The sequence below is a fragment of the Kiloniella sp. genome (assembly GCF_965205715.1).
Taxonomy (GTDB): domain Bacteria; phylum Pseudomonadota; class Alphaproteobacteria; order Kiloniellales; family Kiloniellaceae; genus Kiloniella.
This window is the reverse complement of the sequence record NZ_CBDBHW010000014.1, coordinates 842,183-952,339: the sequence shown is the minus strand read 5'-3', so window position 1 is coordinate 952,339 and position 110,157 is coordinate 842,183. Positions and strand designations below refer to the sequence as shown.

127 protein-coding genes and 1 pseudogene (2 of these 128 only partly in view) are annotated in these 110,157 nt (G+C 46.0%); 53 read left to right on the top strand and 75 right to left on the bottom strand.

Translation table 11 applies throughout. The features are described from left to right. A protein-coding gene (speE, locus tag ACOGW3_RS21400) for a polyamine aminopropyltransferase (RefSeq protein WP_419904805.1) crosses the window boundary here: on the top strand, positions 1–186 show its end. It extends 642 nt beyond the left edge of the window; 186 of the gene's 828 nt are visible here — the last part of the coding sequence; its start codon lies off the left edge, out of view; the stop codon is at positions 184–186. A 10-nt stretch (positions 187–196) separates the two neighbouring features. Here the strand turns inward: speE and ACOGW3_RS21395 are convergent, their stop codons facing one another. Together ACOGW3_RS21395 and tnpA (ACOGW3_RS21390) are read right to left on the bottom strand one after the other, a co-directional pair. Further along, entirely contained in the window at positions 197–676 is a 480-nt protein-coding gene (locus ACOGW3_RS21395; RefSeq protein WP_419904804.1) for a tetratricopeptide repeat protein, read from the bottom strand. Positions 677–975: 299 nt separating this feature from the next. Continuing rightward, a complete protein-coding gene (tnpA, locus tag ACOGW3_RS21390; RefSeq protein ID WP_419901154.1) occupies positions 976–1,410 on the bottom strand; it encodes an IS200/IS605 family transposase in 435 nt (144 codons plus the stop codon). Positions 1,411–1,579: 169 nt separating this feature from the next. Between tnpA (ACOGW3_RS21390) and ACOGW3_RS21385 the strand changes: the two genes are divergently transcribed. Both ACOGW3_RS21385 and ACOGW3_RS21380 read left to right on the top strand, forming a co-directional pair. Next, complete coding sequence (locus ACOGW3_RS21385; RefSeq protein ID WP_419904803.1) at positions 1,580–2,113, top strand: hypothetical protein; 534 nt, start codon at positions 1,580–1,582, stop codon at positions 2,111–2,113. A 2-nt stretch (positions 2,114–2,115) separates the two neighbouring features. Beyond that, the gene (locus tag ACOGW3_RS21380; protein WP_419904802.1) at positions 2,116–2,340 is read left to right on the top strand and encodes a helix-turn-helix domain-containing protein; all 225 of its coding nucleotides are present in this window, start codon (positions 2,116–2,118) and stop codon (positions 2,338–2,340) included. A gap of 39 nt (positions 2,341–2,379) precedes the next feature. On the opposite strand, the gene ACOGW3_RS21375 is transcribed toward ACOGW3_RS21380, so the two are convergent. Further along, positions 2,380–3,255, bottom strand: a complete 876-nt coding sequence (locus ACOGW3_RS21375; RefSeq protein WP_419904801.1) for a LysR family transcriptional regulator — start codon at positions 3,253–3,255, stop codon at positions 2,380–2,382. Between the two features lie 103 nt (positions 3,256–3,358). On the opposite strand from ACOGW3_RS21375, the gene ACOGW3_RS21370 reads away from it, so the two are divergent. Then, the gene (locus tag ACOGW3_RS21370; RefSeq protein WP_419904800.1) at positions 3,359–4,477 is read left to right on the top strand and encodes an S-(hydroxymethyl)glutathione dehydrogenase/class III alcohol dehydrogenase; all 1,119 of its coding nucleotides are present in this window, start codon (positions 3,359–3,361) and stop codon (positions 4,475–4,477) included. A 138-nt stretch (positions 4,478–4,615) separates the two neighbouring features. Here the strand turns inward: ACOGW3_RS21370 and ACOGW3_RS21365 are convergent, their stop codons facing one another. After that, the gene (locus tag ACOGW3_RS21365) at positions 4,616–4,936 is read right to left on the bottom strand and encodes a low molecular weight protein tyrosine phosphatase family protein (protein WP_419904799.1); all 321 of its coding nucleotides are present in this window, start codon (positions 4,934–4,936) and stop codon (positions 4,616–4,618) included. A 177-nt stretch (positions 4,937–5,113) separates the two neighbouring features. Here ACOGW3_RS21365 and ACOGW3_RS21360 point away from each other — a divergent pair, with 177 nt between their 5' ends. Continuing rightward, a complete protein-coding gene (locus ACOGW3_RS21360) occupies positions 5,114–5,989 on the top strand; it encodes a substrate-binding periplasmic protein (RefSeq protein WP_419904798.1) in 876 nt (291 codons plus the stop codon). 210 nt (positions 5,990–6,199) lie between these two features. Beyond that, positions 6,200–7,117 carry a manganese-dependent inorganic pyrophosphatase gene (locus tag ACOGW3_RS21355; protein WP_419904797.1) on the top strand — a complete coding sequence of 306 codons (918 nt, stop codon included), beginning with the start codon at positions 6,200–6,202 and terminating at the stop codon, positions 7,115–7,117. 84 nt (positions 7,118–7,201) lie between these two features. On the opposite strand, the gene ACOGW3_RS21350 is transcribed toward ACOGW3_RS21355, so the two are convergent. The 3 genes from ACOGW3_RS21350 to ACOGW3_RS21340 form a co-directional block, all read right to left on the bottom strand. After that, positions 7,202–8,479 (bottom strand): threonine/serine ThrE exporter family protein, encoded by a 1,278-nt coding sequence (locus ACOGW3_RS21350; protein WP_419904796.1) that lies wholly within the window; start codon positions 8,477–8,479, stop codon positions 7,202–7,204. 64 nt (positions 8,480–8,543) lie between these two features. After that, positions 8,544–8,942, bottom strand: a complete 399-nt coding sequence (locus ACOGW3_RS21345) for a MerC family mercury resistance protein (protein WP_419904795.1) — start codon at positions 8,940–8,942, stop codon at positions 8,544–8,546. A 126-nt stretch (positions 8,943–9,068) separates the two neighbouring features. After that, entirely contained in the window at positions 9,069–9,278 is a 210-nt protein-coding gene (locus tag ACOGW3_RS21340) for a hypothetical protein (protein ID WP_419904794.1), read from the bottom strand. Between ACOGW3_RS21340 and ACOGW3_RS21335 the strand changes: the two genes are divergently transcribed. From ACOGW3_RS21335 to ACOGW3_RS21325, 3 genes are all read left to right on the top strand, one after another. After that, positions 9,265–10,497: an ISL3 family transposase gene (locus ACOGW3_RS21335; protein ID WP_419901077.1), complete on the top strand. Its 1,233-nt coding sequence runs from the start codon at positions 9,265–9,267 to the stop codon at positions 10,495–10,497. The two genes, ACOGW3_RS21340 and ACOGW3_RS21335, sit on opposite strands and share 14 nt — an antisense overlap. A gap of 206 nt (positions 10,498–10,703) precedes the next feature. Beyond that, the gene (locus ACOGW3_RS21330; RefSeq protein WP_419904793.1) at positions 10,704–11,066 is read left to right on the top strand and encodes a DUF805 domain-containing protein; all 363 of its coding nucleotides are present in this window, start codon (positions 10,704–10,706) and stop codon (positions 11,064–11,066) included. Between the two features lie 152 nt (positions 11,067–11,218). Next, a complete protein-coding gene (locus ACOGW3_RS21325; protein WP_419904792.1) occupies positions 11,219–11,647 on the top strand; it encodes a DUF6258 family protein in 429 nt (142 codons plus the stop codon). Between the two features lie 141 nt (positions 11,648–11,788). Here ACOGW3_RS21325 and ACOGW3_RS21320 read toward each other — a convergent pair whose 3' ends face one another. From ACOGW3_RS21320 to ACOGW3_RS21305, 4 genes are all read right to left on the bottom strand, one after another. Next, positions 11,789–12,256, bottom strand: a complete 468-nt coding sequence (locus ACOGW3_RS21320) for a GNAT family N-acetyltransferase (protein ID WP_419904791.1) — start codon at positions 12,254–12,256, stop codon at positions 11,789–11,791. A 97-nt stretch (positions 12,257–12,353) separates the two neighbouring features. Continuing rightward, a complete protein-coding gene (gene gloA, locus ACOGW3_RS21315; RefSeq protein WP_419904790.1) occupies positions 12,354–12,788 on the bottom strand; it encodes a lactoylglutathione lyase in 435 nt (144 codons plus the stop codon). A gap of 98 nt (positions 12,789–12,886) precedes the next feature. Further along, a complete protein-coding gene (locus ACOGW3_RS21310) occupies positions 12,887–13,375 on the bottom strand; it encodes a hypothetical protein (protein WP_419904789.1) in 489 nt (162 codons plus the stop codon). 184 nt (positions 13,376–13,559) lie between these two features. Beyond that, a complete protein-coding gene (locus tag ACOGW3_RS21305; RefSeq protein ID WP_419904788.1) occupies positions 13,560–13,991 on the bottom strand; it encodes a hypothetical protein in 432 nt (143 codons plus the stop codon). 357 nt (positions 13,992–14,348) lie between these two features. On the opposite strand from ACOGW3_RS21305, the gene ACOGW3_RS21300 reads away from it, so the two are divergent. Next, entirely contained in the window at positions 14,349–15,179 is an 831-nt protein-coding gene (locus ACOGW3_RS21300; protein ID WP_419904787.1) for a fumarylacetoacetate hydrolase family protein, read from the top strand. Between the two features lie 35 nt (positions 15,180–15,214). Here the strand turns inward: ACOGW3_RS21300 and ACOGW3_RS21295 are convergent, their stop codons facing one another. Further along, positions 15,215–16,015, bottom strand: a complete 801-nt coding sequence (locus ACOGW3_RS21295) for a substrate-binding periplasmic protein (protein ID WP_419904786.1) — start codon at positions 16,013–16,015, stop codon at positions 15,215–15,217. 205 nt (positions 16,016–16,220) lie between these two features. Between ACOGW3_RS21295 and ACOGW3_RS21290 the strand changes: the two genes are divergently transcribed. Then, complete coding sequence (locus tag ACOGW3_RS21290; RefSeq protein WP_419904785.1) at positions 16,221–16,862, top strand: LysE family translocator; 642 nt, start codon at positions 16,221–16,223, stop codon at positions 16,860–16,862. A gap of 222 nt (positions 16,863–17,084) precedes the next feature. Here the strand turns inward: ACOGW3_RS21290 and ACOGW3_RS21285 are convergent, their stop codons facing one another. Beyond that, positions 17,085–17,441 carry a hypothetical protein gene (locus ACOGW3_RS21285; RefSeq protein WP_419904784.1) on the bottom strand — a complete coding sequence of 119 codons (357 nt, stop codon included), beginning with the start codon at positions 17,439–17,441 and terminating at the stop codon, positions 17,085–17,087. A 20-nt stretch (positions 17,442–17,461) separates the two neighbouring features. Next, complete coding sequence (locus tag ACOGW3_RS21280; protein WP_419904783.1) at positions 17,462–18,130, bottom strand: FadR/GntR family transcriptional regulator; 669 nt, start codon at positions 18,128–18,130, stop codon at positions 17,462–17,464. A 356-nt stretch (positions 18,131–18,486) separates the two neighbouring features. On the opposite strand from ACOGW3_RS21280, the gene ACOGW3_RS21275 reads away from it, so the two are divergent. From ACOGW3_RS21275 to ACOGW3_RS21230, 10 genes are all read left to right on the top strand, one after another. Then, positions 18,487–19,470 carry an ABC transporter substrate-binding protein gene (locus tag ACOGW3_RS21275; protein WP_419904782.1) on the top strand — a complete coding sequence of 328 codons (984 nt, stop codon included), beginning with the start codon at positions 18,487–18,489 and terminating at the stop codon, positions 19,468–19,470. Between the two features lie 31 nt (positions 19,471–19,501). Then, on the top strand, positions 19,502–20,332 hold the full coding sequence (locus ACOGW3_RS21270; RefSeq protein ID WP_419904781.1) for an ABC transporter permease: 831 nt from the start codon (positions 19,502–19,504) through the stop codon (positions 20,330–20,332). Next, the gene (locus ACOGW3_RS21265) at positions 20,332–21,162 is read left to right on the top strand and encodes an ABC transporter ATP-binding protein (RefSeq protein ID WP_419904780.1); all 831 of its coding nucleotides are present in this window, start codon (positions 20,332–20,334) and stop codon (positions 21,160–21,162) included. Before ACOGW3_RS21270 ends, ACOGW3_RS21265 begins: the two co-directional genes overlap by 1 nt. 12 nt (positions 21,163–21,174) lie before the next feature. Then, complete coding sequence (locus tag ACOGW3_RS21260; RefSeq protein ID WP_419904779.1) at positions 21,175–21,930, top strand: ABC transporter permease; 756 nt, start codon at positions 21,175–21,177, stop codon at positions 21,928–21,930. Positions 21,931–21,987: 57 nt separating this feature from the next. Next, positions 21,988–22,674 (top strand): fumarylacetoacetate hydrolase family protein, encoded by a 687-nt coding sequence (locus ACOGW3_RS21255; protein WP_419904778.1) that lies wholly within the window; start codon positions 21,988–21,990, stop codon positions 22,672–22,674. A 22-nt stretch (positions 22,675–22,696) separates the two neighbouring features. Continuing rightward, positions 22,697–23,257 (top strand): sulfite exporter TauE/SafE family protein, encoded by a 561-nt coding sequence (locus ACOGW3_RS21250; RefSeq protein ID WP_419904777.1) that lies wholly within the window; start codon positions 22,697–22,699, stop codon positions 23,255–23,257. A 95-nt stretch (positions 23,258–23,352) separates the two neighbouring features. Then, complete coding sequence (gene tnpA / locus ACOGW3_RS21245) at positions 23,353–23,787, top strand: IS200/IS605 family transposase (protein ID WP_419901154.1); 435 nt, start codon at positions 23,353–23,355, stop codon at positions 23,785–23,787. Positions 23,788–24,196: 409 nt separating this feature from the next. After that, positions 24,197–25,705 carry an IS21 family transposase gene (gene istA / locus ACOGW3_RS21240; RefSeq protein WP_419901087.1) on the top strand — a complete coding sequence of 503 codons (1,509 nt, stop codon included), beginning with the start codon at positions 24,197–24,199 and terminating at the stop codon, positions 25,703–25,705. Then, positions 25,702–26,514, top strand: coding sequence for an IS21-like element helper ATPase IstB (istB, locus tag ACOGW3_RS21235; protein ID WP_419901088.1), 813 nt, complete (start codon positions 25,702–25,704; stop codon positions 26,512–26,514). Before istA (ACOGW3_RS21240) ends, istB (ACOGW3_RS21235) begins: the two co-directional genes overlap by 4 nt. Before the next feature lie 64 nt (positions 26,515–26,578). Continuing rightward, positions 26,579–26,740 carry a hypothetical protein gene (locus ACOGW3_RS21230; RefSeq protein WP_419904776.1) on the top strand — a complete coding sequence of 54 codons (162 nt, stop codon included), beginning with the start codon at positions 26,579–26,581 and terminating at the stop codon, positions 26,738–26,740. Between the two features lie 14 nt (positions 26,741–26,754). Here ACOGW3_RS21230 and ACOGW3_RS21225 read toward each other — a convergent pair whose 3' ends face one another. From ACOGW3_RS21225 to ACOGW3_RS21190, 8 genes are all read right to left on the bottom strand, one after another. Next, complete coding sequence (locus ACOGW3_RS21225) at positions 26,755–27,177, bottom strand: substrate-binding periplasmic protein (protein WP_419906017.1); 423 nt, start codon at positions 27,175–27,177, stop codon at positions 26,755–26,757. Next, entirely contained in the window at positions 27,092–27,421 is a 330-nt protein-coding gene (locus ACOGW3_RS21220; protein WP_419905969.1) for a hypothetical protein, read from the bottom strand. The genes ACOGW3_RS21225 and ACOGW3_RS21220 overlap by 86 nt, the downstream gene beginning before the upstream one ends. 187 nt (positions 27,422–27,608) lie before the next feature. Beyond that, positions 27,609–28,220 carry a transglutaminase-like cysteine peptidase gene (locus tag ACOGW3_RS21215; RefSeq protein ID WP_419904775.1) on the bottom strand — a complete coding sequence of 204 codons (612 nt, stop codon included), beginning with the start codon at positions 28,218–28,220 and terminating at the stop codon, positions 27,609–27,611. Positions 28,221–28,875: 655 nt separating this feature from the next. Beyond that, complete coding sequence (locus tag ACOGW3_RS21210; protein ID WP_419904774.1) at positions 28,876–29,211, bottom strand: cytochrome C oxidase subunit IV family protein; 336 nt, start codon at positions 29,209–29,211, stop codon at positions 28,876–28,878. A 36-nt stretch (positions 29,212–29,247) separates the two neighbouring features. Further along, positions 29,248–29,943, bottom strand: coding sequence for a heme-copper oxidase subunit III family protein (locus ACOGW3_RS21205; protein ID WP_419904773.1), 696 nt, complete (start codon positions 29,941–29,943; stop codon positions 29,248–29,250). A 29-nt stretch (positions 29,944–29,972) separates the two neighbouring features. Beyond that, positions 29,973–30,662, bottom strand: coding sequence for a hypothetical protein (locus ACOGW3_RS21200; RefSeq protein ID WP_419904772.1), 690 nt, complete (start codon positions 30,660–30,662; stop codon positions 29,973–29,975). Then, on the bottom strand, positions 30,659–32,419 hold the full coding sequence (locus ACOGW3_RS21195) for a cytochrome c oxidase subunit I (protein ID WP_419904771.1): 1,761 nt from the start codon (positions 32,417–32,419) through the stop codon (positions 30,659–30,661). The genes ACOGW3_RS21200 and ACOGW3_RS21195 overlap by 4 nt, the downstream gene beginning before the upstream one ends. Positions 32,420–32,485: 66 nt before the next feature. Further along, positions 32,486–33,331 carry a cytochrome c oxidase subunit II gene (locus ACOGW3_RS21190; protein ID WP_419904770.1) on the bottom strand — a complete coding sequence of 282 codons (846 nt, stop codon included), beginning with the start codon at positions 33,329–33,331 and terminating at the stop codon, positions 32,486–32,488. Between the two features lie 310 nt (positions 33,332–33,641). Here ACOGW3_RS21190 and ACOGW3_RS21185 point away from each other — a divergent pair, with 310 nt between their 5' ends. Together ACOGW3_RS21185 and ACOGW3_RS21180 are read left to right on the top strand one after the other, a co-directional pair. Continuing rightward, on the top strand, positions 33,642–33,836 hold the full coding sequence (locus ACOGW3_RS21185; protein WP_419904769.1) for a hypothetical protein: 195 nt from the start codon (positions 33,642–33,644) through the stop codon (positions 33,834–33,836). 104 nt (positions 33,837–33,940) lie between these two features. Continuing rightward, on the top strand, positions 33,941–35,422 hold the full coding sequence (locus ACOGW3_RS21180) for a sensor histidine kinase (RefSeq protein WP_419904768.1): 1,482 nt from the start codon (positions 33,941–33,943) through the stop codon (positions 35,420–35,422). A gap of 249 nt (positions 35,423–35,671) precedes the next feature. Here the strand turns inward: ACOGW3_RS21180 and ACOGW3_RS21175 are convergent, their stop codons facing one another. Both ACOGW3_RS21175 and ACOGW3_RS21170 read right to left on the bottom strand, forming a co-directional pair. Next, positions 35,672–36,250, bottom strand: a complete 579-nt coding sequence (locus ACOGW3_RS21175; protein WP_419904767.1) for a hypothetical protein — start codon at positions 36,248–36,250, stop codon at positions 35,672–35,674. 363 nt (positions 36,251–36,613) lie between these two features. Then, positions 36,614–37,534, bottom strand: coding sequence for a LysR family transcriptional regulator (locus tag ACOGW3_RS21170; RefSeq protein ID WP_419904766.1), 921 nt, complete (start codon positions 37,532–37,534; stop codon positions 36,614–36,616). Between the two features lie 95 nt (positions 37,535–37,629). Between ACOGW3_RS21170 and ACOGW3_RS21165 the strand changes: the two genes are divergently transcribed. Next, a complete protein-coding gene (locus ACOGW3_RS21165; protein WP_419904765.1) occupies positions 37,630–38,409 on the top strand; it encodes a HalD/BesD family halogenase in 780 nt (259 codons plus the stop codon). A gap of 48 nt (positions 38,410–38,457) precedes the next feature. On the opposite strand, the gene ACOGW3_RS21160 is transcribed toward ACOGW3_RS21165, so the two are convergent. From ACOGW3_RS21160 to ACOGW3_RS21150, 3 genes and pseudogenes are all read right to left on the bottom strand, one after another. Further along, positions 38,458–38,748 carry a hypothetical protein gene (locus ACOGW3_RS21160; protein WP_419904764.1) on the bottom strand — a complete coding sequence of 97 codons (291 nt, stop codon included), beginning with the start codon at positions 38,746–38,748 and terminating at the stop codon, positions 38,458–38,460. A 79-nt stretch (positions 38,749–38,827) separates the two neighbouring features. Beyond that, positions 38,828–39,930, bottom strand: a pseudogene (locus ACOGW3_RS21155) (glutathionylspermidine synthase family protein). A gap of 133 nt (positions 39,931–40,063) precedes the next feature. After that, a complete protein-coding gene (locus ACOGW3_RS21150; protein ID WP_419904763.1) occupies positions 40,064–40,612 on the bottom strand; it encodes a DUF1190 domain-containing protein in 549 nt (182 codons plus the stop codon). A gap of 169 nt (positions 40,613–40,781) precedes the next feature. Between ACOGW3_RS21150 and ACOGW3_RS21145 the strand changes: the two genes are divergently transcribed. The 3 genes from ACOGW3_RS21145 (at position 40,782) to ACOGW3_RS21135 (ending at position 43,157) form a co-directional block, all read left to right on the top strand. After that, a complete protein-coding gene (locus ACOGW3_RS21145) occupies positions 40,782–41,660 on the top strand; it encodes a hypothetical protein (protein WP_419904762.1) in 879 nt (292 codons plus the stop codon). A gap of 150 nt (positions 41,661–41,810) precedes the next feature. Further along, entirely contained in the window at positions 41,811–42,338 is a 528-nt protein-coding gene (locus ACOGW3_RS21140) for a hypothetical protein (protein WP_419904761.1), read from the top strand. Positions 42,339–42,476: 138 nt separating this feature from the next. Continuing rightward, complete coding sequence (locus ACOGW3_RS21135) at positions 42,477–43,157, top strand: NAD-dependent epimerase/dehydratase family protein (RefSeq protein WP_419904760.1); 681 nt, start codon at positions 42,477–42,479, stop codon at positions 43,155–43,157. A 32-nt stretch (positions 43,158–43,189) separates the two neighbouring features. Here ACOGW3_RS21135 and ACOGW3_RS21130 read toward each other — a convergent pair whose 3' ends face one another. Both ACOGW3_RS21130 and ACOGW3_RS21125 read right to left on the bottom strand, forming a co-directional pair. Continuing rightward, positions 43,190–44,281: an aminomethyltransferase family protein gene (locus ACOGW3_RS21130; RefSeq protein WP_419904759.1), complete on the bottom strand. Its 1,092-nt coding sequence runs from the start codon at positions 44,279–44,281 to the stop codon at positions 43,190–43,192. Between the two features lie 21 nt (positions 44,282–44,302). Beyond that, entirely contained in the window at positions 44,303–45,880 is a 1,578-nt protein-coding gene (locus ACOGW3_RS21125) for a trimethylamine methyltransferase family protein (protein ID WP_419904758.1), read from the bottom strand. A gap of 156 nt (positions 45,881–46,036) precedes the next feature. On the opposite strand from ACOGW3_RS21125, the gene ACOGW3_RS21120 reads away from it, so the two are divergent. From ACOGW3_RS21120 to ACOGW3_RS21095, 6 genes are all read left to right on the top strand, one after another. Further along, entirely contained in the window at positions 46,037–46,879 is an 843-nt protein-coding gene (locus ACOGW3_RS21120) for a LysR substrate-binding domain-containing protein (protein ID WP_419904757.1), read from the top strand. A 171-nt stretch (positions 46,880–47,050) separates the two neighbouring features. Beyond that, positions 47,051–47,788 (top strand): hypothetical protein, encoded by a 738-nt coding sequence (locus ACOGW3_RS21115; RefSeq protein ID WP_419904756.1) that lies wholly within the window; start codon positions 47,051–47,053, stop codon positions 47,786–47,788. A gap of 202 nt (positions 47,789–47,990) precedes the next feature. Further along, entirely contained in the window at positions 47,991–48,518 is a 528-nt protein-coding gene (locus ACOGW3_RS21110; protein WP_419904755.1) for a PAS domain-containing protein, read from the top strand. 49 nt (positions 48,519–48,567) lie between these two features. After that, positions 48,568–48,957, top strand: coding sequence for a VOC family protein (locus ACOGW3_RS21105; protein ID WP_419904754.1), 390 nt, complete (start codon positions 48,568–48,570; stop codon positions 48,955–48,957). Positions 48,958–49,082: 125 nt separating this feature from the next. Beyond that, positions 49,083–50,003 (top strand): sulfotransferase domain-containing protein, encoded by a 921-nt coding sequence (locus ACOGW3_RS21100; protein WP_419904753.1) that lies wholly within the window; start codon positions 49,083–49,085, stop codon positions 50,001–50,003. Positions 50,004–50,185: 182 nt separating this feature from the next. Continuing rightward, a complete protein-coding gene (locus ACOGW3_RS21095) occupies positions 50,186–51,121 on the top strand; it encodes an NAD(P)-dependent oxidoreductase (RefSeq protein WP_419904752.1) in 936 nt (311 codons plus the stop codon). A gap of 48 nt (positions 51,122–51,169) precedes the next feature. On the opposite strand, the gene ACOGW3_RS21090 is transcribed toward ACOGW3_RS21095, so the two are convergent. From ACOGW3_RS21090 to ACOGW3_RS21065, 6 genes are all read right to left on the bottom strand, one after another. Further along, positions 51,170–52,717: an L-serine ammonia-lyase, iron-sulfur-dependent, subunit alpha gene (locus ACOGW3_RS21090; protein WP_419904751.1), complete on the bottom strand. Its 1,548-nt coding sequence runs from the start codon at positions 52,715–52,717 to the stop codon at positions 51,170–51,172. A 131-nt stretch (positions 52,718–52,848) separates the two neighbouring features. Beyond that, positions 52,849–53,742: a dihydrodipicolinate synthase family protein gene (locus ACOGW3_RS21085; protein WP_419904750.1), complete on the bottom strand. Its 894-nt coding sequence runs from the start codon at positions 53,740–53,742 to the stop codon at positions 52,849–52,851. 173 nt (positions 53,743–53,915) lie between these two features. Next, on the bottom strand, positions 53,916–54,638 hold the full coding sequence (locus ACOGW3_RS21080; RefSeq protein WP_419904749.1) for an amino acid ABC transporter ATP-binding protein: 723 nt from the start codon (positions 54,636–54,638) through the stop codon (positions 53,916–53,918). Then, positions 54,635–55,297, bottom strand: a complete 663-nt coding sequence (locus ACOGW3_RS21075) for an amino acid ABC transporter permease (protein ID WP_419904748.1) — start codon at positions 55,295–55,297, stop codon at positions 54,635–54,637. The genes ACOGW3_RS21080 and ACOGW3_RS21075 overlap by 4 nt, the downstream gene beginning before the upstream one ends. Positions 55,298–55,313: 16 nt before the next feature. Then, positions 55,314–55,973 (bottom strand): amino acid ABC transporter permease, encoded by a 660-nt coding sequence (locus tag ACOGW3_RS21070; protein WP_419904747.1) that lies wholly within the window; start codon positions 55,971–55,973, stop codon positions 55,314–55,316. Positions 55,974–56,114: 141 nt separating this feature from the next. After that, positions 56,115–56,930: a transporter substrate-binding domain-containing protein gene (locus ACOGW3_RS21065; protein ID WP_419904746.1), complete on the bottom strand. Its 816-nt coding sequence runs from the start codon at positions 56,928–56,930 to the stop codon at positions 56,115–56,117. Between the two features lie 197 nt (positions 56,931–57,127). On the opposite strand from ACOGW3_RS21065, the gene ACOGW3_RS21060 reads away from it, so the two are divergent. Beyond that, positions 57,128–57,838 carry a GntR family transcriptional regulator gene (locus ACOGW3_RS21060; protein ID WP_419904745.1) on the top strand — a complete coding sequence of 237 codons (711 nt, stop codon included), beginning with the start codon at positions 57,128–57,130 and terminating at the stop codon, positions 57,836–57,838. Positions 57,839–58,222: 384 nt separating this feature from the next. Then, positions 58,223–58,597, top strand: coding sequence for a hypothetical protein (locus ACOGW3_RS21055; RefSeq protein ID WP_419904744.1), 375 nt, complete (start codon positions 58,223–58,225; stop codon positions 58,595–58,597). 68 nt (positions 58,598–58,665) lie between these two features. Here ACOGW3_RS21055 and ACOGW3_RS21050 read toward each other — a convergent pair whose 3' ends face one another. Beyond that, positions 58,666–59,496, bottom strand: a complete 831-nt coding sequence (locus ACOGW3_RS21050; RefSeq protein WP_419904743.1) for a hypothetical protein — start codon at positions 59,494–59,496, stop codon at positions 58,666–58,668. Between the two features lie 216 nt (positions 59,497–59,712). On the opposite strand from ACOGW3_RS21050, the gene istA (ACOGW3_RS21045) reads away from it, so the two are divergent. From istA (ACOGW3_RS21045) to ACOGW3_RS21030, 4 genes are all read left to right on the top strand, one after another. Then, positions 59,713–61,221 carry an IS21 family transposase gene (istA, locus tag ACOGW3_RS21045; protein WP_419901087.1) on the top strand — a complete coding sequence of 503 codons (1,509 nt, stop codon included), beginning with the start codon at positions 59,713–59,715 and terminating at the stop codon, positions 61,219–61,221. Then, on the top strand, positions 61,218–62,030 hold the full coding sequence (istB, locus tag ACOGW3_RS21040) for an IS21-like element helper ATPase IstB (protein ID WP_419901088.1): 813 nt from the start codon (positions 61,218–61,220) through the stop codon (positions 62,028–62,030). The genes istA (ACOGW3_RS21045) and istB (ACOGW3_RS21040) overlap by 4 nt, the downstream gene beginning before the upstream one ends. 205 nt (positions 62,031–62,235) lie before the next feature. Continuing rightward, positions 62,236–62,790 carry a hypothetical protein gene (locus ACOGW3_RS21035; RefSeq protein WP_419904742.1) on the top strand — a complete coding sequence of 185 codons (555 nt, stop codon included), beginning with the start codon at positions 62,236–62,238 and terminating at the stop codon, positions 62,788–62,790. A gap of 375 nt (positions 62,791–63,165) precedes the next feature. After that, positions 63,166–63,813, top strand: a complete 648-nt coding sequence (locus ACOGW3_RS21030) for a hypothetical protein (protein WP_419904741.1) — start codon at positions 63,166–63,168, stop codon at positions 63,811–63,813. 26 nt (positions 63,814–63,839) lie between these two features. Here ACOGW3_RS21030 and ACOGW3_RS21025 read toward each other — a convergent pair whose 3' ends face one another. Then, positions 63,840–64,289, bottom strand: a complete 450-nt coding sequence (locus ACOGW3_RS21025) for a PAS domain-containing protein (protein ID WP_419904740.1) — start codon at positions 64,287–64,289, stop codon at positions 63,840–63,842. A gap of 399 nt (positions 64,290–64,688) precedes the next feature. Between ACOGW3_RS21025 and ACOGW3_RS21020 the strand changes: the two genes are divergently transcribed. Together ACOGW3_RS21020 and ACOGW3_RS21015 are read left to right on the top strand one after the other, a co-directional pair. After that, positions 64,689–65,678 (top strand): phosphoribosylaminoimidazolesuccinocarboxamide synthase, encoded by a 990-nt coding sequence (locus tag ACOGW3_RS21020; RefSeq protein WP_419904739.1) that lies wholly within the window; start codon positions 64,689–64,691, stop codon positions 65,676–65,678. A gap of 18 nt (positions 65,679–65,696) precedes the next feature. Further along, positions 65,697–66,014 carry a hypothetical protein gene (locus ACOGW3_RS21015; RefSeq protein ID WP_419904738.1) on the top strand — a complete coding sequence of 106 codons (318 nt, stop codon included), beginning with the start codon at positions 65,697–65,699 and terminating at the stop codon, positions 66,012–66,014. On the opposite strand, the gene ACOGW3_RS21010 is transcribed toward ACOGW3_RS21015, so the two are convergent. From ACOGW3_RS21010 to ACOGW3_RS20980, 7 genes are all read right to left on the bottom strand, one after another. Then, positions 66,011–66,364, bottom strand: a complete 354-nt coding sequence (locus ACOGW3_RS21010; protein ID WP_419904737.1) for a TfoX/Sxy family protein — start codon at positions 66,362–66,364, stop codon at positions 66,011–66,013. The genes ACOGW3_RS21015 and ACOGW3_RS21010 overlap by 4 nt on opposite strands. A 21-nt stretch (positions 66,365–66,385) precedes the next feature. Beyond that, complete coding sequence (locus tag ACOGW3_RS21005; RefSeq protein ID WP_419904736.1) at positions 66,386–68,155, bottom strand: ATP-binding protein; 1,770 nt, start codon at positions 68,153–68,155, stop codon at positions 66,386–66,388. A gap of 138 nt (positions 68,156–68,293) precedes the next feature. Continuing rightward, the gene (locus ACOGW3_RS21000; RefSeq protein ID WP_419904735.1) at positions 68,294–69,169 is read right to left on the bottom strand and encodes a substrate-binding periplasmic protein; all 876 of its coding nucleotides are present in this window, start codon (positions 69,167–69,169) and stop codon (positions 68,294–68,296) included. Between the two features lie 273 nt (positions 69,170–69,442). Beyond that, positions 69,443–69,955, bottom strand: coding sequence for an aminoacyl-tRNA deacylase (locus ACOGW3_RS20995; RefSeq protein ID WP_419904734.1), 513 nt, complete (start codon positions 69,953–69,955; stop codon positions 69,443–69,445). Positions 69,956–70,176: 221 nt separating this feature from the next. After that, positions 70,177–71,814, bottom strand: coding sequence for an acyl-CoA synthetase (locus tag ACOGW3_RS20990; RefSeq protein ID WP_419904733.1), 1,638 nt, complete (start codon positions 71,812–71,814; stop codon positions 70,177–70,179). Positions 71,815–71,891: 77 nt separating this feature from the next. Beyond that, the gene (locus ACOGW3_RS20985) at positions 71,892–72,512 is read right to left on the bottom strand and encodes a DUF1326 domain-containing protein (RefSeq protein ID WP_419904732.1); all 621 of its coding nucleotides are present in this window, start codon (positions 72,510–72,512) and stop codon (positions 71,892–71,894) included. A 49-nt stretch (positions 72,513–72,561) separates the two neighbouring features. Then, positions 72,562–73,302: a DUF2182 domain-containing protein gene (locus ACOGW3_RS20980; RefSeq protein ID WP_419904731.1), complete on the bottom strand. Its 741-nt coding sequence runs from the start codon at positions 73,300–73,302 to the stop codon at positions 72,562–72,564. Between the two features lie 394 nt (positions 73,303–73,696). Between ACOGW3_RS20980 and ACOGW3_RS20975 the strand changes: the two genes are divergently transcribed. Continuing rightward, positions 73,697–74,089 carry a rhodanese-like domain-containing protein gene (locus ACOGW3_RS20975; protein ID WP_419904730.1) on the top strand — a complete coding sequence of 131 codons (393 nt, stop codon included), beginning with the start codon at positions 73,697–73,699 and terminating at the stop codon, positions 74,087–74,089. A gap of 40 nt (positions 74,090–74,129) precedes the next feature. Here the strand turns inward: ACOGW3_RS20975 and sugE are convergent, their stop codons facing one another. The 4 genes from sugE to ACOGW3_RS20955 all read right to left on the bottom strand — a co-directional run bounded on the left by sugE (position 74,130) and on the right by ACOGW3_RS20955 (position 77,016). Then, positions 74,130–74,450 (bottom strand): quaternary ammonium compound efflux SMR transporter SugE, encoded by a 321-nt coding sequence (sugE, locus tag ACOGW3_RS20970; protein WP_419904729.1) that lies wholly within the window; start codon positions 74,448–74,450, stop codon positions 74,130–74,132. A gap of 60 nt (positions 74,451–74,510) precedes the next feature. Next, positions 74,511–75,302: a hypothetical protein gene (locus tag ACOGW3_RS20965; RefSeq protein WP_419904728.1), complete on the bottom strand. Its 792-nt coding sequence runs from the start codon at positions 75,300–75,302 to the stop codon at positions 74,511–74,513. A 108-nt stretch (positions 75,303–75,410) separates the two neighbouring features. Next, the gene (locus ACOGW3_RS20960) at positions 75,411–76,058 is read right to left on the bottom strand and encodes a LysE family translocator (RefSeq protein WP_419904727.1); all 648 of its coding nucleotides are present in this window, start codon (positions 76,056–76,058) and stop codon (positions 75,411–75,413) included. Positions 76,059–76,065: 7 nt separating this feature from the next. Beyond that, positions 76,066–77,016, bottom strand: coding sequence for a DMT family transporter (locus ACOGW3_RS20955; protein WP_419904726.1), 951 nt, complete (start codon positions 77,014–77,016; stop codon positions 76,066–76,068). Positions 77,017–77,193: 177 nt separating this feature from the next. Here ACOGW3_RS20955 and ACOGW3_RS20950 point away from each other — a divergent pair, with 177 nt between their 5' ends. After that, positions 77,194–78,627, top strand: a complete 1,434-nt coding sequence (locus tag ACOGW3_RS20950) for a PLP-dependent aminotransferase family protein (RefSeq protein ID WP_419904725.1) — start codon at positions 77,194–77,196, stop codon at positions 78,625–78,627. Positions 78,628–78,652: 25 nt separating this feature from the next. On the opposite strand, the gene ACOGW3_RS20945 is transcribed toward ACOGW3_RS20950, so the two are convergent. Together ACOGW3_RS20945 and ACOGW3_RS20940 are read right to left on the bottom strand one after the other, a co-directional pair. Then, a complete protein-coding gene (locus tag ACOGW3_RS20945; RefSeq protein WP_419904724.1) occupies positions 78,653–79,138 on the bottom strand; it encodes a GNAT family N-acetyltransferase in 486 nt (161 codons plus the stop codon). Positions 79,139–79,316: 178 nt separating this feature from the next. Next, positions 79,317–82,100 carry a DEAD/DEAH box helicase gene (locus tag ACOGW3_RS20940; protein WP_419904723.1) on the bottom strand — a complete coding sequence of 928 codons (2,784 nt, stop codon included), beginning with the start codon at positions 82,098–82,100 and terminating at the stop codon, positions 79,317–79,319. Positions 82,101–82,419: 319 nt separating this feature from the next. Here ACOGW3_RS20940 and ACOGW3_RS20935 point away from each other — a divergent pair, with 319 nt between their 5' ends. Further along, complete coding sequence (locus ACOGW3_RS20935; protein WP_419904722.1) at positions 82,420–82,779, top strand: GFA family protein; 360 nt, start codon at positions 82,420–82,422, stop codon at positions 82,777–82,779. 6 nt (positions 82,780–82,785) lie between these two features. Here the strand turns inward: ACOGW3_RS20935 and ACOGW3_RS20930 are convergent, their stop codons facing one another. Next, entirely contained in the window at positions 82,786–83,289 is a 504-nt protein-coding gene (locus ACOGW3_RS20930) for a hypothetical protein (RefSeq protein ID WP_419904721.1), read from the bottom strand. 389 nt (positions 83,290–83,678) lie between these two features. Further along, positions 83,679–84,911: an ISL3 family transposase gene (locus tag ACOGW3_RS20925; RefSeq protein WP_419901077.1), complete on the bottom strand. Its 1,233-nt coding sequence runs from the start codon at positions 84,909–84,911 to the stop codon at positions 83,679–83,681. Here ACOGW3_RS20925 and ACOGW3_RS20920 point away from each other — a divergent pair. After that, the gene (locus ACOGW3_RS20920; RefSeq protein ID WP_419904720.1) at positions 84,898–85,038 is read left to right on the top strand and encodes a hypothetical protein; all 141 of its coding nucleotides are present in this window, start codon (positions 84,898–84,900) and stop codon (positions 85,036–85,038) included. The two genes, ACOGW3_RS20925 and ACOGW3_RS20920, sit on opposite strands and share 14 nt — an antisense overlap. A gap of 189 nt (positions 85,039–85,227) precedes the next feature. Here ACOGW3_RS20920 and ACOGW3_RS20915 read toward each other — a convergent pair whose 3' ends face one another. The 3 genes from ACOGW3_RS20915 to ACOGW3_RS20905 are packed head-to-tail and all read right to left on the bottom strand — an operon-like array spanning position 85,228 to position 87,616. Continuing rightward, positions 85,228–85,731 carry a hypothetical protein gene (locus tag ACOGW3_RS20915; protein ID WP_419904719.1) on the bottom strand — a complete coding sequence of 168 codons (504 nt, stop codon included), beginning with the start codon at positions 85,729–85,731 and terminating at the stop codon, positions 85,228–85,230. Positions 85,732–85,744: 13 nt separating this feature from the next. Beyond that, a complete protein-coding gene (locus ACOGW3_RS20910; protein ID WP_419904718.1) occupies positions 85,745–86,116 on the bottom strand; it encodes a hypothetical protein in 372 nt (123 codons plus the stop codon). A 3-nt stretch (positions 86,117–86,119) separates the two neighbouring features. After that, a complete protein-coding gene (locus ACOGW3_RS20905; protein ID WP_419904717.1) occupies positions 86,120–87,616 on the bottom strand; it encodes a protein adenylyltransferase SelO in 1,497 nt (498 codons plus the stop codon). A 198-nt stretch (positions 87,617–87,814) separates the two neighbouring features. Here ACOGW3_RS20905 and ACOGW3_RS20900 point away from each other — a divergent pair, with 198 nt between their 5' ends. Beyond that, complete coding sequence (locus ACOGW3_RS20900) at positions 87,815–89,143, top strand: adenylate/guanylate cyclase domain-containing protein (RefSeq protein WP_419904716.1); 1,329 nt, start codon at positions 87,815–87,817, stop codon at positions 89,141–89,143. A gap of 2 nt (positions 89,144–89,145) precedes the next feature. On the opposite strand, the gene ACOGW3_RS20895 is transcribed toward ACOGW3_RS20900, so the two are convergent. Together ACOGW3_RS20895 and ACOGW3_RS20890 are read right to left on the bottom strand one after the other, a co-directional pair. Next, positions 89,146–90,513, bottom strand: a complete 1,368-nt coding sequence (locus tag ACOGW3_RS20895; protein ID WP_419904715.1) for an ATP-binding protein — start codon at positions 90,511–90,513, stop codon at positions 89,146–89,148. After that, positions 90,503–91,177, bottom strand: a complete 675-nt coding sequence (locus tag ACOGW3_RS20890; protein WP_419904714.1) for a winged helix-turn-helix domain-containing protein — start codon at positions 91,175–91,177, stop codon at positions 90,503–90,505. The genes ACOGW3_RS20895 and ACOGW3_RS20890 overlap by 11 nt, the downstream gene beginning before the upstream one ends. A 302-nt stretch (positions 91,178–91,479) precedes the next feature. Between ACOGW3_RS20890 and ACOGW3_RS20885 the strand changes: the two genes are divergently transcribed. Beyond that, positions 91,480–92,589: a right-handed parallel beta-helix repeat-containing protein gene (locus ACOGW3_RS20885; protein WP_419904713.1), complete on the top strand. Its 1,110-nt coding sequence runs from the start codon at positions 91,480–91,482 to the stop codon at positions 92,587–92,589. A gap of 49 nt (positions 92,590–92,638) precedes the next feature. Then, positions 92,639–93,049 carry a PepSY domain-containing protein gene (locus ACOGW3_RS20880; protein ID WP_419904712.1) on the top strand — a complete coding sequence of 137 codons (411 nt, stop codon included), beginning with the start codon at positions 92,639–92,641 and terminating at the stop codon, positions 93,047–93,049. Positions 93,050–93,103: 54 nt separating this feature from the next. Here the strand turns inward: ACOGW3_RS20880 and ACOGW3_RS20875 are convergent, their stop codons facing one another. Further along, positions 93,104–93,751, bottom strand: a complete 648-nt coding sequence (locus ACOGW3_RS20875; protein ID WP_419904711.1) for a class I SAM-dependent methyltransferase — start codon at positions 93,749–93,751, stop codon at positions 93,104–93,106. An 84-nt stretch (positions 93,752–93,835) separates the two neighbouring features. Between ACOGW3_RS20875 and ACOGW3_RS20870 the strand changes: the two genes are divergently transcribed. Continuing rightward, complete coding sequence (locus ACOGW3_RS20870) at positions 93,836–94,732, top strand: LysR family transcriptional regulator (protein WP_419904710.1); 897 nt, start codon at positions 93,836–93,838, stop codon at positions 94,730–94,732. Between the two features lie 538 nt (positions 94,733–95,270). Here the strand turns inward: ACOGW3_RS20870 and ACOGW3_RS20865 are convergent. From ACOGW3_RS20865 to ACOGW3_RS20845, 5 genes are all read right to left on the bottom strand, one after another. Then, entirely contained in the window at positions 95,271–95,819 is a 549-nt protein-coding gene (locus ACOGW3_RS20865) for an NADAR family protein (RefSeq protein WP_419904709.1), read from the bottom strand. Between the two features lie 20 nt (positions 95,820–95,839). After that, entirely contained in the window at positions 95,840–96,217 is a 378-nt protein-coding gene (locus ACOGW3_RS20860; protein WP_419904708.1) for a hypothetical protein, read from the bottom strand. 89 nt (positions 96,218–96,306) lie between these two features. Continuing rightward, positions 96,307–96,849 carry a hypothetical protein gene (locus ACOGW3_RS20855; RefSeq protein WP_419904707.1) on the bottom strand — a complete coding sequence of 181 codons (543 nt, stop codon included), beginning with the start codon at positions 96,847–96,849 and terminating at the stop codon, positions 96,307–96,309. An 83-nt stretch (positions 96,850–96,932) separates the two neighbouring features. Further along, on the bottom strand, positions 96,933–97,430 hold the full coding sequence (locus ACOGW3_RS20850; protein WP_419904706.1) for a DUF2059 domain-containing protein: 498 nt from the start codon (positions 97,428–97,430) through the stop codon (positions 96,933–96,935). 99 nt (positions 97,431–97,529) lie between these two features. Beyond that, positions 97,530–98,078, bottom strand: coding sequence for an STM3941 family protein (locus tag ACOGW3_RS20845; RefSeq protein WP_419904705.1), 549 nt, complete (start codon positions 98,076–98,078; stop codon positions 97,530–97,532). Positions 98,079–98,333: 255 nt separating this feature from the next. On the opposite strand from ACOGW3_RS20845, the gene ACOGW3_RS20840 reads away from it, so the two are divergent. Further along, positions 98,334–98,690 (top strand): ArsR/SmtB family transcription factor, encoded by a 357-nt coding sequence (locus tag ACOGW3_RS20840; protein ID WP_419904704.1) that lies wholly within the window; start codon positions 98,334–98,336, stop codon positions 98,688–98,690. Between the two features lie 22 nt (positions 98,691–98,712). Here the strand turns inward: ACOGW3_RS20840 and tnpC are convergent, their stop codons facing one another. The 3 genes from tnpC to ACOGW3_RS20825 are packed head-to-tail and all read right to left on the bottom strand — an operon-like array spanning position 98,713 to position 101,022. Continuing rightward, positions 98,713–100,266, bottom strand: coding sequence for an IS66 family transposase (tnpC, locus tag ACOGW3_RS20835; RefSeq protein WP_419902249.1), 1,554 nt, complete (start codon positions 100,264–100,266; stop codon positions 98,713–98,715). 55 nt (positions 100,267–100,321) lie between these two features. Next, positions 100,322–100,684: an IS66 family insertion sequence element accessory protein TnpB gene (tnpB, locus tag ACOGW3_RS20830; protein ID WP_419901186.1), complete on the bottom strand. Its 363-nt coding sequence runs from the start codon at positions 100,682–100,684 to the stop codon at positions 100,322–100,324. Further along, complete coding sequence (locus ACOGW3_RS20825) at positions 100,684–101,022, bottom strand: hypothetical protein (RefSeq protein WP_419902248.1); 339 nt, start codon at positions 101,020–101,022, stop codon at positions 100,684–100,686. The genes tnpB and ACOGW3_RS20825 overlap by 1 nt, the downstream gene beginning before the upstream one ends. A gap of 88 nt (positions 101,023–101,110) precedes the next feature. On the opposite strand from ACOGW3_RS20825, the gene ACOGW3_RS20820 reads away from it, so the two are divergent. Then, on the top strand, positions 101,111–101,536 hold the full coding sequence (locus ACOGW3_RS20820; RefSeq protein ID WP_419904703.1) for an SRPBCC family protein: 426 nt from the start codon (positions 101,111–101,113) through the stop codon (positions 101,534–101,536). Between the two features lie 78 nt (positions 101,537–101,614). Here ACOGW3_RS20820 and ACOGW3_RS20815 read toward each other — a convergent pair whose 3' ends face one another. Then, positions 101,615–101,887, bottom strand: coding sequence for a hypothetical protein (locus ACOGW3_RS20815; RefSeq protein ID WP_419904702.1), 273 nt, complete (start codon positions 101,885–101,887; stop codon positions 101,615–101,617). 19 nt (positions 101,888–101,906) lie between these two features. Continuing rightward, positions 101,907–102,059, bottom strand: a complete 153-nt coding sequence (locus tag ACOGW3_RS20810; protein ID WP_419904701.1) for a hypothetical protein — start codon at positions 102,057–102,059, stop codon at positions 101,907–101,909. Between ACOGW3_RS20810 and ACOGW3_RS20805 the strand changes: the two genes are divergently transcribed. Then, entirely contained in the window at positions 102,046–103,278 is a 1,233-nt protein-coding gene (locus ACOGW3_RS20805; RefSeq protein ID WP_419904700.1) for an ISL3 family transposase, read from the top strand. The two genes, ACOGW3_RS20810 and ACOGW3_RS20805, sit on opposite strands and share 14 nt — an antisense overlap. 2 nt (positions 103,279–103,280) lie before the next feature. Here the strand turns inward: ACOGW3_RS20805 and ACOGW3_RS20800 are convergent, their stop codons facing one another. The 4 genes from ACOGW3_RS20800 to ACOGW3_RS20785 all read right to left on the bottom strand — a co-directional run bounded on the left by ACOGW3_RS20800 (position 103,281) and on the right by ACOGW3_RS20785 (position 107,583). Next, entirely contained in the window at positions 103,281–104,099 is an 819-nt protein-coding gene (locus ACOGW3_RS20800; RefSeq protein WP_419904699.1) for a hypothetical protein, read from the bottom strand. A gap of 159 nt (positions 104,100–104,258) precedes the next feature. Continuing rightward, complete coding sequence (locus ACOGW3_RS20795) at positions 104,259–105,305, bottom strand: ABC transporter substrate-binding protein (protein ID WP_419904698.1); 1,047 nt, start codon at positions 105,303–105,305, stop codon at positions 104,259–104,261. A gap of 13 nt (positions 105,306–105,318) precedes the next feature. Further along, positions 105,319–106,536, bottom strand: a complete 1,218-nt coding sequence (locus tag ACOGW3_RS20790; protein WP_419905968.1) for an MFS transporter — start codon at positions 106,534–106,536, stop codon at positions 105,319–105,321. Positions 106,537–106,593: 57 nt separating this feature from the next. Continuing rightward, positions 106,594–107,583 carry a hypothetical protein gene (locus ACOGW3_RS20785; protein WP_419904697.1) on the bottom strand — a complete coding sequence of 330 codons (990 nt, stop codon included), beginning with the start codon at positions 107,581–107,583 and terminating at the stop codon, positions 106,594–106,596. 49 nt (positions 107,584–107,632) lie between these two features. Between ACOGW3_RS20785 and tnpA (ACOGW3_RS20780) the strand changes: the two genes are divergently transcribed. Then, positions 107,633–108,067 (top strand): IS200/IS605 family transposase, encoded by a 435-nt coding sequence (tnpA, locus tag ACOGW3_RS20780; protein ID WP_419901154.1) that lies wholly within the window; start codon positions 107,633–107,635, stop codon positions 108,065–108,067. 73 nt (positions 108,068–108,140) lie between these two features. Here the strand turns inward: tnpA (ACOGW3_RS20780) and ACOGW3_RS20775 are convergent, their stop codons facing one another. The 3 genes from ACOGW3_RS20775 to serB all read right to left on the bottom strand — a co-directional run. After that, positions 108,141–108,800 carry a hypothetical protein gene (locus ACOGW3_RS20775; RefSeq protein WP_419904696.1) on the bottom strand — a complete coding sequence of 220 codons (660 nt, stop codon included), beginning with the start codon at positions 108,798–108,800 and terminating at the stop codon, positions 108,141–108,143. A 191-nt stretch (positions 108,801–108,991) separates the two neighbouring features. Further along, positions 108,992–109,636 carry a response regulator gene (locus tag ACOGW3_RS20770; RefSeq protein ID WP_419904695.1) on the bottom strand — a complete coding sequence of 215 codons (645 nt, stop codon included), beginning with the start codon at positions 109,634–109,636 and terminating at the stop codon, positions 108,992–108,994. A 102-nt stretch (positions 109,637–109,738) separates the two neighbouring features. Beyond that, positions 109,739–110,157 carry the final stretch of a phosphoserine phosphatase SerB gene (gene serB / locus ACOGW3_RS20765; protein ID WP_419904694.1) on the bottom strand. Its footprint extends 553 nt past the window's final position, so the window shows 419 of its 972 coding nt (coding positions 554–972); its start codon lies beyond the right edge, outside the window — the gene reads right to left on this strand; the stop codon is at positions 109,739–109,741.

The following is a 110,157-nucleotide window of genomic DNA, read 5'->3' as shown; positions in this document are numbered from 1 at the left end:
TTTTATCACGCTGCGGTTCCAACTTATATTGGGGGATTGCATGCGTTCTCCTGGGCAAGCGACACACTTGATCTCAACGCGATTGCTGAACAGGGCAATGATACCATGCGCTCTATTCCTAAAACGCGGTATTACACTAGCCGGTCACACAAGGCTGCGTTTTACATGGAGCCTGCAGCGGGTTAACAACTGAACGTTATTGTTGTGCCAACCAATTCTCAGCAAGTTTTTCAGCTTCCGCAATCTGTTCAGGCGTCATTTCTTTGGCAATATCATTGCGCATTTGAGCGGCTTTGAGTTGTAACTTTTTAGCGCCTTCGATCTTTCTTTCTGAAATAACGTTCAGCCACTTATGGGCTTTGACGAGATCTTCTGTAATGAGGAAGTAAATCCGTCCAGCCTGAAGTTGTGCGAGTAAGTGTCCTTGTTCCGCTGCTTTTTCGAACCATTCCGTTGCCACTTCAACATTTTGCTCAGTTCCAAAACCCTTACTGTACATCTCGCCCAGGGCATATTGGGCTTCGTCAACTCCTTGATCGGCAAGAGGGAGGTATAGGGTAAAGGCGGTTTCATAATCTTGACGTTTAACCGCGGCTTTCGCTTCTTCAATCGTATCCGCAAAAGTCGGAAAGGCGAATGTTATCGATAACAACAAGATGGTGAGAAATCTGCGCACTTCAAATCTCCGGGGCTTAAATTCAATGCCTAAGTCATACACCTAATGGGATTAGGTTAGTGGAGATCATGCCTATATCTTTTCCAGAGATCAAATATTGTTTTATCTCGAGACACTTTTCTGTCCGAATAGTGCAGATGCTTTTTTCGGAGTATGAACGCCACTTTAGTATTTTGATATAATGATTAGTATATTGGTATATGAATATAAGAGTTGACAAAGTTAAATGACCCCCGGCAAAGCCGGGGGCTTAAGCGGGTGAGCCCCTTAAAGGGGCAAATTGGGAACCGCTAAAGCGGTTATGGATTGAATATATCCATTTGGTCAAAGTACTTATCACGCTCTTCTTGCGTTCTGATATACTCCCTCACCATCTGTTCATCGAGCCCTACAGTTGAGACGAAATATCCACGGGCCCAAAAATTTTCACCCTTGAAATTCCGTGCTTTATTTTTGAATTTTCGAGCTATGGCAATCGCGCTTTTTCCTTTTAGGTATCCAACGACTTTTGAAACAGCATGTTTGGGCGGTATGCTGATACACATGTGAATGTGATCCGGCATCAAATGGCCCTCCTCAATCTTACTTTCGCGATGCCCGGCCAGTTCATGGAAAATTTCACCAAGATACTGACGTAGGTTGCCATAGATAACTTTTTGCCTGCGTTTAGGGATGAAAACCACGTGGTATTTACAATCCCATCTCGTATGTGCAAGGCTTTTGTAATCTCTCATCGGCTAATTCCTTTGTTATTTTGGTCAATAAACAAAGAAATGTAAGACCGTGGGAACGGTCAAACCATTGAGAGTCCCCCGGCATAGCCGGGGGTTTACCGGATTAAATTATCGTAAAACAATAATTAATGGTTGTTTTGAAGGTTCTGTAGTTTGAAGGTAATTTTTGATGTTTATATTTTTTTCTCCGTTTCTAGCTCCTTTTTCCCAGTTAGTAGCGATTAGTTTTCTATTGGTGAACGCCGCATTGTGGATTGATCCAGAGTTTGCTGAGTTCCCTGCGCGGGCTTATTCAGGAATGGTCGAGACCGAGTTTAATTTAAATCAAAACAACAGGATCTTTGGCGCTGTTATCTCTTCAATCCATCTGATGATTTTGTCCTATGGTCTTTGGTCTGTCGCAAAAATCTTTAACAGATTAAACACTGGAAAATGGTACCTACCGGAATTTGGTCAATGTTTGCGTCGTTTTGGTTTGTCGCTGGTGCTATTTACGTTGATGATCCCCGTGGTTCAGGTTTTGATGAGCCTGGCTTTGACCTATAACAACGAGGTTGGCGAACGAATGATACAACTGGATCTGGATGCATCAACGGCACCGATCGCTTTTGTTTTATTCTTGATTGGTATTTTACTATCGTTGATGTCAGCTGTCCTGGTACGGGCAGGCGAAGTCGCTGAAGAATATGAGAAGATTGTTTAATCATGGCAGAGAATAAAGCAAACGAGAAAGAAATCGTTGTTACGTTGGATGTCATGCTGGCCAAACGTAAAATGCGTTCAAACGAATTGGCCCAACTGGTGGGAATTACTGTTCAGAATGTTTCCTTGCTTAAATCCGGCAAGGTCAAGGGGATCCGTTTTACCACCTTGCAGAAAATTTGCGAAGTTTTGGATTGCCAGCCCGGAGATATCCTTAGATATGAGTAACCAGAATAATCGGATAAAATATTAAGCCGCTGGCCATTATCATTTCCCAGATAGCCCCTGCTTTAAAAATTCGATGAGGGTTTTAACCTTGAGGGACAGGTGCCTGTTCTCGGGATAAAGAGCCCAAATTCCTTCGTCCTGGGTTTGATATTCCTCTAATAGAGGGACGAGTTCTCCTGTTTTAATATAGGGATCAACGTAATAGTTGGGGAGTTGCACTATTCCCAATCCCATAAGGGCGGCGTTTAACAGCGAGGGTCCATTGTTACAGCGAAAATTGCCCTTAACCTTGATGGTTTTTTCGTGGCTGTTTTCTTCAAACCGCCAGTAATCCAGTGTTCCTAAAAGACAATTATGGTTATTTAAATGGGGTAGGGTGTTTATTGGGCCGTGATCAGACAAATAAGCTGGCGATGCGCAGACGTATAACTTTCTGGTGGTCAGTTTTTGGGCAATTAAGTTTGAGCTCTCAAGCGCCCCCAATCGAATAGATAAGTCATAACCTTCCTCAATAATGTCGATTTTCTTATTGGCCAGAAAGACATCCACTTTTACATCAGAATAGCTTTTCATATATTCATTAATGATTGGCATTATTGCCATTTGCCCATAAGAAACTGGCGCAGTCATTCGTAAATTACCTTTGGGACGCAACTGGAGCTCTGAAATGGCTCTTTCAGCTTCTTCCAAACTTTCTATCGCTGGATTGCAATAGTGATAATAGGTTGATCCTGCTTCCGTTATGGAGACTTTTCGAGTGTTTCTGTAAAACAGTTTCGCATCCAAACGGCTTTCTAATGCCCCGACCTTTCGGCTGACTTGAGCAACGGAAGTACCTAACTGCCTCGCAGCCATCGAAAAGCTACCTGTCTCAACAACAGCGATAAATTCTCGTAACCCTTCCCAACTTAACATTATTACATATCCGTAAAAGTAATTCACAAAATAGATGCATTATCACATATTAGGATAAGGAGTATTACCTTCGCAATCTTAATGTTTTGCGAAAGAAGTACTCATGATTAAATCAAAAGCGGCTGTTGCTTGGGGACCAGGTCTGCCTCTGACCATTGAAGAGGTGGATGTACAAGAACCACAAGCTGGTGAGGTTCTTGTGCGTATGGTCGCGACAGGCGTATGTCACACCGATGCCTTCACTTTATCTGGCGATGACCCCGAGGGAATCTTTCCCTGCATTCTAGGGCACGAAGGCGGTGGGATCGTCGAGCAAATCGGCTCTGGTGTCACAAGCGTGCAAGTGGGAGATCATGTGATCCCTTTGTATACTCCGGAATGTGGCGAGTGTAAGTTCTGTAAGTCCGGGAAAACCAATCTCTGCCAAAAAATCAGAGAAACCCAGGGTAAGGGTTTAATGCCAGATGGAACGACACGGTTTTCCAAGGACGGTAAAGAGATTTATCACTATATGGGAACATCGACATTTTCTGAATATACCGTTTTGCCAGAGATTGCCTTAGCCAAAGTCAATAAAGATGCCCCTTTGGAAGAAGTGTGTTTGCTGGGCTGTGGCGTAACGACGGGGATGGGGGCGGTATTGAATACTGCCAAAGTCGAAAAAGATGCCACTGTCGCTATCTTTGGTCTTGGCGGTATTGGTCTATCTGCGATCATTGGATCGGTTATGGCGCAGGCGAAGCGGATTATTGTAATCGACATCAATGAAAGTAAATTTGATCTCGCCCGTAAACTTGGAGCTACAGATTTCATAAACCCGAAGGATCATGACAAACCAATTCAGGATGTAATTGTCGAGCTGACAGATGGTGGCGTTGATTATTCATTTGAATGTATTGGTAATGTAAACGTCATGCGTTCAGCTTTGGAGTGTTGCCACAAGGGCTGGGGAGAGTCTGTTGTTATTGGCGTAGCTGGTGCCGGGCAAGAAATCAGCACACGACCTTTTCAACTGGTTACAGGTAGGGTCTGGCGTGGCTCTGCTTTTGGCGGCGTTAAGGGTAGAAGTGAGTTACCTAAAATTGTTGAGCGGTATCTCCAAGGTGAATTTCAATTGGATGATTTTATCACCCATACCATGGGGCTCGAAGATCTAAATGAAGCTTTTGACTTAATGCATGAGGGTAGGAGTATTCGTACCGTCATTCATTTTGATAAATAAACCCGAGCAAAGCCCTGATTTTTAAATTTAGGGCTTTTCGCGTGGCAGTGAAGCCACACTAAACTTAGGCATGAATGAAATAATCTTCAATCAGTCGATATCCAGAGGCTTGAAGAAAAAGGGTATGAAGCAGGTAATTTAGAGATAACCTGGGACTGAATTTTCCAGAATGTCGATTAACTCGGCATCCATGTATGGATAGTCGTCGGGGATATCGAGGACATGCAAAGGTTTGTATTCAAGTTGACGACGAAAATCGGCCTTTAGTCTGGATTTGTGTTTTTCCTCCATGACAAAAATGATGTCCGCCCATTGAATATCCTTAACCGTGACCTTGTGTTTTGCACTGCTACTCGTTCCTGCGGAACGCGCGGAAATGTCTGGATATTTGCGAAATATATTTTCAGCGGTTGGGCTGCGCCATTGATTTTTACTGCATATAAAAAGTAGGTTTGTCATCTTTAAACCATAGGGATTACCTTGTTATAAACAAGGGGGAAATTACCGTTAATGTTTGTTTAATAAGAAGTAATAGTTTAGTATTATACTCAACTATTATTGAGCGTTTTGTGCTGTAATCAGTAGTTGCCAAGCAGCTTGAAGGAACCTTCTCAGTTTTAGAAGAGGACAAGTAGCATGGTGATTAAAACGGAAACTGTACCAGGCGTCTTTTTCAGGAAGATCTTTGTCACGTTGATGCTTCAAATATATTGTGATCTGAAAAACGTATGTTATTTTTTGCTGGCATTTACCATTTTTTCTTCTCCCCTATACGCGCAAGAAACACCCACCCCTTCAACAAAAAAGGTAATGAAAGAAATCCACCTTAGCGTGGGGTTTTCGGTGCCGCCCTATGTTATCGCTGGGGAGAACCGTGGCGCAGAATTGGATATCGTTCGGGAAGCTATGGCACTTGAAGGTTATCGGGTGGTTCCCTTTTATGTATCTAACAAACGCCGAAATGCCGAATTTATGGATGGTATAACCGATGGTGCGATGACTGTTTCACCCCACGAAGAATTAGAAGGGCACTTTTCTAAAACCTATATTACTTATCAAAATGTGGCAATTTCACTTGCGGATCGTCAGTTTGACGTGAAAAAGATTGCCGATCTGAGAGGCAAACGTATCGTGGCTTTCCAAACGGCTTCAAAAGTTTTGGGACCTGATTTTGCTCACACTGTTTCCGGTAACAGTACCTACCGGGAAGTGGCCAAACAATACGAGCAAATCATTCGTTTATACGCAGGCGATACCGACTTTGTTGTTGGGGATAAAAATATATTGCGCTGGTTTGTCAAAAACTCTGAATACCCCGATACTTTGGATACGAATCAACCTATAGCGGTCCACCAAATATTCCTTCCCGGACATAAATATGCAGTATTCCGAAATAGGTCCTTAACTATCGCTTTTGATCGCGGGATTGATACCCTCAAAGAAAATGGTCGCTATGATGCAATCCTCACCAGCTATGGCTTTAATGTTTTACCGCAGAATGACCCAAGTTAACTGAGCCACAAATATTGAGTGAATTACATCACCTCTTTGATTTATATTCTCTTTTTATAAAAGTTGCTCCGTGGGGAAATAATGTAATCCCCCCGATTAAAGAAAGATCTTTCTTGTGGGGACAAGAGAGGGGTGACTTCTGGCTTTTGCTTGATTATAAGGGCAGGGAAATTTACTCCGCCCACAGACAAATTTACGAATGTTTGAAACATGATCAAAATTTTCGGCCATCTGGCACCTGACACAGACGCGACATGCTCTGCCCTTATCTGGGCATGGTATCTAAAGGAAATCAAAGGCCAGGAAGCCGAGGCTTTTGTTTTGGAAACACCAAATACCGAAGCCCAGTTTGTTCTGGAGCGTTGGGGCTTTGATATGCCGGCTACTCTCGGCACATTGGAAGCGGGCCAGGATGTGGTTATTGTTGATACCAACAACCCTGCTGAGCTGCCGGATAATGTAAACGAAGCCAACATTATCGAGATTATTGACCATCACCTCTTGGTAGGTGGGATCAAAACCAAACAGCCGATCAACATCACAATCAAACCAGTTGCTTCGACAGCAACAATCATGATTGATTTGATCAGTCATGCTATGAGAAAAGCGCCCCGCGGGATCAAAGGCCTGATGTTGTCTTGTATCCTGTCTGACACCTTGGCATTTCGCAGTCCAACGACGACAAAAACCGATATCAAAAAAGCCAAAGAACTGGCCAAAGATCTCGGCGTGAATATCAAAAATTATGCTGCTGAAATGTTTGCGGCCAAGTCAGATGTATCTCACTTCTCTGATGCCGAGCTTCTGCGCCTCGACAGTAAAAAGTACGAAGTTGGCGATGTTAAGTTCCGGGTATCAGTGCTGGAGACAACAAGTCCGGAGACAATCTTCGTCCGTAAAGATAGCCTAATTTCTACTATGAGCTCTGTCGCTAGCGAAGATGGGGTTGATCAGGTACTTCTTTTCGTCGTGAATATTCTGGCAGAAGAAGCAACCCTGTTGGTTGCCAACGATGTGGTGAAATCAGTAGCTGAAAAATCTTTCGATGTCAGCGTGAGCGGCGACACCGTCGTCTTGCCTGGCGTTGTATCTCGTAAAAAACAGATCATCCCTAGCCTGACGGTTTAAGTCTAAATCGAAAGATTGATGATTAAGTTTAAAGGGCAGGTACCATCCAGGTATCTGCCCTTTTTGTACTTTATCCCTTACCAATTATAAGGTGATCTTGGGGCGTAGGATCGTATTGGAAATCAACAGCCCGGCAGAGATCGCCAGGGCAACAATAAACATCTGCATAAACTGATCAACCCCTTGATCGGTTTGGCCCGAGGCAGCTACGATAAGGCCCCTGAAACCAATGGAGCCACTGACCAATACGGTGATGGCGGGGATCAGGACAATAGATGTCGGGCGTCCGGTAATCCGAACCCAGATGTTGGCAAAAATACCGGCTATCATGGAGCCAAACAGGGTGCCCAGATCCGCAGATAGCAGAGTACTGCTTATGATCACACCGCCATAGGAAAAAGCGCAGCTGATTATCACCCAGATAAAGTCGCGCAACAGGGTCTGATAGGCAACGCAAAGCCCGAGGAATAAGAAGGCAATAAAAACCCAGGTCTCGATCCCGGAAGAACCCGTGCTTTCGAGATTACTTTCCGAAGTCCAGAGCAGCGCAATGGTCGCCATACCAAGCCAGGCGCCGGTAAACTGTTTGATCAGGTAAACCAGCCCGCCCATCAATCGTGCTGATCCCGCGACCACATGGTTTTCCACGATTTCGATAATCCCGGCTGAGACGGCAAATCCCGGGATCAGGATCACAATGGCAGATAGCGTGATGACGCTATCGTTAATCTCGGGCAAAAATAGCTTGAGACCTGCCGCACAAAATCCTGCAAAATAAGCCGAGACAAAGGGCAGGGCATCGGCAAAACGCCCGCCGATTTTATCCGCCATGACAACCAGAATATAAACCGCGAGGCTGAGCACGCCTGAAATCCCGATATCCCAGAGATTGCCCTGGATCAGACCGGAAAAGCCGATGCCGACCAGGAAAAAGCTCAGGGCGTAGGTGAGAACACCCCAGGGACTGGCCATCTGATCTATCTCATCCAACCGTACTGTTGCTTGTTTGAGACTGAGATCACCAGAGACAACTTTGTCCACCAGCTCTCCAACGTAGGCGAGCTTGGCCATATTATAGCCACCTACTGGGACGGGGGTGATGTGGGTGCGCTGCCACAGTTCTTCGCGTTGCCAAAAAGCAAAGGTGATTTCAGAGGGGGTAGAGCGAAAAACCCCGTGGTAGCCAAGCGCATCGGTTACCCGGTTGAGAAAGGATTCCAGCCGGGCAGCGGATGGCCCATACCCATGCACCGCAGTTCCCAATTTTATGATAAAGCGACAGGCCTCATCGTAGGCTGGATCATCGGTGATCCGTCTCGCCTTGAAATCTTTTTGGGAATTATCTTTGGAATTCTGGCTCATGCCCCATCGCTTTTACGGTTAAGTTGGCGCGGACCATAACCAATATTGGGGGTAAAGGGAACTGTTAACCCGCAACCGCCAGAGGTTCTAATTTTTTTGACCGCCAGTCCCAAAGTGCAGCAAGGCTAAGCAGGCAAAACCCCGATAGTTCTATTGCAAAGTGATAGTTTACATACATAGCATAGGCAATGATAACTGCACCGGATCCACCGATTAAAGTGGGCCAGGGGTTTTTATGCCGGAACAGACCCAGGATAAGGCCAAATACGGCGAGTGAGGCTGTGGTGACAATGCCACCTGCCCACAGGGTCTCATTGAGGGATATTGCAACCCCGAGATGGTTCAGGAGGCTGATGAACATCAGTGTCCCATAGCAAAGCACTACTGAAAATGTTGCACAGATCCCTGCAATCATTCCAATTTTTGGGACATGGCATTGATTGCTTTGATTATCGGTTTTCAAACGCGATGTCCTCCCATCCGATTCTGAATTTTTACCCCTTATCCCATTTATCTGAGAATCAGAAGGCTTGAGATAGGGCTATCATAATGGAACTTCAAATTCTGGCAATCATAAAGGTTTGAAATGTCAACATTTATACTCGGGAAGTATAAGTAGAATAAAAGCTAAATTAACCTTAAATCCAATACTTAAATGATTGTATTTTATATTTATTTTTCCCAATTGTTGGCTCTTCTCCGCTTTGTTGAGTAGAAAAAGATGCCGACCTCCAAGTAACCTGTTGATATGTATGGTTTCTGATAACTTTACATAGAGCAGGTATATGACAATCAACATCTCGCAGCATATTTTAGGCCTCAAAGGGCAACGTGTAAATGAAATTAAACTGGATGACGGCGGTGTTAAGATTGTCATTCACTGCAGCCGAGACGCGCGTAGGAGGGCTATAGACCCTGCTACAGGCCAGAAGGGAAGCATCAACCAGCATGTCCGCCGACAAGTAAACGACATCCCCCTTTTTGGGTATCCTTGTGTGGTCGAGATTGAGCTGGCGCAGGTTTATATTAACAAGGGCGAACGCCGCATTGAGGGGTGTGATTTTGTTGATAAAGGGTGCCGTTTCACTCACCGATTTTGCCGACTGATCAGTGGATTATGTCGGCATATGTCTATTCAAGCGGTTTCCAGACATTTGGATATACGATGGGAAACGGTCAAGAATATCGACAGGGCATACCTTATTGAAACTCTCCCTACGCTTGATCCTGCAGAGCTAACTGGCTTGGAATATATTGGTGTAGATGAAGTTGCCCGGGCGAAAGGTCATGACTACATGACGGTGGTCTACGATATGGTTGGCGGTCATCTGATCTGGGTTGAAGCAGGCCGAACTGCCGAGGTTTTTTCAAGGTTTTTGAAACAACTGCAACCAGATACAGCCTGCAAAATAAAGGCCGTAGCGATGGATATGGGGCCTGCCTACCAAAAGGCTGTCAGAGAGTCCTTGCCGTTGGCCGACATAGTATTTGACCGTTTCCACGTCATGAAAAACTACAGCAAAGCTATCCATAATCAGCGTCGACTTGAGTTCAGAAAGGCCGATCCAAGTGGTAAAGAGTTGATGAAAGGGACGCATTATCTGTTGCTCAAAAATGCGGATAAGTTGAGTGAAAAACAAAGTGACAAGCTGCAAAGGTTGCTGGAGAGCAATAGCAACCTGAATGCACTTTACGTCTTGAAAGAACAGCTTCAGCTGCTGTGGAGTGCCGCTTCATTTGAGGCGATGGCGGAGCAACTGGAACGTTGGTGCCTGATAGCAGATCAGTCACAGATGCTCTATCTAAAAAAGTTCGCGAAATCCCTACGGAAACATTGTGTGGGCATCTGCAACTACGCCAAACACAAGCTCACAAGCGCCAGGATAGAGGCTGGTAATGTCAGTATAGGAATGATCCGTAAGCGAGCCAGAGGCATCAAGGATACCGAATACTTCAAACTCAAAATTAGACAATCATCCATTCCAGATAATCAATCTATGCTCTATTTGAAATCCTAAATCTACTCAACAAAGCGGAGAAGAGCCCAATTGTTATTTAACTTGATTCTCGCATTAACTTTTTGTTAAGGTTTGGTTGCGAAACGAAGTTCAGATCCTGTTTGCCGAAACGGATCTTTTGATATTTTGGGGGGCTATTAAGGTGCACCACTGGTTATGCCAGCTGGTCATGCCTTTACCGCCTATGAAAAAGTAAGGAATAAGTGGTGGTAAAGCGGATCATGACCATGGAGGGGCGTGCAACTCGTCTTGAGTTCTGGATGGTGCACCTTATTTCTTATCTTATCCTGGTAGCAGGGATTGTTTTATTGAGCATTCCTCAGGTTAAAATCCCCTTATATGAAATTAACCCACAGCTCGCGCTCGGTTTGTTTGTTGCCCTGTTTTGCGTTTGTGTCGCCACCCAAATTTTGGTCGGTATCCGCCGTATCCACGACCTCAACACGGGGGGCTGGGCCTACGGTATCACCCTGATCCCGGTGGTTGGTTTTGCAATCTACTTTCTCTCAGCTGGTTTCCTCCGAAGCCACCCCGAAGACAACCGCTACGGTCCAAGCCCTGTAAGGTAAGATCGTAGAATTCTTTTTCTTCTTCTACCATTTACAAATTGCGCCCCAATTATCTAATTTTCTAAAAACTCATCTTGGCAAGTTCCCTTGTCCAAGGCATAGTTGCGTTCTTCAAGCATAAATAGCGTTCTTTGAACGATTAAAAATGAATAATGCTGAAAAAAGCAAATATGAACCCAGCAGATTTTGTAAAAAGCATTTATCTTGGTGATCGTGGATGTAAAAAAATAACCTACGATATTTGTTTGGACGAATTCACAATACAAGTTGATACAATCTCTAGGATAAGATCAGAGAGCGGTGAATGGAATTTCTACGTAGCTGAAGACATTATCGATGGATTGATCGTATTTAAGGGGGTTCACAAGGTCTTATTTGACCCCAGTGGCTACCCGCCTAATGATTATATTAATTATTTGAAAATCGATAATGATGAAGAGGGAGAGTATTGTTTTACCCTCTCCATAGGTTATGTTTCTCCAGATGACCCCGGTGTTAATTATGAAATAATTTTGAAGGTCTTTTCCAAAGGGATCTGTTTGCGTGATCCTTTGACACCAAACCATGATATAACTGTGTAATCCGGTATATCGACGTTGGGGTCCACAGGTAATCTAAGAAACCAGTGATGAATAGGTCGTTATTTAAATGCAACGGGCTCACTTCGTTAAGAGCCTTCTTTAGGTTATTTGGTGAATCTATAATTTCAAGGAACTCATTATTTACTCATGTAAAGACAATCTAAACGTCACCATTTCTGATGGGGTGAAACCGTGTTTTTGGTAAAACCGATGGGCGCCTAGATTGTCGTGATCGGTGAGCAGGGTGATGCGTTTGCAGTTGTTTTCTTTGGCGAAGTCGATGGCATAAGACAGTATTTTTGAGCCCACGCCCATTCCGCGACCTGAAGGGGCGACCACCATGTCTTCGATAATACCGACACGGGCACCGAGTACTGTGGATACTGTATAGAGCAGATTTACCATCCCGAGGATCTCACCCGTTCCAGGCGTTTGACCAATCCGGCGGGCAATCAGTATTTCACCCATATCAGGGCCTGAGATTACGGCTTCTAAACCACGGGCTTGGAGTTGGGGATTTGGGGTGAAATCTGCCTCTTGGGTAAAGAGGTGATCAAGCAGAACGCAGAGTTGAGGGATATCCGCCTTAACCGCCTTGGTCATTTCCATAAAATTGTGTCCTGAAAATAAATGATACCAGATCTATGTCTCAAATATTTTTAACGTTTTATGGGCAGGGCGGCTAGGCGATAATTGTCCTGTTAGTTTAAGCCTTTGCAATCAACTCAATACGGTACCCATCGGGATCTTCGATAAAGGCAATGGTTTCGCGCTCGCCGGTTTCATCGGGGGCGGCGGTCATGGGGCCGGGAGCGCGGGTGACGATGATACCGAGCTTTTCAAGTCGGGTGCAGGCGGCATAGATATCTTCTACTTCGAGCGCGACATGACCGTAACCGTTGCCGTGCTCGTAAGTATCCGTGTCCCAATTGTAGGTAAGTTCCAACACGGCGTTTGAGGCCTCATCACCATAGCCAATAAAGACCAGGGTAAAACGGGCGTCGCTAAAGGTTTCACGGCGCAGTTCACGCATGCCAAGCGCGTCGCGGTAGAAAGCGATGGAGCGCTCAAGGTTTGTGACCCGAACCATAGTGTAGAGAATACGTGATGGCACAACGGCCGGGGTGTCAGTCTTGCCCATAATTGGTTTCCTCATATTTGGGTGCTGTTTAGATCAGAATGACGGGCTTAATCACGCCCGTCTTCTAACCGTTCATCGAAAAAAATCTCGAAGGATACTTATTTACAAACTGCACCGCTATAGCGGATGAGGCCTTGAAGTTTAGGCAGATCGACCAGGCCATAGCTGCTGAAGCTGCCTTTGTAGCCCTTGAGCGAACCGGATGTGCTGGCTTCTTGCACGTCGTAGGTGATCTCGATCATATATTGGCCTTGCTTGCCAACGACACTTGTCAGAATGCCAAGATCTTTGGTGTGCATGAAACCACCGTCTTCGGTCATGAAGTAGTGCTCCATATCCATTTCCAGGCCGGTCGCGGTTTCGCGCTGTGCGGTAACTTTACCCGAGGCGTTCGAAACGGATCCCGTCAAGGGAGCGACGATGGTAATAGTGCCATCTTCTTGAGGCACAAAGTTGGGCATGCCAACACCGCCGATAACGGTGCAAGCTTCACTGTTTGTTGTTGCTGCTAAGGCCGGGGTTGAAATAACGTCGGTAAAGGTTGTGAAAGAGGACAGAGCTAATCCGAATGCCAAGGTCTTGAACATGTGCGTATTCCTTATGAGGGTTTTATCATTTGTGAAGAAACATCCGGGGGGAGCCGCCATAGCTATTGGCGCAGCACAGTGACCCGTGCCCCGAAGTGACTTCGTTTAAGTTTGATTTGTTTGTTTTGCTCTAATTCAAGAGCGCACACCCAGCCTTTTAGGTGGGTGCTTTAGAGCTCGATCTTTAAGCGACCTTGATATTCATCGCTGCTTTAATGTCTGCAAGGTAGAAGATTTGTCCCGCTCCAGCCCAGGAGCCTTCATCAAGTTCTGTCAGCATGGTCCAATGGTTGAGGCGACCTTCGTAAGGGCCAACGATGTCATCGACGATTTTGCCCACCGCTGCCACAAACTCGGCACGGGTCTCTTTGTTCAAAGCCCCTTCAGGTGTTGTCACGGCGATACGAAGAGGGGCTTTATCCAGGCTTCCCCCGCCGACATAAATCGTGCCCGCAGGTTGTTCGATGTAATAAGCCCAAGCCAGAGACTGTGCCCCGGCATCGTCGATGGGGGCGCGTTCTGCTTCGAGCAGGGCATTGGTCAATCGGGACATCAAAGCGTCCTGATCTGATTTCTTCAAGGCCCCCTGAGCAGCTGTTACCTGTAGTAATGGCATTGTTCTTTTCCTCTTATTATTCAGCCCAAATCGTTCGTATTGGGCAGTGAAATTACACAATATAACGACCGTTATGTTTTTGAATATAGTAACGATCGTTATTTCGTCAAGAATAAAATATAACGATCACTATAAATAATGTAAAATACTGTATTTGAATATTTCAGAGAAGAGGGGATATGAATATTAAATCAAATGGTTAGGGAAGATAAATGATAACAGAAATTATTAAACTTATTTGCGTTTATTGATCGGTACGAATTTAAATTGATACGAAAAATTGTTTACTTCAAAATTGATGTCTGTTTCCATCCGGGGGGAAATACATTGTTTCGAAACTTTCACGAGTGTGTGCCAATGCTGTCAAAATTAGTAGCTACGACCTTGGTTTTAATGACCCTGTCATTACAGGTGGTGGCGCAATCCTCTTATAAAATCACCCAGTATGTTCATTATGAATATCAGGGTGAAACGCACTATGGGGTTTTGTCTGGTGATAAGATTACCCCATTGAAAGAGGGGCTTTTTCCGCTATCAGAACGGACTGATACCAAACTGTCGCTAGAGGATATCCGGTTCCTACCCCCGAGTGATGCTGGGAAGGTCTTTGCTGTGGGGATGAACTTTGCTTCTCACATGGCCTCGGCATCAAAAGCACCGCCGCCGATGTTCTTGAAACTGCCTAGTTCTCTGGCCGGGCATGGGCAGATTATCACGGTGCCAGGGGATGCGGGCAATGTGCATTTTGAGGGCGAGTTGGTTCTGATTATTGGCACGCGGGCCAAGGATGTGTCTGAACAAGAGGCGGGGGATTATATCTTTGGCGTCAGTGCGGGAAATGATCTGACCGAACGCTCTTGGCAGGGCAGCGATCTTCAGTGGATGCGTTCCAAAGCCAGCGACGGTTTTGGTCCGGTTGGCCCCAGTGTTGTTACGGGGCTTGATTGGAACAACCTGCTTTTGACCACCCGTTTGAACGGTGAGATCGTGCAGCAGGAAAATACCCGTAACATGATCCATAAACCGGAAAAAGTGGTGAGCTATCTCAGTCAGTATTTCACGCTCGAGCCCGGTGATATGATCTTTATGGGCACACCTGGGCGGACTTCAGCGCTTAATCATGGTGATGAAGTTTCCGTCGAGATAGAAGGTGTGGGGCTTATAGCTAACCGGATCGAGTGGCCTTAAGGTTTTGGCGGGGATCGGGAGGTTCTTATCCTGGCCTATTCCGTTGGCTTTAAATAATTTGCGGCTTTCTCTGCAATGACCTGGTCACGGAGAGTGCCTATTTTACTCCACAAACGTTCAACAAGCCCCGGGTCCCGGAGGTAAAACTCGTTACTGATTACGAGGTAGTAGCTCTTGCTTTTGATCGCGTGAGGGACTTTCTTAATGCCGGTTATATTGTGGGTTTTTAAATAGCTGTCGGCAGTAACTGAATGAAGGGCTACGGCATCAATTCGCCCCGTGACCAGCTTTTTGATATTGGAGGCTGTCGTGTTTGATTCTTCAATCAAGTGGCCTTGGGCAATGAGATCTCCACCAATGGAATAACCTCTGTTTACCCCAATGCGTTGACTTGGGTCTTTTGCCTTAAAACGTTCATAGGTGTTGGGCTGATCTTCCCGGTAATAGAGGTGGTAGCTATATTCAAATACCCGCCGAGACTTGTCGAGTTTGCCTTCATGCCAGGGATAAACCCCCCAGTTGTACCGTTCGGGCTTATAGGAAAAAACAAAGGCGCCATCGATTTTTGACTGATTTAGATAGGCCTGTACCCGTTTGTTTGGATAGCGCGCGAGGGAAAGATCAATGCCCATTTCATCACTAGCGCGTTGAATGATATCGATTGCCAGGCCCGGGGGGTCAGAAACACCAGACCCTTCGCCCATTTGGGTGGGAAAGGTCTCTACGTTTGAATAAGCAAGGTTGAGGGATATGTTTTTGGCATGACCCGTAACAGGAAAGAAGGATAATAAACTAAAGGTGAGGAAGGCGATTATATAGTTGTTTGTTTTCCTCACGAGCTTTCCCACCCCATTACCTCACACACAGAAGCCGCATACTAGAATTGTTCGCCCTGAAAAGTAAACGTTCCAGAGAGAAAAAGTCATCCGCCATTGTTTCATGGTTCGTTCTGTAGCGAAGCATTTTTTGGTTTGGGTGTGTCATGATCTCGTCCTGAACCCCTTGGTCTTTGATTTTCCTATTCCTTGAAAGGTCTGATTTATGGACAGCATTTCACTTTATCTCCCCGGTATTATATTGGCCTATTCGGCTTTTTTACTCAGTATAGCAAGCCCTGGCCCCAATGTACTCGCCGTCATCGGTACGTCAATGGAGGTCGGGCGCAAGTCAGGAATGGCCTTGGCCTTGGGAGTGGCCACGGGATCTTTCTGCTGGGCAGTTTTGACTGTTGTCGGGTTGTCGGCCTTGCTTTCAACTTACGCAGTTGCCTTAACCATCATCAAGGTTGGCGGCGGTCTCTATCTGCTCTGGCTTGCTTATAAATCTTTTAAGTCCTCAAGGGCAAAGCACGATATCGCAGCAACCGCCTTGGCTGGGGGGAAGCGCAGCGCCCTGGGATATTTTATTCGTGGTCTCACGGTCCAGATGACGAACCCCAAAGCTGCCCTGGCCTGGATCGCGATTATATCGCTTGGCCTCACGCAAGATGCCCCTGTTTGGGTTGGTGTAACAGTGGTTCTGGGAACGACGCTGTTATCCATCACCATTCACCTGATCTATGCGATCGCATTTTCAACGCCCGTAATGGTACGTCTTTATAGCCGGGCCCGTAGAGCGATCCAATTTACCCTCGGCGTCTTTTTCGCCTTTGCGGGGATCAAACTGCTGACCTCGCGGATTTAGCTAAGTCACTAGGGGGCGTTAGGGGGCCCCTTGTGCTAGAGATCATTTATATTCCTGGCTTCATATCAACAAAGGGGTACATATTTCGGCCCGCCTTTGCATCCTCTCCAGTCATATCAACGTCAGTAATAAAAGTAGAGGGAGGGATATGAAGGTTAGTGATTAATACGTTGAGAATAACAAGATTTTAAAAAAAATACGCCGCCAATTGAGAGTTTTATCTCATTGCCATAAGGAGATTAATTCAGCCAAATATTCTGCTGATTCTTGTGTCGTGTGTATTTCTGCTCCGTTTGGCTGAAAGCCGCATAGAAAAGATAATATACTTTTGCTGTAAATTATTTTTACACGCAAATTCTCAACCTCCCTAACGCGTATGACACAGTGAATATATTTTCCAGATTTCCTATGGTGCCCAATTGCGATGATATTTTCACAACCACCAGAGTATGAACCTACGATATGAATTTTGGCGCCAGCTTTAAAGTGTTTAAGGCCTGACTTCAGCTCTCCACCATCCGGGCCGAACGGGATTTCTTTTTTTACATTCCCTACAACACACCAAAGTTCGTCGCTCATATTCATCGTATCCAGTCCAACTAGGAAGGTATCAACCCTTTAAGTACAGTCTCCAAATGATTGCGCATGAGGTTTTGCGCCAGTACACCATCGCGATTATCGATGGCGTCCAGGATATTGTCGTGTTCGGCGAAGCTGTGGTGGTCTTTCGGGGGGCGGTCTCTTCTTTGTCTCATGCGGCCCCAGGCCACGGTTCGGCGCAGGGAGTTCAGGAGATCAAACAGTGCCAAGAGAGCATTGTTCTGGGTCGATTTTGCGATCAGCCAATGTAATTGATTATCCAATGTTTCGTATTCGCGCCAGCTTGTGGCCAGCTGGGTTTGGCGGGCAATCCGGCGTAGGGATTCCATGTCCTGTGCCGTTGCATTAAAGGCGGCCTCTCTCGCCAATTGAGGCTCCAGGATCATTCGGGCAGACATAACATCGCGTGGGTTGGTGTGTTTGGCGACATTGGCAATCGACATTGCCAGGCTTTCCTCTTTGCCATTACCGATAAAAGTTCCCCGGCCGACGTGACGCCAAATAGCGCCTTCAGCCTCCAGAACATTAAAGGCTTTCCTGAGTTCGGCCCGGGAGATGCCGAGCGTATCGCACAGTTGCCGCTCGGCAGGTAACCTCTCATTCGGGACAAAGTCACCCTGGGCAATAAAGGCTCTCAACTGTACCAGCGCACCGTCTTCTGTTTCCATATCTCAACTGCTTTCCAAGGCTAATTTTTCAAACCAATTGGTTAACCCAATTTAAAATTGGTTTTTGATGGTTGGGCGGTTTTTATAGTGAAAACTAGGTTATTGAAAAGAATGTAAGGGATCAATAGCAATAATTTTCTTTGTGAGTTACTTGTTATTTTGTTGATATAATTGAATTAAATTGGTCTGAAGGATGTCAATTTGTAAAAAATGACTGTTTTTGCCAACTATGTGCTTGAGTTCGAAATTGGTTCTTTTTAGCGTTAATAATACAAAAATAGAACAATAAAACATACGAATTGGTGATTGGTTTTAATTGGTTCTGTGCGCGGAGCCTAAATCTTGGGAGAAGTACCATGGGAGTATTTTTTAAGAAGGTCACTTTGACAGCCGCAGCTGCTGTCACGGCCTTTTCAGTCTCGGTCTCTGCTTTTGCTGCGGATAAAGTCAGGATCGCCCTGGGCGATGTGGCTTCTGTTGAAACGCTGGCAATGTTGGTTGCGCTGGAGCGGGCCAAAGAAAAAGGGTTGGATTACGAGCTCACAACCTTTGCCAAAGAGAACCTCGCCATTCAGGCGATCATTAGCGGGCAAATGGATATTGGTATTGGATCGCCTTACTCTGTTATCCAAAAGACCAATGTTCCAATTCGGAACTTTTTTCAAATCTCCAAACTGGTGTTTTTCCCGGTAGCAGACAAAAAATACGCAACCTGGAAAGACCTGGATGGTGAGCCCTTTACATTCCATGCCCGCGGCACTGGAACCGAAGCTATCGGTAACATAATTGCCAAACGTGAGAATATCTCATTTGGCACCCGATCCTATGTTCCCGGATCTGAGAACCGCATCGTTGCGATGATGAAGGGGCAGATCAACGCCACCATCGTCGATCTCTCCAACAAGAATATTCTGATGGAAAGAGCAGGGGATCGCTTTCATGTCCTGCCAAGCCTTGGTGGCGCAGCCAGTGATGAAATTCTGTTCGCGAACCTCAACTGGATGAACGAAAACAAGGAATCCGTCTCTATTCTGGTCGATACGTTGCTGACGACTTGGCGCGATATGATCAATGATCCGAGTATTATCGATAAAGAGCGCAAGCGCTTCAATCTGTTATCGGATCTCCCGGCAGAACTGCTTCATGAAGTTGATGCTTATTATAAAGAAGCCGTAGAGGGTGGTTTATTCGATGCCAATGGTGGCGGAGATATCGCTGCCAAGTCCGATTTTGATTTTTATGTGAAGGCCGGTCAGTTAAAGGGCCCCGCTGAAGGACTAAAAGTTGAAGACTATTGGGCAATGGGTCCTCTCGACGACGCGATTTCTAAGATCAAGTAAATCCGGACACAAGATCCCTTAACTGGAGCTGGTGATCGCTTTCCACCCATCAGCTCCATCTTTTTTAAGAATAGTGAGAACGCAAGTTATGGTAAATTTCTTCTTGCATTCAAGGACTTTGAAACTGCTCTCCTTTGTTCTTGTTTTTGGAGGATGGGAGTACGCTGGCCGTATTCCAGTTAGCCCGGCTTTTCCAACCTTTTTACAAACCATGGACGCCTTTTGGCAGCTGCTGGTCGATGGTTCATTTTTGAAGACTTACCCGGAAACCCTTAAGCCTCTGGTGATCGGACTGTTTATCTCTGGTTTTCTCGGGGTGAGTTGCGGGGTATGGATGGGGCTTAATCACAAAGCGGAATGGTTTGGCTCGCCGATATTCATCGTTATGCAATCGGCACCTTTGGCAGCGCTCATCCCGTTGCTGGTGATGGCCTATGGTATTGGTTTGACGTCAAAAGTGTTGGTTGTCTGCATCATGGCAATGCCGGTTATTGTCCTCAATGCCTATAACGCGGTAAAGCACACCCCCCATGTCTTAAAGGAAATGGGACATTCTTTCCAAGCCAGCAAGCGGGATATTATTTTGAAAATTATCCTGCCTTCTGCCAGTCCGGTTATTTTTGTGGGCCTTCGCCTGGGCGCGTCTGCTGGGTTTATCGGGGCTATTCTGTCTGAATTGCTTATTACCCCAACGGGAATTGGTGATCTGATCACCTACAATCAATCGATTGCGGAGTACCCGAAAATGTACGCTGCCATTTTTTCCATCATCGTTCTTGCTGTTGCGTTTCTAGAAATACTAGAGCGGGTAGAGCATACGTTATTCCGGCCTGAAAGTCGGCCAGTACAGGGAGTAAGCTGATGAATGCTACTGCTAAACTCGTTCCTGAAAGTGAGATATCTCCAGGAAATACTACCAATGTACCCGCGGGTAATGAAATTGCCGTGTCAGTAAAGGGTGTTTCAAAAGTTTATCCCGGCGGCGTTCAGGCCTTAAACGACATGAACCTAGATTTTCCCAAAGGCCAGCTGACGTCTCTGCTTGGACCCTCTGGCTGTGGTAAAACCACGCTTTTGAAAATCATTGCTGGCCTGATCCCGGCCACTCAGGGTGAAGTCTACGTTAATGGCAAGCCTGTTAAAGAGCCAGGAGAAGACCGTGCTTTTGTCTTTCAGGATTTTGCCCTGATGCCTTGGGCAACAGTGATGCGCAACGTTGGGTTCGGATTGGAGCTACGGGGCGTTGCCAAGTCAGAACGTGAAGCCGTTGCAGAAAAATACATCAAGGACGTTGGCCTGAAAGGTTTTGAGCACAGTTTCCCTCACGAGCTCTCAGGCGGGATGCGCCAGCGTGTCGGGCTGGCACGGGCCCTAAGCGTGGATGCTGATGTCTTGCTTATGGATGAACCGTTTTCCGCGGTTGATGAGCAAACCCGGCGTAAGTTTCAGGAAGATTTGATCAACCTGGTTGAGGTTGAAAAGAAGACCTTCATCTTTGTCACCCACTCGATTGAAGAGGCGGTTTATGTCTCGGACAAGATTGCCCTGTTGTTACCGCGGCCAAGCCGGGTGTCAGAAATCATTGAGCCCCAAATAGATCGCACCATTGATGCGGATGCCATGCGTCGTGATGCGGGCTATCTGGATACGGTCGAAAACATTTGGCGTTCACTGCGTACGTATGTCGAATAGGGGGAATGGATCATGAAAGTTTTTGGTTTCCATCTGCCCATGATGTCTTCTCTTATCATTTGGGCCATACTGTGGGAGATCGTCGGTCACTTGGAACTGACATTCCTCTTACCACCGTTATCGTCTGTCTTTGAAAAAATGTGGGAAATTGTGCCAACAGCATCTTTTCTCTCCGCACTTTGGGATACCGGACGAGCCTTTATCATCGGTACCTTGTCGGCAATCGCAATTGGCGTTCCTGTGGGTGTGCTCATGGGGCAGTCGGTAATCATCGACAGACTGTTGTTGCCTTGGGTTAACATGTTTCTCAGTGCCCCCCTGACCGCACTGGTGCCTGTACTGATGATATTGTTTGGCATAGGAGAGCGCACCGTCATCATCACCACCGCTCTCTTTGCAATCTGGATCATCGTTTTGGATGCGCGTGCAGGTGTGAAGCAAATCACCCCTTCACTGGTTGAAATGGCAAGATCCTATGGGGCTTCACGGTGGCAGGCGTTTCACAAAATTTATATTTGGGCGGCTTTACCTGAAATTCTAGCCGGAATTCGCATCGGTTTCATTCGGGCGGTAAAAGGCGTCATTATCGGACAGCTACTCGTGTCGATTGTGGGCTTTGGACGCTTGTTCGAACTCTATTCTGCGAACTTCTTGATGGAGCACTTCTGGGCTCTGCTGTTAGTGCTGTTCTTCTTTGCCTTTGTCCTTGCCGAAGGGCTCGCCGCATTGGAAAGGCTGGTGGAATATTATGCATCAAGCCGTTCTTAACATTCTATTACATAAACAAATTTCTATAATAAGTGTCATGGTAGTAAAGGAAATAAAATGACGAATTATGCCATCACCCCTCCTAAACAAGTGACGGTTCCTATTGAGGGAAGCGATGATGTATTCCCGATCCGCCGGATATATTGTATTGGTCGTAACTATGCCGAGCACACCATCGAAATGGGGCATGATCCTGATCGTGAAGATCCGTTCTTTTTTCAAAAAAATCCCAACAATATTGACGTGTCCGGGGATTTCCCCTATCCGCCAAAATCGAGCAATGTGCACCACGAACTTGAATTGGTTGTAGCCCTTAAAAGTGGTGGCCGGGACATTAAGCAAGAAAATGCCATGGACCATGTGTTTGGTTATGCCGTCGGTCTGGATATGACCCGTCGGGATTTACAGGGTATATCCAAAAAAACGGGTCGGCCGTGGGAAATCGGCAAGGCGTTTGAAAATTCAGCTCCTATGGGAACGATCGTTCCCGTCTCTGAAAGCACAAACCCTGATGCGGGCCTTATTGAATTGAAAGTAAACGGTGAAACCCGTCAGAAAGGTGATCTGAGCCAGATGATTTGGAAAGTATCTGAAATGATTTCCTATCTTTCTGATTATTATGAAATAGCTGCAGGCGACCTGATTATGTCTGGCACACCGGCTGGTGTTGGTCCTGTGGTTAAGGGCGATGTGATGGTTGGCACCGTTGAGGGTGTTGGCGAGTTGACGATAACCGTCATTTAATCTGATCGAGAGTGTGTTGACGATGATTGAAACATTGAGTGCAGATCCAGTTTTCTTTGCCAGTTTTGCTTCGGCTTTGGTCTTTACCGGCGCGGTTGCCGGCTTATTGGCGGGTCTGTTAGGGGTTGGTGGTGGTATTGTCATTGTACCGGTGTTGTTCTTGCTTTTTCCCCTGATAGGGGTTGAAAACACGGTACTGATGCATTTGGCTGTGGGGACTTCCCTGGCGACCATCATTCCCACTTCAATCATTTCGGCACGCTCTCATCATCGGCGAGGGGGTGTGGACTTTGATTTACTCAAATCCTGGTCCCCTTTGATTTTCGTTGGCGTACTCATTGGCAGTTATGTAGGGTCCGTGGTTAAGGGAGAAGTTCTTACTCTGATCTTTGCCCTTGTTGCGATTGTAGTTGCACTCAATATGGCCTTTCGCAAAGAAGGTGTTACCCTAGCTGATGAACTTCCCACGGGAGCTATTCGCCATGGTTTGGGGCTGTTGGTTGGCTCTTTTTCCGTCGTTATGGGAATTGGCGGGGGAACCCTGAGCGTCCCTATATTGACTGTGTTTAATTTAATCCGGTAAACCCCCGGCTATGCCGGGGGACTCTCAATGGTTTGACCGTTCCCACGGTCTTACATTTCTTTGTTTATTGACCAAAATAACAAAGGAATTAGCCGATGAGAGATTACAAAAGCCTTGCACATACGAGATGGGATTGTAAATACCACGTGGTTTTCATCCCTAAACGCAGGCAAAAAGTTATCTATGGCAACCTACGTCAGTATCTTGGTGAAATTTTCCATGAACTGGCCGGGCATCGCGAAAGTAAGATTGAGGAGGGCCATTTGATGCCGGATCACATTCACATGTGTATCAGCATACCGCCCAAACATGCTGTTTCAAAAGTCGTTGGATACCTAAAAGGAAAAAGCGCGATTGCCATAGCTCGAAAATTCAAAAATAAAGCACGGAATTTCAAGGGTGAAAATTTTTGGGCCCGTGGATATTTCGTCTCAACTGTAGGGCTCGATGAACAGATGGTGAGGGAGTATATCAGAACGCAAGAAGAGCGTGATAAGTACTTTGACCAAATGGATATATTCAATCCATAACCGCTTTAGCGGTTCCCAATTTGCCCCTTTAAGGGGCTCACCCGCTTAAGCCCCCGGCTTTGCCGGGGGTCATTTAACTATCCCATTCGACGGGCTGTAGGGACGGCTTCTGCTATTGGTTTAATTATCGCCTTGCCGGGCTCGATTTCCTTTATTCTAAGCGGTATGGGAAACCCTGACTTACCACCGGGGAGTTTGGGTTATGCCAATATGATTGGTTTTGCCCTTATGTTCAGCGACAATAACCTTGGCCGGTTGCGACAACCACCTTGGCCGGTGGATCTGATCATTAAAAAGGGCGTGCCCGTTTGATAATCAGATCCACCGGCCAAGGCTTAATTTGGTGTTAGTTACAAGCTGCTGTGAGTTGATAAATTAGGAACCTCTAGATGTAATTGGAGGAACCTGTTTGCCGTATAAATTTATCACAGATGAACAACTGAGACTTTACATGACAGATAGAAAAACTCATGGTCAACGAACCGCCGCTGCCCGCGCAGGGTTTAGCGAACGCACGGCCCGCCGATTTGACGTTGATGCGACTTTACCGTCACAACGCAATATAAAGCGAGGGCGAACAGTTTCTGATCCGCTTGAAGATATCTGGGATAAGGACATCCTTCCCATTTTGGATAAAGACAACTCGGTCAAACCCATTACTTTGTTGCGCCACATACAGAGCCTCTATCCGCTCCGTTTTCCCGATGACCGTGTCAAGCGCACGTTAGAGCGCCGAGTTCGGGGATGGCGGGCTCTGAATGGCCCTGAAAAGGATATCATTTTCAGGCAAACACCTGAGCCGGGTTACATGGGCCAATCAGATTTCACGGATGCAGCCGACTTAAGTATTACCATTGCAGGAGATCCTTTGGTGCATCGGCTCTATCATTTTGTTCTGGTATATAGCCGATGGGAACATGTTGGGGTCGTACTTGGCGGTGAGAGTTTTACAGCCCTTGCGGAGAACTTACAAAATGCGCTTTGGTCCTTGGGGGGCGCTCCTGAAAACCACCGGACCGACAGCCTGTCTGCGGCCTTTCGGAATTTGAGCGTTGAGGAAAAGGAGGACATTACCAAACGTTATTCTGCTTTTGTTGAGCACTACGGTATGGAGGCCAGTCGAAATAACAGAGGGGAATCACACGAGAACGGTGCCATTGAATCTCACCACGGTCACCTTAAGACTGCGATAAAGCAGGCCCTGATTTTGCGTGGCAGTAATGACTTTGACACTTTGGATGAGTATCGGCGATTTTTGGACGAGCTGATTGCTAGACGGAACAAACATCGTGACCAAGATATCCAAACAGAGTTGAAATCTCTCAAGGCGTTACCTCCTCGGCGAACAACAGATTACACTGAAGTCGTGTCGAGAGTTACCAAAACAAGTGGTTTTTTAGTTAAGCAGGTTTTTTATAGCGCCCCTTCTCGCCTAATTGGTCAACGCTTGCGTGTCCATATTTACGATAACCGGATAGAAGCCTATCTAGGCAGCACTCATGTCGTCAGCCATTCTCGTGAGCGGGGGCACGGCAAAGGCCCCCGCATTCATGTTATCAATTATCATCACGTCATTCATGCTCTCAAACGTAAACCTCAGGCACTCGCCAATTCTATTTATCGTGACAGTATTTTTCCAAGAACCGAGTACTCCCTGGCCTGGACATTGTTTCAGAAAAAGTTGTCCCGCAGAGATGCGTGTCGTCAGATGGTTGGGATACTTTTCCTTGCGCACGAAGAGGCTTGTGAGGCCGAAGTCGCGCACCTGATTTCGAGAGAAATCAATGCAGGAAGGCTACCTTGCGCAAAAAAACTTAAGCTGAATATCACAAAAAAGAACACGGATTTACCTCCTGATATTCCCGTGGTTCAACCTTCATTATCAGTCTTTGATACTCTGTTGGAGGATCGGGCATGACAAACATTGAAGTGGATCAGCACAAGCTGCCTCTTATGCTAACTGACTTACGATTACCCAGCTTTCACAAACACTGGCAAGATATCGCAATCCAATCCGACAAGGAGGGCTGGTCAGCAGCCAGGTTCCTTGCCGTTTTGGCCGAATATGAATTGGCCGAAAGGGACACGCGACGCATTCAACGCCATCTCAACGCATCAAACCTGCTGGGCGGAAAAACTCTGGCCACTTTTAACTTCAAGCGGCTGCCTAACGTGAAAAAGGCGCAGGTCGAAGCCTTGTCTGCCGGTGACTGGATTGACGCAAGAGCAAATCTGATTGCCATTGGAAATTCAGGGGGAGGAAAAACTCATCTCCTATGCGCCGTAGGTTATGCTCTTATAGAGGCTGGATACCGTGTGCTCTATACGCAAACCAGTGATCTGGTGCAAAAACTCCAGGCTGCCAGACGTGAACTTATGCTCGAAAACGCCCTCGCAAAACTCGATAAATTTGATCTCATCATTCTCGATGATATTACCTATGCACAAAGGGATATATCTGAAACATCCGTGCTCTTTGAATTGATCGCCAGACGATATGAGTACCGAAGTATTGCAATTGCTGCCAATCAACCTTTTAGCGGATGGGACAATATTTTTCAAGATAAGGCCATGACCGTTGCAGCAATCGATCGTCTTGTTCACCACTCAACCATTCTTGAGATGAATATCGACAGCTACAGACAATGGGAAGCCGCCCAAAATCTCAAAAAAATGTTGCGGAAAACCACAAACAAAAAGGTGAAAAATATGCCTGAAGCATCGTAAATAAACGTCAGATCACAGCCGCATCAAAAGCGGCCAAGGTGGTTGACGCAACCGGACAAAGTGGTTGACGCTCTACACCCTTATTGTTCCCGCGACCATGTTAACGGCTCCGATTGGTGCCAGAATTGCACACAGTATCAATCCTGCACGACTACGCCTGGCGTTTGCTTTTTTTCTTTTACTGACGTCGTTACGCATGTTCTCGAGCGTATATGCCAGTCTTTGAAGGGTGGTTTTCGACTACCGATATTTGTTCAAAATATTCTGATATTGCGGAGTTTCCTGAAAGGTTTTCAGTGCATTCTCAATCGTCGATGCAATAGTCGTTTTTGATTTTGGGACCGCGATATATCGTTTAACTGTTTCCAGTGCAGGTCCAGCCTGCTTAAACTGTCCACTGAGACCTTCATTTGCTGCTTCAACAGCAAGTACGTGTTCATCCCCAATTATTAAATCCAAACGCCCGGCAGCGAGCATTTTGATGAGAGTACCATTGGTCACAGTCATTTCCATTTTCTGAAGGAAATCGGCCTGTTCAAAGTCACTGGGATAGGCATAACCGGAAATGGAACCAATTCTATACTCTTTTAAATCTTTCAGGTGCGTCCATTCTTCGCCTTTGAGGTGCGTCCATTCTTCGCCTTTGAAATCGCTGTGTTGCATCTTTTCTCGCCCAAAAAACAGTGTCCGTTCCGTGTCTTGTTATGGGGCCGACCATGTTGTATTTCTCAAAGCGTTCTTTTTTTGCCCGCCAGGGTAACGAAGCATCTATATGAGCGCGGTCTGTCTTGGCGATGAGACGTTTCCATGGCAGTCCTGCCATTGTGTAATTAAGATTAGAGTGGTGTAAGGCGCCCTTTAAAATTTCTACAAATAGACCGTCGGTACTCTCATCGCTGTGTTGCATCGTATAGGGCGGGAAATCATCATCTATGATAATGTCCAACACCCCGATTTTCTCTTGTGCTTGTAGTTGAGAAACGGATAAGGAAAAGGCTGTCAAAAAGGTGACTGTAAAAAATAATGGGGACATTATTAAATTCCTTTTTGTATAGCACTTACTTACAAATTAGTTAGAAGCCTATCAGAGTATTTTATAATAATACTTTAGGTTTGTGTACCCATCGCGATGTTTGATTTACGGAATAGAGCGGGGTGTAGTTCCTCAATGTATGATGACTGGTTATCGAATTTGATAGGTTGTCGAGGATTTGAATGTCCTCCCGTTCATAGAGTGCTAACACCACGTGCCCTTTTTCTGCATTCTGATCTTTTAAGGCAACAATACGCATCTCATGATCTTTAAAACCTAAAGCCATAAGTGTGTAGTATTTTGCGATTGCATAATCTTCGCAATCACCAGAGTTTTTCATAAACTGGCTCAAGGATGCCCAATAATCTTGGGTACCATATATACCCTGATCTGATTTGTAGTCCCATTTGTTAAAATAACTGTTTACGGCCTTTATTTTTTGATTACGTGATAAGTTTCTGATTGATAATGTAAATTCTCTCCATGTGTGCTGTTCTGGCGTTTGGCATTTCTGTTTATTGTTTGCGCAGGCGAGGAATTCTTTGAATTCTGATGATGATTTTTTTAATACCGCTTCCCAGTTCTGCACACCTTTAAACGAGTTGTATTTAAATTCCGAACTGTTGAAGATTGAATTCGTTTGGTTCGCCGAGGCCTGTGCAATATCGAGCAATGAAATAGCCCAAATCGTTTTAAAGGGAAAAAAAATTAGTATTGCGACTAAAAGGAGACAGGTTAGTTGTGCGCTGTAAAAATGGTATCTGCCATTGGGCATCGCGACCTCCATAAATCAAAATTTATAGGTTGGTCCCTCTTTCGAGCCCGTGACGGAACATATTAAGTGCGAGTTTGTTATCCCTGGTTTACTGCTTAGTCACTTTTGTACTTTTTGTTCACGGATTAATTCCGTGTATTAAAAAGGCAAAGCCATAGTATCGTTGCTCACATCAAAGATGGATGTTTTTACAACGTCTTAGTTCTTTATAAGGGAGAGATCTAGGCTTTGCTCATTTCTCTCGCTTAGTAACTGTCGTGTCGTCCTCTTGAGAGGATTTCCCAAGAGAAGGCGAGCTAGAAACGTGCGAGATTAAGCCTGAGAATAGCGCAGATTTTTTGAAGTTCTGGGCTAATATTATCTTAAGGCCGTAGATTAAAATCTATACCTATAAGATCTTGTTCCTGAATTTAGTGTAGATCAGATTTCGTTAAAAATTTGTCACCTTTTGGTGTGAAATTTTACGATATGAAATAAAGGTTTCGAAATAGAGCCCTAAATAAGCCATGAATTAAGCCATGAATTACTGGAGGAAGAAGTTTAACTCTTGAAATTAGGAGCCTGCGCCAAAGTAAGTAACGCGGGAATCAAAAATATAATCTGCCTCAATTACCATCAGTGCGACAAGTACGAATATGGCCAGGGGAGGGACCAGAATGGCAGCTTTTAGGGCCAAGCGTTCCCACTGCATATGCATGAAGACACTGACAATCAGCCCTGCTTTTAAAATCATAAATATGAGAATTAGTGACCACCTTATGTAGCCCTGAAAGCTAAGGTAATCAACCATATAAGACAGGGCACTGAGGATGAACAACAAGCCCCAGATTTTTAAATATATGCCGATTGGGTGGATTTCGTTTTCGTGTTGTTCTGATTGTGTTGTCATAATAAATTCCCGATCATTAAATCGTTTTTATCGGTTTTACCATAAATAGAAGAAGGCAAAGATGAAGACCCAAACCAAATCGACGAAGTGCCAATAAAGGCCTGCTATCTCAACGCCCTGATAATCGCCGGTACGTTCAAAGTCACCGCGTAAAACCTTGAAGGCAACGACTGTCAGATAGATGACTCCGGCCGAAACATGAAGGCCGTGGAACCCGGTTATCATAAAGAATGTTGAGCCGAATTGAGCCGCGCCAAAGGGGTTGCCCCATGGCCTGACACCTTCTTCTATTAGTTTACTCCACTCAAAAACCTGCATGCCGACAAAACAAGCGCCTAAAACGGCTGTGGCGATCATAAGGGCAGCACATGCGCTTCTGTTCTTGCGGTAGGCAAAGTTTACAGCCATAGCCATGGTGCCGCTGCTACTGATGAGAACAAAGGTCATGATCGCAATTAGGATGAGGGGGATATGTTGCCCGGCGATTGTCAGGGCAAAGACTTCACTGGAATTGGGCCAAAGCTCTGTGGTGGTCATTCTTACAGCCATGTAACCAGTGAGAAATGATCCAAATATAAAGGTATCACTGAGCAGGAAGATCCACATCATCGCCTTGCCCCAGGAGACAGACTTGAAGGTTTCTTTATCTGATGACCAGTCCTCGTTAAAACCTTCCCAACCATCGGGTTGGTGTAGCTTGTTTCCTGTCATTTCTTGTGTCTGTTGTGACATTGTCGTCGTCCTTTATCAGACCTTTTGTATTAATCCCCCAACAAAATCCCGCGGCAAATCGCGATCAAATCAAATTTCCCGTTGTTATCGAGCACAAGCAGGACAAACATCAGCATCCAGAGCAGCAGCAAAAAATGCCAATAGCTGGTACAGAGTTCGAGACTTTTTCTAATCTTGTCTGCGCTTGCACCTTGCCAGATTTTCAATGCTGAGCGGCCCCATGCAAAGAGGCCTCCTAAAAGGTGAACTGCATGAAGTGCCGTGATGAGAATGAAGAAAGTTATGGCGGGATTGGTGTCGACAAAATTGCCTTCGCCGTAGAGCTGCAGCCAGGCTAAAGTTTGCCCAAGAATAAAAGCCACTGCAAAAAGTCCGCCTAGAAACATAAACCTGTTTCTAATCTGGCTTTGGCCAATGGGTTGCGGCACTGCTTCTTCTTTTCTGACAGTTATCCATGCGCCATGAAAGGCCAGTGAACTCAGAGTTAAAAACACCGTGTTTAAGATCAGAAGATCAGGTTCAATAAGGGGGACCCAATCTTCAGATGCCATACGCGTGAAAAAGCCCATTGTTAACAGTGAGAATAACACCGTGATAATGATAAAAAATGCGGTCAGGGCTAGTTTTCCTGGAGCGGCAGAACAGATCTGTCCCCGTTCAATAACTTCACCTGAACCGACTTCCCAGGGTTTACTCATCAATGTATGGCGAAGGCTCATGTATCCCCCTGATCGCGTCCTTGGTGAGGATCGCCTTTTTCATGAGGGACATTTTGGGGAATAAAATCTTCCTCAAAGCCCGGGACACTGTAATCATAGGCCCAGCGATAAACCACAGGATCTGTCGGCCCCCAATTGCCATGCCCGGGAGGTGTTTCAGGGGTTTGCCATTCCAGTGAAGTGGCTTTCCAGGGATTAGGTCCTGATTCTTTGCCTTTGAAGTAGCTCCAGATCAAATTGTAGATAAACAACAATTGAACCGCGCCAATGATCAAGGCAATTACGGTAATAAAAGCATTTAGGGATTGAGCAGATTCCGGAATAAAGGCCGCGTCTTCATAAGCAAAATAACGTCTGGGGACGCCAACAAAGCCTAAGTAGTGCATTGGGAAATACATCAGGTAGGTACCAAGAAAGGTCACCCAAAAATGAATGTGGCCCATTTTAACACACATCATGCGTCCGGTGATTTTGGGGTACCAATGATAAATTGCGCCAAAGACAACCAGGATCGGGGCAATGCCCATCACCATGTGAAAGTGAGCGACCACAAAATAGGTATCTGAAAGGGGAACGTCGATAACAACGTTGCCCAAAAACAGCCCGGTTAATCCCCCGACCACGAAGGTGAGAATAAAAGCGATGGAATAAAGCATTGGCATGGTGAGATGAATATCCCCACGCCACAGGGTCAAGACCCAGTTATAAACCTTGATCGCTGTGGGAACGGCAATAATGAGGGTCGTAACCGCAAAGAAAAATCCAAAATAGGGGTTCATGCCACTGACGTACATATGGTGTGCCCAGACAACAAAGCTGAGGGCGCCGATGCCAACGATAGCCCACACCATCATGCGATAGCCAAAAATATTCTTACGGGCATGGATAGAAATCAGATCCGAGACAATCCCAAAGGCGGGCAGGGCGACAATATAAACTTCGGGATGACCGAAAAACCAAAATAGATGCTGGAAAAGCAATGGACTGCCACCACCGTATTCAAGTGCTTCGCCTTGAGCAATAATGGCGGGCATAAAGAAGCTTGTCCCAAGTAGCCTGTCGAACATCATCATTACACCCCCAACGAAGAGTGCAGGGAAGGCCAGTAGGCCCATAATCGTAGCGACAAAAATGCCCCAAACACTGAGGGGCATGCGCATCAGGGTCATCCCCTTAGTCCGGGCCTGCAGTATTGTTGTGACATAGTTCAGGCCACCCATGGTAAAGGCGACAATAAAGATGACCAAGGAGATGAGCATCAATACGATGCCCCAGTCATATCCTGGGGTTCCAGGTAAGATCGACTGCGGCGGATAGAGGGTCCAGCCTGCTCCTGTCGGACCTCCGGGAACAAAGAAGCTCGCCATTAATACCAGGACAGAAACCAAATAGAACCAGTAACTTAACATGTTGAGGTAGGGAAACACCATATCCCTGGCCCCGATCATCAAGGGGATGAGATAGTTGCCAAACCCGCCAAGGAATATGGCGGTGAGCAAATAAATCACCATGATCATGCCGTGCATGGTGACGTATTGGTAATAACCTTCGGGATCAATAAAATCAAAAGAGTCAGGGAAGCCAAGCTGTAATCGCATTAACCAGGATAGAACTAGGGCGACCATCCCGACAGAGATCGCGGTTATCGCATATTGAATGGCAATGACTTTGTGATCTTGGCTCCAGATATATTTGGTTAAAAAGGTTTGTGGGCCATGATCTAAGTGGTCTGTTGGCGTGATTGCCGCTTCTGTCATTATTTCTGCCTCATCGCTCTAATATCAAAACATTTCACTTATCGAAGTGTTGTTGGGGCCGAGGTATTATTGGGGCGTGTTTTCTGTGATCTCTGTTAACTCAGATTTTTTGGCTTCGTGTGCGGCCATTTCCTCTGCAAAGGTAGAATAGTCCTGAAGCCATTCTTGGAAGTCAGCCTCTTCGTCGATGAAGACTGATCCGCGCATTTCAGAATGGGCAACGCCACACAATTCCGCGCAGAGGATCTCAAACTCACCAGTTCTTGTCGGAGTGAACCAAAAATAAGTCACAAGACCCGGGACCAAATCCATCTTGGCCCGGAATTGAGGCACGTAAAAATCGTGCAAAACATCGGTAGAGCGCAAAAGGAGTTTGTAAGGTTTTCCAACTGGTAGGTGAAGTTCGCTTTCATCAACGAGAAGATCGTCTTGTCCCGTGGGGTCATTGGGATTTATTCCAAAGGGATTTTCGTCACTGATGTATTTGGTTGCGACTGTACCGAGCTTGCCATCTTCTCCTGGGAACCTAAAAGCCCATGACCACTGTCGCCCTAAAACTTCAATAACCTTTGCCTCTTTTGGAACCGTGATGAATTGATCCCATACAACCAGACCAGGGGCCAACATGGCGATGATACCGATCCCGGTCAGGACAGAGAGCCAGATTTCGAGTTTCTTATTCTCTGGTTCGTAATGTGCACGTTGACCCTCTTTGTGCCGAAAGCGAAATACGGCATAGGTCATGAACAGTCCTACCGCGACAAAGACGATCCCGGTGATAACGAATGTAATAATGAGTGTCGTGTCGATGGTGCCCCAATTTGAGGCAAGAGGCGTAAACCACCACGGGCTCACAAAGCTGAAAACGACAGAGCCGACGACAAGCAAGACCAGTACAATAACAAGAATCATAGTGTAATACCTCTATGTTCCTAAACCACACTGCAATGTCTATAAAATAACCAAGCGACGGTTTCTAATTTGCCGTTTTACTCAGTCCAGTAAACCCTACTCAACTATCTGTTGCATGTAACAGTACGCTATTTTGTATTTTTTTACAATTCGTAGGCTTAATTTCCTGAATAATTTGTCTGTGAAAGGCGCCGACGGTGATTGATAAAAGAGGATCGGTTGGGTAAGTAAAATCTTCTGGTAAAAGGCTGTTGATAGGATTTCTTCCTTATGATTTGCCTTCTCCAAACCGTTTGAATTGGACTTAGTCGTGTCGTATATCCGTATATTCTTTTTCATGGGTTTTATACTGACTTGCTCGATTGATGTGCTGAGTTCTGTGGCTTTTGCGGATCGTGATCCCAATCGGAATGTGCTTTGTGTGACCCAACAAATCCAGGTGAGCAATAGAGCATTGGATAAGGCAATGGATGCTTGTCGACCAGAGGGGCCTATAAAGAAGTAAGTTGCAGAGTGGTAACGTTTCAAGCTTCATAGTTTATAGAATGTTTAATTGCCTTAAAGTAGATTGTAGTCTGTGACTGAGGGGGCAAGATATGGATAAATCAATTGCACGAAGACAAGGTAACAGCTGACCAGACCGCGCAGGAACCGTTCCAAGGCCAGGGAAATACGATTTATAGTCAGATCAGGACAGTCTTCCGTACAGGCTATTTACGTAATATTTTCTTGTTGTCCCTTGCGATTGCAATTGTTTTTCCTTTGGCTAATCGTTTTATTCTGTACCCGCTTTTTGCCGATTTTGTTACAGAAATCACAGAGCAAGAGGCTCAACGTTCCGCACGGCATCTGGAATTCGCATTAGGCATACAGGGTGAGGGAAAAATTTCTCTTCCCGAAAAGTTTACCTCCAATGCCCCGGAAATTATAGCGTCTCTTGATTTGATTAAGGTAAAAGTCTTTAACGCAACGGGTGAAATCATTTATTCGACCGATGCAGAGGATATTGGCCAGCTTAATAAGAATGATTACTTCCATAATATCGTTGCCCAAGGACACCTTTTTACCAAATTAATTCGTAAGAATACCCCGAGTTTAGAAGGCGATATTGTCAGATTGGATGTGGTCGAAACTTATGTTCCCATTTTAAGTTCTGGCGAGGGTAAAAAATTTCTTGGCGCCTTCGAGATTTATTTTGATGTAACTGAGCGAATGGCGAGGGTTGATCGTTTGCTCAATCTATCCTCTTATATTCTTGCTGCTGTTGCTCTTGGGCTTATGTTTGCTGTGATCTGGACTTTGCGTTCTGCTGTTGCGGTATCTATTCAAAGAGATAATGCAGAACGGGCCATGATTTTGGAAAAGGACCGTGCAGAACTTGCCAATCGATCAAAGTCTGAATTTCTCGCTAATATGAGCCATGAACTGCGGACCCCTTTGAATTCTGTCATTGGGTTTTCGGAGGCTTTGAATCATGAACTTTTCGGATCTTTGGGGAGTGATCAAAACAAGGAGTATGTTGTTGATATTCACCGATCAGGTAAATTCTTACTGGAATTAATCAACGACATTCTCGACATCTCCCGCATTGAAGCTGGGGAGTTGGATCTTGAAGAAGAGAATGTGGATGTCACGGCTGTTATTTCCGGAATTCTTCTGATGGTTAAGGGCCGGGCCGAGAAGGGAGGCGTTAAGGTTTGGCATGAAAATTTATCTACTAATTGTCATGTTTTCCTAGATGCCCGTCAATTTAAACAGATCCTTTTGAACTTGTTAAGCAATAGCATAAAGTTCACCAAACCTGGTGGTGATGTCACAATTACAAGTGATATTGGGTCCGATGGGGCATTTATTCTCAGCATAAAAGATACTGGTATTGGGATCGATAGCAAACACCAGGCACTGGTGATGGAACCCTTTGGTCAGGTAGCAGGAAGCCTGACCCGCCGTGAGGAGGGAACAGGCCTTGGCTTACCAATCGTTAAATCTTTGGTTGCCAACCACGGCGGTACATTTGAGTTGGAAAGCGAAGTGGGCATTGGGACGACCGTGACTATCACTATTCCCAAAGATCGGGTCTTGTGCGCATAGTATAGTTTAAGTGACTGACATGCGGATGTCAGGCAGATTACCAATTGTTGTTTTATCTTGTTTGCAAACCAAAATCCTCACGGCAAAAACTCATGAATTTTTTAGCATATTCTAAGTGGCAAACCTTAATTTGTTAGGTCACCTAAGTCGGAGCCAAGATAAGGTAATATCGGATTTTTCGTTTTTATGACTTAGTTTAAAGTAATGGGAAAGGGACAACTGCTGTTGTCTCCTTTCCCATAATTTATATTACTTGGCTGATAAGGCGCCTAAGTAAATCATTGCATCTTCGGTATTGTAAGGTGTTTTTTTACCTAATTTACAAAGGGATCCTCTCAAAATACCATTGGCAATGCCGCCACCAGGGAGAAACTTATCACCCTGTCTAGATTTTTTGGCAAACCACATGCATTCGGCATTTTTATTAGGAAGAGAAAAAGTGTAACAGGTGTAACCGGTACATGAGACCTCAGTTACAGTATCGAGTTTAATATTCTTGAAGCTACTCCAATTGTGGATATCTTTTTTCTCTACAGTAGGAGCTGTCTTCCAGTATTGAAAGCCCCGGATTGGCTGGTAGACAAGGTTGCTGACTTGAGATTTGACTTTTGATTTCCATCCCAGGATATAGTAATAGCTTCTATTGTTTTCAGAGGTGTAGCGCGTGCATTCCTGACTATCAATATCATCAGAGATTACAGCCCCGATTTTGACAGGACAGTCTTCTGGAGAGAGATCTAGAGCCCAAGCATTTTGTGTGTTTGAAGCGAGTTCCAGACCTAAAATTGTCAATACGGTAGCAAGTAGCAACGTGAGTTTTTTTAACATATATCCCCCGGGTTTTGATGAACCCCCTCGGCAAAAGAGGCTCTCGTGTTTCTGTAGTGAATTTTATCAGATAGAAAATGACCACAGACTTCAGTTTTATTTGCATCAACAAACCGTTTCAAATTCCTGTATATATTTGAAAATCGTTGAAAGTCTAAGGTAATTTCTATTCTAAAATACTACTCATAGACGAAGCGCCGCTGGCAATCAATAGTGGTAATATAGGGCCTAGGAGACTTTTTAAAACTCTGTGGGGTGTAAAAATAAAATGCAATAATTCATACTGGAAATGTGGGCTCAGATCCAGATAGCTTAAAGAGTTCATATCACGCGCGTCCTGATATCGAGACTTAATGATCCTCATCAACGAGGTTTGGACTTCTGCTGTTTAAAATCTTCTATGCAATAGTCGGTGAATTTTTTCAGGAGCGGGGGCATACTCGCATCAACCTTGTGGGCCAGGACGATCTGTGTTGGTTCAATATCTTCTTTGATTTCCAGAGAAACGATTTGATGCCCATCATAGGTGCTGGGTTCATTGGGGCGCATGGTAAGTAGGGAAAAGCCCAAGCCATGGCCCACAGCGCTTCTGACTGATTCAAGAGACGTGGAACGAAATGAAATTTGTGGTGTGATCTGATAGCGGGCAAATATCGAATAAAAATATTCCCGGCTACCGGGAGCGTCAAAAAGGACGTAAGGCTCGTCAGCGAGTTCTTTTAAACTGATTTTGGTTTGAGAGCTCTTTTTGTGATCCCTAGGTAATATGACATAAGGTTTGGGTTTTGAAAGCACTCTCCAGCCGAGTAAAGAAGGGTCCAGGCCAAGATCATATAAGATTGCTAAGTCTATGTTTCCCGTTAGTAATTCCGTTACCAGTTCACTTTGCAGCAGTTCGCTTACCTCTACCTCGACATTTGGAAAAAGACTATGATAACGGCTTGATAATCTAGCGACGTGAAAGGGGGCAATGGATTGAAAACATCCAAGCCTGATAGTACCCGCAAGATTGGCTAATATATCAGAAACATTGCGTTCCACTGCTTGGGTCGTTGCGATTAACTTTTCCGCTTCACTGTAAAAGGCGCGACCTTGAACGGTGAGATCCATGCCACGTGCGTGTTGGCGATCAAAGAGTTGTAATCCAGTGATGTCCTCTAGCTTATCTATTGCCTGTGCGATGGCAGGCTGAGATATGTTCATAACCCGCGCAGCCTGCGCGATGCCGCCTTGTTCGGCGACGGCCATAAAATAACTGCATTGTTTTAGAGTAAATCTAACCATATTTTTCTTATCCTTTGATAAGATAATACAAGTTTTTACCAATGATAGAAGTGCTGTAGTCTCCTTTTTAGAATTTAAATTAGGAGAAGATCTCAATGTCTGTTGCCGATATTATCGACCTCAAGCGATATCCCCTGATGAATGAAGACTTTAGACAGTCATGCCGGAAATCCGTGGATGATACCGGTGTTCTCGTTCTCGAAAATTTCCTCAATGCCAATGCGCTGGCAGAAATTCTGGAAGAAGGGGAAGTGAATGAGGACAAAGCTTATTTTTGTACTCAGGAACACAATGTATACTTAACGCCCACAGACCCTGAATACAGCGATAATCACCCCAGAAATAGAAAAGTGATATCTTCTAAAGGCTGTATCACTGATGACATTATACCTGTGAATTCGCCTTTGCGGGAACTATATGATGCACAAGAGTTTCGGTCTTTTTTGTGCTCTGTATTGGGGGAAGAAGAACTGCATCACTATGCTGACCCGCTTTCTTCTATAAATCTTCATTACGCGAACACTGGTCAGGAGTTGGGGTGGCACTTTGATAATTCATCCTTTGCAACAACCCTGATGATCCAAGAGCCGGAAGCCGGTGGCGCTTTCGAGTATGTCGGGGGATTGCGCGATGCGGATAATAACGAAATGAACTTTGAGGGAGTTGAGCAAGTCTTGAATGGTGAGCAATCAGTTAAAAGTCTCTCAATGAGTGCCGGTGCTTTGGTTCTTTTTCGCGGTCGTAATGCGATCCACCGTGTCGCCCCGGTTGAGGGAAACCGCACCCGGATGCTGGTTGTTCTTGCTTATAACTCAAAGCCGGATATTGCGCTTTCAGAATCAGCACGCATGACCTTTTACGGCCGTTTAGGTTGAGACCGACAAACGAATACATTTTGGGGCAGCACGCTTATATATGGAGCTCTATAGCTTGAGGTGATCAGGGACCACTTTTTCCAGAATTGTCATCAGGAACGGGTCCATGTATCGGTAAATGTCTGGTATTTCCAAAACGTGGATGGTCATGCCCTCAACCAGACTTGGGAAACGATCTGTTAGTTTGTCTTTGTGGTGTTGCTCCATGACAAGGATAACATCTGCCCATTGCATATGATCAACGCTGACGGTTCTTACGGCGCTGGCATTGGTCCCCGCGGAACGAACCGATAAATCAGGATGTGCGTTCCAAATTGTTTCCGCGGTTCGGCTGCGCATCCTGTTTTCACTGCATATGAATAGGACATTCTTCATAATGCGATTTTTTACGAGTAACCAGGTTAAGGCTTTTCGTAGATTAGTATATCACATGCGGTAAGAACCGCGAACTATCCTTGGTAATGGGGGAGTTGTCTTCGCGGATGCCCATGCCACAGGGCTGACTGGCGACAAGCCAGGAACCAATAACCGTGTGATTGCCTTCAAACACAGGCAAAGGATGAAAGGCCTGTACGATAAAGCCTTCGCTACCATAGGGGCCTTCAACCGATACAGGGGCTTCATCAGGGCGGATAATTTCTATATTGGCACCTTCACGGGAGAACAGTGGTTTTTTGACGTAGCCACCTTCCAGATTAGATATCCGGGGATCATCGGCGAAGAAAGCGGGTAAAAGGTTCGGGTGACCTTCGAACATTTCCCACAATAAGGGCAGGAGGCCTTTGTTGGACAAGATCGCTTTCCAAGCGGGTTCAATAAAGTGACCCCGCTGTTGGGCACCGACTTTCCGAACTCATCAGTCATTATCCACTCCCATGGATAAAGCTTGAACAGGGTACGAATGCCCATGTCATCGAGATCGCTGAAGTGACCGTTCTCATCGATACCAATATCTTCCATGTGAAGGAAGTTTGTATCTACACCTGCTTGAATGGCGCAGTCCTGGATATAACGAACAGTGCCTTCATCTTCGGGGCTGCCCTGGCAAGATGCGAGGTGAAGTTTGCCGTCGATACCCATGTTTTGGAAGGCTTCTACCAGCCGTTCATGGACCGAGTTGAACTGATCACAACCTTTGGGAATAATATCGCGTTCCATCGCCTGTTCAAGCCAAAGCCATTGAAACGCACCGCTTTCATAAAGTGAAGTTGGTGTGTCGGCATTGTATTCCAGAAGCTTGGCTGGACCATTGCCATCATAGGAAAAGTCGAGACGGCCGTAGAGGTTTTTTTCCTTGTTGAGCCAACTGGCGCGGATGTAATCCCAGAAGTCTTCCGGGATCGCCAGTTTAGACATGACTTCTTCAGAGTTAATCGCGCGGTCTACCACCTCAAAGCAGAGGCCTTCAATCGCCTCGCTTGGGTCTTCAATGTCATTTTCGATCTGCTCAAGACTAAAACGATAACAGGCGCTCTCATCCCAATAGGGGGCATCGTCTATAGTATGGAAATGAAAGCCCATCTCTTCGGCTTGTTCTTTCCAGTCATCGCGTTCTTCGAGGGAGATCCGTTGCATTTTTGTACTCGTGTAAAGTCAGGACCTTAATAGAAGGTTTTTCTGTTATGCATGTTGTTAAGCTAGGTAATTTATGGCCTTAACCACCAAAGCTCCGAGATCTGCTTGTTGTTCGCGGGGCACTGGCACCAAACCCACCACGTCTGACGGTACTTGTTTTGGTGGTTGGGGCTTTCGCCACGTTACCAGGGACTTTGGAGATACCAGTCTTACCGGCAACTTTCTGATTGTCACCTGTACGGAAATTCTTGGCATCATCAGCTGAGCGATAAAGCGGTTGTGTCGCTACCCGTGAATTACCGCCAAGCATATTGCCCATCATGTAACCCATCATTAAGGGCATAAAGACGGAGCCACCACCTTGAGTTTGCATCGGCGCAATTTCACATTGTGTTGCGCCAAAATCTACTTCGCAATCTTCAACGGATGTATATTTGGGTGAGACACGAATATGCTCGGCCTCGGCCAGTTTCATGTTCTCTTCACATGTTGAACTGTCAAAACCGTCTTGCTGCGAACATTGCTCCACAGTCTCAAAGATCCCGACCTCCTGAGGTTCTTCACATGCTGTCAGGGCAAGGGCACTTGCCCCCATCAGGGCCAGTTTCAGGGTCTTTGATCTTTTCATGGGAGGTCCGTTACTGAAGTTATTATTTTTTTTAAAATTCTTTGTCCTAATGTAGGTTTCCACTCTGGGGATGCAAGTGAAATATTTGTTGAAATTATGGGGTTTGTTAATAAGTAATTTACACCTTAAGGTAGTATTTTTCTTTCCTCCAAAAAGGATAGAGAGAAAATTGGATTTTGACTCCAGAAGAAAAGTGATTTCAGGGTTGGTAAAGTTGGGCTATGGCCTGGTTGCATTGTATCTTTGGTTTATTCTCTTGCTTTGGTTGGAACCTGCTCTTGCAGAAGATCTTGCACATAACAAAGTTGAATTTAAAGAACTGAGGCTGCAAATCGGGTCTCCTAATCCCCCTTATCTTATTAGACCAGATGAAATTCCCAGAGATAATCACAGAGATAATATCAGAGATAATATCAGAGATACTTACGGGGCAGAGTTGGATATCGTACGAGAAGCCTTGGCCTTTGAGGGGTATCGCCTTAACGTGATTTCTCAAGATCATACAGCTCCCCTGAGCCAGGAAACACAAAGATTAGGGTATCAAGTCGATGCTGTGATGGGCGTGTCCAGAGGTAACGAGCTCGGGGGGTGTTATTCCAGACCTTATATTTTTCATCGAACTGTTGCGATTTCGCTTTCGTCACGGGATCTTATTTTAGACGATATTGAAGACCTTCGAGATCAACGTGTTATCGGAGTGGCAGAAGCCCCTGGAATGTTGGGGATAAATTTCTCCAAAGTTTTTGCGAAAATCAAAGGTTATGAAGAGGTCAAGCATCAGCGCAGGCAAGGTATTGAGCTATTCAGCGGTGACACGGATTTCATTGTCGGGGACTTGAATAGCTTTAACTGGATCGTTGAAAACGGAGAGTTTCCTGAAAGTGTTGATCGTTCTCAATCCATCGCCGTACATCCCATATTTCCCCCAAGCTCAAGACATCTGATTTTTCGGGATCAGAGTGTTTGTGACGCTTTTAACCGGGGAATGGAGCATTTGGAGTTGAGTGGCCGTTATCAAGAAATCCTGAATGCTCATAACTTGTTTTAACCATTTAAAGGCTGCTCCCTTGAGAAAGTGGTTAAGGACCCAAGATAAACTCATTTACAATTCTATTCGTATTATTCTCCTTCGACACAGGAAGGTCATATTTCTATGTCACACAATGCCTAGCTTAAGTTTCTAAAGGGTATTGATAATATGAGGCAGGCACAGACACTCTCAGTCGTTGGTTTTGTTATATCACTCATAATGGGAGGGGCTGGGTTTTCAACTATTGCAATGGCAGATCAGGCTGGTTCTAACTCTGGTGAGATAGTTGAAGATATCATTGAGGAAGTGGTTGGCCAAACCTTGGAAACTATACGTGAAGAGGTGCGTCGTAACACAGGGATTGACCCTTTGAAACGAGGGTATGACTATCGTCGTCAATATGAGCCAGCACCTTCAGGCATCTCTAATGAAGCCACACGGGAACTTCGGAAACTCAACGAAGAACATGATCAGAAAATCAGAAAGCTCGACGAAGAGTTACAGCGTAAACTTGATAAAGCTAGGGCTGAATTTGAACGTGAAGTCGCGAAAGAAGACAAGTCAGAGAAAATAAGAGAGAAGAGAGCAAAATTAGTTGAGAAGGTTGATAAAGCCGAGGACACGTTCCACGAAAAGATGGATAAAGAAAATCGCCGTTTTGATGAAAAGCGAAATAAAATTCTTCTCAAGGGATAAGCGAAGGAAATTTCGGAATGTTCATAACCTGATTTAATTTTCAGGCTTTTGAGTAGCTTGGGTGCTATAGTAAATGCTGACGCTGAGATAACTCTTTCAAATGTTAACACTGGGAAGAGCTCTGGAGGTTGAAGCAAAATGAAGGTGATCGTGTTTGGTGGCACGGGGATGGTGGGCAGTGAAGTTCTACAGCTTTGCTTAGGCGCCCCTGAAATTTCTCAAGTTGTCACAATCGGTCGTCACTTAACGGGCCTTACTCATCCAAAATTAACGGAAGTTGGACACCAGGATTTTACGAATTTTACCGTGGTGGAGAAAGTGCTGGCCGATGCGGATATCTGTTATTACTGCGTCGGTGTATATCAGGGTCAAGTGAGCAAAGAGTTGTTCTGGCAAGTTACAGTGGGTTATCTGGAAGCATTATTGGCCAGCTTAGAGAAGGTCAATCCTAATATTCGGTTTTGTCTGTTTAGTGGTCGCAGCGCAAGCCCTAGCGAAAGGTTACCTGGGATGTATCCCAGAGCAAAAGGCAGGGCTGAAGTAAAATTGAATGCGAGTTCCCTCAAGGGCAAATATATCTTCCGGCCCGGTATTATTGCCCCCGGAAAAGTAGCATCGAAAAAAACGATATCGACACGGTTATTTGAGCCGATTTACAAGATGCTGCCCTTTTTAGGGATTGATGCGCCTGATCTTGCAAAAGTCATGGTCTGGACCGGGCTGGCTGGTGGAGCTGATAAAGTCCTTGAAAATGGCAAGATGCGTAAGCTTTCCAGGCTGCCATTGAGTAACTTTCTGCAGCAGGTGAGAAGCCAGTAAGCTAAATTGCTCACTGGCTCTTATCGCTTGGGCTAGGTGTGAGTTCGGGACTTCTCGGGATCGTAAAACGGAAGCGATGCCACTGTTGCTGTCGTCTCCAGATTTTCACTGGATAACTTTAACCGCGTTCCAACCTTGATGTCTGCATCTACATGCCCCAAAGCGAGTGACTGCTTCAGTCGGTGTGAGTAACAAGGACTGTTTACCGTTCCAACAGTTTGACCGTCTAGCGAGAGCGTTTCTCCACCTTCGACCATATCACTATGCTTTATGATAAGGCCAACGTTGCGCAATTTCTCCTGCCCTCTCGCTGAGAGCAAGGCGGTTTTACCGCGAAAGTCACTTTTGTCTCTATTTATGGTAAACCCAAGACCGACTTCCCACGGTGTGTGATGGGTAGTCATGTCGTAGCCGTAAAACAGTAGGCCGGCTTCAATTCGAACCTTGTCGAGGGATGTGAAAGAGCACGGCATTACACCAACTTCCTCTAAACTATCCCAGAGATCAACAATAACAGAGGCTTCTGCAAATATCTCGTAACCGCGTTCACCTGAATAGCCTGTACGTGAAATACGGCAAGCCTTGCCAAAAAGGGTGGCAGGTGTGTGATGGAAATATTTCAACAGTTCTAGATCGACATCGCAATAAGCGTTCAGGGTATTTAAGGCGAGGGGGCCTTGTACTGAGATATTGTGGAGATCGTCGGTAAATTGAAGAGCTACATCTTTGCCCTTTGAAGATGCCTGTAACAGGGCCATTGTATCGCCGGAACCATGCACAATTAGCCATTCATTTGACCCATTGTTAGATACGATTGCATCGTCAGCAATCGTGCCGTCATCAGTTAATACGCAGAGATAGGCCGATTGCCCTGGCGCAATTTTGGAGATGTCTCGTGTGGTCAGGTGATTGAGGGTAGCCTGCGCATCTTGGCCGCGCACAAAGACCTTTTTTAAGGGCGACATATCAAACATGCCGGCCCGTTCTCGCACGGCGTCGTGTTCATCGTTTGGGTTGCTGTCATAGCTCCAGGCAGTGCCCATGCCATTCCAGTCTTCAAGTCCTGATCCGAGGGCGATGTGGCGATCGGCAAGGGCGGAAGTTCTGCTGAGTTCTTCTGTCATAAGTTTTTCCTGTTAAATTGTTTAATACCATTCGTCTGGCATCGACGCTTTGCGGCGTGCCATGAAATCTTGCAGGGATGCATCGACGCTCTGGTCAATGGTTGGGGGCGTGTACTCTGTGAGTAAGGCCTTCCAGCGGATATTAGCGCGCTCGGCGGCGGTTTTACTGCCGTGCTCGAACCAAGTTTCAAAGGGGCCTGTGTCCGGTAACTCGGATTGATAGTTGGCAGTGGCAAAGTTACGTAATGTATGGGCGGTAGAGAGGAAGTTTTGCCCCGGTCCGGTTTCTAAATAGGCATCCCGACCAAGCGCTTCGTCGTCAACTGATATCCCCTGCAGCATCTTGAGCATCATGCCGCAATGATCCAAATCCATGACAAATTTCTCGTAGGACATGGTCAAACCACCCTCGAGCCAGCCGGCGGCATGCCATACCTGATTGGCTCCAGACATAAGCGTTGACCACATCGCAGCAGCACTATCTTGCATTGCTTGCCCGTCGGCGGCATTTGAGGAGGTGATCTGTCCCCCGCCAGAGCGAACAGGTACGCCTAAGCGACGTCCAAGCTGTGACAGGGCCATGGTGCTGAGGTTGGCTTCGGGAGTGCCGAATGTGAGGGCGCCAGATTTCAGGTTCATGGTCGAATGGAAGCTGCCGAAAACCACCGGGCAGCCTTTGCGTATCAATTGGGTCAAGGCAATACCGACCATGCCTTCAGCAAGGGTCTGGGCGATCACGGCGGCTTGCGATACGGGGCCCATCGCCCCGCCAAAGATGGCAGGCGAAACCGCAACGCACTGATTTGCCGCGGCATAAGTTCGTAAAACACCGGACATAGTGTCATCAAAGACCAGTGGAGAATTAACGTTGATATTGGCCTGGATAACGGCGTTGTTTTTCATGAAATCTGTGCCAAACACCAAACGGGCCATGTCGATACTATCTTGGGCACGCTCTATGGAAGTCACACCACCCATAAAGGGCTTGGTTGAGTGGCGAAGATGGCCGTAAACCATGTCGAGATGTCTCTTGTTTACTGGGATATCCACGGGTTCACACACGGTTCCACCCGAGTGATGAAGCCAGGGCGAGAGGTGAGAGAGTTTCACAAAGTTCTCAAAATCCTCAAGTGTTGCATAGCGGCGGCCTTTGTCTAAATCCGTGACAAAGGGCGAACCATAACCGGGCATAAGGACAATGTGGTGGCCGCCAAGGGTAATGGTATTTTTGGGGTCGCGACCATGCAATTGAAATGCATTGGGTGCCGTAGCGCAGAGTGCGCGAACATGGCCGGGTTCAAAATGCACGCGAGATCCCAGAACTTTTGCACCAGCTTTTTGAAAGAGGTGAAGAGCTTCTGTATCGCCGCGAAACTCAATGCCAATTTTTTCTAGGATCCAGTCGGCCTGTTCCTCTAATTTGATTAGGGCTTTCTCGTTTAGGAGGTTGTAAGCCGGGGTCTGACGACAGTTGAACTGAAGCCCGTCGCCATTGGTAGGGCGTGATGCTCTGGCTTCAATTCGTGCGCCCCGCCCGCGCCGTTGAGAGCGAGGAAGAGAGGTTTTGTTTCGAGATAAATCTTGGGGAGTGTTGTTCAAAATATTTAATCCAATTTCTGGTTTCGTAGAAATCGACGTCTTTGTTAGATGTTATATTGATTGAGTTGTAAAAAATCACAAACCAAAAGATTTGCGCTAAGCGTTAAAATAATTTAAACGATAGACATGCGATTTAGACACTATGATAATCTTCGTTTGTTCAATGTTGTGGCCCGTCACGGTAGTTTTGCAGCTGCTGCTGAAGAGTTGAATCTGACCAAAGGCGCCATCTCTTATCAAATCAAAGGACTGGAAGACGAGTTGGGGTTTACACTCTTCCAGCGGCTTCCTCGCGGGGTGTTGCTCACGTCAAAAGGGCAGGAGTTGCTCAATACGACAAAACAGGCTTTTGATAAGATTGAATTGAAAGTCAGTGAGTTACGCCAAGCTGATACCCGCACCCTGACCATTGGGGTCTCTACTTATTTTGCATCACGTTGGTTATCCCCGCGATTGATGGATTTCATGCTTGCATATCCCGATATTCGATTGCGGGTACAGCCCATGATTGACCAGTTGGGGGGCGAAGAAGAAGGCATTGATCTCTCGGTTCGATGGGGAAATGGCAAATGGAGCGATATGTTCATCGAACCGCTTTTTCCCTCTCCGTCCTGGCCTGTAGGTAATCCAGAAATGGCTATGCGGGTTAAGCGTGATGGATTGAGTAAAGCCTTCTCTCGCTTCACTTTGTTGCGTGACCGCGATGACAGCAATGCGTGGTCTGATTGGTTTGATGCCTCTGGTTTGTTCTTTCCAGGCCACGAGGATACCTTAATCATTCCAGATCCAAATGTGCGTGTTCAAGCGGTGATTGATGGGCAGGGGGTTGCGTTAAATGATGAACTCGTCACGCACGAAATAGAGACAGGCACCCTGGTGCGTTTGTCCGATATAGAGCTTGCAGATTACGGCTATTACCTTGCATATCCAGGAAAGGGACGCTCAAACCCAGATGTTGAGGCCTTTGTTAGCTGGCTGAGGGGCAAGTCGTCGGAATAAGCTCTCAGCTGTCCTTACCGGGTTTTCTTCTATGCCGTTCACGGTAGGAAGGGATTGCGGATTTTGACCATAATAGAGTACCTGAATTGATATCGTGGTGTGCTGTTGGTATGGCACAGAAATTGCTTGTTATGGTTGAGTATTTTCTGTTGATATCAGACGGACACAACAATGCAAATAGGTGGAGCTGGCAGTCTACCCGGGATTGACAAGGGGTTTGACCGAGATAAAGAGCAACTTAGACTAACAGAGCTCAAGGCTGTACATAAGGTCGAACGGGAAAAATATGCCCAGCCAGACCCGGATAACACGGCAAATAAAGCTGCTTCAGCAAATGCACGGGCATTTTTTGCCAGAGGTTCTGAGCAGACATCATCAGCAACACAATCACAGGATATCCCCGCAGACGGGACGCAAGTAACCCTCGCTTCAAGCCAAACTTCACAAACATTATTTTATGCTCAACAAATAGCCTCAGCTATTCCAGAAGCCAGTACTGGTAACAGTTTGGCGGGGAGTTCATCTTCAACATCAACATCCCACAGTGAAGCCGTTGAAGCTTATCGAGAGGTAGTTGGTAAAACACCCGGCGAACGGATGAGAGCGCAAGTTCTTAGATCTCTGGGCATAACCGAAGAAGAACTTGAACAATTGCCACCTGAAGAACGTAAAAAAATTGAAGAGAAGGTAGCCCAGCTCATAGATGAGAAGGTGAAAAATTCGGTTACAGAGAATATCGCTGAACAGGAAGGCCCAAGTGGACAGAGTACTTCTCGGGAGAAGGATGGAACTGGTTATGAGCAGGCGACCAATAGCTCAAATGTCGGCGCTTATGGAAATACTGCTAATAATCCTGAAGAAGAAAGAAGTGACGATTTACGCAAAAGTCTAATGAAAAATCTAATTTAGAGAGGTTTGTTATTGATCGTTAGTTGTTATGATCTTGGTGGCCAATTATACGTTATTTGTAAATAACTTTATTAAGGTTTATTTATTAGGTACTTATTTTCAGCAAAGTTACATTTTAACCTGATTGTAATATGTCTGAGATATACAATCACTAAGGTTATTGTTTCTGTGTGAATTTATATGAAAGACGGGGGGTTATAACGTGGATTTCGCCACTGGTACCAAAGGTCTTACTTTACCTGTACAAGGCATCCTGGATTATTGGAAATCAATGCCGGTAGAGAAAGATCTTCCCTTAAAGTCAACTCTTGATCCTCTTTCAATTGCAACCGAAATATTGCCACATATCTTTTTGGTTGAACTGAATTACGAGCCTTTTTCCGCCTTTATTCGACTACAAGGTACCTATCTTAATAATTCACTCGGGCAGCATTATACCGGAAAATTTATTGATGAAACGACCTTTGGTGGCTATGCGACCGAAATATTAGAGCTGTATGAACAGGCAGCTCATAGGCGAATGCCGTATATCTCTCATGAAGAAATTTCTTCCCGTGAAGACCTTAGTGTTATTGTTGAAGCAATTCATCTTCCACTTATAGATGAACATGGCACGGTTAAATATATTCTCGGAGCAGTATCCCGTTTGTCCGAAATTCCTAGTCCTGAAAGCGAATTTGTTGCTTCTCGTTGGGAAGTCAATACGATCAAACAAGTAGCCTTAGGTTGAAGGTGTTATAGGCGCCAATTTTCGACCAGGGAATAAGCGGGAGGAAATAGTGCGGCCGGAAATCAATCAATCAATTGTCTTTACCTACTGTGATGATCTTGAGATCGCATCGACATTCTTCAGGGATACGATGGAGCTTGAGTTCGTTATTGATCAGGGTGCTTGTCATATCTTCCGCCTTACCGAGTTGAGTTATCTTGGAGTTTGCTGTTTGCCTGATCGACCCAGATCACAGGTCGGGGTAATGATTACCATCGTCTCAAATGATGTCGACGGTTGGCATAAGTTTCTGACATCTAAGGGGGTCGAGTACATCAAGGAGCCTTCCCATTCCGAGAAGTTCTCGGTTTATAGCTCACTCTTTGTTTCTCCCCACGGCTACCGCATTGAAATTCAAAACTTTGATGATGCCAATTGGCATAAGCGCACAATAAGCTGAGTGAAGTTTTCATTTTGAAAATCCCTGTCTCGTTGATGATGAGTACAGACAAGCTGCGCCAAAATTGTTATTCTCTTCAGCTTAATATCTCGGTGTGGTGCTGTTGATAACAGGGAGCTTGAATTATGACCCCTTCACAGATCGCGTGGTCGCAGATCAAATGGCCAGAGAAGACCCGTGAGCTTCATAGTCACCATTTTGATTCGACCATCTGGAATGATTTCCAATTCCGGGATGATGATATTTTCATCGCCACTTATGCGAAAGCGGGTACGACTTGGCTTCAGCAAATCGTCAGCCAATTGATTTTTAAGGGTAAAGAAGAACTTGCCGTTGCTGAAATGTCGCCCTGGATGGATCTTCGCGTGCCGCCAAAAGAAGTTAAGCTTGAGGAGGTGGAAAAGCAAAAACATCGACGGTTTTTAAAAACCCACCTACCTGTAGATGCCTTGGTTTTTTCTTCGAAGGCCAAATACATCTATATCGGTCGCGATGGCCGCGATGTGGTTTGGAGCCTTTATAACCATCACGCCAATGCGAATGATCTCTGGTATCAGGCTTTGAACGACACTCCTGGGCGGGTTGGCCCGCCTATAGATCCGCCGCCAGAAAGCCGGGAGCAGTACTTCCATAACTGGCTTGAAAACGATGGTTACCCCTTTTGGTCCTTTTGGGAAAATATCCGAACGTGGTGGGAAATTCGTAATTTACCCAATGTGAAACTGCTTCATTTTGCAGATTTAAAGGCCGATATGCCTGGAGAAATCAGACGCATTGCGGATTTTCTCGATATTCCAATCGACGAGGAGAATTGGGCCAATATTATTGAGCACTGTAGCTTTGATTATATGAAGGAAAATGCCATTGAAAGTGTTCCTCTTGGGGGCGCTTTTTGGGATGGTGGTGCGACGACCTTTATTCATAAAGGCACCAATGGCAGATGGCAGGAGGTTTTGTCTGCCAAAGAGAGTGCGGCTTACGAGAAAAAAGCCCTTTCCAAGCTTGGCCCAGAGTGTGCTGAATGGCTTCTAAAAGGTAATCAATAAGTGCTCCTTAAGTGCTCCGTAAGTTGAAACTAGGTCGTGCCTTGTTCCGCGAGTTTTGCTAAAAACGGGTTTGCAATTCTTGACCTTGAAAAGTGTTCACGGATTAAGGTTTAGGTAAATTTGTTTGTCATGAATGTTGTCGGGAATTACTACTATCAGTCTCTTTAAAAGGTGGGCTCCTGATGGCTGTATTGATTGATATTCGTGATCCTCTTTGGATGGATGAGGCTGACTTACGTGATTTCTTACAAAAGAAGTTACCCGATGTGACATTTCATATCGGATTTTCTGGGCAGGTTATGGAGGATGTGACAGTTCTTGTTGCCGTCAAATTATTTCCTGATGTGGTACAGAATTTACCCAATTTGCAGTTCATCCAAAAATTGGGTGCTGGTGTTGATACAATTCTAAAAGACACCGAACTGCCAGAACATGTTCGTTTGGCACGCATCCGCTCTGACACTCCAGCACGTGAAATTGCAGAATTTTGTCTGGCCTATGTGTTGCAAACCCAACGAAACATTTTGGAACATGCCGCAGATCAAAAAAATGCAGTATGGCAACCACGTGCGCCGCGTGAAAGCCTGTCAACCACGGTCGCGGTTCTCGGTCTTGGACATATCGGAAAGCGTACAGCGCAGACCTTTGCTCGTCTGGATTATAAGGTTATTGGTTGGAGCCAAAGCGATAAAGATATTGACGGTGTTCAGAGTTATTCAGGTCTTGCAGCTCTTACACAGGTCTTAGGCCAGGCTGATCATGTGATCAGCATCTTGCCATCGACAGAGAGCACTCGTTCCTTGTTCCGGGCCGAGCGTTTTTCGCAATTCAAAGCGGGGGCAACCTTTATTAATGTCGGGCGAGGTGATCTGATTGATGATGCAGATCTCATTGATGCTTTGAATGAAGGGCCTTTGGGGCTTGCTGTATTGGATGTTTTTCACAAAGAACCACTCCCCACCGATCACCCATTTTGGCGCCACCCAAATATCATCATCACCCCACATGTATCCGGTTGGCATCTGACAGATGGATTAGATGATGTTGCAATCAATATTGGGCACTATTTATCGGGTGGCCGCATTGTTAATGAAGTTGATCGCGCCCTTGGTTATTAGGGGTTACCGATAGCTGGATATATAATTCGTTTATCAGCTGATGTTCTCTTATTGACCAGCGAGTTCTCGTTCAATCGCTTGAGCTGTCGGGGTCATGGCGAGGCCGCCTTTGCCTGTGCAACGGAGCTCACACGGAAGCGCCTGTCCCACCTTATGCATGGCGACAATAACTTCGTCCAAAGGAATGAGATGATCAAATCCAGCAAGAGCCATGTTTGCTGCTGAGAGGGCATTTCCAGACATCATGACGTTTTTGCCCAAACAAGGTGCTTCCACCCGATTGGCAACGGGATCACAGATAAGACCAAAAGTATTTTGTAACGCCATGGAGGCCGCAGAGATGCACTGTTCAAATGTGCCGTCCATGAGAGTAACCAATCCTGCCGCGGCCATGCCCGAGCCTGAACCCGTTTCGGCCTGGCAGCCCCCGAGTTCTGCGGAGAACGTTGCCATCCGGGCGATGAAAACACCGATCAGACCTGCGGATAACATGGCTTTGATCTTTTGATCTTCAGACATGTTCAGGGCGTTGGCGATGCCGAGACAGGTGCCGGGTAAGGTGCCGCAAGACCCTGCGGTCGGAGCAGCAACAATAACCCCCATGGAACTTTTGACATCCATCAGGGCAGTGACAGCCAAAATAGCATCGTTATAGAGCCCCATGTTGAGAAAGCTATTACCGGACATCTTTTCTTTGAACGACGGCGCCTGTGCTGGATAGATCCGATCCATGTATTGAGTGCCTTGGATCCCAGCGTCGATTGATTTGTCGAGAATTTGCACAATCTCGCGCATTTTCTCAAAGACAGTATCTTCAGATATATTGCCTCTGGCGCTTTCGTATTTAAGTGCGAGTTGCCATAGCGAGAGGTTTTTATCCCGGTTATAGGCAATCATCTCTTCGCTGATGGTAAAGGGCAGATCCGTTATTGCAGAGCTCCCAATCGGGAGAATAGGGGCGAGTGTTTTGATGGCTTTGATATCGAAGTTTTCAGGGAGCATATCCCGATCAATAAAAGACTGTCCCTTGATCTGTATGACTTCCCCCTGGATGCCCTTGTGGATCAAAACGCTATCAACGCTATCCAATTCCATCAGATGAGCTTTAAGCTCTTGATCCTCACTCCAGATCAGGGTCTCTGAATAGTCGCCGTACATCGATAGTTTTAAATCATCGATGGCGATAACTTCGATAATGCCGCCGCCGATGGAAATCGCCAGGATGCAGCAACTTTCGTGATCGTTTGTCAGGGTAAGTTTATAGGTGTTGGGGTGGACGGCACCGTAATCTGTGATCGCGATTTCAACCTCAACGCCGTCTGCTTCAAGATGTTTAACCGCATCGACCATCCTGTCGTCGGTAATGTCCCAACCCATCAATCCTGTGAACAAGCCCATATCTGAGCCTTGACTGTCGTGGGTCGGCTCTAGGGAGCCATTGGGGTCGTATTCAATCAGGACCTTGGTTAATTCTCCCCCCATGTAATCTCGGCCAAGTTTCCCAATGCGGTATGCCGCGGCGACGTGAGAACTTGAAGCCCCGCGCATAACCGGGCCAATTGCGTCATTGAGAATGCTTGGGAAGTAGTTATTCATGGTATGAACCTTAGAAAACCCGAGTGGTCATAAAAAAAATACTGGACGAAGAACGAGCAGGGACTTCGTCCAGTATAGGCAGGCACAAGTGATAATGCCCAAGTTAAAAGCCAAAATTAAATCAGAAACCCCTAGATAGTAGGGAGTTCCGGGCGACAGGCAATCGCGTCACGAATGATCTTTTCAGCCTGTTCACGCTGTGCGCCAACAAGTGGCATGCGGGGCATACGGCAACGGTCATTTGACCCAATTTCGATCTGTTCTGCGAGTTTGATGTTTTGAACAAGATAAGTGGAAACATCGAGATCGAGAAGCGGGCGGAACCAACGGTAGATTTCAAGTGCTTCCTGATTGCGGCCAGCCTGCATTAAGCGGTAGATGGCAACGGTTTCTTTCGGGAAGGCAACAACAAGGCCAGCAACCCAACCGATGGCGCCAACGCTCAATGCTTCAAAGCCAAGGTTATCAACACCGGTGAAGATCGCGTAACGGTCACCGAGCTTGTTAATAATCTCGGTGGTACGACGAATATCATCAGAACTTTCTTTGATCGCAACAAAACGTGGCTCGTCTGCCAGCTCCAACATCATTTCCGGTGTGACATCGACCCGATAAGCAACCCGGTTGGAATAGATCATGATTGGTAGATCGCTTGCCTGGGCAACGGCACGCATACTTGCAACGGTTTCGCGGTGGTCAGTGTGATAGATCGGGCTTGGGACCAGCATGATGCCATCAGCACCGGCTTCCTGAGAGGCTTGTGCCATTGCACAGGCATCACGAGTGGCGGCTTCGTTGATGGTCATCAGGGTTGGTTTGTCACCCGTTGATGCCTTTGCCGTTTTTAAAATGGCGATTTTTTCTTCTTTTGAAAGCATGGAGCCTTCACCAAGCGATCCGCACACAATGAGGCCGTCACAGCCTGCATCCATCATGTAGTCAAAGCAGCGCTTCATTTCTGCATGATCAAGATTGCCGTTTTCATCAAACTTTGTTGTGACGGCTGGGATAACGCCTTTCCACATGGTCTTTTTCCTGTACTAAATTATAAATATTAAAAAGAGTGCATAGTATTCCCATTTCATATTTTGCCATCGTCGCTGCATCGCTCGTATAGACAATCTACACGTCGCTTTTTGCTCTTAGGGCTAATATAAACTGTAAAAACTATAATTCATTTCCCTGACTTGCGGGTTATTTACCGCACGTTTGCCAGGAATTTCTGGGTGTGAACAGATTGGGGGGCACCAAAAATCTGTTCAGGAGGGCCAACCTCTTCCATGGCACCTTGATGGAAGTAGGCAACACGGTCTGATACATCGCGTGCAAAGCCCATTTCGTGAGTAACGCAGATCATGGTCATGCCTTCATCAGCGAGAAGACGCATGGTATCCAAAACCTCGCCTACCAATTCAGGATCAAGGGCTGAAGTCGCCTCGTCAAAGAGCATGTATTCAGGCTCCATTGCCAGTGCACGTGCAATGGCGAGACGTTGCTGTTGCCCGCCAGAGAGAGCAGAGGGGTAAACATCAAGTTTATCACCAAGCCCAACGTGGTTGAGTTGCTTTTCGGCAATAGATTTTGCCTGATCCCGCGAGATTTTTTTAACGATCTTAGGGGCTAACGCAACGTTTTCCAAAGCGGTGAGATGGGGGAAGGAGTTCCATTGCTGGAAAACCATACCCATTCGTTGACGCAACTTGTTGATATTGGTCTTTTGGTCATGGACAGTGGTACCATCAACCACGACTTTACCCTCTTGAATTTCTTCCAGACCATTGATGCAATAGAGCAGGGTGGATTTACCCGATCCGGACGATCCAATGATGCTGAGTACTTCGCCCTTACTGACATTGAGGTCGATACCCTGCAGTACGTGGAGAGCACCGAAATATTTATGGAGTTGCTTGATCTCAATCATGAGGCCCAACCTTCTTCGAGCTTTTTGGAGTATTTTGATAGGGGATAGGAGAGGGCGAAATAGAATGCCCCGGCACAGGCCAGAATAATAAAGGGTTCCTGAGTTCTCGTGATCAGGATTTGTGAGGCCCGCAATAATTCCAGGTAACCGAGAACGGAAACGAGTGCGCTGTCCTTGATGACACTCAGGGCTACACCAACCCAGGAGGGGAAGACCGCGCGCAGTCCGATGGGCCAAACCACATAACGTAAGTCCTGCCAATAGGACATGCCCAGGGACCTTGCCGCACGGCGCATGGGCTCCCCAACAGCTTCGATACCACCGCGAACAACATTTGCCACCAGAGCGGCTGTATAGAGGCTGAGGACAAAGGCGCCAGCCGCAAAAGGTCCCATTTTCCAACCGATGATTGGGAAGAAGTTATAGAACAAAATCAACTGGATAATGAGCGGAACTGACCTGAAAACATCAAGGATGGTGCCAATGGTCGCCTGAGCAAACCATTTGGATGCTTGCAGGGACCAACCAAAGAATATGCCGAGAACGGTTCCAATCGAAATAGATACCAGTGATATGCCCAGTGTTCGACCAGCGGCTTCACCTAGGAATAATAGATCGGTGGCCTGGAAGTCCGAGAAAAAGGAAGCAGAAGTACTCATTGTGTCTATTCCTTTCTCAGTATCTAAACAGCCGGCGTGCGGCAAAATTGGAGGCGAGAAGAATAATTTTGACGATGACGTAGTAGATCACAGCCGTCGCAGCAAAATATTCAAAAATACGATAGGTCTTGGAGGCGAAGAACTGGGTTTCGCCAGAGAGTTCCCTAAATCCAACCAGCATGCCGAGAGAGCTCATCAATACCGCCCAAACCATTTGATTGGTCATGGGGTGATAAACGATTTTCAAGACTTGCGGGATAATGATCCGAATATAGGTTTGCGTTGCTGTCATGCCGAGCGATCTTGCCGCGCGTACCTGGGTGTCCGGGATAGCAAGGAAGCCACCTCTGAAATTCTCAGCGAGATAACCAGCATTATTAAAGGTAAGCCCGGCCAAAACGATCAGATAGGGAGATAGATGCAGGCCAAAAGCGCCAAGGCCAAAGCCAAAGAAAAACAATTGGAACAATGCGGGGGTGTTTCTGGCGATCTCTACCCAGGTTGTTGCGATCTGACGGAGCGGCGTTGGCCCCTTCATCCGGAGCAAAGCCAAGCCAAGCCCTATTGTTATCCCAAGGAGCATGGAGATAACTGCAACTTCAAGGGTCAGTAAACCTGCTTCCAGAAGTTCCGGTAATTTACGAAACACCGGGCGCCAGTGAAAATTATAATCCACGTGGGAAACTCCTACTGTTCCCCTCAAAACACAGGCCCACATTTTGGGGGATGTTTTGAGGGGAGGGTAGATTAGGCACTAAAGGGATAAACTTTAGTACAACGCACGTCTAGTACAACACGGGCCTAGTACAATACGCGCCTAGTACAATACACCGGGAATACGGAGCTCAGGTGCTTCACCACCTACATAGGCATCCCAAAGTTCCTGGTAACGGCCAGAGCGAACCTGGTGAGTTACAAAGAGGTTGAGGTAGTTAAGCCAAGTGGTGTCTTTACGCGGGCCAACGACGGATGTGTAGTCTGTGGTCCAAGGCATACGGGGACCTGCTGCAATGGTGTCGTACTTTTCAACGATTGGCTTAACGGCCGTGTTAGTTGTGATACCAACATCAGCTTTACCTTGCGCAACAGCTAGGAAAACTTCGTTTTCACTTTGGTAACCCTGATAGAGGTTTTCTGTTCCCCATTCCTTGGCAATTTTCAGGAATTCTTGTTCAGGAACAGTTCCAACCGCGGCGGCAACACGTTTGCCCTTCATGTCTGCGAAGGATTTGATACCGGTTTCTTTACCGATGACGGCCTGCGCATAATAAATGGCGTAGGGAATAGAAAAGCCAACGGTCTTTGCACGGGCGAGGGAATCAGATGTGCCGCCAAATACAACGTCGGCTGAATTCGTCACGATCACTGGAAGGCGTTCTGCCCAGGTAACCGGAATGATTTCGTGCTCAACTTCAAGTGCGGCCGCGAGATCTTTACAGTATTCAACATCAAAACCTGCAGGTTCGTTGTTGGCATCGCGATAGCCGATTGGTGGGAAATCGAGTACCACGCCGCAACGCAATACACCTTCGTCAATAACATCATCCAACTTATCTGCATAAGCGGCTGGCTGTGCAACAAATGCAGCCAGGCATCCGCCCAATGCAAGTGTCTTCATAAAACCTTTTAACATGTATTCCTCCAACTGTTGGTTTGCTTCTTAATTAAGTTTTTCGAGGTTGGTTTTGGCCTGATTTGAACAAGTCTTTTTGCTTGCTTTCAATTTGCGTGGAATATTGTATACTGCACATTGTATACAATATTCAATATAATAATTTAAATTCATCCCAAATCCTATCCATTTGAGGTGAGGATTATTCAAAAATATTAGTGGATGTATTTGATAAAAAAGAAAATTTAGTACAGGAGAAAAAATTGAAAATATTTGCTACAGACCTTGGAAAAACAGCCTCGTCTTCGGATGTTATCTTTGATGCTCTACGCGGATCGATCATTAGCGGACAGGTTCAAGCCGGGGAGTCGATCCGCCAGGAATACATCGCCAACTTGTTTAATGTATCGCGTATTCCTGTGAGAGAAGCCCTCAAGCGGCTTGAAGCTCAGGGCCTTGTGCAAAGTTTGCGTTATAAGGGATATGTGGTTTCTCTACTTTCCCATGCCGAGACCGAAGAGATCTACGAAATCCGCGCCTATCTGGAACCGATTGTGATTGAAAGGTCTGTTGCCGCTATGAGCGAAGAAACTTTGGAAGAGGCACGAGAGTACTGCGACCTGTTTAATACGGAAACCGATGCCACAAAATGGGGAGAGTGGAACCGCCGTTTTCATGAGACCCTCTATCGCGACGCGCAACGGCCTTATCATCTAAAACTGGTGGGGGAAGCAATTGACCGCGTTGATTCCTATTTGAGGGCACAATTGATATTAACCAACGGGATGGATCAGGCGCATCAGGAACATCTGGGTATTATAGATGCCTGTATTAAGGGGGACGGGGCTCTAGCAGCCAGTCGAACCCGTGATCATATTCTGGGATCTTATAAAATGCTGATTGAGTATCTCAATAACCAGAAAAAGTAACAGCAGACAAAGTTTATTCAAAGCTCCCCTTTGAGAGCTTTCTCATGTCGGGCAAAGGCTGCGGTCATAAAATCCATAAAGGCTCTGACTTTTGTATTCAGTATGCTTGAAAATATTATTTCTATATTAAATTTGCAACGATCTGGTTCTGTGTTCAGTACCCAAAATCAAAATATCCAGATAATATGTGATTAAGAAATATGAGTAATTTCATCATTTAATTAAAAGCTGGCACAGCAATTGAATTGTCTTTTGCGTCAGTAATCGAGGTGGATGTATAACTTAAACCGTCGGGTAGAGGTAGCGGAATAGGGTTGGTTTGACTATGCAAAGAAGACTTAATCAGATAAAGTAGTGTACGCTGTAGCCAGTATGAGGCATTGAATGAACCATTCATTTGAATATGAAGAATTCGGAACCTTGATAACGCTCAGAGGAAGTTTCAATGTCGAAGACATTATGGGCCTCCATAAAAACATCTATAACCATCCAAAACCTGATGGAAGTCGTTATTTCATCATAGACGCGACAAAGATGGCCATTGTGGATGAAACCCACGAAGTACCATTCGTAGTACCTTTTTCGGATCGGGTTTATGCTACTTATAAGCCGCACATGCATGTCATCTTTGTCTCCACCGATGATGATTTCATCGCACTTTACAAAAATTATCGAGATAACCTGGCGAGTACGGATTGGATATTTAAGCTTTTTGACACTCTTGAAGATGCAAGGGTTTATCAAAACTACATCTGTTGAGGCATCGGCTAGGCTGGTCTTTCTAAGCCGTTGCTATCACTTATAAGAAAACTTGTTCCATGAAGAGTTTAGGGAGAGTTTCTCAATTGTGATTGAAACTTCTGTGGTAGCCACCAACTGGTATCAAAAGGCTGTGTTCTCGCAGGGACAACGGGATTTTTTAAGATAATTAAATGCCGTTTATCCAGTTCTCCCTGTTGAATAATCTTCCCAAAACTATCTAAAAAGAGTTTTTTGAAAGACCCATCTTGCAACGCAATTTTTAGCCCTCTCTCTAGTTGTTTTGCCAATTCGGGACGGTGTTTTGTGACAAAGAAGTATACCGGGTGGGGATAATACAACATGACATTATCGGCGATCTTCAATTTATCGGAATAGCGATTTTGTTCTTCCCATATCTCGTTAACTCCACGATGAAAATAATCAAATCTGTTGCCGATTAAGAGCTGGAATAATTTTTCGTAGTTTACGTTGGTTACAACCCGTAAATTGTTCGCTTTATACACTGGTAAATCACCCCAATGAACTCCGTGTCCTCCAATATGGTTTTGAAGGCCCTTAAGGTCATTGATCCCACTTAGCTGATCATGCCTCTCTTTTTTAACCAGTAGAAGCCTCAAGCCGAGAAGTCCTCTATATAAAGGAATTTTGATTGGTATCATGTCGTTCTCACGACCCATTGTCGTCGACATCCACTGAAGATCTAGCTGCCCATCAATTATTTGATTTTCACCCCTTTTTTCGTTTACGAATTGGCCTTGGGGAGTTTGGACATGAAATGGCGTATCTAATTTACTAAGTGCAAGGGTGAGCACCTTGAGGCCAAAACTGTACCGATCTTGCTGTTGGTAGTGTTTGACGATTAAAGGATTTTCTGCATGTAAGGGGTTTGGCAACATCGTCATAAAAAGCAAAATTAAGAAAATGCTGTGACGTGTTCAGCGACAATAACCTTGGCCGGTTGCGACAACCACCTTGGCCGGTGGATCTGATCATTAAAAAGGGCGTGCCCGTTTGATAATCAGATCCACCGGCCAAGGCTTAATTTGGTGTTAGTTACAAGCTGCTGTGAGTTGATAAATTAGGAACCTCTAGATGTAATTGGAGGAACCTGTTTGCCGTATAAATTTATCACAGATGAACAACTGAGACTTTACATGACAGATAGAAAAACTCATGGTCAACGAACCGCCGCTGCCCGCGCAGGGTTTAGCGAACGCACGGCCCGCCGATTTGACGTTGATGCGACTTTACCGTCACAACGCAATATAAAGCGAGGGCGAACAGTTTCTGATCCGCTTGAAGATATCTGGGATAAGGACATCCTTCCCATTTTGGATAAAGACAACTCGGTCAAACCCATTACTTTGTTGCGCCACATACAGAGCCTCTATCCGCTCCGTTTTCCCGATGACCGTGTCAAGCGCACGTTAGAGCGCCGAGTTCGGGGATGGCGGGCTCTGAATGGCCCTGAAAAGGATATCATTTTCAGGCAAACACCTGAGCCGGGTTACATGGGCCAATCAGATTTCACGGATGCAGCCGACTTAAGTATTACCATTGCAGGAGATCCTTTGGTGCATCGGCTCTATCATTTTGTTCTGGTATATAGCCGATGGGAACATGTTGGGGTCGTACTTGGCGGTGAGAGTTTTACAGCCCTTGCGGAGAACTTACAAAATGCGCTTTGGTCCTTGGGGGGCGCTCCTGAAAACCACCGGACCGACAGCCTGTCTGCGGCCTTTCGGAATTTGAGCGTTGAGGAAAAGGAGGACATTACCAAACGTTATTCTGCTTTTGTTGAGCACTACGGTATGGAGGCCAGTCGAAATAACAGAGGGGAATCACACGAGAACGGTGCCATTGAATCTCACCACGGTCACCTTAAGACTGCGATAAAGCAGGCCCTGATTTTGCGTGGCAGTAATGACTTTGACACTTTGGATGAGTATCGGCGATTTTTGGACGAGCTGATTGCTAGACGGAACAAACATCGTGACCAAGATATCCAAACAGAGTTGAAATCTCTCAAGGCGTTACCTCCTCGGCGAACAACAGATTACACTGAAGTCGTGTCGAGAGTTACCAAAACAAGTGGTTTTTTAGTTAAGCAGGTTTTTTATAGCGCCCCTTCTCGCCTAATTGGTCAACGCTTGCGTGTCCATATTTACGATAACCGGATAGAAGCCTATCTAGGCAGCACTCATGTCGTCAGCCATTCTCGTGAGCGGGGGCACGGCAAAGGCCCCCGCATTCATGTTATCAATTATCATCACGTCATTCATGCTCTCAAACGTAAACCTCAGGCACTCGCCAATTCTATTTATCGTGACAGTATTTTTCCAAGAACCGAGTACTCCCTGGCCTGGACATTGTTTCAGAAAAAGTTGTCCCGCAGAGATGCGTGTCGTCAGATGGTTGGGATACTTTTCCTTGCGCACGAAGAGGCTTGTGAGGCCGAAGTCGCGCACCTGATTTCGAGAGAAATCAATGCAGGAAGGCTACCTTGCGCAAAAAAACTTAAGCTGAATATCACAAAAAAGAACACGGATTTACCTCCTGATATTCCCGTGGTTCAACCTTCATTATCAGTCTTTGATACTCTGTTGGAGGATCGGGCATGACAAACATTGAAGTGGATCAGCACAAGCTGCCTCTTATGCTAACTGACTTACGATTACCCAGCTTTCACAAACACTGGCAAGATATCGCAATCCAATCCGACAAGGAGGGCTGGTCAGCAGCCAGGTTCCTTGCCGTTTTGGCCGAATATGAATTGGCCGAAAGGGACACGCGACGCATTCAACGCCATCTCAACGCATCAAACCTGCTGGGCGGAAAAACTCTGGCCACTTTTAACTTCAAGCGGCTGCCTAACGTGAAAAAGGCGCAGGTCGAAGCCTTGTCTGCCGGTGACTGGATTGACGCAAGAGCAAATCTGATTGCCATTGGAAATTCAGGGGGAGGAAAAACTCATCTCCTATGCGCCGTAGGTTATGCTCTTATAGAGGCTGGATACCGTGTGCTCTATACGCAAACCAGTGATCTGGTGCAAAAACTCCAGGCTGCCAGACGTGAACTTATGCTCGAAAACGCCCTCGCAAAACTCGATAAATTTGATCTCATCATTCTCGATGATATTACCTATGCACAAAGGGATATATCTGAAACATCCGTGCTCTTTGAATTGATCGCCAGACGATATGAGTACCGAAGTATTGCAATTGCTGCCAATCAACCTTTTAGCGGATGGGACAATATTTTTCAAGATAAGGCCATGACCGTTGCAGCAATCGATCGTCTTGTTCACCACTCAACCATTCTTGAGATGAATATCGACAGCTACAGACAATGGGAAGCCGCCCAAAATCTCAAAAAAATGTTGCGGAAAACCACAAACAAAAAGGTGAAAAATATGCCTGAAGCATCGTAAATAAACGTCAGATCACAGCCGCATCAAAAGCGGCCAAGGTGGTTGACGCAACCGGACAAAGTGGTTGACGCTCTACAGTAACGCATAATACCAAACTCCATAGAATACCCGGATATGAGTTACTTTATTTCATCTGGGTAAATCTATTCTTAAAGGGATTACTCTATAAGGAAGTATAGGGCTTATTTAATTAGGAACTGTTAAGGTGCTTGCTTTCAACAAAATCGTTATATTTTTACTAGGGTTTTTGTTTAGTGCCATAGTTGTTGAAGTGAAACATGCCAAGGCACAATCCGGTATTGATTGCCCAGCAACACTTGCGACAGTGAACAATGGATTTCTTTCTATAATGATCGGGAAGACAATTCAGGAGATATATAAAAAGCTCAATTGTCGAGTGACACTTCATGAAGTACCGGGAAGACGAGGAATTGCTTTATTCAATATAGGCCAAGTTAATGGTGAAGTAATGAGACTGGATAAGGTGGAGCCCCATTATTCACGTGAGTTTGTTAGATCAAAGGTTAAGTTACTCGAGGTGAAATCTTCTCTCTGGGGGCGCCCTGATATGAAATCCGAGGAGGAAATGTTGGTGGGATATACTTTTGGTGTCATTTGGCAGGAAAATTACGTCGAAGGAAAAAGAGCAAGAAAATTTAATAATAATGAAGAACTTTTTGCGGCCTATAGTTCTGGTGAAATATCCAATTTCCTCGCTGCTATATTACGGTCGTTAGGGCTATTAAAAAGAGCGAATTAGAGCCCGTCCCATTTATCGTAAAGCCATTACTTTCAGATCCGCTCTATCATTATCTGGGCTCAGAATTTTCTCCTTTCATGGGCCGGTTTTCCGAATATTTACAGAAAAATCTTCCTTTCAAAGAGGTCGAAGACCTGCAGAATTAAGGTCGTATTTAAGGAGTAATCGGAGATTAATTTATGTAATTTTTTAGTGTGCAAATAAAAGACACAGAAAGGTGGTCAACTTCCGATCCGTTTTCAAATCTATCTGGTTAAATCTATTCTTAAAGGGATTACGTTATAAGGAAGAACAGAGCCTACTTACTTTGGAATGGTTATTGTGCTTTTACCCAATAAAAAATCATTTTTCATTCTTAGTTTTCTAGTTTTGGTCATGACAATTGACGCCCAAGTTGTGGAGGCTCAGTCAGAAATAGATTGCCCGACGACCATTTCTACATTTGATAGTGGATATCTTACCGAGGTGGTGGAAAGTACACTTAAAAAAATATATGAAAAACTCAATTGTCGGGTAAAGTTTGTTCCAGTACCCGGGCGTAGAGGAATTGCCCTTTTTAATGCTCTGCAAGTGAACGGTGAGGCCATGAGATTGAGCAAGGTGGAGCAGCTATATACTCGAGAGTATGTGAGGTCGCACATTCCTTTATTAGATCTGGTTTCTTCCTTGTGGGTACACCCTGATCACTATAGTGAAGGTAATCGTCCGATTGGGTATACTCTAGGTATCGTTTGGCAGGAAAAGTATGCTGAAAATAAAAGAGCGAAAAGATATAGAGGTATTGATGAATTAATAAATGCCTATAACCGAGGGAAAATATCGGGCTTTTTGGCATCAGATATCACAGTGATTTTGGCAATTCAAACAGGCAGGGTCGAGACTGATCTAATTAGGAAAGAAGTGATATTTTCTGCTCCAATTTATCATTATCTGGGAGACGAATTTTCTCCTTTTATGAAACGTTTTTCAAACTACTTAAAGAAAAATACTCCCTTTAAAGAGATCGAAGACCTGCAGAATTAAGTCAGAATTTTTGGAGTAACCCAAGGTTAATGTAACGTTTCTGTTGTATGTAAAATAATGCAAACCAAAAGACGGTCTACGTCCTGTCCATTTTCTGACAGGGGCAACATCAACCGAGAATATTTTATATAGTGTTTATCTATCCAGCTTGCATCGAGATCATGAACCGTTGGCTTCTTATCCCTGATCACAGTATCGAAATGCATCTTAACAGAAGCATACAGCGGCCCTAAAACGATATCTTTTACGAGCTTTCCTGTATAATCCACGCCCCACATGTCAACAACAGAGGTACCCATAAGGGTGGTTTCATACTCTAGGGGATCTAGGTGGACTTTATACATACAGAGGTATGGGAGCAGGCTGGGAAAATCTAAAGGGTCTATATCCACACGTGCTGGAGCAATACGGTCTCCCCGTTTTTGATTCCAGTAGTCATAGAGCTGCTGATGCTCAGGATGAACAAGTTCTCGCATCGTATATTTACCTGTTCAAAAATTACTTATGCCAATCCCAGAAATAAATTATGGCATAAAGAAAATCGAATAGGAATAATCATTTAGAGATAAAATTAGCGCTATTAGTGTCTTGTTTTATATGCAAAATTAAAGTCGGAAAGAATAGTATTGCATTTGTTCTATCAAGGGTGGTGTTGCACTTTTTTGTTTTGGTTAAGAATTTGAGGTTTGGCTCTTTACCTTTACCGAAGAGTTACTGGGGAAAGAGGTGGGATTAATGACAATCTTCCTATTGATGGGTCTCCTTTTTTAAGTGCCATAAATGGAGTTACTCAGAAATCTTGTCCTTGGGTCGTGTGGGTGATATCTAAGTCTCAGAATCTATTTGGCACGACACCAGTCAGAGGCAGGATCGCAATGAGCGACAAATACCAGGACTTTCAACAGGCTTTAGCCAATCGTTTAACCGATGCTGCTTATCCGGAATTGCCTGAGCATTATCAAGGTAAGGTTCGGGATGCGTACGATCTGCCGGATGGCCGTCGCATTATGATTGCAACCGATCGTCAGTCTGCTTTTGATCGCATCCTTGCTGCTGTGCCACACAAGGGGCAGGTTTTAAACCAAACGGCGCGGTTCTGGTTTGAAAAAACTGAAGATATTTGTCCAAATCATATCATTAGTTTTCCGGATCCCAACGTTGTTATCGGGCGCAAGCTTGAAATGTTACCGATTGAAATGGTGGTACGCGACTACATGACGGGATCGACCGAGACCTCTATCTGGCCTATGTATCAACGCGGTGAGCGAACTCTATACGGCCATGATTTCCCTGAAGGCCTATCCAAAAATCAGAAGCTGCCAGAAACCATTATCACACCGACCACTAAAGCAGCGCAGGGGGAACACGATGCCCCGATTACGGCCGCACAAATTGTTGATCAAGGTGTGTTGGCAAAGGATGTCTGGGAAGAATTGGCACGGCTTTCGCTTGCTTTGTTTGCCCGTGGTCGTGAAATCGCAGCCGAGCACGGTTTGATTCTTGTCGATACCAAGTATGAATTCGGTATTGATGAACAGGGCCGCATTACTCTTGCAGATGAAATTCATACCCCGGATTCAAGCCGTTACTGGATTGCTGAGAATTATCAAGAGCGTATGGATCAAGGTCTGGAGCCAGAAAGCCTGGACAAAGAATTTCTTCGACTTTGGGTCAGCCAACGCTGTGATCCCTATAAAGACGATATTCCAAATATTCCAGACGAAACACTTGAAATATTTAGCGAGAAATACATTAACCTGTTTGAACGGGTCACCGGCGAAACTTTCAAACGAGAAAGCTTTGACCAGCCATTAAGAGACCGTATCCGGAATAATCTGGCAAAGATTCTGCCAGAATACTTCTGACGCATTTTAATGAAGAGCATGCAGCCCTATCCCCCCTATACTTACGTCTGGGAATTTATCGTTAGGGATGGGGTTAATGCTGAGTTTGAAAAACTCTATGGTCCCGAGGGTGACTGGGTAAAGTTGTTCCGGTTGGGTACGGGATATCTGAAAACGGAGTTGATGCGGGATCAAGCTAACCCGCAAAGATATCTCACGCTTGATTATTGGCAATCTTACGATCAGTATTTGAAGTTCAAGCGGGAATTTGGGGCAGAATACGCCTCTCTTGATGCTAAGTGCGAAGGCCTGACTTGTGAGGAAAGAGAGATCGGTGAGTTTTCAATAAACTCTTAAGTACTTTCCTTCGTCGCCATTTCCAAGACGTATTTTCGAGACATGTCGAGCAATTTTAAGAAGGTTTCAGTGTCTTCTCTTTGTGCATCACTGAGAACTGCATAGTCTTTCTTTATAGGGGCTTTGGGGAAATATTTCAGTGGCTTTCCCCCTTGTTGTAAAATCTGGTCTCTTTGTATGTCCGGTAGTTTTAACGCCAGTCCTGCAGGGCTGAGTGACATAAAAATCTGTCCTTCAACGTAGGCGGCAGCCCCGCTGAAAAAGTGCTTACAGGTGATGCTGCTCAAGTTTTGTGTTTGAGCTATTTGCTGGGTTAAAGTGGTGAGGTCAGTAAGATAAGGTTCTGCCATGGGTTTTTATAACACCCTAATCTATACAGAACTATCAATATCCATAAGCGGCATGGTGACGAGGAAAGTTGAGCCTTTGCCCTTTTTACTTTTAACCGCAATTTTTCCGCCCTGTCTCTCGACCAAGTCCTTACAAAGTGGAAGTCCCAAGCCTGTGCCTGTTTCGCCACTGGTACCCAGGGTGGATGTTTTTTCACTTAACTGGAACAAACGGCGGGACTTGGCTACGGGTATGCCGACCCCGGTATCAGAGACTTCAATTTCGGCCCAGTCATTCTTTGTCCGACTGGTTATGGTAACTTTACCATTGACCGGTGTGAACTTGATCGCATTGTGGATCAGATTTCGAAGGATGGTATCTATCATATAGGTGTCAGCCAGAATGGTAATATCCTCTTGGCTATCAACGTCTATATGAATAGCTTTTTCATCGGCGATCGGGGCAAATAATTCCACGCTTTCTTTGATGATATTATCAAGGCTGACGGGGCCGAGCTCAAATTCCATACGGTCCATTTGTAACAAGGACCAATCAAGAAGATTTTCTAATAGTTTAAAGACTTGTTGGGCTGATTTGTGAACAGAAACACTGTATTGAACGGTTTTTTCTGGATCTATATCAGTCCCTTTGGTCGACAATAAACTCGAAAAGCCGAGAAGAGAATTAAACGGACCTTTCAGATCGTGAGCGATAATAGAGAAGAACTTGTTCTTTTGCTCGTTTAACTGCTGAAGCTTTTCCTCTGCCAGTCTGTGTTCTGTGACATCTGAAATCCAGATCATGACGGCTTTTTCTCCGCCAAAAGTATAAGGGCTCCAATCCAGATAAGCCCACCAAATAGAACCGTCAGTACGCTTTCTTTGTTGTTCAATCCCATTGATGGCGCCATTTCGTTTGTACAGCGCCCATATATCTTCACGGTCTTGTGGGGAAACATAGCTATTTGAAATTACGTCCTCAATGTTAGTTTCATTATCAGACGCATAAAACATACTGGTAAAGCGGCGATTGTAATACAGTTGTTTTCTTCCCTTTAGGGACACGATAGATACGCCAAAGGGACTATTGTCGAGAATTTGAATTAAACGGGCTTCACTTTTGCGTAGTATCGCTTCGGCGTGTTCCCTTTCTTTAATTTCCTGCTCCATGGCAAAGGTATCAGAGATCCTATCTGATGATTCATTGATAGAATTTACGACCAGATCCAATTCATCCAGAGACTTATTTCGTTTGTTACTACGCAAGAGTATTAATGGGTCGTGAGAGTGGGCCAAATCCAAGTTGGCTAAATATTCGGTAATACTCGTAAGGTGCCTGCTGACCATCTGGTGGAAAATCATGATTGTAAAGATCACGACCAAAGCCGTTTTAAAGGTATTGCTGACAAGAATAATAAAGGCACGATCTAGAACGCGTCTAAAGGCGGCATCGACGTCGATCGCAACGACCAAGGTGCCAATCTCATCATAACTGCCAAGGTATCTATATCGCAGGGGAAAACTTTTAGTCCCGTCATCCTTGAGTGGTTTATTCCCGATCGATAGTAATATTTCCTCGTTGTCAATAATTGCGGCGTAATTGACATCCCTGATATTTACCAAACCCTCTATAATGGTTTGTAAAAGCTCTGTGTCTGTGGCCCATAGGCCTTGCGTGATGGTTTCGAGATGCACTTGCCTGATTTGCTCAAGGCCCTTATCCCTTTCGGCAATATCAGTTTTATAATCTCTTTGCAGTTGGAAAATGGTGAGGAATAGAGTGACCAAGGAACTGCATAATACGATATACATTATCAAGCGTCGTGAAATCGACTTAAAGGGTATGTTCTTTGTATTCTTGTTTCCCAATTAAGCTGGCCTTTAAATTAGTATCGTATGCAGAGTTTTTATAGAACCCCTCATCAACAATGCCCTTATTTACTTCACCTATTAACTTCTGGGGACAGTCTCAAAGCAATCATAAGTGTCATCACAAAGAGGAAGACCTTGTTCTGCCAACTCCATCATAATTTTAATAACGTGTTCACGGATCTGTTTTAGTTCTCCAGAAGCCGCCATTTCTGTGAATATAGAAGATAGCTTAGGCACTAAGGCGGCGTGTTTTATATGCAGGTAATGAAAAAGATCAAATCTTGCGATTGCAGGAGATAGCGGCGTAACATCGTGAATACCAAATCTTTTGATTTGATAAAGACCATTTAGACGTGGGGATATCGCAACATCAATTCGGTCCTTGTTTAGCATCCGAAACAAGCTCGCATAGTCTCTAGCCACATAGGTGTCCATACCTTTGGTATTGTTTTCGGCAAACTTAATACCGCGAATAAGCCCGATCCTATAATCCTTCAGGCTTTCCCATCCATTTATGGGGATCTGTTGAGAACGACTGAAGGCTGAACCTTCGATGAAATTTATCGCAGGCCGGATCTGTATCATGTTGGAGTATTTAGCAGATAATCCATCGATGCGTTGGACATCACCGGCTACCTCACCGCTATTGGCAAGCCGAAGCGCACGTTCTCCGGGGTGTTTTTCGATATAGATGTCGATCCCAAGCCGTCGATATGCTGTACGAAGGATAACCTCGCTGATTACGGTATCAACAGTTCCTGCGGCTGCGACAAGTGTCATACGTTCTTCTGCTAAACCAGGTTTCGCGGGAATAAGCAAAAGGATCACTGGGAAAAGTAGGAGCAAGATTGATACTCGAAGCAAAGCAAAACCTCTTACTACTCCCATGACCAAATTCCTGGCCAAATAAGTGGAATGTTCGGTTTTCTGGTTTGCATGCGGAGGTACTGTCAATTGCGACCTCTCTTAAACTCGAAATATCGTTCAACCAAAAATGGGAAGAATATTTCTAGAAAAAATAGGAATGCGACTGCTGTATGATATGACATAGATCGTTATTATTTATTTAAGATAAATTGTAGAACTATGGACCAACATGGATTTGTTGACGTGTAGGCCGTCAGGATGAGAGCACATCTCAAGTGTTGACCTAATTTTCAGGTGTATAGGATGGTAATTCCCCTAAGAGTTAATCATCAGAGGGGATATGGTGTTTTCATAATGGACTTAACTGTGTGCGTAGCGAAAACCGCCCCGGTTTTCGGGGTTCTTGTCATGATGGCTGAAATGGCCATGGATACAGTCTGAAACCAGATTTTCAAATGCCTTGGCTTCTAAATGAACCAAGGTCTCATGATCACCACCTTCAAAAAACAGGTCGTCATTTTTATTCAGAGTATCTTCAACAATGACTTCAATGCCATATGCCAAACCTAAAGCTGGTACCGCCCCATCGTCACAGTCTGAGAAAATAGCTGTGAGTTCTTCTTCAGAAGCGAGGGTGACTTCTCTGCCAAGAAGTTCATTTAGTTCTTTCATGCGCAGATGGTGAGAAGCGGGTAATAAAGCCATCATGTATTTGGTATCGTCCTTTATCATCACTCCTTTGACAAGACGTGATCCTGGGACGTGCGCGACCTCCGCAGTCATTGACGAGGTCTCGGCGTGTTCGTGCTCAAGCGGCACGTAACGAACTTTCATGTCCTTTAGGTAGTTTTGGATTGTGATTGATACAGCCATGATACATCCCCTGGTTTTGCTAAGGGTTGTCGAGGATTTTTAGTATAGCATGTTTGAAATAGTTTTATCCAGATACGGCAATAATAAATTATGTAATTCTACTAAAAATTGATATTGTTGTTGTAAGGGTGTGGGCAAGAAACATGTAAGACTTTTTGTTCCTTCTTGATCAATATCTTGTAATAAGAGTGTTAATCGTAAGATTCATCATCAGAAAAAGGTTATACCAACTCATTTGCGCGTTTTCGTAATAGGAATTTTTTAACTTTACCAGTTGATGTTTTGGGAAGGGATTCAAAGACGACTTTTTTTGGGGTTTTAAACCCCGCTATGTGGTTTCTGCAAAATTGAATAATTTCTTCTTCGGTACTTTCTGTATCGGGTTTTAATTCCAAAAAAGCACAAGGGATTTCTCCCCATTTGTCATCCTGTTTGGCAACAACGGCGGCGACTGACACTGCCGGGTGTTTGTAGAGTGTATTTTCAATTTCAACAGAGGAAATGTTTTCCCCGCCTGAGATCACAATATCCTTCAGCCTGTCTTTGACTTCTATATAACCGTTGCCGTGCACGACGGCTAGATCCGAGGAATGAAACCAACCATCATCAAAGGCTTCGGTTGTGGCGTCGGCATTTTTTAAATACCCCTTCATAATCGTATTACCACGGATTTGGATCTCGCCCATCGTCTGTCCGTCACGGGGCACGTTCTCTCCTGTTTCAAGGTTAATAACGCGAAGTCCTTCGGTCGAGGGAAACCGCACTCCCTGTCTTGCCTTAAGTTTGGCTTGCTCACTGGGTGGAAGGTGATCCCACTCTGGTTTCCATGCGCACTGTACAACATGGCCATAAGTTTCGGTAAGGCCGTAAACTTGCATAACTTCAAAACCAAGGGCTTGTACGCCTTCAAGGATAGATGCGGGCGGCGGGGCTCCTGCTGTCATAACCTTAACCGGATGATTTATCGGCTTGCGTTCTTCCTTTGTTGCGTTGACCAACATATTGAGCACAACGGGTGCGCCCCCAAAGTGGGTGATGCCGTGGTCTGCGACCAAGTTGAAAATAGTTTTTGCTGTGATTGTCCGACAACAAACAACTGTCCCTGCAAGGGCGGCCATGGTCCAGGCATGGCCCCAGCCGTTACAATGAAACATCGGGACGGTATAAAGATATACCGGATGCCCTGATAACTCCCAGCCGAGAACGGTTCCCATGGTCATAAGGTACGAACCTCGATGATGATAGAGCACGCCTTTGGGACGGCCGCTGGTGCCAGAAGTATAATTCAGAGCGAGGGATTGCCATTCTTCGCTTGGAAGAGACCATCTGTAGTCATCATGCCCGCCTTTAAGGAACTGTTCGTAATCCATTGAGCCGAGTTTGGGGTGATCACGCTCTTCTGCTTGAGTGTCAACGATATCAACCAGAATAATATCTGGACGATTTGCAAGAATGAGGGCCTTTTTAACGGGTTCGTAAAAAGCGGTGTCGGTGATTAGAACCTTGGTTTCTGCATGTTCCAGAATATAGGCAATGGTATCTGCATCTAACCGGGTATTGATGGTGTTAAGAACTGCACCTGTCATGGGAACACCGAAATGGGCCTCGAACATTTCAGGCGTATTGGCCGCAATAATAGAGACAACATCCCCCTGTTTTACCCCATGATTGATGAGGGCAGAGGCTAGTTGTGTGCATCGCTGGTAAGTTTGGGCCCATGTATAAATTCGTGAACCATAGATCAGTGCAATACGCTCGGGATAGATATCCTTTGCCCGTTCGATAAAAGAAAGGGGAGAGAGCGGGACATGGTTCGCTGGATTTGGCATCAACTCGGAATTATCCTTGCCCATTTTCATAATGGCTCTCTCCCCATAGTTTATGCGTCACGTGTTCCGATCGTGCGCATATTCAATTTTTATAATTTTGGTTTTTATCAGCCGGACCAATCGATTTGGCAGATCTCGGCACTGCGGCCCTCAAAATCCCAGACACGGCCAAAAGCGCGGACCCGCCCTCTGTTGGCTTTGGCTATGGTGACATCGGCACCCATCCAGTATTCTGTGTTTGTCACCTGGACTTCCTGGTTTTCGTCTTTGCCGCCAATGGGCTCAATCTCACCTATGATTTTACGGCCTACAGCCAGACGACGTTTATTGCCGTCATTTTGATATTCCACAGGGGCGCGTTCAGCACCGAGGAAAGTACCTACCAACATAGAGAAAAGTCCGGTTGTACCACCTGCTTGACCAGAGAAAATTTTCAAGATGCCGTCATAGGCTTCTTCACTGGCACGTTCGTCAATGTAAGCACCGACGGTCCAGTTACCACGGCCCATATTACCTGGAATATCGAGGACCATACCGACGTTAAGACCGGAAAGGTCTGCGCCGTTGAAATGGCCGCTATCAATGCGCACACCCATCCAGGCTTGGCAGTAACCTTCGGTAGGTGGATGTTTACCAAGAGACACAACGCATGGACAAAAGACCGTGCAGTTACAGTTCAAGATCAGTTCGCCCTTGAGGGACCAATTTGTATCTGAGTTGGCGGACATAGAATTAAACTCCGTAATTAAGGCCTCTTGCTAGAGGCAGGGCTAATGACTAGATCAGCCCAAGGGTTTGGCACAAAACGAGGATTGCAGATGAAAGCAGAGCAATGCCCAGTGGGGCGGTGATGTAGCGGCCAATGTCTGGCAGCTTTTCAATGATCATGAGAACCATGGCAGCAAACATCCAGATGGGGTTCATGGTGCCACCAACAAAGCCAAGCAGCATGAGTGCCCAGCAACAGCCGACACAAACAGCACCGTGATGTAATCCCATGCGATAGGCACCGGCTACGCCGGGCTGCCAACGTCCCATAAAGTAGGCCATGGGGGATCGGCACTTGCTCAAGCAAGCTTCTTTTATGGGGGTGAATTGATAGACACCAGCCAGGGTTAATAGCCCGGCCGTGAGCCAACCGGATAAGCTGGTGCCATCAAAAGAGAGTAAATCTAGGTTTGAAAGCAGTAACTGCAGGCCTGAAGCAGGGATTGAGAATAGAAGCCAGACAGTAAGATATCCCGCGAGTAAGGTCCAAAAGGCCTGCGCAGGTACTTTTCCTTTTCCGGCGATTAGAATGTCTTGATAGCTCTTGAGCATTGGAACGGCTGTTGGGGCCATCATCGCGAGCGACATCAAAGACCACATCGCCACAAGTCCAAAAAAGGTAAGCTCGTTGGTGGTCGTTAAGCAGAGGGACAGTAGAAAATCAACATTCAGGCCTGCAGGGATCTGAGTTCCCAGATCCTCAAAGCCTGATAAGCCAGCACTGGTAATCGAGCTGTGTTCTGCAGACATCCATAATAAAACCCACCACGAGAGAATGGTGCCAAGGAAGAACGTTACCCAAGCGATAGATGGAAGATAGCTACTAACAGTATGCGATATAGAAGGTGCTGTAATCTTTGCTGCCATTTCAATAACAAGCCATTCCGCATAATAATCCCAATGTTTCTTGCGCTACTTAAGCAAAATTTGGTCAAAGGTGTAATGCCGGAAATTTTCATGCCGTTATTGAAAAAATTGATAATGATGGGGTGCTAAATTTTATTCTTAATTTGTTATCAGTAATTTTATATTAAATTTCACTCATAAGTATTTTTAGACAGGTAAATTCCAGAATATAATTTCCTGGTAGTGTTATGTGAAACCAATCCTATATTTGAAGGAGGTTTAAGGGAGATGTTTTGTTATGATTAAGTCCGTTGTGGAAATTGTTGCAAATGAAAAAAAGGCAGTGCCAACAATAAGCCCCGCAGGTTTAATGGAAGTTTTAGGCCAAAGTAATATTGTTGTTGTCGATGTTCGCGACCAGCCAGAGTTGCCTTCTACAGGTGTTATCCCAGGCGCTGTACATATTTCGCGCGGTATGCTGGAGTTTCGTGCTGATCCGGCAACACCAATGCATCACAAAGAGTTAGCTCGGGATAAGATGATTGTGCTCTATTGCGCTTCTGGGGGACGTGCTGCCCTGAGCGGCCAAGTGTTGATGGATATGGGCTATGAAAACGTGCGTAATCTTGGATCTATCAAGGATTGGATTGATGCTGGTGGTGAAATTGAAGCACCTGATTATGAAAACTGACACCTAGAAATATCAATGATCTAATTGTTTGGCAGAGCGCCTAAGCAGGGGAGAATACTTTCAACCCTACAATACCTGACACAATAAGAAGCAGGCAAATGATGCGCATGATATCGCGACTTTCGCCAAATAATACCATTCCTAAGATCGCAACACCGACTGTGCCAATCCCGGTCCAAACGGCATAGGCCGTTCCCACCGGGATCGTTTTCATGGCAGCAGACAACAGCCAAAAGCTTACGGTCATGGAAATCACAGTAAGAACGGACGGCACCAGCTTGGTCCAGCCATCGGCATATTTAAGTCCGATCGCCCAACCACATTCAAAAATTCCTGCCAAAACAAGATAAACCCACGCCATGATTCCATGCCTTATTTATAAGTACTGAGAGTTTTGTATCCCATAAGATAGGGACAGGTATCAATTGATTTTCCAAATATGTAATTCAGTCTGTCGTCTGTCATCCAGTATACGTGTATCCATAGGCGGGTGTTCCGGGACTGTAAAAGAATTACTGATGAAATTACTACCTTTGGGCATTTCTGATATTATTTTTTTATAAAGACGTGGCATGGGTTCCGGCGATAAAAAAGCATAACAACATTCATAGTTCGAGAGATCCACATCCCACAGGCTTTTACGTTGAATATGTACGTTATTCAGACCTGAGAGTTGGCATCTGATGAGCGATACCAAATAGGGAAGGGGTGCGGTCTCCACGCCAGTGAAGGTGTGCCGCGGAAATCTCTTGGCTAAAGTGACCAAGGTGCCCGAAAACCCGCAACCAAGATCGATGAAATGAATGGGCTTACTGTCCCCGTTCAACAGGTCTTTTTCGAGTAAATCACCGAGGGCTTTCCAGGTAGTTTTGTTACTGAGATATAAGGGGACGCGTTCGTCCGCGCTATTCCAATAAAACATAAGCAACGCAAAAAATGCCAGCGGATAAACCCATGTCGGGATGTTAAAAGTTATAGCGAGAACGAGGGCAAAGGGGGTGATGAACTGGATGAAAATCCACCACATGGGTAAGCGGACAATATAGCTTATAAGAACGGCCCCAACCGCTTGAATACCGACCTTTTCCCAAAGAGATAGGGTAATCGAAAATCCGTGCCATAGGCCTTGAATGAGAATAAGTAATCCAATCAGTACGAGCAGCTGTAAGCCGATGGCGGTGAGAATGGGGCGGAAGCGTTTTAACAGCTGCAATTTTGGCTCTTACAATTAGAAGGTTCAACCGAATAACACAGGTTGGATTGTTCACTATAAGAGGGCCAAATGATAGGATTATCTTACTAAATATTCACATTCCTATGTTTACCGCATGGTCAGCAATTTAAATCCGGCGAGCCCGAAAATTACCGAAGCAGTACCTTCGATCCAACGTCGGAAAGAACCGTAGAGGGTGATCATTTTCTGGGTTGAAAAGGCGAGGGCGTAACCACCGAAAACACCAATCCCCAAAAGCCAGCAACCCCCTACGATAACAAAGGATATTTCAGCAGGGGCCTCTGGGGTGACCCCGACGGCGATGATCGAAAGCCAGGCAAAGATCGACTTTGGATTGGTCAGGTGGATGCCAAGACCCAACAGGAAATACTGCAATCCGGTCTTGTCTTTTCCAGTTTTAAGTGCTTTGGGCTCTTGAGACCGCAAACAGGACCTGAATGATTTATAGGCAAGCCAAAGTAAATAAAGCCCTCCTGCGATGCGCATCGCGGTCATAAGCCAGGCATAGGAGAACAAGAAAGTAGAAAGCCCAACCGCGGCAAGGATTCCCCAAGTCAGAGACCCCATGACCACACCCGCAGCAAGCAGTATGCCGGGTCTACGTCCCTCTCGCATGGAGGTTGCCATGATCGCAAGGTTGGCAGGGCCGGGACTTATGGTTGCGACCAGGTACGCGATATAGGAAACAGATATCGCTGGCAGAAAAGGCAGGAGATCGTTGAACGAGTTTATCATATCGGTGTTATTTCTCTGCTTGGAGGTCGGTAAGGTTGCTGGGTACAGGTCCTGAATTCATAAAGCCCGTTTTTGAGGTTGGTTTGCTGTCTTGTCGGTTGGCAAACCGCTTGGCGCCAGCGACACAGAACACCACTGCACCTGTGACTGTAATCATGGACCAACTCACGGTCTCTCCCAAAAGTCCTGCGGCAAGCACGAGGCCAAAGAAGGGCTGTAACAGTTGCAATTGTCCGACGGCTGCGATGCCACCCTGAGCCAAACCGCGGTACCAGAAGATAAACCCGATCAGCATGCTAAAGAGCGATATATATGCCAGGCCAAACCAGGCGGATTGTATTACACCAGTGAATGAAACAGGCATGGTATAGATCGTAAGCGAGGCCATAAGCGGCAGGGAAAGGACCAGAGCCCAGGATATGACTTGCCAGCCGCCAAGCTTGCGCGAGAGTTTAGCGCCCTCTGCGTAAGCCAACCCGCAAAGGATAATGGCGATAAACATAAGGATATCCGCAAAACCAGATCCGCCGAAATCCTGAGTTAAGGCGTAACCAGCAACCAATGCAGAGCCGATACCAGAGAAGACCCAGAAAACCGGACGGGGGCGTTCGTCTCCACGTAACACCCCAAATATCGCCGTCGCCAGAGGCAGCAGGCCAATGAAAACGGTCGAGTGGGCAGAGGTAACGGTTTGTAGGGCAAAGGCTGTGAGTAAGGGGAACCCAACCACCACACCAGAAGCTACGATCACAAGAGAGAGAATGTCCTCTTTGGCAGGACGTTTTTCCTTAAAGGCCAGCAGTAAGACAAGTGCAAGAAGGCCAGCAATACTCGCCCGGGCAAAGGTGAGAAACATCGGATCAAACGAGGCCACGGCCGCCCTTGTCGCAGGGAGAGAGCCACTGAATATCAGCATGCCCAGGAAACCACAGATCCATCCACTTGTTGTCTTGTTCATTTCGCCACCACCCATTTGAGCCTATAAAACGGCCAGTTCTTCAATCTCATTCGATTTCAGTTCTATTACCGATACCTTCACACTGGCATCGTTATTAAGTAAGTTGTAGGGGGGAACTTAACCAGATACAGTTCAGTACAATTTGTTTAAACTGTATTGATGACAGAGTAAGTACAGATGCCAAATGATAACGTCATTGCTGAGACCGGTAACCATCCCTTAGCCCGAACCCTGGTTGAACAGGTGATGCAGGCGATTAAACAACGCATAACGGCGCGTACACTGGCGCCTGGGGCAAAGCTACCGTCTATTCGAAGTTTTGCTGAGACTATGCAAGTCTCCAAATCTACGGTAGTCGAGGCATATGATCGCCTATCCGCAGAGGGGGTTATCCTCTCTCGGCGCGGGTCCGGTTTTTTTGTTGCTGGTCAGGGCTCTGGGCATTTGGCACCTTTATCCCTGGCCGAGATTGGACCCAAGCTGGACCGTGAAGTTGACCCGCTTTGGGTTTCCCGACAATCATTAGAAGCGGGAGAGCAATTCCTCAAGCCCGGTTGTGGTTGGATGCCGGCCTCGTGGATGCCAGAGGCTCCAATACGTAAAGCCTTACGGAACTTATCGCGCGCTAATGATGCTATCTTAACCGAATATGGATCACCCCTGGGGCTTTCAGAACTCCGACAGTTCCTTGCGCGTCGTGCTGCCTCCTATGGCATTGAAGCCAGCCCGGATCAGGTTATTCTCACCGGATCTGGAACCCAGGCAATTGACCAGCTTTGCCGATATCTATTGGAGCCGGGGGATTGCGTGATCGTGGACGATCCCTGCTACTTTAACTTTCATGCTCTGCTGCGTGCGCATAGGGCCAAAGTGGTGTCGGTACCCTTTACCCCAACTGGACCTGATCTCGACCAGTTCGAACAGGCGTTAAAGGAACATCGGCCCCGGCTATATATCACTAACTCCGGCCTGCATAATCCAACAGGCGCGACTTTGTCACCCGTTGTGGCACACCGGGTTCTTAGGTTGGCAGAGCAACACGATCTCACCATTATCGAAGATGATATCTTTGCTGATCTGGAGCCTGAACCCGCGCCAAGGTATGCGGCCTTTGATGGATTGGACCGGGTGGTGCACATTGGTTCGTTCTCAAAGACCCTGTCAGCCTCGGTCCGCTGCGGTTATATCATCGCGCGCAAGGAATGGATCGACGGGTTGGTTGATCTGCGCATTGCCACTTCTTTTGGTGCCGGCCATTTCTCTGCCGAGTTAGTACTGTCGGTATTAAAGGACGGGGCCTACCGAAAACATCTCGAGGCACTCCGAACCCGTTTAGCCGGAGTGATGGGGGTAACCTCGGCGCGCTTGGCCAAACTTGGCATAAAGCCATGGGTGGAGCCCCGTGGCGGGATGTTTTTATGGTGTGAGCTGCCAGAGGGTGTTGATGGCGCTGACCTTGCCCAACGGGCACTCGCACAAAATATCGTCCTGGCACCGGGCAGTGTTTTTAGCCTGAATAATACGGCCAACAGGTTTATGCGTTTTAACGCCGCCCAAGCCCAGGATCCCAAAATATTTGAGGTGTTGGAAACCTTGCTCCCCAAAATATGATGTTAAAGATCAGATGGTCTTTTCCCTAAATTACTTTTTCCAGGGTCAGGTCTGTGGTCTGGTAGCCGAGTGAGGCGTAAAGGGCGTGGGCGGTTTTGTTGAAGGCGAAGACGTGCAGGCCAATTTTATCGATGCCGAGCTTTTTAACTTCTGCTTCCAGCGCCAGCATAGTTGCACGACCAAGTCCTTTACCTCGGTTGGCGAGGTTGATTTCGATGTCGTAGATAAAGGCCGATTTTTTACCGTAGTGTTCTTTGACCGCAAACCAGGCCGCACCAACGGGGTGTTCGGCAGCGTTGAAAATGGTGAAAATATAGTTGTCTGGGGTTTTCAGGCCTTGAGGCAGCCCGCCTTCGAATGACTCTTGAGAGAGCTTTAAGGCTTGTTCGGCGCTATAGCCTGATTGTTGCTTGTCATCGGCAAATGCCTGGATGCCGTGTGCTTTCCATGCCTCATAATCTGCCTCTGCAATGGGGACGAGTGTGACGGTACGACCTGTTTTTTTTATCATTATGCGGCCTTTTAATTATATGGTTGGTGTAAACGTAATAAGATAAATTTATATAATTATAGTAACCGATGGGTGCTGTTTGTAAATGTTATCAAAAATTACAGCAGAAACAAAAAGAGGAACAGCATCAGGATATTATCCGCTGTTCCTCTTTATTTACCTGAGATTAATTATCTCGTTAGTCTTTTTTAGGCGAGCTTTTACGCTTTAGTGATGAAGACCCGGTTTTATCGCTTGGGTTGTTACGGGGATTATCACCGGTTGGCTTGCCGCCCTTGTCTTTGAAAGGTTTGCCAAAGGCACCGTTTTTACCTGATTTAGCAAAAGGCTTCTTGCCCCCTTTGCCGCCTTTAAATCCTTTTGGTTTGTCAGAGCGATCACCGCGTAATTCACCCCGGCCTTCCGCATTTTCAGATCCGTCATCAAACCAGGTTTTCTTGCCGCTGTCTGCTTGGGGATCCTGGTACTTGCCGTCGGCACCAAATTTGCCTTTGGATTTGTGCTTTCCGCCTTTGTTGGCGTAATCGCGCTCGCCCGCTTTGCGATCACCGAATTTCTTTTTGCCATAAGGCTTGTCGCTAAACTTCTTATCACCAAACTTCTTATCGCCAAAATTTTTGTCTCCGGATTTCTTATCACTGGACTTGTCGTCCCGATCTTTGAAATCCTTATCTTCAGCAGCCCGCCGACTGTATTCTTTGCTGCGGTCGCTTCTGTTGAAGTTATCGCGGAATGGCTTTTGTTTATGTTTTTTGCTTTCGCGCGGCTGGCGGTGAAAACCCGGTGCGTCTTTGTCGTCCATGACGTCATCCGGCTCTTCTGGAATACCTTCAAGGCGTTTGACGGTGATGGTTTTTTCAATCCGGTTGCTGCCGCCAATGGTTTCAAAGAACTTTTCAGCGCCTTTGGGGGTCAGCTCTACATGGGTTTCTGCCATGTGAATGCGAATGGCACCGATTTCTTTTTTGGTGATGCAACCCGCACGACAGACCATTGGTAACAACCATTTTGGATCGGCGGTGTGTTTGCGGCCAACGGTCATGGAAATCCAGACGCCGTCGTCAAAATCAACGCGTTCTTTGCGTGTGGTGCCGAAATTATCATTGCGGCTTCTACCGCCGCGATCTCCGCCCCTGTCTCCTCCGCGGTCGTCTCTATCACGGTCTCTGCCGCGATCGCGATCTCTACCGTCGCGGTCTCTGCCTCTGTCATCCCGGGGCCGTTCCTGACGGGTAAGCAGTTCTTCCGGTGCAGGACGGCCAGCGTTTGCGGTACGGATCAGGGCAGCAGCGATCTGCTCGGCGCCATGCTTTTCCAACAACTCTTTAACAAAGGCCTGTTCAGCATCTTTAACCGGCTCAATAAGTGTTGGCGTCGCAAGGAAGCGTTCGCGATCGCGCTGGAGGATTTCTTCGACAGATGGTGGATTGCCCCATTTGGCTTGTACTTTGGCACTTTCCAGCAGACGCTCGGTCCGTTTACGCCAGTTGTAAGGCACGATGAGCGCGGAAACACCCTTGCGTCCTGCACGGCCGGTACGACCAGATCTGTGCAACAGCGGCTCGCGGCTTTTAGGGATATCGGCGTGAACAACCAGTTCCAGATCCGGCAAGTCAATACCACGGGCGGCAACATCGGTTGCGATACAAACCTGAGCACGACCATCACGTAGGGATTGAATGGCGTGGCTACGCAGGTTCTGGCTCAACTCACCAGACAGGGCCACAACAGAGAACCCACGATTGGCAAAGCGGCTGGTCATGTGATTGACGGTGGCACGGGTCGCACAGAACACAATCGCATTTTTTGGCTCGTAGAAACGGATCAGGTTGAGGATCGCGTTTTCTTTGTCGTTTGGTGCAACTGTCAAAGCGCGATATTCAATATCGCTGTGTTGTTTGTCTTCAGCTTTTGTGGTCACACGAACGGCGTCGCGCTGATAGCGTTTGGCCAGCATACCAATAGAGCGCGGCACCGTTGCAGAGAACATCAGGGTGCGACGTTCTTTTGGTGTGGTGTCGAGCATGTACTCGAGATCATCGCGGAAGCCGAGGTCAAGCATCTCATCGGCTTCATCAAGCACCACAGCTTTGAGCGCGCTGATGTTCAGGGAACCGCGTTCGATATGATCCCTGAGACGACCAGGAGTACCAACAACGATGTGTGCGCCACGATCAAGCGCGCGGCGCTCTGTGCGCATATCCATGCCACCGACACAGGTCGCAGTGTGCGCGCCGGTAAGGGCATAGAGCCATTCCAGCTCACGCATCACCTGAAGGGCGAGTTCGCGGGTTGGTGTAATGATCAGCGCAAGAGGAGCTGACGCGCGTTTGAAATGGTTATCTTCGCCAAGAAGGGTTGGCGCCAGCGAAATACCGAAAGCAACAGTTTTACCAGAACCCGTCTGGGCGGAAACCAGGGCATCAGCATCGCGGAGTTCTGGCGCAAGCACAGCCTTCTGCACTGGGGTTAAGGCTTTGTAGCCTTTTTTCGCCAATGCTTTGGATAGCGCAGGGTGCACACCTTCAAACGGATCGCTCTCTATGATTTCTTCTGGTACTTCTTCAAGTGCATCTGCTACTGGAGCTTCTGCTTCTTTTGTGTCTTCTTTTGCTGATGGGGCGTCCGCTGGAGCAGTTTCTGCTTCTACAGCTTGAACGGGCTCAACAACTATTTCTTCTACTGCTTCTACTGTCTTTTCAGTTTCAGAAGCCTCGACAACCTTTTTAGGTTTTGCAACTTTCTTGGGCTTGTCAGCTTTTTCGGCCTTTTCTGCCTTCGTCGCTGCTTTAGCCTTAGGCTTAGCTTTAGTTGCTGTCTTCGCTTTGGTTTCTGGCTTGGCTTCTGCCTTTGCTTTCGCTGGAGCTTTAGCCTTAGTCGCTTTTTTCGGCTTAGCGGCGGCTTTTTTCTCAGCCTTATCTTCTACTTTTTCGTCATTTACCGGGGTTTCCGAATTTGACATGTTCTTTTTCTCTCTGAGTATGAAACAGAACTTTCCCGGTTTTTCTCATTCCGGAGGACATTCTGGCTGCGCGGCAAGGACCATCACTCTGATGGTATCATTTTGGAGGCGCTGCAATAATAAGTAAAGTTATAGGCCGCAATGTATTATGGGCGGCCGTGAGGTCTTATAGTGTCTTTAATGCTGGCGCCGTTGTACGTGGTGTCGTCTGGGATGTAAAGCTTACAGATAATTCCCTACCGCTTTCTTTACACAAAGAGTTTGGTTAAGCTTTAAGGCAAATATTTTTCTATCATGAATAAAAACCCAGGAGAAGGCATTGGAAGGCACATGCCATTGTAAAGCCGTCCGTATTACCGTTGCGCAAAAGCCTGAATTTCTCGTCAGTTGTAACTGCTCTCTGTGCCACCGTTACGGTACGCTTTGGTGCCATTACACCCCGGAAAAAGTCACCGTGGAATGCGAAGAGAGCGCTACAAAAACATACAAGTGGGGCGATGAAATGATCGACTTTCACCACTGCACTTCCTGTGGCTGTGTGACCCATTGGACCAATACAAAGAACCATCCCGAACCCCGCGTCGCAGTCAACGCCCGCCTGTTCGACCGCACCGAGGCCTCTGATATCAAAATCCGTAAATTCGACGGGGCAGATAGCTGGCGGTTTATTGAGGAGTGAGAAGAGTTACTCTTCGATTACTGGACGGGACAGGCCTTCTTTTTTAGCCATTATCCAGAGTTTGTCGATGGCTCTCAGAACATCATCACGGTTCTTCTTCGACTTAATCCAAGCTGGCAGGCGAGATATCATACTTTTGTTAGACCAACCGTATTTTTCATCCGGTTTGCGTTCTCGTATTTTGGCTGAGACAAAAGATTCTAGATAGAGAAGATGTTCAGGGTTATAGACACATATAGCATTTCCAGCACAGGGAACCTTTAGCCAAAGAGGGAAATTGTTATTATGCCATCTAAGTAAGCTACCATCTTGTTCGAAAGCCCGTGATCTTTTTGTATCAGCATTATACCCACAATGACTGCAGGTGGCTAAATGAGCGGTGTCGTAAAAATTGGCGCTTTTATCTTCCTTGGTGATAACTGCACAGCCAGTGCATTTCGGGCAAGCTATATAAGCTGGAAAAGCAAACTGCCAATCGGTTTCTAGTGTATCTTTGTGTCTTTGTTCCATGGGTTCTCGAATTCGATGGTGAAAATAGCTGTAGGTTTATCGAAGAGTAAGGAGAGTTATTCAGCGGTCTCTGGCCGAGATAGACCCGAGTTCTCAGCTTTTATCCATAGTTTGTTAATGGCTTTTAGAATGTCCTTTCGGTTCTTTACTGATTTAATCCAGTCTGGCAGTCGAGATATCATACTCCCATTACAGCAACATCCATCCTCATTGGCTATACGTTCTCGCAGTTTAGCGCCTACATAGCCTTCAATAATGGCTAAGTGTTTCGGGTTGAAAGCATAGAGTGTATTTTCGCCACAAGCTGCTTGTAGCCAAAGCGGTAGGTTATCTTCGTGCCAATCAAATATAGTGCCACCTTTGGCTCTTCTCCGCTTTGTTGAGTAGATTTAGGATTTCAAATAGAGCATAGATTGATTATCTGGAATGGATGATTGTCTAATTTTGAGTTTGAAGTATTCGGTATCCTTGATGCCTCTGGCTCGCTTACGGATCATTCCTATACTGACATTACCAGCCTCTATCCTGGCGCTTGTGAGCTTGTGTTTGGCGTAGTTGCAGATGCCCACACAATGTTTCCGTAGGGATTTCGCGAACTTTTTTAGATAGAGCATCTGTGACTGATCTGCTATCAGGCACCAACGTTCCAGTTGCTCCGCCATCGCCTCAAATGAAGCGGCACTCCACAGCAGCTGAAGCTGTTCTTTCAAGACGTAAAGTGCATTCAGGTTGCTATTGCTCTCCAGCAACCTTTGCAGCTTGTCACTTTGTTTTTCACTCAACTTATCCGCATTTTTGAGCAACAGATAATGCGTCCCTTTCATCAACTCTTTACCACTTGGATCGGCCTTTCTGAACTCAAGTCGACGCTGATTATGGATAGCTTTGCTGTAGTTTTTCATGACGTGGAAACGGTCAAATACTATGTCGGCCAACGGCAAGGACTCTCTGACAGCCTTTTGGTAGGCAGGCCCCATATCCATCGCTACGGCCTTTATTTTGCAGGCTGTATCTGGTTGCAGTTGTTTCAAAAACCTTGAAAAAACCTCGGCAGTTCGGCCTGCTTCAACCCAGATCAGATGACCGCCAACCATATCGTAGACCACCGTCATGTAGTCATGACCTTTCGCCCGGGCAACTTCATCTACACCAATATATTCCAAGCCAGTTAGCTCTGCAGGATCAAGCGTAGGGAGAGTTTCAATAAGGTATGCCCTGTCGATATTCTTGACCGTTTCCCATCGTATATCCAAATGTCTGGAAACCGCTTGAATAGACATATGCCGACATAATCCACTGATCAGTCGGCAAAATCGGTGAGTGAAACGGCACCCTTTATCAACAAAATCACACCCCTCAATGCGGCGTTCGCCCTTGTTAATATAAACCTGCGCCAGCTCAATCTCGACCACACAAGGATACCCAAAAAGGGGGATGTCGTTTACTTGTCGGCGGACATGCTGGTTGATGCTTCCCTTCTGGCCTGTAGCAGGGTCTATAGCCCTCCTACGCGCGTCTCGGCTGCAGTGAATGACAATCTTAACACCGCCGTCATCCAGTTTAATTTCATTTACACGTTGCCCTTTGAGGCCTAAAATATGCTGCGAGATGTTGATTGTCATATACCTGCTCTATGTAAAGTTATCAGAAACCATACATATCAACAGGTTACTTGGCGGTCGGCATCTTTTTCTACTCAACAAAGCGGAGAAGAGCCCCACCTTTGCCGATTGCCTTGGATCTTTTTGAATCACCATGAAATCCGCAGTGCTGACAGGAGATTATGTTGGTTGTGAAGGTGATACTCAGATCCTTATTCTCTTTGAAAACTACCGCACAGCCCGCGCATTTTGGGCAGACAACGTATGAGGGATCTGCATACGTCAAAGTGCCATGAGGTGAATATTTGTATCTATCTTGCATTATTTGTTATTATTTTCACCATAGCTCTTGTGAACATATTACTGCACCAGATGGTACTGGGCCTTTAAAGTGATCAAGGCCGTTTTCATCCAGTGCATTATAAATCACCAGGTTTTGGTCATTATCCATTGTCAGGATTAAGCGGGTCCAGATTTCAATCTGGTGACCTCCTAAAGTCATTTCATCGCTGGCAAGAGAAACGCTTTTTAACTTTTGGCCAATTAATGGTTCTAGCAATTGAACGTCCTCTGCCAGCCACCGGACTGGAAAGCCAGTGATTGAAAAAGGAAGAACACGCCCTGTTTCTATCAATAACTCATCAAATTTCTTCCAAGAAATTGAAAGGGTGCTACCGCCAATGGTAAGATACAGCGGTAGGTCCATCCAGTCCGACCATTCCTGATCTTCCTCACACCAAAGTTGCGGGAGTTCATAGCCAGTGATTTCACACCCAAGAAGCTTAGTGAAATGCTTTTGGATAAGCTCAATCTTTTCTTGCTTCTCTGATATGTATTGCACTGGTTTTTGTTGCCTAAGGTAGGAGTAGGTTGATGAGGAGCTTTGTTTTAGGGATTATCAGAATCAGAAAATCGAAAACGAACACGATAATAAACGTTAGCAAGTTCCATAACTTATAATGTGCATATTTATCGTAAGCAGCCTCATATTTAAAGTCATTGGGACCTTTTAGTATTGGAGTAGAAATATCGTCATCAGTAATCAAAATGCCACTGCTGCGGTAAAGCTGAAAATTGGTGTGGTACTCATCCCGATAATGACAGTTCAGGAAATAGATATAGCGGTTGTTGGATTTGATCCGATAAATTGGGATCGCAAGCCAAGACAATAAAATAATAAATATTTGAATTTGAAAAAATGTCTCAGAGACTTCTTTAGCTTCCACCACTTAAGTCCCACAAAACGTTGCATGGACGATCTCTTCAGGTTTGGGTGGGAGTTCCAGATCGGCGTGTTCAGGTTGTTCGCTGTAGGGATTGGAGAGCACCGACAACAGGCGCTCGAAGGGGGCGAAGTCTCCGGTGACGGCGGCCTGGATCATGGCTTCGATTTGGTGGTTTCTTGGAATGAAGACCGGGTTGACGGTTTTCATCTTTTCCAGACGTTCTTCTGGGGTGGTTTTATCTTGAGTTAGGCGCTTTCTCCAATCCTCTAACCAGTTATCCAGCGCTTCGTGTTCTTTAAACAACCCTCTGAGAACTTCAAGGCTGTTCTCGCCCTTATCTCCGTCCTCCAACAAAGAACGGGCAATGCCCGTGAGATGGCGGAAGAAGAGGGTGAAATCGACTTCGTTGTCAGAGAGCAGTTTTAGGCTGTCGCCGATAAAATCAGGGTCGCCTTCTTGTAGGGGGAACAGGCCGAACTTTTCGCCAAAGCCTTCGAAGTAATAGGTGCTGAAGATTTCCTGGAAACCGTCGATGGTTTCCTGACCGATGCCAACGGCGATATCGGGATCTTCGTGCAGGATCGGTAACAGGGATTGCGCGAGTTGGGACAGGTTCCAGTGGGCGATAGAGGGTTGTTTGCCCCAGGCGTAACGTCCGGCGTGATCGATGGAGCTGAACACCGTGCCGGGATGGAAGGTATCCATAAAGGCGCAGGGGCCAAAGTCGATGGTCTCCCCGGCTATGGACATGTTGTCGGTGTTCATGACGCCGTGGATAAAGCCGACCTGCATCCAACGGGCAATCAGGCGTGCTTGTTTGTCCATCACGGCTTCGATCAGGGCGCGGTAGGGCTGATCTGCCTTTGCCGCTTCTGGGTAGTGTCGGGCGATGACATAGTCGGCCAGGGTTTTAGAGGCTTCTTTGTCCCCCCGTGCGTAGTGGTATTGGAAAGTGCCAACTCGGATATGGCTTTGCGCCACACGGGTGAATACAGCACCGGGAAGGGGCCCTTGTTCGCGCAGGACTTTCTCTCCTGTTTCCACGGCGGCAAGAGCACGGGTGGTTGGGATACCAAGCGCTGCCATGGCTTCGCTGACAATGTATTCACGCAACACTGGGCCAAGCCAAGCCCTGCCATCGCCGCCACGGGAATAGGGCGTGCGGCCAGAGCCCTTGAGGTGGATATCGCGACGAATGCCATCTGTGCCCACGGTTTCACCCAGCAGGATTGCACGGCCGTCGCCCAGCCTCGGCGACCAGCCACCAAACTGATGCCCGGCATAAACCATCGCCAGAGGCGTTGCTCCGTCGGGTATTGTGTTACCAGCAAAGACCTCGGCGGCTTCTGTTGTTTCAAGATCTGTCAGATCAATCCCCATAAGTTCTGCCAGAGCAGTATTCACCTTGATCAGCTTCGGCGTCGCCACGGGTTTTGGATCCAGACGGGTATAGAACTGGTCTGGAAGGGCGGTGTAGCTGTTATCAAAGGGGATTTTCATGGGGTGCTAAACTTACCTTAATGAGGGTGCTTTATTATCTTACATTTAAAAAATAGGTGCTATGTTGTGCTAGAACAAATAGATAATGCGTGAGGGCTGGAAATAGGCTGTATCCATTCCTATAATAATATCTCGGAAATTTGATTTTTAATATATCCAAGATTATATAAAATTATAATAAGTTTAGGGAGTTAAAGATTGCCTAGAGAAGGCTGTAATTACAATCCAGATCTCTCTACCGATCTTGATCTGACGATAAGGCGGGCGGAGCATGCCGGGCTTAAGCTGGCGATAATTGGGCGCTCGATTGCGCTTGTTTTGCTTGGGCTTTGGCTGGTGCTTTCCCGGTTGAACAGCAACCCAGATACCGCGACCAATTTTGCTTTGCTGATCGGGACCTTCTTTATCCTTGGTCTGATGCATTTTTGGATCATCGGGACCCGCTATGATCGTTTTTGGGTTAAGTATCTCTTTGTTACCCTGGATATCGGCATTGTTTCAGGGCTGATTGCCACTCAACCGCTTTTTGCTACGGCGGATCTTCCTGCGGTTATGATTTTCCGCAGTTCCATGCTCTCGTATTATTTTGTCATCTTGGGGGTGGCTGCCTTTAGCTTTTCACCCCGCTTGGTGCTGTGGTCCGGTTTCATTGGGGCGTCTGGTTACCTCTCGGCCTATGCGGCGGTGGTACATCGAGATGGTTTTATTCTGGATTGGGGGGATCTGCCGTCGAACCCAACGGCGCAGAATGTCATGGACGTGGTGCTTAATCCTGCTTTTGGCGGAACAGGAAGTCGAATTCAGGAAAGCATCATTTTGGTGGTCGTGGCATTGTTGATCGCGATTGTGATGCACCGGGCCCAGGCAACATTGCGAGACAAGATCTCTGCCGAGCGTGATCGCCAATCCATTACCGGGATTTTTGGCCGCTTTGTGCCTGAACCCATTGTCGATGCCATGATCACGGATCAGGGGTTATTAGAACCAATTGAACGGGAAGCGACCATTCTCTTTACCGACATCGTCGGCTTTACGAACCTGACCGAGCGTTTGGGGCCGAAGAAAACCGTTGAGATCCTCAACAGTTACTTTGATGAAATGACCGGGATTGTGAACGATCACAGTGGTATCGTTGCTACCTTTCATGGCGACGCTATTCTGGCGATCTTTAACGTGCCGTTGGAAAACCCAGATCACGCCGATCATGCCCTTCAGGCAGGACAAGAGATGCTGAGGAGAGTAGCTGATAAAAGCTTTGCGGGTGAAAAGCTTTCCATCCGAATTGGTATTAACAGTGGTTCTGTGATCGCCGGGAACGTGGGTGGCGGCGGTCGGCAGAGTTATACGGTTTATGGTGATGCGGTAAACCTCGCTGCGCGCCTTGAAGCCCTCGCCAAGGAAAAGGGGATGACGCTGCTGGTGTCTGAACATACGATCGCCAAACTTGGTACGCATGATCTGATCTCTAAAGGGCAGACAAGCGTGAGGGGGCAAGCCGAACCGCTGGAAATTTTTGGCGTGGGTTAGACTTATTGCATCGCTAGGGTTAACTCGACCTGAAATCCGTTGTGATTTTCAAGTTTTAGCTGTCCGTTATGAATGCGGATAACCGCCGCCGCGAGCGATAGCCCCAATCCGTTGCCGGGGAGGTTACGGCTTGATTCCACGCGGTAGAAACGTTCCAGGACCTTGCTTTGCTCATCCTTTGGGATCCCTGATCCCTGATCGTGAATGACAACTTTTGCTCCCTTGTCGCTTGGGAAAAGTCTTATGGTTATGGTGCTGTCTGCGGGGCCATATTTCAGGGCGTTGTCAATCACATTCGAAAAGCACTGGGTTATCAAATCGCGATCCCCAAGTATGGTGCCAAGACTGGAGTGAACTTTCAGGTTGTCCTCGAGGACAATTTTCTGGCCTTTGTCTTCGGCGATTGGTTCGTAAATATCAATCGCATCTTCGATGAGAGTGCTGAGAGAAATCGGGTTGAAATTGGTTTCAAGTTCGCCGGTTTCCAAACGGGTAATGCTTAACAGCGCAGCAAAGGTGACCAGCAGTTGATCGACTTCTGTTATTGCAGATTCAACAAGCTTTCTATTGTCCTCATTTTCAGTGAGGGGGACCAGTCTTTCCAATCGTCCGTGTAACCTGGTTAACGGGGTTCTGAGATCGTGGGCGATATTGTCTGTAACATGGCGGATCCCGTCCATCAGGGTTTCAATACGATCAAGCATGCCATTTAGGGTGTGCGCTAGGGTATCGATTTCATCGCTGGTTTTGGAAACCGGGATACGCTTGGAAAACCGCCCAAGCATGATTTCTGAGCAGGTGTCGTTGATAAGCTCAAGACGTTCTTTCAGGCTTTTATGGAGGATGAAGCCGACGATGGCACCTCCGGTAAGGCTGACCAGCAGGGCGGCCAAAAAGATCAGAAAAAGCTGATCTTCGAGTTCTTCTTCCTTGAAGGTATCAAGCCCTAAAAGCAAATGGTATTGATCCCCGAGGCCAACACTTAAAAACCTATATTCAACAGGGTTGTCATGCTCATCTTCAACCTCTGCCCAGCTTGGGATTTTTGGAACGTCTTCGGGCCAGGTTAAGATATTGCCCGATAGTTTGTTATAGCTGGCATCGGTCAAAAGATAAATTTCGGTTTCTGGATTTTCCTGATGTATTCGGCGCTCTATCAGATCTTGGATAAGGGTAATGCCGCCGAGTTCATAGGCATCACTTAGGTCACGAACTTTGGTCTGTAAGCGGTTATCAATTTCTCTTTCCATAAAGTGTTCGGATGTCTCAGAGACAAAACCTTCAAAGGCAAAAGTCGTGATGATAAAGATGCTGCCAAAACTGAGGGCGAATTTGAGGGCCAGGGAAAGCCGGGGTGATTTAATCTTCACGGATACAATACCCCGCGCCACGGATGGTATGAATTAATTCAGTCGGATAATCCTTGTCGATCTTATTGCGCAGTCTGCTCATGTGGACATCGATGACATTGGTCTGCGGGGCGAAATTATAATCCCAGACCTGCTCAAGTAATATGGTGCGGGTCACGACCTGGCCAGCATGGCGCATCATAAATTCCAGAAGCTTGTATTCCTTGGGTTTGAGATCGATTTCCTTTCCCGCGCGGGTCGCTTTACGTGACAGGAGGTCAATGCGGAGTTCACCGACCACAAGCTCGGTCTCTCCTCCTGCTGGTAAGGTGCGTTTCAACAGAACATGAACCCGGGCAACCAATTCAGCGACAGAAAACGGTTTGACCATATAGTCATCCCCACCGGAGCGCAGACCATCGATGCGATGACGTACTTCGCCGAGAGCTGAGAGAACCAGTACGGGTGTCATCACATCGGTGGAGCGCAAAGTCTTGAGGATGGACAGGCCATCCTTACCCGGCAGCATCCGATCCAGGATGATGATGTCGTAGTCCTCGTTTGCGGCCATGTATAAGCCTTCACGACCATCATGAACGGCGTCGGTGATAAAGCCGGCTTCCTTGAGAGCTTGGGAGACGAAGTCTGCGACTTCGTGGTCATCTTCTATTATCAACGCCCGCATTTATAAGTATCGGTCCTCGCTGGTTTTATTCTGTTTTGAGCTTCCATCAGCCGGGTGAGAACTGAATGGAGCCTCTTTGGTATCTGCGGATATTAACACGAGAAAATGCGAAATAAACAACATGAACAAAAATTTAGAATTCAGCCACCTTGGCGAAAGATAGCCCGCTTTAAGTTGCCCTTGATTATTGAGGTCGGCCTGCGAGGTCGTACGTGAATTGGGAAAGATCTCCTTCCAATTTTCGATCAAAAATTAGCAATCTCGCAGGCCCTTTTGTAAATTAGAGGGTTAAATAAGCGCGTATGAATAAAAAGCGAAAATTCAGAACACTGTTGTCACTCACTGTTCTCCCTATCGCTGTGTTGGGGGTATTTAACTTTGAAGCCTTGAGAAGTTTTTGCACGCTCAATTATCTCGGCCTGATCAAAGTTCCTTTTCTGGTTGGCGAGTTGTCAGAACCACCCGATTATTTTACTGAAAAAAATGCCCAGATTTTTGAAGAAGAGGCAGGTGTGCTTCGCATCAAAAAAGGCGTTTGGAATATCGATCATCCCATAATCCTTGATGGCTCCCTGACAATTTCCCAAGGAACGACCCTCAACTTTGCGCCAAATAGCTATTTAATCGTAAGAGGGGCATTAACCGCACTGGGCTCTAAACTAAACCCCATTAAGATACAGGGACAAACGGGACGACTTTGGAAGGGGATCTATGTCTATGGAGCGGAAAGCCCTTCACAGCTCGAAAATGTTGTTATTTCGGATACAAATGCTTTGGTCGATGGTTATCTGAAGTTATCCGGTGGGGTTACTTTTTATCAGTCAAATGTTGCGATTGAAAACACCGTCTTTTATGGCTCTCAGGCTGAAGACGGTTTGAATATCATCAGCTCTGAATTTTCTCTAAAAAATACACGTTTTGAAAATATGCGCTCAGATGCGCTCGATAGCGATTTTTCCCAAGGTGCCATTAAAGACAGTAATTTTAGTAGCATTGGCGGGGATGCGATTGATTTCTCTGGTAGCAAGAGCTGGGTGGAATATCCTCATATCTATAATGTCCGGGACAAGGCAATCTCAGCTGGGGAGAATTCGACGGTAAATGTTCTCGGTGGTTATGTTAAATCCGTTGGGGTCGCTGCAGCTTCTAAAGATGGCAGTGTTGTCGATATCGTTGACACCCGGATCGAGGACGTCTCTCTTTTTGGCTTGATGACCTATGTGAAAAAGCCGTCTTACAGTTATCCAACCCTCAACGCCTATAACCTTTCCTGGGGTGAAGATGTGTCCAAGCAGGCATCCAACAACTGGATCCGCCAAGCTGGCACGGTGTTGACAATAGACGGGGTAAATGTTCCCGAGAAAAATCTTAACGTAAAGGCGCTCTATAAAGGCAAGGTTATGTCCAAGTGAGAGAGGGTGCTTGTGAGAACTGAGACGAGGTCTAAAACAGGTAATGACTATGTCGGATTACTTTCGAAATAACATGGTGCTATTTGTCTTGTTGGTCGGCGGAGCTTTCTTTGTTGCACCCAGCTTGAATAGTTCTTCTGGTCTTATGAACAAAGAAATGGCGTATTGCTGTCCAAAAGAAGGATGGGCAAAAACGGAGCATCTCGATATGTCTGTAATCCAGGAAATCAGTAGCTCTACTAGGGTAAACATTTCTAAAGAGCAAGCCGGGGTGATTGCAGAAAGGCATACTGGCGGAAAATTGACAGATATTTCTTATCTCAGTCCTGAAAATAAAAGGACTTACCGCGTCAAGACCACGACCAGAAACTCAGGTAAAGCATACGAAACAGGGATTGATGCTCAAACAGGAAAAATTCTTTTTAGTGATGAAGTCTGGTGGCTACAGGATCTGTTTTGATAACCTGAAATGGTTGAGATTAGTACATGCTGTAAGACCTGGAAAAGAAGGATTTTAAGTTTTTTCGATCTTTTTTGCGACCACATAGCGGCTTGTCGGAGAGGCTGGATAATTACCTGTTTCTATGATCTTAAATCCACCGGATGAGATAATCTCCTCAAGCTCGCTTATTTCCATGAAATTTACATAGGGGGCTTTGCCGATCATTTGCATCAGCGGTAAAATCAGTTTCATGAGACGGTATTTAAACGGTGTTCCCGTACCCAAAGCACAAACGGTTTTTGAAATGAATATACCCCCCGGTTTCAGCAACCCGTTGATCCGCTCAATTGCTGCAGGCATGTCTTCTAAAAGGTGCAAAATATTAAGCGCTAAAACCGCATCATAAGGACCGATGTCAATTTTACTGTCAGATAGTTCTGCATTGATAAATTTTATATTGGAAACACCTTGGTCTTCCGCTTTTTCTCTTCCGATCCTGAGCATATTTGGGGATAGGTCGCTGGCAGTTATTTGTTTCACGTTCTCAGCCAATAACAAAGCCGTCGACCCTGTGCCACATCCAACTTCCAGGATATGGTCCTCAGGGGAAAGATAGCTTCTTGTCCGCTCTAGACTATAGGTATAGGCATCCATATCCGAAATTGGGGATTTGGCATACTTAACGGCGACTTTGTCCCAAAAGGCTGCGGGGTTTTTCATGAAGATCTCCTTTACCTGTTTCTTACTACATACGTTTACCTGATAGAAATTGCTAAAATTCGTTGATCTGATATACAAATATGCATGGATTGGAAATCAAATGCATTCGACTGGAACCAGGCGCGCGCCTTTCTCGCGACTGTGGAAGAGGGCTCATTATCTGCAGCGGCACGGGCGCTCAATCTCACGCAACCAACACTTGGTCGCCAGGTCGCCGCTTTAGAAGCTCAGCTTAATGTTGTCTTGTTTGAGAGGGTTGGCAGGTCGCTATCCCTTACCCCATCAGGTATTGAGCTGTTAGATCATGTCCGGATTATGAGCGAGGCAGCTAATCGAATATCGCTTACCGCCTCGGGACAATCCCAGACAATTGAAGGGCAGGTACGGATCTCCGCATCGGACATTATGTCGGCTTACATGCTGCCGACTGCCATTAAAGAGCTACGACAGGTAGCGCCTCTTGTGGAAATAGACGTGGTCGCCACCAATGAAATTAGCAACTTGCAACTTCGTGAGGCCGATATAGCTATCCGGCACATACGCCCGGAACAACCCGATTTAATCGCGAAACTGGTAAACGAGGCTTCCGCACATTTTTATGCCTCAAAAAGCTATCTTGATCTGAGGGGACGGCCGAAGACAATTGCCGATATGGCGGCTCATGATTTCATTAGTTTTGGCGATAACGATCGAATGATTGAATTGTTGAACCCCTACGGGCTTGGTCTGGCGCCGAAAAATTTCCGGTTGGGATCCGTAAACGGATTTGTGTCCTGGAAAATGGCCCAGAATGATCTCGGTATTATTGTTATGTCGGACGACGTGGCAGCAAATACTCCCGGTATGGAACGGGTGTTGCCCGACATGGAGGCCATGGTCTTCCCTATCTGGTTGACCGCCCACCGGGAACTACACACCAGTCGCCGCATCCGGCTTGTATATGATCATCTTGCTAAATTTTTGGCCCGAGCGTTTGGATAGAACTGAGACAACATCGTCGATTATTATTTACTCTGCCTAGTAGAGTTCAATCAGGCAATTATGTGCTTTTGCATAATCTATGATGAGGTCTTGTTTAATTTTCCTATCATTTGAAGGGTATTTAGTAAGGCATACAAGGGCGGGCCAGGTGGAGCCCAAACACTGGATCCTTCATCATCAACGATAAGTTTGCATGTATTAAATTTGACCTCAATTTGTGAAGCATCAGGTTCGTGAACAAGCTTTATGTCTGATCTTAGGTCCGCGAGCTTTACATGAGATCTTTTGCCCAAATAACACGAATGGATTTCGCTTTCACTCACAAAGGTCCAGAGGAACCGATTTCCCCACATGGTTATTAGGGGGATAAAGTTTGAGGCAATAACATAGTTTCCTGAAAAATCTAGATTATCTGCTCCATGGATATGCTCTCTATAAACATCTGGAATATTAGGATAAATAAAACAACTATGCTGGGAGGAGAGTTGTTTGTTTGCTGACCAAAGAATTCGGTTTCTATACCAAGAATTTCTATTGCTCATACTTCTTCCAATAACTGGCCACGAGCCTCCATCAAGGCAAAACCAAGAAGGTTTTCTCCCTCCCAAAGCTGTGGATTTTCTGCTTTGGGATCATCTGCTGCGAGACCAATTCCCCAGATTTTATCAAGCGGGCTGGCTTCCACCAGGACACGCCTACCAGTTTTGATCAGGAAATCTTTTAGTTCCGGGTTCTGGCCAAATTTCAACAAACTGGCCTTAACCACAATATCAAAGCGGTGCTCTTGCCAGATCTCTTCGTTGAAACCTTTGACCTGACGACCAAAGGCTTTCGCAGCGCCGGGATTACGGGCAGTGATGATCTTCTGTAATGTTTCTACATCATCAAACAACTTGGCTTTTTCAGCCATCATAAAATGCTCAGCAGAACTATAGCTTATGCCATCACTTTCAAAACGGGCCGAATACCACTGACTGAAGCAGGCCCTGGTGATCTCATGGCCAGAGCTCTTCTCCCCCCAGAAGAAGACGTACTTTACCCTTTTGCCAGTATTTACTTGATGGATCAGATCTATTTTGTTTTTCATCGTCTGAGATAAACTTTCATTTATTCCACTTTATCCACATTACCCTGATTTATACCTTCCTCTATAGCGGAGACACATTCGGCGATAGACGCGGTGAAAATACCCCCTTCATTTGCTTTGTATGCATCTAACCAAATTTGATAACCATCTAATTGGGAGGAGGTGATTGCCGTTGTTCCAACTATTCTTGTCGTACTTTGAAGGAACATTTCTTTGGTAATGGGGATATGACCAATTTCATTGCCATAACCCGTAGGTGAATATGGGTTACGAATTTTTAAGCCATCAAGACTAACTGATATTATTGTGAAGTTTTCGTCTTTATCCACACGTAAGACCGTTAGTTTAGAACCACTTTCATGAGGCCGAGTTTTATATTCCCACACCTGTCCCGCCATGATGTCATCTGCCCAACTTCCATGGGAGAGAAAAATTATGGACGCTACGATAGTAAAGAGTCTTGTTACGAATTTTTCATGACAAAAATTCAATAATTTTTCTTCAGATAGTTATAGAGCCACTCGCGTTCGACTTCGCTGGACCCTTTAGCAAGCTCAATTCTCTCACTTCCCTGATCTATGGTGAGGCGGTTTCTTTCAGCCGTTTCACGTAGCGTCAGAGTATTGATTTCTTCTGGTGTGAAAGTAAATTTTTTCCGTTTATAAAAAATAGATTTCCACATTTCTTTTTTACTTTGAAAGTCTTCTTTGGCTGTCAGCTTTACTGGCGGAAGGCCCGTGTCATAAATCAAATTTGGTGTGCTGAGGACCAATTGTTCTGGCACGGAGTTTCTGATCAAACGATATAGTGTAACCGCGGAGATCAGACTTGCGATAGCAAGAAAAACAAAGAAAATATAAAGTATTGCTTGGGCATCCTTTGCTGAATGCCACTCCAGTAATTTGGTCAAAATGAAGTAGAAGAAACCAAAAGAAATTAATAGTGTTGCTATATGGAAATATCTAGAAAACCCAGGGTTGCTGTGGGGAATTAAAAATCTGGGCAAGCCATTGGCTGTATCATTTTGCAAGGGGCTATCAGTTATCATGCTTTGTTTCATAGTTGGGCCTGTAAATTATCGCAATGATTAAAGATTTTATGACGCGTAAACCCTTATAAATCAATGCCTTCTTCTTTAAAACGGGCGGCTAGTTTTTGCATGATTCTTGGCATGATTTGTTGCGCTTTACCCTGGTTTATTTTCATGCTGTCTTGAATGATCAAAGGCATAGCAGTAACTGTTTTTTGGCCCGTTGGGGTTTTATAGAAAGCGACAATGTCTCTGAGTTCATTGGTGGTGAAGTGTTTGCTATAGATTTCATGTAACTGCCGCTTGAACTCCCCGTTATCTTTATCTTCGTCTATAAGTTCAAACACGACTTCTTCCAAGATGGAGAGAACTTTGGGATCTAGGTTTGGGTTCACTTCCTGGATACCACTGTACATACTTTGCACGATAGCCTTCCCCATCAAAACACCGGCCTGTTCAGCATTACTCAGGACAAGGAGTTCATCGATAACAGCCGTTTTCTCTGGCGTTAATTCATCTGCTCTTACGTTTAAAACGTAAACGTTGGAGATAAGAATGATAAGGACGAACAGCTTTTTCATGAGGCTTCCCAATTTTTAATAAGCAAAAGAAAGGGGATGGTGCCGCTTTCACCTTGCTGCTGCAATCTAAAATTGAAAAAAACTGGATGTTAGCAAATGTTAAGGGGTTTGTTGATTTTCCTGGTGATAGGCTTGAAGAAGGGGCAGAAGATCCTGATGGCTTATTGTAAGGGCATGAGCTGAGATCTTAATGGGTGTGCTTTGTGAACTGGGGTTCAGCCAGTTTAATGCCCGTATCAAGGCGTTGCATTTTTGCTTGTAATGCTCGGGGTCCGTGACTTCTATGGATATGATTTTTGACATCCTAAGCGCCGGTCTGTTGATTGCTGTAATCTCGCTCCAGGGGATAAAGCCAAAGTTAACCCCGTTTGAATTCACGCTCAGCCCGTCGTTGTTCAGGATCAACCCGGGCGTAGCGGACAGCAACATCTTGAAACCGATAAATCCTGTTCCAGCAGAGAACGTAAAGCAAATCAGTGCGATACAAACAGTGAGAAAATGCGAGATACCTGTTTGAGAGTTGGCAAGTTCTACCAAAGAACGATCAAATAGCTTAAGTCCCAAGGCGGCAAAAACAATGGCGCCTACGATCAAGATAATTGCCATTACCTTACTGAAATAAATTATCTTTTCCCCGCTTTGGGTCATGTTTTGTGGCCTTAATTTGTGAAGGTATTTCCATGCAAAGCGATTATTTTTTATCGCGATGATTTGCTTGGTATTTTAAATCGATGGGGATGGTGCCGTGCGTTGCCTGAAAGGGCAATGCCAAATCACTTGGATTAAGTGTTTTCAGAAAATTAATAACCGAAAAAAAACAAAAATATTGACATGATACCAAAAGGTACTATTTTAAAACGATACCAAATGGTATCCTAATTGATGTGGAGTGGGAGGCTAAAAATGAATGATGAAACCCAAGTCCAAGATGTCTTCAAGGCCCTGGCAGATCCCACCCGACGGATGATTCTGACCCATTTAAGCAAAGGGGATATGACCATTGGTGAGGTGACGGATCATTTTGATATGACCCGTGCGGCTGTGAAAAAACACCTGACAATCTTGAAAGATGGCCAGTTGATCTCCGTTCATACCCAGGGGCGCGAGCGCATTAATCGTCTTGAACCCAAGGGACTTAAAACGGTGTCTGAATGGATCGGCTACTTCGATCAGTTCTGGGATGATCGTCTCGGAGCCTTGAGGGCTGCGGTTGAGGGTGATCAAGCACAAAAAGATAAAACACTTAAGGGAAAAGGTTAAAACAATGTGAGCGTGACGTTAACTACAGGTTCTTTTGCCTGATGAAAGGTGTTACGTTGTTTCTGTCGACGTTCCAGGGTAGCAAAGCTTCGAAGTCTTCGACGGTTTGAGCCTTTGGTAACTCAGTAAAAATATGTCGTAGGTAAGAATATGGCTCGATGCCGTTAGCCTTAGCCGTCTCCACTATGCCGTAGAGATTTGCACTGGCCTTTGCCCCGTTCTGGGAGTTTGAAAACAACCAATTTTTTCTTCCTATAACAAATGGTTTGATTACGCGCTCCATTTCATTGTTATCAATTGGTAGACGGCCATCATCAAGGTAGCGAATGAGCCTCGGCCACTGCTTGTCGATATAGTGCAAAGCCTTACCAAGTAACGATGTCGGCGGGGTCGTCGATATAACTTTGGTGATCCACTCTCTCAAGTCTTCAAGGATTGGTTTGGCCTTTTCCTCACGCAATCTCTGACGTTCGTGATTGCTCATGTCTTTGGCCAGTTTCTCTATACGGTATAAGCTCCTGATCGCTTTCATAGCATGGTCGGCGAGACCAGGTTTTCGCTTTTTGGATTTCTCTAGTGCCTTGATGACATCATTGAACTTGCGTCTAACGTGAGCCATGCAGCCAACCCCAACGATTGTGCTGTCGGATGTCACATTCAGATAGACCTGATACCCGTCACTGACAAGATAACCGGTGTAATCTTCCAGCAATCCCTTTGCCACGTGCTCTCCCCTGGATGGATCGTAGTGGAATAGAATGACCGGCTGATCCGGAGGCCCACCTTTTTGTCCCCACATGTAGGATTTGCTTTGAGGCTTTTTCCCTGGTTCTTTCAGCACCTGAACCCCGGTCTCATCCATAGCAATGATATCGTAGTTTAAAAGGTGATCAGTAAACAGATTGATCAGGGGCTGAACCAGATCGCCACATTTGATCACCCACCGGGAGAGTAATGTCCGGTTAAACTCAATCCCGGAGCGGTTCAGAACAGGTACCATACGGTAGAGGGGCAGGCCATCCACATACTTTCCCGTTACGATGTAAGCCAGCAACCCTGGGGATGCGATGCTTTTTGGTATGGGTTGTGGCGGCAGAGGTGCAATTGTTACGCCTTCTTCGCATGATTTACAGGCGTACTTGAAGCGCACATGCTGTAACACCTGTATTTTAGCGGGAATTATATCAAGCTGCTCGGTGACTTCTTCCCCGATCCTGGACATGAGGCCGCACCCGCAGGCGCAAAGCTTTTGTTCTTCTGGGATATCGTGCTCAATCCGGACACGAGGCAAGTCTTCAGACAAAGAACGGCGCCCACCTTTTTTACGAGTGTGAGCTGGAACTGCAATTTCCCCAATGTCGTCTTCTGTCTCGGTGCCATCCTCAGCCGTTTCCTCAGCTTCATCAAACAAATGGCCCTGTTGTTCAGGGACTGACTTCTCACTGGAGGGGGCAAACTGTTGATGCCGCAACAACCTGTTTTGCTCTTCAAGAATATCAATACGCGCATGAAGCCCACGGTTTAATACCCGCAATTCTTCATTACTTTCCAGGAGGTTGGAGTGCGCTTTTGACATAGCCGGAGTATAGCAAATTTATACTCACCAAAATAGTATAAAGTACTATAAATATTTAATATATTGCCGAGTAATTCACAGATTTATGCTCGTTCACATGGCGAAGATCAACACCATCCAGAAGCCAGTTCAGTTGCCTGCCATTGAGCTCAATCAGGGCTCCTTTGCTCAAATGAACAGGCCATGAAAATAGATCCTTTTCAAGGCTCTTCTGCCACATACAAAATCCGTTCTTTTCCCAATACAACATTTTTATCTTGTTGCTTAGGCGATTGCTGAAAACAAAGAGATGACCTGAAAATGGGTCAAGGCTCAGGATATCATCTACAAGAATGGACAAGCCATTTATCCCTTTGCGAAAATCCACAGGCTTCGCGCAAAGATAAATAACAGGCAAAGCATCCGAAGGTCGGCGCATCAGACACCTTCAAGGGCATTAACAATGGATGTCAGATCTGATGTCCGGCCCGACACAGGCCAGTTAACTTCAAGCCCGTTGCGCAAGATAACCAGGCAATGCAGTCGTACTGGGATATCTTCTGAACCAGATAAAACCCGATGCAAATTTTCATCCACACCTGTAACAGCAAAAAGACCTTTCTTAACCAGTTCACCTTTATGGTGGTAAAAATCCTTCAGATCAAGATCGTGGGCCTCGGCATAAGCTTTCATCCCAAGTCCACTCTGATCACAGATACGCGTATGAGACAGCCACTGAATTTCTGTAGGCGATAATTTTTGATCAACTGAGGACATTAAGCTACTCCATTCATAAGGAAAAAATGAAGCATACTTGCTGCGACTTAACTCAAAAAGATGGGGTTAACGTCACGCTCACAAAACAATGAGCAGTTCAACCATTAACAAGACGGTATTTTTCAATGCAACCCGTGAGACGGTTTGGTCCTATTTGACTGAGAAAGACAAAATTGCTCAGTGGTTCCATCCCCCAAGAGCTGATCTGAACGCGGGTGAAGCTTATGAGTTGGTGCAAACCGCTGAAGATGGCACCGAGCAAATGATGTGCTGGGGTACGGTGTTGGAAATGTCAGCGCCAGAGAAAATGGTGTGGTCCTTTACCGTTAAGCCGTTGAACGGATCACTTACAACCGTGACCTGGACCCTGGAAGAAGTTCTGTGTGGCACAAGGCTAACCCTCCAACACGAAGGCATTGAAGCCGCAGCAGGAGAAGCCGCCATGGGACTTCTTATGGCCCTGGACGCCGGATGGGACGAACACTTCAAAGCCTGGAGAAAGGTACTGTCTTAGAGTTGGTTGGGTGATTATCTCTAAGTGGAAGAATATAAGAAAAGGGCGCGTTAAGCTCTTTTCTTTCGTTATACAGGGTTAAATATTATCTGCCGTAGCAAAGCGATCTTGTACTTTGAAGTATAAGGTTTTCCCTCTTTCCCAATCTTCAGTTTGTTTGTCTGTATTCATTAAAAAAGATTCTATACCGACTAAAATTTGGTCAATAATAGTATCATCGAAAGTTTCCTCTAAATATTCAAAGGCTTCTATCGCACTTGTGGGGGGCAAGCTCCGGGCAATGAAATCATCTATAAATAGTCTAAGGTTTTTCCCAGTATAAAGGAGATAATTATCAAGAAAACACTGCAATAATTCGTTTTTTTGAAGATCAGTTAATTTTTTGGAATCTGAGTTTAGTTCGGATATGAAACTGGCTCTTCTCCGCTTTGTTGAGTAGAAAAAGATGCCGACCGCCAAGTAACCTGTTGATATGTATGGTTTCTGATAACTTTACATAGAGCAGGTATATGACAATCAACATCTCGCAGCATATTTTAGGCCTCAAAGGGCAACGTGTAAATGAAATTAAACTGGATGACGGCGGTGTTAAGATTGTCATTCACTGCAGCCGAGACGCGCGTAGGAGGGCTATAGACCATGCTACAGGCCAGAAGGGAAGCATCAACCAGCATGTCCGCCGACAAGTAAACGACATCCCCCTTTTTGGGTATCCTTGTGTGGTCGAGATTGAGCTGGCGCAGGTTTATATTAACAAGGGCGAACGCCGCATTGAGGGGTGTGATTTTGTTGATAAAGGGTGCCGTTTCACTCACCGATTTTGCCGACTGATCAGTGGATTATGTCGGCATATGTCTATTCAAGCGGTTTCCAGACATTTGGATATACGATGGGAAACGGTCAAGAATATCGACAGGGCATACCTTATTGAAACTCTCCCTACGCTTGATCCTGCAGAGCTAACTGGCTTGGAATATATTGGTGTAGATGAAGTTGCCCGGGCGAAAGGTCATGACTACATGACGGTGGTCTACGATATGGTTGGCGGTCATCTGATCTGGGTTGAAGCAGGCCGAACTGCCGAGGTTTTTTCAAGGTTTTTGAAACAACTGCAACCAGATACAGCCTGCAAAATAAAGGCCGTAGCGATGGATATGGGGCCTGCCTACCAAAAGGCTGTCAGAGAGTCCTTGCCGTTGGCCGACATAGTATTTGACCGTTTCCACGTCATGAAAAACTACAGCAAAGCTATCCATAATCAGCGTCGACTTGAGTTCAGAAAGGCCGATCCAAGTGGTAAAGAGTTGATGAAAGGGACACATTATCTGTTGCTCAAAAATGCGGATAAGTTGAGTGAAAAACAAAGTGACAAGCTGCAAAGGTTGCTGGAGAGCAATAGCAACCTGAATGCACTTTACGTCTTGAAAGAACAGCTTCAGCTGCTGTGGAGTGCCGCTTCATTTGAGGCGATGGCGGAGCAACTGGAACGTTGGTGCCTGATAGCAGATCAGTCACAGATGCTCTATCTAAAAAAGTTCGCGAAATCCCTACGGAAACATTGTGTGGGCATCTGCAACTACGCCAAACACAAGCTCACAAGCGCCAGGATAGAGGCTGGTAATGTCAGTATAGGAATGATCCGTAAGCGAGCCAGAGGCATCAAGGATACCGAATACTTCAAACTCAAAATTAGACAATCATCCATTCCAGATAATCAATCTATGCTCTATTTGAAATCCTAAATCTACTCAACAAAGCGGAGAAGTGCCATGAAACTAACCATACCTCTTTGAGAACAAAGGTTTTTATTCTGATATAATTTTAAAAAAAATCCAAAATTCTCATCCGAAAAATTTGTAACTCCGAGCAATTGTCCATTAAACAGATTTGAAGACAGGTTCTCTATATATTTTCCAATATTTTTAGGAGGAAGGATTTGCAATTTTTGCCAACACTCCTTCACGCCGAGACCTTCAATTCCAAGCGAAGAGTCTTCATTTTCTTTTTCAGGGACTTTGCGAGCTTGTATCTTGTTATAAAGTTGTCTTGCTTGTTCCCATAATTCGGTTGTTTGGTCTTCACTCTCGAGTATGTCTTTGGTTTTAAACCACATCGATGTAAGTTTACTTGTTTTATTGTTCTCTTCGATTTTTTCGAAGAGTTTGAGAGTCGTTTGGGGCGAGTTATGGTCACAGATAAACTCAAGAGCTAGAATCTCAAGCATATTATCAGCGTATATATTGTAATTCTTAACAATACACTCCACTAACTTAATAATATGTTCGTCACTCAGAGATCGCTTGCCTAATCTGATGTTTTGGAGAAATTCACTAATATGCTCTTGTGCACAAAGATCTTTGTCAGAGAGAATTTTTAACAAAAAATCAAAGTTATCTTGTGAATAATATTCTGTATCTTTTGTGGCTTCGATATGAAATTCCCAAGCCAGATCATCGACAAGATCGGCTGCTTGTTCCTCATCCTCAGGCAAGTTATTAAGCTTTTGCCAACACTGATTTGTATGTGAATTACTTAGAGTAGTTGACGTTGTGTCGCTTGCCATATTGATTAGCGCCTAGATTTACACCTAATGATAGTGGTAGCTTGCATGAAGATCTTGTAAAAATATAGCCTTATCAGTTGGTAATTATGACTAATTTTAGAAGCGTCAACTTGATCAACGTTATCGCACCGTTCCTAAAGTATTCACCCTCTTAGAGGGTTATTCCACGATTTCGGCGATTTGCATGATGGCGACGGGGGGAAAGAGTTTTAGTTTCTTTGCGGTGTTCATGTTGATGACATAGGCGTATTGATCCACGGAACGCACGCTGAGATCGCCGGGTTTTATGCCATCTAGCAAAATTTTGCTGATTTGTTCCCCGGCGAGCAGGCCGACATCGTATTCCCGGGCAGCCACAGACATATAGGCCTGGGCGTTTCGCACCAAAGTTTCATAGGGGCTGAGGATGGGGATGCCTTCTTTGACGGCAGCGCTGGTGAACAGGCTCATATTATCTTCGAGAAAGACACTCGAGCCCAGGTAAATAAAATCAACATTCTGCTGTTTTAGCTCACTTACCCGAAGGGGGATTGCTGCCGCTAATGGATTGCCTTGCGCGTCTTTGTCAAGCTCGAGCGCGATCAACTCAAAGCCCAATTTTTGTTGCAGAGCCTTGATTTCGTTGACCTTGAGAAGGGAATTTTTCTCGCTTTGATTATAGAGAATACCCAGACGCTTAAAGTTAGGTTTGATTTTGCGGATGATTGTAATGTTGAGATCTTCGGGAACTCTGTTACGGGTTCCTGTGATGTTGACACGTCCGGTTTTGTCATATGTTTTGATGATCCTGGACCGAACGGGATCTGACACCAATGTGAAGACAACCGGGATATCATTGAGGTATCTGTCATTCTCTATATCATCCAGAGTTCCGGTGATACCCAGGGTCGTGGTTGTGCCCCAGGTAACGACAACATCGGCCTTGAGCGCGCGGGTTTCTTGGACAAAACCGGGGAGTTTGGATTTGTCACGACCGACATCGCGAATAATCAGTTCGGCGTTGAGGTCCTCTTTTTTGATGTAATCCTGCAGGGCCTGACACACATTTTCACATCCGGTCCAAAACACGCCGTAAATGATCTTCTTATCCCTGGTCAGATTATCCGTGGTCTGGTTTCCCTCGGCCTGTGCTGTGTTTATGCAAAGCATACCCGTCAGGAGAAGGAGAGCCAGACGTGAGAAAGTTGAACTTAGTATGTTTGACATGCCCGGCACTCCACTATGTTTCTGGCCCTGAAGCCATTTTTCTTTTGTTGAGTAACTCTACAATGTTTGCGCCGATGTAGTAGAGAATAAATACGGCCAGGCCACCGATGATCAAGATACCAATGGCGCCGATGGCCGCTGAAAGCCCCCAGTAACCCGCAATCGCGGCAATGATCAAAAGACCAAGTATGCTACCGCCGCGTTCAAACAATCGGAGAGCGCCGAGGACCGAGTTTGACCCCAAATGTTTAAGCTCCCCCTCGGCAAGCTTCATGGTGAGTTCGACCTGGGGACCCCGGAGCAGGCCATGGCCAAACCCCGTACTTGCGGCAGCCAGTAACATGGTCCACTGCGCGGGAAGTGCTGCAGCGGCTAGGAGCCCTGCCGCGGTGATAAGCGACCCGACAACGGCGATGGAACTTTCCCCGACTTTTAATTTGGTAAGCATGCCGAGCAGGGTACCTGAAAGCATGATCATAAGGAAATACACCATCAGCATCCGGCCAATATCCGCGGCCGACGCATCCAGGGCATCCAACTGTAAGGAGAACAGGTAGGATATAAAGACCTGATCCATAAGGCTTTGGGGAACAGCAAGCCCCATACATACGGCAAAAAATCTTGGGTTTTTCAGTGTTGAGATTATCGACTTTAATTTGAGGGGGATTTCTTCTTCCGTACTGACGCTCAAACCTTTGGGGATCATACGGCTTAATAAAGCGGCCGAGAGTAAAACCAAAAAAGCGCTGAACATAAAGGCGGTAGAGGTACCAAAGCGGTCGGCAATAACACCGCCCAGAGCTGTTCCAGAGAATATTCCGCCAAAAAGTGCCGCCGAGAAAGTGCCAAGAGATTTGGTGCGTTGTTCCTTTGGCTCAAAGTCGATGACGTAATCCTGACAGGCCAAAACTGCCAGGGCATAACCCGCACCACCAAGGGATCGCCAGAAGATTATCTCTAGAACGTTGGTCGCAAAGAACATTCCAAAATTTGAGAGAAAAACAAAGATCAAAGCGCCAAGGATAAGGTTCTTATGACCCCAGCGACCAATTAGGGTTCGAGAGAAAGGAGAGGCTGCCATATAGGCGACTAAATACCCCGCAATGGGCAAAGAGATCACAATTGCTGGATCAAGCCAGGTCAGAGGATTTTCAGCGGCGCGGGTGAAGATCGGGAAGAAAGAGAGGGCGAGTTCATCGGCGGCAGCAAATAGAAAAAGCGATAACCGGATGTCATTAATATAGGGGTAGGTGAGGGTGCGCGCGCCTTTGTTCGTTAAGTTATATTTCTATGCAAAAGCTTTGAGCTTATTTTTGAGAGCTAGGTTGGATGCCTGTCTCTCAACGAGGTTTAACAAAGAAATATAGCGGCTGTGGAGGAGGTGTACCCGATCAGAAAGACGGGTGATAAGATATTCAGTGAGATTACCTCTCCTTGGAATGATCCCGCTTGAGAAGTCTCCGTCAGCTTGTAGCTTGGATAGGTTATTTAGTCTGTTGAGAGGTGAGGTCAGGGACATTGTCATGACAATAATCATGATCTCATAGGCCAAAAGCAGCACGACCAAGACAACCACTGCCAAATCCAGCACCACTTCTCGGAATTGCTTGGCGATATAGGTTAAATCCGGGCGGATAATAATGTACCCAATTTCTTCTTCGTTAGAGATAATCGGATATATTGGGACGTCTTTAATGTCCTTATTAGTAGAGAGCAGTGAGTATTGCCAATCGCCTGCCTGAAAGATGAACTTACCCGTGGCGACGCCAAAAAAGGAAATTTCTGGAAAGTTGGACAAGACATTATCAAAATATCCGTCGAGCCCGACCATGTATTCAAGGGGAATGCCTGCGGACACACCCCGTTGAATATTATCAGTCGCAACCTGAGCGATGAGGTCGGTTCGTTTCGCCATTTCAGGTTCAAAAGAATTGTTGATCGAGCTATAGGTTATCAATCCAAGCGATAACGTCGCACTTAGGATCATACCGATGACCCAGGGCAGGAGTTTACGCCCGTAAGTGCGGCCAAGGACCGTGTCGGTCATCGGGCGCATAACCACTTGGAGATCTGTTTTAAAATCCGCTATTTTTTCCTGATTTTCCTGATCCTTTGAGGGGATGGTATCTTCCCAATGTTTTAGTTGCTTATCAATTTGATGGTAATTTTCATCAGCTGCGTTCAGTTGATCGCGGAGTTGGACGAACTTTGGATCATAATTTAATCCGGTAAACCCCCGGCTATGCCGGGGGACTCTCAATGGTTTGACCGTTCCCACGGTCTTACATTTCTTTGTTTATTGACCAAAATAACAAAGGAATTAGCCGATGAGAGATTACAAAAGCCTTGCACATACGAGATGGGATTGTAAATACCACGTGGTTTTCATCCCTAAACGCAGGCAAAAAGTTATCTATGGCAACCTACGTCAGTATCTTGGTGAAATTTTCCATGAACTGGCCGGGCATCGCGAAAGTAAGATTGAGGAGGGCCATTTGATGCCGGATCACATTCACATGTGTATCAGCATACCGCCCAAACATGCTGTTTCAAAAGTCGTTGGATACCTAAAAGGAAAAAGCGCGATTGCCATAGCTCGAAAATTCAAAAATAAAGCACGGAATTTCAAGGGTGAAAATTTTTGGGCCCGTGGATATTTCGTCTCAACTGTAGGGCTCGATGAACAGATGGTGAGGGAGTATATCAGAACGCAAGAAGAGCGTGATAAGTACTTTGACCAAATGGATATATTCAATCCATAACCGCTTTAGCGGTTCCCAATTTGCCCCTTTAAGGGGCTCACCCGCTTAAGCCCCCGGCTTTGCCGGGGGTCATTTAACTCTCAAAAGAAGGGGCATCTGGGTTTTGTTGTTTTTTCTCAAACCAGGTCTTGAGCATTCCAGAACCCTTGATCGCTTCTGCAAGCCGGATACGGAAAACAATCAATCCCAAAACAGAAAAAAGACAAAGGAGGCTGAGGGTCGCTAAAAAGACGCGTGTGGTTACTGCTGTGACGGTGGCATTGAAGTCTTGTTTGGGGTAAATGGCGACGGTGCCGCCTATGGCCTGTTTTTCGAGATTGAGGATACTGACGTAACTATAAAAATAATCATCAGTTTCACTGTTCCATCTTCCTGATTTACTTAAACTCTGCCTTGTTAAATTTTCTTTTGATAACGGTGGTGGCAGGGTTTCATCGGTTGAATGAACCATGATGCCACTGGCATTAAAAACATGGATGGCTTCGATCTCTGGATCCAGTGCCTTAGCTCTATCAAGCACATCTTCGGCATTGCGCATCATCGATAGCGGAAGACCAAGGTTGGCAACGGTTGAAAAGGAACCTTCTACGGATTGAGCAACGACAGATAGGCGCTGACGCGTGAGATCGGATAAAACCGAGTTGTGCTGTAGGACGGATAAAATAGCTAGCACAGCTAACACAGTTGTTAGCAGCGCAACAAAGGCACTCCAGCTTCGCCACAAAAGATACAAGATTGAGCCTCCCCGCCAGCCTTCTTGTTTTTATATAGTCTTCTTATTTATAAGTTTTTTTGGATAGTATCAGGGTTTTACATCAAAAGGGAGGAAATTAACCTATAGGTAACTATAAAATGCCGAGAGGGGGCTGGGGGTATTTGTTTATCGGGACTATTTTATGCGACGGACCGATTAAATTGGATCTCTTAATTCAATTCTAAAGCGCAGGCTTTGGCTCTACTGTTGACGTTGAGGGTTTTAAGGATTGCGGTTACGTGTGCTTTCACAGTGCTTTCTGCACAGCCAATTTCGCGGGCAATTTCTTTATTGGACGCCCCGGTGCGCATGCGGTCAAACACTTCAAGTTGCCGGGGAGTTAGGTTATCGAGCGGAGAGCTTGGTTGTTCTTGTTCTGTAATATCCAGACCATTGGGCTCGAGAAAGAGGGAGGGAATATAGATCTCACCGTCGAGAATGAGCCTGATCGCATGTAACATGACGGCTGTTTTAGATGTTTTAGAAATATAACCATCAGCGCCAATAGCGAGAGCTTCTTTGACCAGTTTGGGATCATTATGGGCGGAAAGAATAGCAACGGGTATATCTGGTGCCAGGCTTTTCAATTGGATGATGTTTTTGACACCATCCATGCCGGGCATTGAAATGTCCAATAAGACAAGATCTAGGTCGGTATGCGCGGAAATGCTCTCAATAACGCCGGAAAAGTCCTCGGCTTCGAGTACGATCAAATCAGTATCGAGTTCTGCAAGGACACCTTTGACCCCTTCACGAACCATTTGATGGTCATCTGCAACCAGTATCTTCAAAATAGCCTCTTGTCTTTGGGCCATTAAAAGCCATCCATAAAAGGAGGCTGATAATGAATATCGGATAGGGGGCTATAGTAGCGAGCCAATGTTGAAAAAGGCAAGTTGGTATCCGGCAAAAGGGAATTAAGCCATTGTGACAAAGTCTTCTTCTTTATATCCTTGTAGGTAAAGCAGAGCTGTGAGATCTGAATGGTTGATATGAAGAGTGGTTTCAGCCTTAAGGGCTGGTTTGGCCCGAAAGGCCACGCCCATGTCGGCGGCTTTGATCATGGCAATGTCATTGGCGCCATCCCCCACAGCGATTGTGCTCTTGGGGGAGAGTTCGCAATGATGGATGAATTCGCGTAAAATTGCTGCCTTGCTTTCCCTGCCCAAAATCGGGGGCATTACTTTAACTGTTAATTTTCCATTTTTTAATTCCAGTTGGTTGGCTCTGTAGTGTTGGAAGCCAACAACTTGGGCTACGGGTTCGGCAAAGCAGGTAAATCCGCCAGAAGCCAGTATGGTTATGGCCCCACCCTGACGCATGGTTTGCACTAGTG

Excerpts from the sequence above, each read along its gene's own strand:
- ACOGW3_RS21050 (WP_419904743.1), bottom strand. The coding sequence starts at position 59,496 with ATGTTGCCAAACCCCTTACATGCAGAAAATCCTTTAATCGTCAAACAC.
- ACOGW3_RS21190 (WP_419904770.1), bottom strand. The coding sequence starts at position 33,331 with ATGATTCTTGTTATTGTACTGGTCTTGCTTGTCGTCGGCTCTGTCGTT.
- ACOGW3_RS20955 (WP_419904726.1), bottom strand. The coding sequence starts at position 77,016 with ATGAACAAGACAACAAGTGGATGGATCTGTGGTTTCCTGGGCATGCTG.
- ACOGW3_RS21335 (WP_419901077.1), top strand. The coding sequence starts at position 9,265 with ATGACAATCAACATCTCGCAGCATATTTTAGGCCTCAAAGGGCAACGT.
- gloA (WP_419904790.1), bottom strand. The coding sequence starts at position 12,788 with ATGGGCAAGACTGACACCCCGGCCGTTGTGCCATCACGTATTCTCTAC.
- ACOGW3_RS20930 (WP_419904721.1), bottom strand. The coding sequence starts at position 83,289 with ATGGAACAAAGACACAAAGATACACTAGAAACCGATTGGCAGTTTGCT.
- ACOGW3_RS20840 (WP_419904704.1), top strand. The coding sequence starts at position 98,334 with ATGAATGATGAAACCCAAGTCCAAGATGTCTTCAAGGCCCTGGCAGAT.
- ACOGW3_RS21250 (WP_419904777.1), top strand. The coding sequence starts at position 22,697 with ATGATTGAAACATTGAGTGCAGATCCAGTTTTCTTTGCCAGTTTTGCT.
- ACOGW3_RS20920 (WP_419904720.1), top strand. The coding sequence starts at position 84,898 with ATGTTGATTGTCATATACCTGCTCTATGTAAAGTTATCAGAAACCATA.
- ACOGW3_RS21160 (WP_419904764.1), bottom strand. The coding sequence starts at position 38,748 with ATGCGCAGCCGAACCGCGGAAACAATTTGGAACGCACATCCTGATTTA.
- ACOGW3_RS20975 (WP_419904730.1), top strand. The coding sequence starts at position 73,697 with ATGATTAAGTCCGTTGTGGAAATTGTTGCAAATGAAAAAAAGGCAGTG.
- ACOGW3_RS21135 (WP_419904760.1), top strand. The coding sequence starts at position 42,477 with ATGAAGGTGATCGTGTTTGGTGGCACGGGGATGGTGGGCAGTGAAGTT.
- ACOGW3_RS21260 (WP_419904779.1), top strand. The coding sequence starts at position 21,175 with ATGAAAGTTTTTGGTTTCCATCTGCCCATGATGTCTTCTCTTATCATT.
- ACOGW3_RS21115 (WP_419904756.1), top strand. The coding sequence starts at position 47,051 with ATGCAAATAGGTGGAGCTGGCAGTCTACCCGGGATTGACAAGGGGTTT.
- ACOGW3_RS21010 (WP_419904737.1), bottom strand. The coding sequence starts at position 66,364 with ATGGCAGAACCTTATCTTACTGACCTCACCACTTTAACCCAGCAAATA.
- ACOGW3_RS21055 (WP_419904744.1), top strand. The coding sequence starts at position 58,223 with ATGAACCATTCATTTGAATATGAAGAATTCGGAACCTTGATAACGCTC.
- ACOGW3_RS21265 (WP_419904780.1), top strand. The coding sequence starts at position 20,332 with ATGAATGCTACTGCTAAACTCGTTCCTGAAAGTGAGATATCTCCAGGA.
- ACOGW3_RS21025 (WP_419904740.1), bottom strand. The coding sequence starts at position 64,289 with ATGCGAGAACTTGTTCATCCTGAGCATCAGCAGCTCTATGACTACTGG.
- ACOGW3_RS21290 (WP_419904785.1), top strand. The coding sequence starts at position 16,221 with ATGGACAGCATTTCACTTTATCTCCCCGGTATTATATTGGCCTATTCG.
- ACOGW3_RS21030 (WP_419904741.1), top strand. The coding sequence starts at position 63,166 with ATGACAATTGACGCCCAAGTTGTGGAGGCTCAGTCAGAAATAGATTGC.
- ACOGW3_RS20820 (WP_419904703.1), top strand. The coding sequence starts at position 101,111 with ATGAGCAGTTCAACCATTAACAAGACGGTATTTTTCAATGCAACCCGT.
- ACOGW3_RS20945 (WP_419904724.1), bottom strand. The coding sequence starts at position 79,138 with ATGATAAAAAAAACAGGTCGTACCGTCACACTCGTCCCCATTGCAGAG.
- ACOGW3_RS20850 (WP_419904706.1), bottom strand. The coding sequence starts at position 97,430 with ATGAAAAAGCTGTTCGTCCTTATCATTCTTATCTCCAACGTTTACGTT.
- ACOGW3_RS21100 (WP_419904753.1), top strand. The coding sequence starts at position 49,083 with ATGACCCCTTCACAGATCGCGTGGTCGCAGATCAAATGGCCAGAGAAG.
- ACOGW3_RS21285 (WP_419904784.1), bottom strand. The coding sequence starts at position 17,441 with ATGAGCGACGAACTTTGGTGTGTTGTAGGGAATGTAAAAAAAGAAATC.
- ACOGW3_RS21090 (WP_419904751.1), bottom strand. The coding sequence starts at position 52,717 with ATGAATAACTACTTCCCAAGCATTCTCAATGACGCAATTGGCCCGGTT.
- ACOGW3_RS20870 (WP_419904710.1), top strand. The coding sequence starts at position 93,836 with ATGGATTGGAAATCAAATGCATTCGACTGGAACCAGGCGCGCGCCTTT.
- ACOGW3_RS20880 (WP_419904712.1), top strand. The coding sequence starts at position 92,639 with ATGTCGGATTACTTTCGAAATAACATGGTGCTATTTGTCTTGTTGGTC.
- tnpB (WP_419901186.1), bottom strand. The coding sequence starts at position 100,684 with ATGCGCCGACCTTCGGATGCTTTGCCTGTTATTTATCTTTGCGCGAAG.
- istB (WP_419901088.1), top strand. The coding sequence starts at position 25,702 with ATGACAAACATTGAAGTGGATCAGCACAAGCTGCCTCTTATGCTAACT.
- ACOGW3_RS20805 (WP_419904700.1), top strand. The coding sequence starts at position 102,046 with ATGACAATCAACATCTCGCAGCATATTTTAGGCCTCAAAGGGCAACGT.
- ACOGW3_RS21360 (WP_419904798.1), top strand. The coding sequence starts at position 5,114 with ATGGTGATTAAAACGGAAACTGTACCAGGCGTCTTTTTCAGGAAGATC.
- ACOGW3_RS21355 (WP_419904797.1), top strand. The coding sequence starts at position 6,200 with ATGATCAAAATTTTCGGCCATCTGGCACCTGACACAGACGCGACATGC.
- ACOGW3_RS20990 (WP_419904733.1), bottom strand. The coding sequence starts at position 71,814 with ATGAAAATGGGCAAGGATAATTCCGAGTTGATGCCAAATCCAGCGAAC.
- ACOGW3_RS21280 (WP_419904783.1), bottom strand. The coding sequence starts at position 18,130 with ATGGAAACAGAAGACGGTGCGCTGGTACAGTTGAGAGCCTTTATTGCC.
- ACOGW3_RS21150 (WP_419904763.1), bottom strand. The coding sequence starts at position 40,612 with ATGAAAAGATCAAAGACCCTGAAACTGGCCCTGATGGGGGCAAGTGCC.
- ACOGW3_RS21175 (WP_419904767.1), bottom strand. The coding sequence starts at position 36,250 with ATGTTAAAAAAACTCACGTTGCTACTTGCTACCGTATTGACAATTTTA.
- ACOGW3_RS21220 (WP_419905969.1), bottom strand. The coding sequence starts at position 27,421 with ATGCAACACAGCGATGAGAGTACCGACGGTCTATTTGTAGAAATTTTA.
- istB (WP_419901088.1), top strand. The coding sequence starts at position 61,218 with ATGACAAACATTGAAGTGGATCAGCACAAGCTGCCTCTTATGCTAACT.
- ACOGW3_RS21320 (WP_419904791.1), bottom strand. The coding sequence starts at position 12,256 with ATGGAAATGACCAAGGCGGTTAAGGCGGATATCCCTCAACTCTGCGTT.
- ACOGW3_RS21080 (WP_419904749.1), bottom strand. The coding sequence starts at position 54,638 with ATGATTGAGATCAAGCAACTCCATAAATATTTCGGTGCTCTCCACGTA.
- ACOGW3_RS21140 (WP_419904761.1), top strand. The coding sequence starts at position 41,811 with ATGAGGCAGGCACAGACACTCTCAGTCGTTGGTTTTGTTATATCACTC.
- ACOGW3_RS20845 (WP_419904705.1), bottom strand. The coding sequence starts at position 98,078 with ATGACCCAAAGCGGGGAAAAGATAATTTATTTCAGTAAGGTAATGGCA.
- ACOGW3_RS20950 (WP_419904725.1), top strand. The coding sequence starts at position 77,194 with ATGCCAAATGATAACGTCATTGCTGAGACCGGTAACCATCCCTTAGCC.
- ACOGW3_RS21305 (WP_419904788.1), bottom strand. The coding sequence starts at position 13,991 with ATGCCATTACTACAGGTAACAGCTGCTCAGGGGGCCTTGAAGAAATCA.
- ACOGW3_RS20810 (WP_419904701.1), bottom strand. The coding sequence starts at position 102,059 with ATGTTGATTGTCATATACCTGCTCTATGTAAAGTTATCAGAAACCATA.
- ACOGW3_RS21255 (WP_419904778.1), top strand. The coding sequence starts at position 21,988 with ATGACGAATTATGCCATCACCCCTCCTAAACAAGTGACGGTTCCTATT.
- ACOGW3_RS21165 (WP_419904765.1), top strand. The coding sequence starts at position 37,630 with ATGTCTGTTGCCGATATTATCGACCTCAAGCGATATCCCCTGATGAAT.
- tnpC (WP_419902249.1), bottom strand. The coding sequence starts at position 100,266 with ATGTCAAAAGCGCACTCCAACCTCCTGGAAAGTAATGAAGAATTGCGG.
- ACOGW3_RS21015 (WP_419904738.1), top strand. The coding sequence starts at position 65,697 with ATGCAGCCCTATCCCCCCTATACTTACGTCTGGGAATTTATCGTTAGG.
- ACOGW3_RS20860 (WP_419904708.1), bottom strand. The coding sequence starts at position 96,217 with ATGGCGGGACAGGTGTGGGAATATAAAACTCGGCCTCATGAAAGTGGT.
- ACOGW3_RS21340 (WP_419904794.1), bottom strand. The coding sequence starts at position 9,278 with ATGTTGATTGTCATATACCTGCTCTATGTAAAGTTATCAGAAACCATA.
- tnpA (WP_419901154.1), bottom strand. The coding sequence starts at position 1,410 with ATGAGAGATTACAAAAGCCTTGCACATACGAGATGGGATTGTAAATAC.
- tnpA (WP_419901154.1), top strand. The coding sequence starts at position 107,633 with ATGAGAGATTACAAAAGCCTTGCACATACGAGATGGGATTGTAAATAC.
- ACOGW3_RS21020 (WP_419904739.1), top strand. The coding sequence starts at position 64,689 with ATGAGCGACAAATACCAGGACTTTCAACAGGCTTTAGCCAATCGTTTA.
- ACOGW3_RS21365 (WP_419904799.1), bottom strand. The coding sequence starts at position 4,936 with ATGACAAACCTACTTTTTATATGCAGTAAAAATCAATGGCGCAGCCCA.
- ACOGW3_RS20980 (WP_419904731.1), bottom strand. The coding sequence starts at position 73,302 with ATGTCTGCAGAACACAGCTCGATTACCAGTGCTGGCTTATCAGGCTTT.
- ACOGW3_RS21370 (WP_419904800.1), top strand. The coding sequence starts at position 3,359 with ATGATTAAATCAAAAGCGGCTGTTGCTTGGGGACCAGGTCTGCCTCTG.
- ACOGW3_RS20985 (WP_419904732.1), bottom strand. The coding sequence starts at position 72,512 with ATGTCCGCCAACTCAGATACAAATTGGTCCCTCAAGGGCGAACTGATC.
- ACOGW3_RS20800 (WP_419904699.1), bottom strand. The coding sequence starts at position 104,099 with ATGGCAAGCGACACAACGTCAACTACTCTAAGTAATTCACATACAAAT.
- sugE (WP_419904729.1), bottom strand. The coding sequence starts at position 74,450 with ATGGCGTGGGTTTATCTTGTTTTGGCAGGAATTTTTGAATGTGGTTGG.
- ACOGW3_RS20770 (WP_419904695.1), bottom strand. The coding sequence starts at position 109,636 with ATGGCCCAAAGACAAGAGGCTATTTTGAAGATACTGGTTGCAGATGAC.
- ACOGW3_RS21195 (WP_419904771.1), bottom strand. The coding sequence starts at position 32,419 with ATGACAGAAGCGGCAATCACGCCAACAGACCACTTAGATCATGGCCCA.
- ACOGW3_RS20875 (WP_419904711.1), bottom strand. The coding sequence starts at position 93,751 with ATGAAAAACCCCGCAGCCTTTTGGGACAAAGTCGCCGTTAAGTATGCC.
- ACOGW3_RS20795 (WP_419904698.1), bottom strand. The coding sequence starts at position 105,305 with ATGTCAAACATACTAAGTTCAACTTTCTCACGTCTGGCTCTCCTTCTC.
- ACOGW3_RS20890 (WP_419904714.1), bottom strand. The coding sequence starts at position 91,177 with ATGCGGGCGTTGATAATAGAAGATGACCACGAAGTCGCAGACTTCGTC.
- ACOGW3_RS20905 (WP_419904717.1), bottom strand. The coding sequence starts at position 87,616 with ATGAAAATCCCCTTTGATAACAGCTACACCGCCCTTCCAGACCAGTTC.
- ACOGW3_RS21300 (WP_419904787.1), top strand. The coding sequence starts at position 14,349 with ATGCTGTCAAAATTAGTAGCTACGACCTTGGTTTTAATGACCCTGTCA.
- ACOGW3_RS21385 (WP_419904803.1), top strand. The coding sequence starts at position 1,580 with ATGTTTATATTTTTTTCTCCGTTTCTAGCTCCTTTTTCCCAGTTAGTA.
- ACOGW3_RS20865 (WP_419904709.1), bottom strand. The coding sequence starts at position 95,819 with ATGAAAAACAAAATAGATCTGATCCATCAAGTAAATACTGGCAAAAGG.
- ACOGW3_RS21095 (WP_419904752.1), top strand. The coding sequence starts at position 50,186 with ATGGCTGTATTGATTGATATTCGTGATCCTCTTTGGATGGATGAGGCT.
- ACOGW3_RS21380 (WP_419904802.1), top strand. The coding sequence starts at position 2,116 with ATGGCAGAGAATAAAGCAAACGAGAAAGAAATCGTTGTTACGTTGGAT.
- ACOGW3_RS21170 (WP_419904766.1), bottom strand. The coding sequence starts at position 37,534 with ATGGTTAGATTTACTCTAAAACAATGCAGTTATTTTATGGCCGTCGCC.
- ACOGW3_RS21005 (WP_419904736.1), bottom strand. The coding sequence starts at position 68,155 with ATGTATATCGTATTATGCAGTTCCTTGGTCACTCTATTCCTCACCATT.
- ACOGW3_RS21205 (WP_419904773.1), bottom strand. The coding sequence starts at position 29,943 with ATGTCACAACAGACACAAGAAATGACAGGAAACAAGCTACACCAACCC.
- ACOGW3_RS21350 (WP_419904796.1), bottom strand. The coding sequence starts at position 8,479 with ATGAGCCAGAATTCCAAAGATAATTCCCAAAAAGATTTCAAGGCGAGA.
- ACOGW3_RS21130 (WP_419904759.1), bottom strand. The coding sequence starts at position 44,281 with ATGACAGAAGAACTCAGCAGAACTTCCGCCCTTGCCGATCGCCACATC.
- ACOGW3_RS20885 (WP_419904713.1), top strand. The coding sequence starts at position 91,480 with ATGAATAAAAAGCGAAAATTCAGAACACTGTTGTCACTCACTGTTCTC.
- ACOGW3_RS21325 (WP_419904792.1), top strand. The coding sequence starts at position 11,219 with ATGCTGAAAAAAGCAAATATGAACCCAGCAGATTTTGTAAAAAGCATT.
- ACOGW3_RS21085 (WP_419904750.1), bottom strand. The coding sequence starts at position 53,742 with ATGTGGAAAGGCGTTATCCCAGCCGTCACAACAAAGTTTGATGAAAAC.
- ACOGW3_RS20995 (WP_419904734.1), bottom strand. The coding sequence starts at position 69,955 with ATGGCTGTATCAATCACAATCCAAAACTACCTAAAGGACATGAAAGTT.
- ACOGW3_RS21375 (WP_419904801.1), bottom strand. The coding sequence starts at position 3,255 with ATGTTAAGTTGGGAAGGGTTACGAGAATTTATCGCTGTTGTTGAGACA.
- ACOGW3_RS20940 (WP_419904723.1), bottom strand. The coding sequence starts at position 82,100 with ATGTCAAATTCGGAAACCCCGGTAAATGACGAAAAAGTAGAAGATAAG.
- ACOGW3_RS21210 (WP_419904774.1), bottom strand. The coding sequence starts at position 29,211 with ATGACAACACAATCAGAACAACACGAAAACGAAATCCACCCAATCGGC.
- ACOGW3_RS21200 (WP_419904772.1), bottom strand. The coding sequence starts at position 30,662 with ATGAGCCTTCGCCATACATTGATGAGTAAACCCTGGGAAGTCGGTTCA.
- ACOGW3_RS20825 (WP_419902248.1), bottom strand. The coding sequence starts at position 101,022 with ATGTCCTCAGTTGATCAAAAATTATCGCCTACAGAAATTCAGTGGCTG.
- ACOGW3_RS20960 (WP_419904727.1), bottom strand. The coding sequence starts at position 76,058 with ATGATAAACTCGTTCAACGATCTCCTGCCTTTTCTGCCAGCGATATCT.
- ACOGW3_RS21075 (WP_419904748.1), bottom strand. The coding sequence starts at position 55,297 with ATGAGTACTTCTGCTTCCTTTTTCTCGGACTTCCAGGCCACCGATCTA.
- ACOGW3_RS21065 (WP_419904746.1), bottom strand. The coding sequence starts at position 56,930 with ATGTTAAAAGGTTTTATGAAGACACTTGCATTGGGCGGATGCCTGGCT.
- ACOGW3_RS20925 (WP_419901077.1), bottom strand. The coding sequence starts at position 84,911 with ATGACAATCAACATCTCGCAGCATATTTTAGGCCTCAAAGGGCAACGT.
- ACOGW3_RS21275 (WP_419904782.1), top strand. The coding sequence starts at position 18,487 with ATGGGAGTATTTTTTAAGAAGGTCACTTTGACAGCCGCAGCTGCTGTC.
- tnpA (WP_419901154.1), top strand. The coding sequence starts at position 23,353 with ATGAGAGATTACAAAAGCCTTGCACATACGAGATGGGATTGTAAATAC.
- ACOGW3_RS21310 (WP_419904789.1), bottom strand. The coding sequence starts at position 13,375 with ATGTTCAAGACCTTGGCATTCGGATTAGCTCTGTCCTCTTTCACAACC.
- ACOGW3_RS21225 (WP_419906017.1), bottom strand. The coding sequence starts at position 27,177 with ATGCAACACAGCGATTTCAAAGGCGAAGAATGGACGCACCTCAAAGGC.